The organism is Sphingobacterium sp. UBA7631, from assembly GCF_002483935.1.
Taxonomy (GTDB): Bacteria; Bacteroidota; Bacteroidia; order Sphingobacteriales; family Sphingobacteriaceae; genus Sphingobacterium; species Sphingobacterium multivorum.
Window position 1 is genome coordinate 634,388 of sequence record NZ_DLIX01000002.1, and the last position, 115,343, is coordinate 749,730.

At 39.4% G+C, this 115,343-nt stretch carries 92 protein-coding genes and 1 tRNA gene (2 of these 93 running past the window's edge); 58 read left to right on the forward strand and 35 right to left on the reverse strand.

What is annotated here, in order from left to right:
• The 8 genes from B3P16_RS02755 to B3P16_RS02790 all read left to right on the forward strand — a co-directional run.
• A protein-coding gene (locus tag B3P16_RS02755) for a RagB/SusD family nutrient uptake outer membrane protein (RefSeq protein ID WP_286841305.1) crosses the window boundary here: on the forward strand, window positions 1–400 show its final stretch. 1,172 nt of this gene lie to the left of the window's left edge; 400 of the gene's 1,572 nt are visible here — the last part of the coding sequence; its start codon lies off the left edge, out of view; its stop codon occupies window positions 398–400.
• Between the two features lie 610 nt (window positions 401–1,010).
• Window positions 1,011–1,538, forward strand: a complete 528-nt coding sequence (locus B3P16_RS02760; protein WP_286841307.1) for an RNA polymerase sigma factor — start codon at window positions 1,011–1,013, stop codon at window positions 1,536–1,538.
• Between the two features lie 66 nt (window positions 1,539–1,604).
• Window positions 1,605–2,642 (forward strand): FecR family protein, encoded by a 1,038-nt coding sequence (locus B3P16_RS02765; protein WP_286841309.1) that lies wholly within the window; start codon window positions 1,605–1,607, stop codon window positions 2,640–2,642.
• 4 nt (window positions 2,643–2,646) lie between these two features.
• On the forward strand, window positions 2,647–5,745 hold the full coding sequence (locus tag B3P16_RS02770) for a SusC/RagA family TonB-linked outer membrane protein (protein ID WP_286841311.1): 3,099 nt from the start codon (window positions 2,647–2,649) through the stop codon (window positions 5,743–5,745).
• 25 nt (window positions 5,746–5,770) lie between these two features.
• Window positions 5,771–7,339 carry a RagB/SusD family nutrient uptake outer membrane protein gene (locus B3P16_RS02775; protein WP_286841313.1) on the forward strand — a complete coding sequence of 523 codons (1,569 nt, stop codon included), beginning with the start codon at window positions 5,771–5,773 and terminating at the stop codon, window positions 7,337–7,339.
• A gap of 85 nt (window positions 7,340–7,424) precedes the next feature.
• Window positions 7,425–8,909 carry an aryl-sulfate sulfotransferase gene (locus tag B3P16_RS02780; RefSeq protein WP_286752918.1) on the forward strand — a complete coding sequence of 495 codons (1,485 nt, stop codon included), beginning with the start codon at window positions 7,425–7,427 and terminating at the stop codon, window positions 8,907–8,909.
• A 162-nt stretch (window positions 8,910–9,071) separates the two neighbouring features.
• A complete protein-coding gene (locus tag B3P16_RS02785; protein ID WP_286841315.1) occupies window positions 9,072–12,077 on the forward strand; it encodes a glycoside hydrolase domain-containing protein in 3,006 nt (1,001 codons plus the stop codon).
• Window positions 12,078–12,270: 193 nt separating this feature from the next.
• On the forward strand, window positions 12,271–15,327 hold the full coding sequence (locus B3P16_RS02790; RefSeq protein ID WP_286841317.1) for a DUF5107 domain-containing protein: 3,057 nt from the start codon (window positions 12,271–12,273) through the stop codon (window positions 15,325–15,327).
• A gap of 47 nt (window positions 15,328–15,374) precedes the next feature.
• On the opposite strand, the gene B3P16_RS02795 is transcribed toward B3P16_RS02790, so the two are convergent.
• Window positions 15,375–15,448, reverse strand: a tRNA-Pro gene (locus B3P16_RS02795).
• Between the two features lie 155 nt (window positions 15,449–15,603).
• Window positions 15,604–16,167, reverse strand: a complete 564-nt coding sequence (locus B3P16_RS02800; protein ID WP_046674238.1) for a porin family protein — start codon at window positions 16,165–16,167, stop codon at window positions 15,604–15,606.
• Window positions 16,168–16,516: 349 nt separating this feature from the next.
• Between B3P16_RS02800 and B3P16_RS02805 the strand changes: the two genes are divergently transcribed.
• The 3 genes from B3P16_RS02805 to B3P16_RS02815 are packed head-to-tail and all read left to right on the forward strand — an operon-like array spanning window position 16,517 to window position 19,854.
• A complete protein-coding gene (locus tag B3P16_RS02805) occupies window positions 16,517–17,050 on the forward strand; it encodes an RNA polymerase sigma-70 factor (RefSeq protein WP_115047582.1) in 534 nt (177 codons plus the stop codon).
• Window positions 17,047–18,015 (forward strand): FecR family protein, encoded by a 969-nt coding sequence (locus B3P16_RS02810; RefSeq protein WP_286769294.1) that lies wholly within the window; start codon window positions 17,047–17,049, stop codon window positions 18,013–18,015. The genes B3P16_RS02805 and B3P16_RS02810 overlap by 4 nt, the downstream gene beginning before the upstream one ends.
• Before the next feature lie 48 nt (window positions 18,016–18,063).
• Window positions 18,064–19,854, forward strand: coding sequence for a carboxypeptidase-like regulatory domain-containing protein (locus B3P16_RS02815; protein ID WP_147282011.1), 1,791 nt, complete (start codon window positions 18,064–18,066; stop codon window positions 19,852–19,854).
• Window positions 19,855–19,982: 128 nt separating this feature from the next.
• On the opposite strand, the gene B3P16_RS02820 is transcribed toward B3P16_RS02815, so the two are convergent.
• The 3 genes from B3P16_RS02820 to B3P16_RS02830 form a co-directional block, all read right to left on the reverse strand.
• Window positions 19,983–20,432: a KTSC domain-containing protein gene (locus B3P16_RS02820; protein WP_070567345.1), complete on the reverse strand. Its 450-nt coding sequence runs from the start codon at window positions 20,430–20,432 to the stop codon at window positions 19,983–19,985.
• A gap of 55 nt (window positions 20,433–20,487) precedes the next feature.
• Window positions 20,488–20,709 carry a VF530 family DNA-binding protein gene (locus B3P16_RS02825; RefSeq protein WP_046674232.1) on the reverse strand — a complete coding sequence of 74 codons (222 nt, stop codon included), beginning with the start codon at window positions 20,707–20,709 and terminating at the stop codon, window positions 20,488–20,490.
• An 82-nt stretch (window positions 20,710–20,791) separates the two neighbouring features.
• Window positions 20,792–21,310: an NADPH-dependent FMN reductase gene (locus tag B3P16_RS02830; RefSeq protein ID WP_070567343.1), complete on the reverse strand. Its 519-nt coding sequence runs from the start codon at window positions 21,308–21,310 to the stop codon at window positions 20,792–20,794.
• Between the two features lie 215 nt (window positions 21,311–21,525).
• Between B3P16_RS02830 and B3P16_RS02835 the strand changes: the two genes are divergently transcribed.
• The 8 genes from B3P16_RS02835 to B3P16_RS02870 all read left to right on the forward strand — a co-directional run bounded on the left by B3P16_RS02835 (window position 21,526) and on the right by B3P16_RS02870 (window position 31,604).
• Window positions 21,526–22,083 (forward strand): RNA polymerase sigma factor, encoded by a 558-nt coding sequence (locus B3P16_RS02835; RefSeq protein ID WP_046674230.1) that lies wholly within the window; start codon window positions 21,526–21,528, stop codon window positions 22,081–22,083.
• 189 nt (window positions 22,084–22,272) lie between these two features.
• Window positions 22,273–23,373, forward strand: a complete 1,101-nt coding sequence (locus tag B3P16_RS02840; protein WP_286841321.1) for a FecR family protein — start codon at window positions 22,273–22,275, stop codon at window positions 23,371–23,373.
• A gap of 103 nt (window positions 23,374–23,476) precedes the next feature.
• Entirely contained in the window at window positions 23,477–26,818 is a 3,342-nt protein-coding gene (locus B3P16_RS02845; RefSeq protein WP_236590839.1) for a SusC/RagA family TonB-linked outer membrane protein, read from the forward strand.
• Between the two features lie 12 nt (window positions 26,819–26,830).
• Window positions 26,831–28,426, forward strand: coding sequence for a SusD/RagB family nutrient-binding outer membrane lipoprotein (locus B3P16_RS02850; RefSeq protein ID WP_115047590.1), 1,596 nt, complete (start codon window positions 26,831–26,833; stop codon window positions 28,424–28,426).
• A gap of 68 nt (window positions 28,427–28,494) precedes the next feature.
• Complete coding sequence (locus B3P16_RS02855) at window positions 28,495–28,977, forward strand: hypothetical protein (RefSeq protein ID WP_201303495.1); 483 nt, start codon at window positions 28,495–28,497, stop codon at window positions 28,975–28,977.
• Window positions 28,978–29,205: 228 nt separating this feature from the next.
• On the forward strand, window positions 29,206–29,763 hold the full coding sequence (locus B3P16_RS02860) for an RNA polymerase sigma factor (protein ID WP_046674226.1): 558 nt from the start codon (window positions 29,206–29,208) through the stop codon (window positions 29,761–29,763).
• A complete protein-coding gene (locus B3P16_RS02865) occupies window positions 29,753–30,574 on the forward strand; it encodes a hypothetical protein (RefSeq protein WP_286769290.1) in 822 nt (273 codons plus the stop codon). The genes B3P16_RS02860 and B3P16_RS02865 overlap by 11 nt, the downstream gene beginning before the upstream one ends.
• Window positions 30,575–30,671: 97 nt before the next feature.
• Complete coding sequence (locus B3P16_RS02870) at window positions 30,672–31,604, forward strand: DUF4097 family beta strand repeat-containing protein (RefSeq protein WP_286841323.1); 933 nt, start codon at window positions 30,672–30,674, stop codon at window positions 31,602–31,604.
• 26 nt (window positions 31,605–31,630) lie between these two features.
• Here the strand turns inward: B3P16_RS02870 and B3P16_RS02875 are convergent, their stop codons facing one another.
• The 3 genes from B3P16_RS02875 to B3P16_RS02885 all read right to left on the reverse strand — a co-directional run bounded on the left by B3P16_RS02875 (window position 31,631) and on the right by B3P16_RS02885 (window position 35,195).
• Entirely contained in the window at window positions 31,631–32,332 is a 702-nt protein-coding gene (locus B3P16_RS02875; RefSeq protein ID WP_046674368.1) for a class I SAM-dependent methyltransferase, read from the reverse strand.
• On the reverse strand, window positions 32,325–33,506 hold the full coding sequence (gene pncB, locus B3P16_RS02880) for a nicotinate phosphoribosyltransferase (RefSeq protein ID WP_070567330.1): 1,182 nt from the start codon (window positions 33,504–33,506) through the stop codon (window positions 32,325–32,327). Before pncB ends, B3P16_RS02875 begins: the two co-directional genes overlap by 8 nt.
• A gap of 159 nt (window positions 33,507–33,665) precedes the next feature.
• Window positions 33,666–35,195, reverse strand: coding sequence for a DUF6600 domain-containing protein (locus B3P16_RS02885; protein WP_115047598.1), 1,530 nt, complete (start codon window positions 35,193–35,195; stop codon window positions 33,666–33,668).
• Between the two features lie 254 nt (window positions 35,196–35,449).
• Here B3P16_RS02885 and B3P16_RS02890 point away from each other — a divergent pair, with 254 nt between their 5' ends.
• The 6 genes from B3P16_RS02890 (at window position 35,450) to B3P16_RS02915 (ending at window position 39,590) form a co-directional block, all read left to right on the forward strand.
• Window positions 35,450–36,208 (forward strand): MlaE family ABC transporter permease, encoded by a 759-nt coding sequence (locus B3P16_RS02890; protein WP_046674222.1) that lies wholly within the window; start codon window positions 35,450–35,452, stop codon window positions 36,206–36,208.
• Between the two features lie 6 nt (window positions 36,209–36,214).
• A complete protein-coding gene (locus tag B3P16_RS02895) occupies window positions 36,215–36,988 on the forward strand; it encodes an ABC transporter ATP-binding protein (RefSeq protein WP_046674221.1) in 774 nt (257 codons plus the stop codon).
• 5 nt (window positions 36,989–36,993) lie between these two features.
• Window positions 36,994–37,998, forward strand: coding sequence for an MlaD family protein (locus tag B3P16_RS02900; protein WP_046674220.1), 1,005 nt, complete (start codon window positions 36,994–36,996; stop codon window positions 37,996–37,998).
• 139 nt (window positions 37,999–38,137) lie between these two features.
• Complete coding sequence (locus tag B3P16_RS02905; protein ID WP_286752906.1) at window positions 38,138–38,839, forward strand: RluA family pseudouridine synthase; 702 nt, start codon at window positions 38,138–38,140, stop codon at window positions 38,837–38,839.
• A gap of 27 nt (window positions 38,840–38,866) precedes the next feature.
• Window positions 38,867–39,130, forward strand: a complete 264-nt coding sequence (locus B3P16_RS02910; RefSeq protein ID WP_046674218.1) for a hypothetical protein — start codon at window positions 38,867–38,869, stop codon at window positions 39,128–39,130.
• Between the two features lie 109 nt (window positions 39,131–39,239).
• On the forward strand, window positions 39,240–39,590 hold the full coding sequence (locus tag B3P16_RS02915) for a DUF983 domain-containing protein (RefSeq protein WP_313156225.1): 351 nt from the start codon (window positions 39,240–39,242) through the stop codon (window positions 39,588–39,590).
• 20 nt (window positions 39,591–39,610) lie between these two features.
• On the opposite strand, the gene B3P16_RS02920 is transcribed toward B3P16_RS02915, so the two are convergent.
• Complete coding sequence (locus tag B3P16_RS02920) at window positions 39,611–39,901, reverse strand: DUF4286 family protein (RefSeq protein ID WP_286752904.1); 291 nt, start codon at window positions 39,899–39,901, stop codon at window positions 39,611–39,613.
• A 171-nt stretch (window positions 39,902–40,072) separates the two neighbouring features.
• Between B3P16_RS02920 and B3P16_RS02925 the strand changes: the two genes are divergently transcribed.
• From B3P16_RS02925 to B3P16_RS02965, 9 genes are all read left to right on the forward strand, one after another.
• Window positions 40,073–41,959, forward strand: coding sequence for an alpha/beta hydrolase family protein (locus tag B3P16_RS02925; protein WP_286841328.1), 1,887 nt, complete (start codon window positions 40,073–40,075; stop codon window positions 41,957–41,959).
• 13 nt (window positions 41,960–41,972) lie between these two features.
• Window positions 41,973–43,631: a sensor histidine kinase gene (locus tag B3P16_RS02930; protein ID WP_286841330.1), complete on the forward strand. Its 1,659-nt coding sequence runs from the start codon at window positions 41,973–41,975 to the stop codon at window positions 43,629–43,631.
• A 14-nt stretch (window positions 43,632–43,645) separates the two neighbouring features.
• Window positions 43,646–44,344 (forward strand): response regulator transcription factor, encoded by a 699-nt coding sequence (locus B3P16_RS02935; RefSeq protein WP_286752901.1) that lies wholly within the window; start codon window positions 43,646–43,648, stop codon window positions 44,342–44,344.
• Between the two features lie 143 nt (window positions 44,345–44,487).
• Entirely contained in the window at window positions 44,488–44,961 is a 474-nt protein-coding gene (gene greA / locus B3P16_RS02940) for a transcription elongation factor GreA (protein WP_046674213.1), read from the forward strand.
• Window positions 44,962–45,199: 238 nt separating this feature from the next.
• Window positions 45,200–45,616: an HIT family protein gene (locus B3P16_RS02945; RefSeq protein ID WP_046674212.1), complete on the forward strand. Its 417-nt coding sequence runs from the start codon at window positions 45,200–45,202 to the stop codon at window positions 45,614–45,616.
• A gap of 143 nt (window positions 45,617–45,759) precedes the next feature.
• Window positions 45,760–46,410, forward strand: coding sequence for a DedA family protein (locus B3P16_RS02950; protein WP_115047603.1), 651 nt, complete (start codon window positions 45,760–45,762; stop codon window positions 46,408–46,410).
• Window positions 46,411–46,418: 8 nt separating this feature from the next.
• On the forward strand, window positions 46,419–46,961 hold the full coding sequence (locus B3P16_RS02955) for an inorganic diphosphatase (protein ID WP_115047605.1): 543 nt from the start codon (window positions 46,419–46,421) through the stop codon (window positions 46,959–46,961).
• Between the two features lie 8 nt (window positions 46,962–46,969).
• Window positions 46,970–48,283 carry a hemolysin family protein gene (locus B3P16_RS02960; RefSeq protein WP_115047607.1) on the forward strand — a complete coding sequence of 438 codons (1,314 nt, stop codon included), beginning with the start codon at window positions 46,970–46,972 and terminating at the stop codon, window positions 48,281–48,283.
• A gap of 17 nt (window positions 48,284–48,300) precedes the next feature.
• Entirely contained in the window at window positions 48,301–49,014 is a 714-nt protein-coding gene (locus tag B3P16_RS02965) for a 16S rRNA (uracil(1498)-N(3))-methyltransferase (RefSeq protein ID WP_115047609.1), read from the forward strand.
• An 82-nt stretch (window positions 49,015–49,096) separates the two neighbouring features.
• On the opposite strand, the gene B3P16_RS02970 is transcribed toward B3P16_RS02965, so the two are convergent.
• The 3 genes from B3P16_RS02970 to B3P16_RS02980 form a co-directional block, all read right to left on the reverse strand.
• A complete protein-coding gene (locus tag B3P16_RS02970) occupies window positions 49,097–49,573 on the reverse strand; it encodes a hypothetical protein (protein WP_115047611.1) in 477 nt (158 codons plus the stop codon).
• Window positions 49,574–49,693: 120 nt separating this feature from the next.
• A complete protein-coding gene (locus B3P16_RS02975; RefSeq protein ID WP_286841332.1) occupies window positions 49,694–51,088 on the reverse strand; it encodes an ABC transporter permease in 1,395 nt (464 codons plus the stop codon).
• 46 nt (window positions 51,089–51,134) lie between these two features.
• Window positions 51,135–51,776 carry an ABC transporter ATP-binding protein gene (locus B3P16_RS02980; RefSeq protein ID WP_115047615.1) on the reverse strand — a complete coding sequence of 214 codons (642 nt, stop codon included), beginning with the start codon at window positions 51,774–51,776 and terminating at the stop codon, window positions 51,135–51,137.
• A 431-nt stretch (window positions 51,777–52,207) separates the two neighbouring features.
• Here B3P16_RS02980 and B3P16_RS02985 point away from each other — a divergent pair, with 431 nt between their 5' ends.
• From B3P16_RS02985 to B3P16_RS03000, 4 genes are all read left to right on the forward strand, one after another.
• On the forward strand, window positions 52,208–55,000 hold the full coding sequence (locus B3P16_RS02985) for a TonB-dependent receptor (RefSeq protein WP_286841334.1): 2,793 nt from the start codon (window positions 52,208–52,210) through the stop codon (window positions 54,998–55,000).
• Window positions 55,001–55,079: 79 nt separating this feature from the next.
• On the forward strand, window positions 55,080–56,474 hold the full coding sequence (locus B3P16_RS02990; protein ID WP_286841336.1) for a hypothetical protein: 1,395 nt from the start codon (window positions 55,080–55,082) through the stop codon (window positions 56,472–56,474).
• 386 nt (window positions 56,475–56,860) lie between these two features.
• Window positions 56,861–57,157 (forward strand): hypothetical protein, encoded by a 297-nt coding sequence (locus B3P16_RS02995; protein ID WP_286841338.1) that lies wholly within the window; start codon window positions 56,861–56,863, stop codon window positions 57,155–57,157.
• A complete protein-coding gene (locus tag B3P16_RS03000; RefSeq protein WP_286841340.1) occupies window positions 57,150–57,971 on the forward strand; it encodes a hypothetical protein in 822 nt (273 codons plus the stop codon). Before B3P16_RS02995 ends, B3P16_RS03000 begins: the two co-directional genes overlap by 8 nt.
• Before the next feature lie 148 nt (window positions 57,972–58,119).
• On the opposite strand, the gene B3P16_RS03005 is transcribed toward B3P16_RS03000, so the two are convergent.
• Window positions 58,120–59,283, reverse strand: a complete 1,164-nt coding sequence (locus B3P16_RS03005; RefSeq protein WP_286841342.1) for a hypothetical protein — start codon at window positions 59,281–59,283, stop codon at window positions 58,120–58,122.
• Between the two features lie 187 nt (window positions 59,284–59,470).
• Between B3P16_RS03005 and B3P16_RS03010 the strand changes: the two genes are divergently transcribed.
• Together B3P16_RS03010 and rlmB are read left to right on the forward strand one after the other, a co-directional pair.
• Window positions 59,471–61,315, forward strand: a complete 1,845-nt coding sequence (locus B3P16_RS03010) for a DNA polymerase III subunit gamma/tau (protein ID WP_286841344.1) — start codon at window positions 59,471–59,473, stop codon at window positions 61,313–61,315.
• A 77-nt stretch (window positions 61,316–61,392) separates the two neighbouring features.
• Window positions 61,393–62,181 carry a 23S rRNA (guanosine(2251)-2'-O)-methyltransferase RlmB gene (gene rlmB / locus B3P16_RS03015; RefSeq protein WP_046672182.1) on the forward strand — a complete coding sequence of 263 codons (789 nt, stop codon included), beginning with the start codon at window positions 61,393–61,395 and terminating at the stop codon, window positions 62,179–62,181.
• A 61-nt stretch (window positions 62,182–62,242) separates the two neighbouring features.
• On the opposite strand, the gene B3P16_RS03020 is transcribed toward rlmB, so the two are convergent.
• Window positions 62,243–64,006: an AMP-dependent synthetase/ligase gene (locus tag B3P16_RS03020; protein WP_286841346.1), complete on the reverse strand. Its 1,764-nt coding sequence runs from the start codon at window positions 64,004–64,006 to the stop codon at window positions 62,243–62,245.
• 176 nt (window positions 64,007–64,182) lie between these two features.
• Window positions 64,183–66,060 (reverse strand): DEAD/DEAH box helicase, encoded by a 1,878-nt coding sequence (locus B3P16_RS03025; RefSeq protein WP_286841348.1) that lies wholly within the window; start codon window positions 66,058–66,060, stop codon window positions 64,183–64,185.
• Window positions 66,061–66,321: 261 nt separating this feature from the next.
• On the opposite strand from B3P16_RS03025, the gene B3P16_RS03030 reads away from it, so the two are divergent.
• From B3P16_RS03030 to B3P16_RS03055, 6 genes are all read left to right on the forward strand, one after another.
• Window positions 66,322–66,936 carry an RNA polymerase sigma factor gene (locus tag B3P16_RS03030; protein ID WP_286769271.1) on the forward strand — a complete coding sequence of 205 codons (615 nt, stop codon included), beginning with the start codon at window positions 66,322–66,324 and terminating at the stop codon, window positions 66,934–66,936.
• A gap of 134 nt (window positions 66,937–67,070) precedes the next feature.
• Complete coding sequence (locus B3P16_RS03035) at window positions 67,071–68,030, forward strand: FecR family protein (protein WP_286841350.1); 960 nt, start codon at window positions 67,071–67,073, stop codon at window positions 68,028–68,030.
• A gap of 162 nt (window positions 68,031–68,192) precedes the next feature.
• Window positions 68,193–71,528: a TonB-dependent receptor gene (locus B3P16_RS03040; protein WP_286841352.1), complete on the forward strand. Its 3,336-nt coding sequence runs from the start codon at window positions 68,193–68,195 to the stop codon at window positions 71,526–71,528.
• 217 nt (window positions 71,529–71,745) lie between these two features.
• Window positions 71,746–73,101, forward strand: a complete 1,356-nt coding sequence (locus B3P16_RS03045) for a hypothetical protein (RefSeq protein WP_286841354.1) — start codon at window positions 71,746–71,748, stop codon at window positions 73,099–73,101.
• A gap of 56 nt (window positions 73,102–73,157) precedes the next feature.
• Complete coding sequence (locus tag B3P16_RS03050) at window positions 73,158–73,961, forward strand: hypothetical protein (protein ID WP_286841356.1); 804 nt, start codon at window positions 73,158–73,160, stop codon at window positions 73,959–73,961.
• A 78-nt stretch (window positions 73,962–74,039) separates the two neighbouring features.
• Entirely contained in the window at window positions 74,040–74,354 is a 315-nt protein-coding gene (locus tag B3P16_RS03055) for a hypothetical protein (protein ID WP_286752883.1), read from the forward strand.
• A 5-nt stretch (window positions 74,355–74,359) separates the two neighbouring features.
• Here B3P16_RS03055 and B3P16_RS03060 read toward each other — a convergent pair whose 3' ends face one another.
• The 5 genes from B3P16_RS03060 to B3P16_RS03080 form a co-directional block, all read right to left on the reverse strand.
• Window positions 74,360–75,718 carry a S41 family peptidase gene (locus B3P16_RS03060; RefSeq protein ID WP_286841358.1) on the reverse strand — a complete coding sequence of 453 codons (1,359 nt, stop codon included), beginning with the start codon at window positions 75,716–75,718 and terminating at the stop codon, window positions 74,360–74,362.
• 207 nt (window positions 75,719–75,925) lie between these two features.
• Window positions 75,926–77,251 (reverse strand): OmpA family protein, encoded by a 1,326-nt coding sequence (locus B3P16_RS03065; RefSeq protein WP_286841360.1) that lies wholly within the window; start codon window positions 77,249–77,251, stop codon window positions 75,926–75,928.
• 145 nt (window positions 77,252–77,396) lie between these two features.
• The gene (locus B3P16_RS03070) at window positions 77,397–78,740 is read right to left on the reverse strand and encodes an OmpA family protein (RefSeq protein ID WP_286752880.1); all 1,344 of its coding nucleotides are present in this window, start codon (window positions 78,738–78,740) and stop codon (window positions 77,397–77,399) included.
• Between the two features lie 90 nt (window positions 78,741–78,830).
• On the reverse strand, window positions 78,831–79,673 hold the full coding sequence (locus B3P16_RS03075; RefSeq protein ID WP_286841363.1) for a universal stress protein: 843 nt from the start codon (window positions 79,671–79,673) through the stop codon (window positions 78,831–78,833).
• A 10-nt stretch (window positions 79,674–79,683) separates the two neighbouring features.
• Window positions 79,684–80,532 (reverse strand): universal stress protein, encoded by an 849-nt coding sequence (locus B3P16_RS03080; RefSeq protein WP_070567245.1) that lies wholly within the window; start codon window positions 80,530–80,532, stop codon window positions 79,684–79,686.
• Window positions 80,533–80,954: 422 nt separating this feature from the next.
• Between B3P16_RS03080 and alaS the strand changes: the two genes are divergently transcribed.
• From alaS to B3P16_RS03110, 6 genes are all read left to right on the forward strand, one after another.
• A complete protein-coding gene (gene alaS, locus B3P16_RS03085; RefSeq protein ID WP_286841365.1) occupies window positions 80,955–83,570 on the forward strand; it encodes an alanine--tRNA ligase in 2,616 nt (871 codons plus the stop codon).
• Between the two features lie 168 nt (window positions 83,571–83,738).
• Window positions 83,739–84,836: a TlpA family protein disulfide reductase gene (locus B3P16_RS03090; RefSeq protein WP_286841367.1), complete on the forward strand. Its 1,098-nt coding sequence runs from the start codon at window positions 83,739–83,741 to the stop codon at window positions 84,834–84,836.
• 103 nt (window positions 84,837–84,939) lie between these two features.
• Window positions 84,940–85,635, forward strand: coding sequence for a response regulator transcription factor (locus B3P16_RS03095; protein WP_046672195.1), 696 nt, complete (start codon window positions 84,940–84,942; stop codon window positions 85,633–85,635).
• 237 nt (window positions 85,636–85,872) lie between these two features.
• Complete coding sequence (locus tag B3P16_RS03100) at window positions 85,873–87,210, forward strand: dihydroorotase (protein ID WP_286841369.1); 1,338 nt, start codon at window positions 85,873–85,875, stop codon at window positions 87,208–87,210.
• 9 nt (window positions 87,211–87,219) lie between these two features.
• Window positions 87,220–88,275 carry a S66 peptidase family protein gene (locus B3P16_RS03105; protein ID WP_286841371.1) on the forward strand — a complete coding sequence of 352 codons (1,056 nt, stop codon included), beginning with the start codon at window positions 87,220–87,222 and terminating at the stop codon, window positions 88,273–88,275.
• Between the two features lies 1 nt (window position 88,276).
• Window positions 88,277–89,680 carry a M14 family zinc carboxypeptidase gene (locus tag B3P16_RS03110; protein WP_286841372.1) on the forward strand — a complete coding sequence of 468 codons (1,404 nt, stop codon included), beginning with the start codon at window positions 88,277–88,279 and terminating at the stop codon, window positions 89,678–89,680.
• 54 nt (window positions 89,681–89,734) lie between these two features.
• Here the strand turns inward: B3P16_RS03110 and B3P16_RS03115 are convergent, their stop codons facing one another.
• The 4 genes from B3P16_RS03115 to B3P16_RS03130 all read right to left on the reverse strand — a co-directional run bounded on the left by B3P16_RS03115 (window position 89,735) and on the right by B3P16_RS03130 (window position 96,844).
• Window positions 89,735–91,222, reverse strand: coding sequence for a RagB/SusD family nutrient uptake outer membrane protein (locus B3P16_RS03115; protein ID WP_286770999.1), 1,488 nt, complete (start codon window positions 91,220–91,222; stop codon window positions 89,735–89,737).
• A 17-nt stretch (window positions 91,223–91,239) separates the two neighbouring features.
• Window positions 91,240–94,431, reverse strand: a complete 3,192-nt coding sequence (locus B3P16_RS03120; RefSeq protein WP_286841374.1) for a SusC/RagA family TonB-linked outer membrane protein — start codon at window positions 94,429–94,431, stop codon at window positions 91,240–91,242.
• A gap of 122 nt (window positions 94,432–94,553) precedes the next feature.
• On the reverse strand, window positions 94,554–95,609 hold the full coding sequence (locus B3P16_RS03125) for a dipeptide epimerase (RefSeq protein ID WP_112374223.1): 1,056 nt from the start codon (window positions 95,607–95,609) through the stop codon (window positions 94,554–94,556).
• 8 nt (window positions 95,610–95,617) lie between these two features.
• The gene (locus B3P16_RS03130; RefSeq protein WP_286841376.1) at window positions 95,618–96,844 is read right to left on the reverse strand and encodes an NlpC/P60 family protein; all 1,227 of its coding nucleotides are present in this window, start codon (window positions 96,842–96,844) and stop codon (window positions 95,618–95,620) included.
• Between the two features lie 420 nt (window positions 96,845–97,264).
• Here B3P16_RS03130 and B3P16_RS03135 point away from each other — a divergent pair, with 420 nt between their 5' ends.
• Complete coding sequence (locus B3P16_RS03135; protein ID WP_070567228.1) at window positions 97,265–98,296, forward strand: N(4)-(beta-N-acetylglucosaminyl)-L-asparaginase; 1,032 nt, start codon at window positions 97,265–97,267, stop codon at window positions 98,294–98,296.
• A 151-nt stretch (window positions 98,297–98,447) separates the two neighbouring features.
• Window positions 98,448–98,963 carry a peptide-methionine (S)-S-oxide reductase MsrA gene (gene msrA, locus B3P16_RS03140; RefSeq protein ID WP_070567226.1) on the forward strand — a complete coding sequence of 172 codons (516 nt, stop codon included), beginning with the start codon at window positions 98,448–98,450 and terminating at the stop codon, window positions 98,961–98,963.
• Window positions 98,964–99,059: 96 nt separating this feature from the next.
• Here the strand turns inward: msrA and B3P16_RS03145 are convergent, their stop codons facing one another.
• The 5 genes from B3P16_RS03145 to B3P16_RS03165 form a co-directional block, all read right to left on the reverse strand.
• Window positions 99,060–101,795: a DNA gyrase/topoisomerase IV subunit A gene (locus B3P16_RS03145; protein WP_286841378.1), complete on the reverse strand. Its 2,736-nt coding sequence runs from the start codon at window positions 101,793–101,795 to the stop codon at window positions 99,060–99,062.
• Window positions 101,796–101,938: 143 nt separating this feature from the next.
• Window positions 101,939–102,487 (reverse strand): GNAT family N-acetyltransferase, encoded by a 549-nt coding sequence (locus tag B3P16_RS03150; RefSeq protein WP_201639506.1) that lies wholly within the window; start codon window positions 102,485–102,487, stop codon window positions 101,939–101,941.
• Between the two features lie 26 nt (window positions 102,488–102,513).
• Window positions 102,514–103,191, reverse strand: coding sequence for an ATP-binding cassette domain-containing protein (locus B3P16_RS03155; protein WP_286841380.1), 678 nt, complete (start codon window positions 103,189–103,191; stop codon window positions 102,514–102,516).
• Window positions 103,188–104,102, reverse strand: a complete 915-nt coding sequence (locus B3P16_RS03160; protein ID WP_286841382.1) for a hypothetical protein — start codon at window positions 104,100–104,102, stop codon at window positions 103,188–103,190. The genes B3P16_RS03155 and B3P16_RS03160 overlap by 4 nt, the downstream gene beginning before the upstream one ends.
• Before the next feature lie 108 nt (window positions 104,103–104,210).
• Window positions 104,211–105,386 (reverse strand): MFS transporter, encoded by a 1,176-nt coding sequence (locus B3P16_RS03165; protein WP_286841384.1) that lies wholly within the window; start codon window positions 105,384–105,386, stop codon window positions 104,211–104,213.
• Window positions 105,387–105,607: 221 nt separating this feature from the next.
• On the opposite strand from B3P16_RS03165, the gene B3P16_RS03170 reads away from it, so the two are divergent.
• Window positions 105,608–105,988, forward strand: a complete 381-nt coding sequence (locus tag B3P16_RS03170) for a VOC family protein (protein WP_112374217.1) — start codon at window positions 105,608–105,610, stop codon at window positions 105,986–105,988.
• A 25-nt stretch (window positions 105,989–106,013) separates the two neighbouring features.
• On the opposite strand, the gene B3P16_RS03175 is transcribed toward B3P16_RS03170, so the two are convergent.
• Window positions 106,014–106,763: a TrmH family RNA methyltransferase gene (locus B3P16_RS03175; RefSeq protein WP_070567214.1), complete on the reverse strand. Its 750-nt coding sequence runs from the start codon at window positions 106,761–106,763 to the stop codon at window positions 106,014–106,016.
• Between the two features lie 8 nt (window positions 106,764–106,771).
• On the opposite strand from B3P16_RS03175, the gene B3P16_RS03180 reads away from it, so the two are divergent.
• A complete protein-coding gene (locus B3P16_RS03180; RefSeq protein ID WP_286841386.1) occupies window positions 106,772–109,123 on the forward strand; it encodes a BamA/TamA family outer membrane protein in 2,352 nt (783 codons plus the stop codon).
• Between the two features lie 69 nt (window positions 109,124–109,192).
• Here the strand turns inward: B3P16_RS03180 and B3P16_RS03185 are convergent, their stop codons facing one another.
• Together B3P16_RS03185 and B3P16_RS03190 are read right to left on the reverse strand one after the other, a co-directional pair.
• Entirely contained in the window at window positions 109,193–109,720 is a 528-nt protein-coding gene (locus B3P16_RS03185; protein ID WP_070567618.1) for a hypothetical protein, read from the reverse strand.
• A 394-nt stretch (window positions 109,721–110,114) separates the two neighbouring features.
• Complete coding sequence (locus B3P16_RS03190; protein ID WP_286709850.1) at window positions 110,115–110,855, reverse strand: hypothetical protein; 741 nt, start codon at window positions 110,853–110,855, stop codon at window positions 110,115–110,117.
• Between the two features lie 212 nt (window positions 110,856–111,067).
• Between B3P16_RS03190 and B3P16_RS24305 the strand changes: the two genes are divergently transcribed.
• Window positions 111,068–111,271, forward strand: a complete 204-nt coding sequence (locus tag B3P16_RS24305) for a WGR domain-containing protein (RefSeq protein ID WP_083296024.1) — start codon at window positions 111,068–111,070, stop codon at window positions 111,269–111,271.
• On the opposite strand, the gene B3P16_RS03195 is transcribed toward B3P16_RS24305, so the two are convergent.
• From B3P16_RS03195 to B3P16_RS03205, 3 genes are all read right to left on the reverse strand, one after another.
• A complete protein-coding gene (locus tag B3P16_RS03195) occupies window positions 111,268–111,822 on the reverse strand; it encodes a hypothetical protein (protein ID WP_286771007.1) in 555 nt (184 codons plus the stop codon). The two genes, B3P16_RS24305 and B3P16_RS03195, sit on opposite strands and share 4 nt — an antisense overlap.
• Window positions 111,823–111,832: 10 nt before the next feature.
• Window positions 111,833–112,618: an esterase/lipase family protein gene (locus B3P16_RS03200; RefSeq protein WP_286841388.1), complete on the reverse strand. Its 786-nt coding sequence runs from the start codon at window positions 112,616–112,618 to the stop codon at window positions 111,833–111,835.
• A gap of 174 nt (window positions 112,619–112,792) precedes the next feature.
• A complete protein-coding gene (locus B3P16_RS03205) occupies window positions 112,793–112,996 on the reverse strand; it encodes a hypothetical protein (RefSeq protein WP_070567203.1) in 204 nt (67 codons plus the stop codon).
• Between the two features lie 205 nt (window positions 112,997–113,201).
• Here B3P16_RS03205 and B3P16_RS03210 point away from each other — a divergent pair, with 205 nt between their 5' ends.
• A protein-coding gene (locus tag B3P16_RS03210) for a S41 family peptidase (protein WP_286841390.1) crosses the window boundary here: on the forward strand, window positions 113,202–115,343 show its 5' portion. The gene runs 39 nt beyond the window's last position; only the first 2,142 of its 2,181 coding nucleotides appear in the window; the start codon lies at window positions 113,202–113,204; the stop codon falls past the right edge of the window.

Genomic DNA, 115,343 nt, shown 5'->3' on the forward strand with positions numbered 1-115,343 from the left:
TATCCGTCCAATGAAGTATGCTTTTGATTATGCCGTCACTGGTCAACGAAACAACGACTGGGTTGTATTTCGTTATGCCGACGTATTGCTGATGCAAGCAGAGGCTATTCTGAGAGGTGGAACAGGAACAGCAACAGAGGCACTCGGTTTGGTCAATACTATTCGGACGAACCGTGGTGTTAATAACCTGACGGCATTGACGCTCGATAATTTATTGGATGAGCGTGCTCGCGAGTTATATTGGGAAGGCTGGAGAAGACAGGATTTGATTCGTTTTGGTAAATTTTTATTGGCCTGGCAAGAAAAGGCTGCGGATGCCGATCCCAAAACATTGGTTTATCCAATCCCGAGTCAACAGCTTGCCGTCAATCCAAATTTGAAGCAAAATCCAGGATACTAGATTTTATTGATATCCATAAAACAAGCAGTTTCACGGTGTTTGTTTTAGTGCGAAGGTATTTAGATGACAAGTGATTTTTCTTATCATCAAAATACCTTCTTTTTTCTATATAGTGATTAAAACTAATCTATCTTAATACCAACTTATACCTCTTCACAATTTTTAATCAATTTTTAGACAGTAATCAGTCATTGTTTATTCAGTTTACACTGAGCAATCACTGAGCAATCACTGAGCAATCACTGAACAATCACTGAACGAGCACTGAACGAGCACTGAACAAGCACTGTTAAAAGGGCTAATTTGGTCACGAGTTGAAACGAACTTGCTGCGCCTAAAAAATACAAGAGAAGAAAACAGGACCCATAAGTTGCCTATCGGCAAAGTAGCTTTTATGAAAGAAAGCGCTTAAAATGGAGATTGAGGCGATGGCCTTATCGAAAATATTATCTTGTTTTTTTGATAAAAAATAATCACTTTAGAGGTGGATAACTAGCCAAAAAGCATGGGTCATTTTGATGGATCAAATTGAAATTCTGTCAGATACCAATTTCGATATTCTTTGGAAAGAGGATAACAGCATTGAAACAAGACTATCTAAATGTAGATTATGATGGATAAAATCCTACAGCGGGCACCGACTAACGAAAAGGAGTTTTTTTTAGCTTATCGTTATTGGTACAGGAAATTGTACTATTTTCTGTATCAGAAGACCCAATGTTCGAATCTGGCCGAAGATGTCGTCCAGCAGACTTTTCTAATTGTTTGGGAACGCAAGAATCATGCGAATCAGCAAATCCAATTCAGTACCCAGCTCTTTCAGATTGCACGAACAAAATTAATTGATGAGTTGCGGCGGCGTGCTTTGAATAGAAAATATGTAGAGTTTGAGAAACCTTTTGTACTGACCCAATATGAAGATCTTGAACGACAAATTGCCTATAAAGGAGAGTTAGAATACGTAAAAGAGCTGATTACACAAATGCCTTTTATGCGGCAACAGGTCTTTTATCTCCATAAAATTGAGGAATTGAGTTATAAAGAAATTGCCGTCAAATTGTCTATCTCCCCGAAGACGGTAGAAAACCACGTTAGCATTGGTCTGAAATTTATTAAAAAATTTTTTAAGTTGTCTTAGGGGACAAGCCCATCACTATTCGTATAACAGTTATATACCTATCCCGCTAAAAGGATAGAAACTGTTATGAATCGCAAATCCTTATTAAATAAATTCCTGGCGAATGAATGTTCTGCTGAGGAAGCGAAACTTGTCTTCAAATGGCTGAATGATGATCCGACCTTATTGGATGATCTCATTTCAGAAGATGACTGGGTTTCCTATATCAATCAGGAAAATAAGTCAAAACGTGGTGGTGATAGCCTGTTGAGAATCATTACTGTATTCATCCTGTTTGGTTTCCTGTTCATCTTAACCAATCTTTTGAGCACATCAACTGATGAACCTTTACAAACAGCGAGTTTCATTCATGAAATTTACTACAACCCTTCTGCTCAGCCTAAAGAAATTGTTGCAGCGGACCATTCGATTTTAACCTTGGAACCCGGGGCACTGATTCAGCTGGGCATAAAACCGGATCTTGATTTTAGACGGGTTAAATTATTCAGTGGAAGGGTCAGTTTTAAAGTAGCGAAAGATCCTTCAAAACCTTTCATCGTCGAAAGCGGTACGTTGATGACCACTGCGCTGGGAACAGAATTCATCGTGGATTATAATGCGGCAGTTGAACATGTTCTGATCCGATTATTTGAGGGGAAAGTTCGCGTTGAATCTATAGATCCGTCCGTAGCCGAGACAAAGATTCTTAAACCTGGCCAACAGATTTATTTTGGCGGGGTGAACACGATGTTTGTTTCAAATTTCAAAGGTACACCAAAAATGAGTGCGGGGGAAAATCTACCGGCCCAGCATATGCTGTCGTCAACGGAAAAACCATATCGCAATCCGGCAACAATTCACCAGAGCGCCAATTGGCTCCAATTGGAAGAAACCGCTGTATCCGATATTATTCAATATATCAATCATGAGCTTGATGTTCCTATATCCTATGATTCATTAATCGTTAAAAACTATCGGATAAAGGGGCGGTTTAGCAAGAATCCGACCATGGACCTGAAGGACAAAACGGATCTTGCGGCGTCTATTTTGCAGTTGATTGTTGAGGTGAATCCGTTTATTCTTGAAAAACAACATAATACATATATACTCAAACCTAAAAAATAGAATCATGGTAAATTTCAACTTAACCGAGAAACCATTTTTTGTTTTTATTGCCTTGACACTTTTATCTTTTCAATGTCTAGCGGGAACAATAAATGGCGTAATCAAAAACTCGTCGGGGCAACGGCTGGCAGGGGTAAGTATAATTTTGAAAAATCCCGGCAGCAGTTTTTCGACAGCAGCTTCCAGTGCGAGTGATGGTAGCTTTCGTTTTGCTGATGTACCGAATGGCAAAGGTTATGAACTGACTTTTTCATACATCGGGTATCAAAGCTATGTAGAACGAAATGTGCAGGTTTCAGCTGATGGAGCCACCACTCTTTCCATTATTTTGGAGGACCAGGTAAATCAGCTGGAAGATGTTGTCGTGATCGGATACGGCAAACAAAAGAAAAGCGATTTGACAGGCGCCATTGTATCGCTTTCCAGCAACGAACTAACGAAAGGAGGGGCTGTGAGCAATGTTGGTCAGGCCCTACAAGGTAAAGCTTCCGGTGTCGTTGTAACCCAGAATTCAAAGGCGCCGGGTGGGAGTACATCGATTCGGATTCGCGGAACCAATTCCATTAGTGGAAGTAATGATCCACTCTACGTGATCGATGGATTTCCAACAAATAATGGCATTAACATCAATCCCGATGATATTGCTTCCATGGATATCTTAAAGGATGCTTCGGCAACTGCGATCTACGGCTCCAGAGGTGCGAATGGTGTCATCATCATCACCACAAAACGTGGGCTTACGGATAAGAACAATATTACCTATAGTGGCTATGTGGGAACACAGAAGCCGATTGTACCATTTACCTTTCTCGATGGTAAACAGTATATGAATCTCGCGAATGCGCTTTATAAAGAAATTCAAGGTCAAGAAAATCAGGAGTATGCCGTTTACACCAAGTCACAGCTTGAATCTGATGTCAATACGGATTGGGTGAAGGAAACCATGCGGAACGGTATTTTGCAGAACCATAATTTACAATTTTCTGGTGGTGGTGAGAAAACAAAAGTGTTGACGAGCATAGGCTATTTTGATCAAAAAGGTGTTTTAAAAACAACAGACTTTAATCGAATTTCGGGACGGATCAACGTGGATCAAAAGGTAAATGATTATATCCGCACTGGAGCGAGTCTATCCGCGCAACGGGAAAAATCGAATATGCAGGTGTATGATGGAAATATCCTCAATTCAAATGTATTATACAGCATATTGACCTATGACCCAACAGTACCTGTCTATAATGCAGATGGTAGTTTTGGAAGACCTCCGGGAGGGCAGGGGGATAACCCTTTGGCCAACCTGATGTCGCGGATCAATGATGTGCAAAGGGACAAGTTGAATGGAAATATTTTTCTTGAGGTCAATCCGATCAAGGAACTGACGTTGCGCATGGATGCTGGAACTGAAATTACACATGATCAATTGGGCAGTTATCTGACCAGAGATTCTTATCAGGGTGGGATAGATGATGGTGTCGCAAGTCAGGCCGATTACAATGAAACACATAACCTGATTGATTTTTATGCTACTTACGCGAAAGTGTTCAATGAGAAACACAATTTGAGTGTGATGGGGGGCTATTCGTATGAGAAATATGTGCGCAATAATAAGGGAATCAATGTGAAAGGTTTTTCAACAGATCTGCTGGAATATAATAACCTGGGCATGGCCTCAAGCATTACAGGAGTAAACTCTGCTAAAGCTGAAAATCTGGTTATTTCGTTTTTCGGACGGGTAAATTATTCCTACGCTGATAAATATCTGTTGACGGCGACTTTACGTCGTGATGGATCATCGCGTTTTAGTCCGAACCATCGTTGGGGAACTTTTCCTTCAGCAGCTTTTGCATGGAAAGTCAACAATGAAGATTTCATGAAAGAGCAGCAGCTATTTTCGGACCTAAAATTTAGGTTGGGTTATGGCCAGACCGGTAATGATCGTGTAGCGGATTATGCCTCTTATGGATTGATGGACAATGGACATTATACGTTTGATGGCGTGACCAATTCGGGTGGGGTTAAACAAAACCCAACTTATCCCGAGAACGATAAACTTAAATGGGAATCCACAACGCAATATAACGTCGGTCTTGATTTTTCATTTTTTAAAAACCGGTTAGCCTTTACTTTGGATGCCTATTATAAGAAAACAAATGATCTTCTGATCAAGAGTATACTGCCTTATTACACGGGATATACCTCCGGACAACGAAACCTAGGTACGATGAATAATAAGGGACTGGAGTTTTCTGTAACAAGTAAGAATATGACCGGAGCGTTTACCTGGGAAACAAAATTGAATTTAACGATGAACCGAAATAAGGTCTCAAGTCTCGGTGGAGAGCCCGAGCAATTGTTGACTTCGTCTAAACCAATGGGGAATGTTTCTGAAGAAGCTTATTCGGTCATTCGGGTTGGGGAGTCGCTGGGCTCGTTATTCGGTTATAGATACCTGGGTGTTATTCAACAAGGAGAAAACTATGCGCCACAGCCAAATTCTAAACCCGGCGATCCTAAATTTGCCGATATAAATGGCGACGGAACGATAAATTCGGCAGATCGTACGATAATCGGCCGTGGTTATCCGAAGTTTAACTTTGGTATGACCAATACATTTGCCTATAAAAACTTTGATTTGACTGCATTCATCTATGGCAATGTCGGAAACGATCTACTCAATATGACACGTATGAATCTGGAGTGGAAACGTACCACAGAAGCTTTAAATCGATGGACACCGACCAATACCAATACGGAAATTCCGAGAAATGGATTTTATTACATGAACTATGGTGGTTATATCAATGACCATTTCATTGAGAATGCTTCCTTTTTGCGTTTGCGTAATTTGACGCTGGGATATACCATCCCGTTGAAAACCAAAGCTGTTCAGTCGATAAGAGTATACGGTATGGCGGAAAACTTATTTACGATCAGCAATTATTCTGGATGGGATCCTGAGGTGGATACCAAGGGATATGAAAATGATGCGCTGGTAAAAAATAGAGCCGGAAATAATCAGAGCGCTAATGCGGGGGTAGGTCTCGATTTTAATTCATATCCTTCGATGCGCTCCTTTACCTTTGGTGTAAGTGCAACATTCTAATCGCTAATACTAAATCAGAAATGACATGAAGACGTTTAAAAATAACATTAAATATATTTTAGGGATAGCGGGTTTATCGGCCGTGTTGAGCTTAAGCTTAAATAGCTGTACCAAGCTGGATCCAAAATTATACAGCGATCTGACAACCAAAAATGCTTATTCAACAGAAAGCGACATCAACGCCGCTTTAACGGGAGTCTATACAAGTTTATCGCCTTATCCCGGAGATGCATATCTGTATTACGCGGGATATCTGGTAATGATAACGGACTATGCCACGGATATGGGCTTTTCTACCGCCGCAGGTGATCCTACACGAATGAGCAACTTTACATACGATGATAATAATCGATATTTTAAATTCAATTATCAGAATATGTATCAGGTCATCAGCAATGCCAATATGCTGATTGACCGTATCGAGCGTGTCACTATTCCCGACGATCGCAAGAAGAAAATTATCGCACAGGCCAGGTTCTTACGGTCACTATCGTATATGGATCTTACCGATGCCTGGGGACCGGTGCCTTTGATAACAACGGTCAAGAATCCAACGGAAAGCTACAACGAGCCCTTGGCTGCTGTCGACAAGATCGATGCACAAATTGCTGAAGATTGTCAGTATGCAATCGATAATTTACCGGAGAAATGGTCGGACGAGCTGGGTATTGGCCGGGCCACGAAAGGCGCCGCGCTGACCCTAATGGGAAAGATGTATATGCGTTCGCACAATTATGAAAAGGCAAAAACTTACATTGATCAGGTTCTCGCCCTACGTGATAAAGGTGTGTATACGTTGAATCCGGATTTTAAGAAAGAATGGTCCGACAATAATAAAATGGATATGGGACTAATCTTTGGCATCTTGCATGAACCAACATTAAACGGGGGCGAGATCACCAATCACTTTGGACCGACGGACAATCCGGAAGTACCGGATAGATGGCAGTATTATGGTGTTTCCCTTGATTTCTGGCGAAAATATAGTGATCTGGATCCGCGTAAGAAGTTTTTCTATTATAATTACACCGGAAAGGCGGTACGGGATAAAAACACAAAATATGGGTTCTTTTATATGTTACCAGCCAAAGGACAGACTACTCCGCCAAGTGATACGGTAAAATTCCTGCAAAATGTAGCGACGAAAAAGTATTCGTATGATATGGTCAATAATTCCTATCTGGATGGCCGGACGATTCAGGTCTTTCGATTGGCGGATGTTATCTTGTGCAAGGCTGAAATTGAAAATGCATTGAACGGGCCTGCAGCAGCATTACCTTTCATCAATGAAGTCCGGAAAAGAGCTGCAGCACCAGAATATGGTAAGCATCCAGATTTTCCAAGTCCCGCAAGTAAGGAAAGTATGATCGATGCGCTTGTTGATGAACGTGGTTTTGAACTTGTATTTGAATACAAAAGGCGTCAGGACCTGATCCGCTTGGGACGTTATGAAAAAGTAAGTAATGCTTATTTGAAGGGCCGGGGACTGAAAGAAAATGTGACTGAAGCAATGCGCTATTTCCCTTATCCATTGGAAGAAGCTCGCTTGCATCAAGAAATGACAACGGCCAATCCAGCACGATTGCCTAAATAAACGTGATAAAGCAAATCCTATGAAGCGCATTATTTCTTGTAGTGCGCTTCATTTTAAAGACCAATGGCATTGAAATTATTTACAGATGAAACCAATTAAAGTAATTATTGCACTGATTGTGGTGGCAATAGTGGCGTTTGCCGCTTACTATTTTTATGCGCATCAAGTTGATATTGAGAATATTGAAGTGAGTTCGCCTAATAATCTGCCGCTCAATGCTGCTATTCAGGTGAAACTAAATAAAGCAGAAGCCCTGTATGTAGAGTATTGGAAGGAGGGAGAACGCCAGTCTTATAAGACGACAGTTTCAAGTGCGGCTGCTCAGCATAACATACAGTTAATGACGCTTGAACCTAATACAAGTTATAAGTTTCGGGTTATTATAGATCGGATTATTCCCATAAAATCAAGTGAACAATCCTTTAAAACAAGACCACAATCACCATGGATGGTACACGACTGGATCAAGGCGGATCATCCACACGATGAAAAAGCCCTAGGTAACGGCATGGTGTTATTATGCTATCGTGGATTCCCGGGGTATATGGCCATGGTTGATGGTAAAGGAACCATCCGATGGTATTGGCAGGACGAAAAGTTAGGGGTACGCCTTGCTTCACTGACTCCAAGGGGTACGATCCTAGCCTTATTGGCTCCGGCGAGTAAAGATGAATTCAACAAGCCCAATCAGCCCAGCAAGAAATCAACCAATGCAAGTTATTATTTGAGAAGCGGCCGTATCGGATTTGTCGGTGGAACAGTACTTGTTGAAATTGATCTAACAGGAAAGGAAATTGCTCGTATAGATCTCGATAAAAAAGGGATTATCATGCACCATGATGTGCAGATGGATGGCAACAATAATATTGTAGGCATTGTGCGGGATTTCAGAATTGACGACCGTCCCAACCATCCAAAAGATACGCTTTGGGGGGATGCTATCCTGACGATGGATACACAAGGCAATATCTTAAAGAAATGGTCACCTTGGGAAAAATGGGATATTCAAAAAGATAAAAAATTGGATAGCCTTAAGCATGACCGATTCCATTTGAATACCATTTCCTTCGATCGTGACAATAATTATCTAACTTCTTCGCCCATTGAAAATCAGGTTTGGAAGATTGATGCCAAAACCGGTGATATTCTTTGGAAATTGGGTAAAGGTGGCGATTACAAATTAAAAGATGAGGAACTGTTTTATTTCCAGCATGCGCCGCATATTACAAAAACAGGTGAGCTGTTACTTTTTGACAACGGCGATTTTTCTCCGCGCGATAGTACGACAGCCAATAAACAATCACGGGCAATTGCTTTTAATCTTGATCAAAAGAATAAAACGGCAACGCTTGCGTATGCGGCTCCAATTCCGAAAAAGCAGTTTACAGCAAGAATGGGGAGTGCCTATGAATTGGATAATGGTAATTTGCTGCAGACAAGCTCGAAAACAGGCAGTGTACTGGTGACGGATAAGACAGGGAAGGTGCTTTGGGAATTAAACGCTTATTTTATTCCTTATCGCGCTATTTATGTACCCGAGGAAACCTGGCGCAAATACAGACAAAACTAGGTGAAGATGTTAGGAATAAAACTTAATTTTAAACCTCTTATTGACCAATAAAAGTAGCTGCACTACGGACCCATTTTGGGGAAGCGGTACCGCTTATAAATCGTATCAGGCTTATCGGAAAACCTGGTAAAAGACAAAATATATTGAATAAATACTATTCACATGAAAAAAAGAACAGCCTCTTATAAGCTGGCAATTATCCTTGCCGTATCCTTATGTGCAAATTCGGCCCGAGCGCAATTGACCTATCCTCCGGAAACACAAAAGTGGGATGCAGACCAGCTGGGTAACCATCGTGCAGTACTTCAGGTAAACACCGATCAGAAAGAGGTGCAAGTGACTATTCCCTGGCGAAATCGCTGGGTTGAAGCGAACCAGCAAGTTATTATCGTCGACAGTGCCAGTAATAAGCAGATTGCCCCCAGTTCTTATCTTTGGATGAACACGGAATCTGGTGGATTACGGTTTAAGCCAGTTTCAGGAAAGGGCGTTTACTATGTCTATTATTTACCCTATCAGATGGGGGGGCGCAGCCGCAATTATCCGGATGCAATTTATCTTAAAAATGCCGTTTCGGCTCCAGCGAAAGTTGTGCAGCAGGTGGCTGGAAACTCCAAAGGAGTTACTGTTGCACGTTTTGATGCCGCCGATAAATACAATAGCAATGATCCGATGGAAATGATCGGTACAGTGGCAGAAGTCAATAGCTTTGTGCGCAGAAATGGAAATACGGCTTATTATCTTTTTCCAGAATTAAGAGAATTTCCGATTAAAATGGAAAGCAACCTTCCACAACGCTGGCTTATGAAAGGTAAATCCACGAGTAAGTTGGAAGGAAAGGGCCAGAAAGGCGAATTTTATGCCTTTCAACTTGGCTTATGGTCTCCAAAACAGGAACTCCATGACATCCAAATTTCTTTCTCGGATTTTAAAACAAATGATGGGGCGATGATTTCGGCGAATAACCTGAATTGTATCAATACCCAAGGTACTGACTATACTGGAAAGTCAATGACATTACAGGTTGACGTACCGAGGGATAAGGTTCAGGCATTGTGGTGTGGTATTCAGATACCGGAGAACATAGCAGCAGGAACTTACCATGGTGTAGTCACGGTGAAACCTAAAAATGCCGCAGCGAAACAGGTTAATGTGGAGATACAGGTTTCAAATGCTTCAGGAGAGATATCCAGTGTTGATCAACCTTGGAAAATGACGCGGCTACCCTGGCTCAACTCAACATTAGCGCAAAAAAATACGGTAGTTGCACCCTATACAGCGATTGAATTAAAAGCGGATTCCACCTTACACATTTTAGGACGCGAAGTGAAACTTCATGCGAGTGGTTTTCCAAAACAGATCAGCACGTTCTTTACGCCCGAATTGACCGAAATATCGTCCAAGGCGAATAAGCTCTTATTTGAACCACTCCATTTTCATTTCTATAACGCTTCAGATGGCAAGGAAATTCAACTTAAAGCAAGTGGGATCCAATTTCAGACGAAAAGCGAAGGTGAATATCGCTGGACGGCCAAAAACGAATCTCCCGATCTAACGATGGAAGTCGAGGGTACATTGGAATTTGATGGTTACATGCATTATGTGGTCAAGCTGACGGCGCTGAAGGATCTGTCTTTAAAAGATGCCACGATGCATATTCCCATGATGCCCGATAAGACGGATTATTTTATGGGACTGGGGCAAAAAGGAGGAAAGAGACCTGATCAGCTTTCCTGGAAATGGGATGTAGCACATAAAAATCAAGATGGAGGTTGGATAGGTGCTGTGGATGCAGGGCTACAGTTTTCACTGCGCGATGAGCACTATTCGCGGCCGCTCAATACGAATTTTTATCTTCAAAAGCCTCTTGTGCTGCCGCAGTCCTGGGGTAATGAAAATAAAGGGGGGATCGATATCGGTCTGAAAGGAAAATCCGTTTTGGTCAATAGTTATAGTGGAGCTCGTGAACTGAAAAAAGGCGATGTGCTCTATTACAATTTTAATTTATTGATTACGCCTTTTCATCCGATCAATACGGAAGCACAGTGGAATGAACGGTATTATCATGCCTACAAGCCCGTTGATTCTGTTGTTGCGAGTGGTTCCAATGTGATCAATATTCACCATGGAAATGAAATAAATCCTTACATCAATTATCCATTTATTGCGACAAAAGAAATGAAGCAATATATCGACCAGGCGCATGATAAGGGGTTAAAAGTGAAGATCTATAATACAGTGCGTGAGGTATCAAATCGGGTTTATGAGCTCTATCCATTGCGTAGTCTGGGCACTGAAGTGTTTTCACCTGGAAAAGGAGGCGGATATTCCTGGTTACAAGAGCATGTGGGTAAAAATTATATCGCAGCATGGTATGTTCCCCAATTTAAAGACGCGGCGATTATCAATAGTGGAATGAATAGGTGGCACAACTATTACGTCGAAGGCATGAATTGGTTGGTAGACCATATTGGTATTGACGGGATTTATCTGGATGATGTTGCCTTCGATCGAGTCACCATGAAAAGAATAAAGCGTGTGCTGACAAAAAATGGAAAACCAGGGCTGATCGATTTGCATTCGGCAAATCAATATAATAAAAGCGATGGGTTCAATAATAGTGCAAATTTGTATCTGGAGCATTTTCCGTATATCAATAGGCTGTGGTTTGGTGAATACTTTGACTACGAGAATAACAAACCTGATTTTTTCCTTACCGAAGTGAGTGGCATTCCGTTTGGTTTAATGGGCGAAATGTTACAGGATGGAGGAAATCCGTGGCGGGGTATGCTTTATGGAATGACCAATAGGATGCCTTATCAGAAATTGACGCCCGCTGACTTATGGAAGGCCTGGGACCAATTTGGCATCAAAGGAAGTAAAATGATCGGGTATTGGTCGCCAAATATTCCGGTTAAAACCGATAATGATAAGGTTCTGACAACCGTCTATAGCCGTGCCGGTAAAGCTATGGTAGCTATTGCCAGCTGGGCAGAGCGTGATGTTGCGGTAAAATTGGCTATAGATTGGGAAAAATTGGGCATTGACCCCGGAAAAGCGAAACTATCTGCACCACTCATTCCTAATTTTCAAAATGGAGCACAGTATAAACCAGGGGATACAATTGCGGTAGAAAAAAATAAGGGTATTTTGTTAATTATTGAATAGCAGCAATGTACTCCGATAGTGAAAATTCTATCATAGGGTCTTTGACAATGCAAACAAATAGCCTATGGTAGATTCATTCACGTTGATTTGAAAGGACCTGACGCAATGTCTGTATTGCGGATTGCATTCGTTGGCAGATGGATATTGTATCAGGGATACTTTTGAAATTATGAAATTTTTAATTAAAACACGAATGAAAAAGTGGATTATGCTCTGGGCCATGGGCAATTGCGTGCTTGGTGTTTTTGCGCAGCATCCGGCAAGGGTGTCAGAAGTTAAGAAGCGTTATACAACCTATCCATTTACGGATCCGGATCCAATAGCTTCAGCCCAAAAATTGTACCCTTATTTCCGTTTCGACGGTTTTACGAATACCGCGGTTGAAAAGGATTGGAATACCGTGATTTTGGAAAACGATTACATTCGGGTACAGGTGATGCCCGAGATCGGTGGGAAGATTTGGTCAGCTTATGATAAAGTGAATAAACGGGACTATATTTACAACAATGGCGTTGTAAAATTTCGGGATATTGCGATGCGGGGTCCGTGGACAAGCGGTGGTATCGAAGCTAATTATGGGATTATAGGACATACGCCCAACACCTCTACACCGGTCGATTATCTTACACGGGAGAACGGGGATGGAAGCGTAAGTTGCTTTATCCACGCTTATGATATGTTGAGCCGCAGTAACTGGACTTTAGAAATTAGACTGGAAAAGGACAAAGGTTATTTTTCAACACGTTCTTTCTGGTCTAACGCCAATGCAGTCGAACAACCTTATTATACCTGGATGAATCTGGGCGTCGCAGCAGGACAAGATCTGAAGTTTTTGTATCCTGGAAACCACTATATAGGGCATGACGGTGATGCATATGCCTGGCCTATTGATAACCAGGGCAGAGACCTATCTAATTATAAGGAAAATGCTTTCGGTAGTTCTAAATCGTACCATGTATTGGGTGCACACAGTAATGCTTTTGGGGTTTACTATAATGATCATAACTATGGCATGGCCCGTTATGCGCTCCGTGAAGATAAATTAGGGAAGAAGATATTTCTTTGGTCTCAGGCTGGAGATGGGAAGATTTGGGAGAATTTATTGACCGATGAGAGTGGGCAATATGTGGAAATCCAAAGTGGGCGCCTGTTCAATCAAAATGTTCCTTCGAGTAGCCCGACTCCGTTCAAGCAACTTGGTTTTGCTCCCTACCAAAGTGACAGCTGGACGGAATACTGGATGCCATTTTCAGGAATAGGCAAACCGAACGATATTCAACTATCGGCAGCGATCCGGACGAAACCGGAAAACGATCAGATTCTATTGGATATTGATCCGAAGCGACCTTTGAACGATAGTATCTATGTGCTTGATAGCGTAGGTGTCGTATTAAATAGAAGTTTTATTGTGGCTAAATTGGGTGAACCTACAAAATTCTCTTTGCAGGTAGCTGCTGTATCAAAACCGAGTTATCTTAAATTGGGACAGGATTATTTTAATCTCAGAACGGATGAATCTTGGTCAAAATTGAATAGACCCACTGTCATTTCAGCGGAAGTAAGCTCAGATACCAGTCAGACCAAATTATTGGAGATACGTGACCTTATTCGCTTTAGGCAATATACACTAGCGGAAGTCAAATTACAAGAATTGGCTCAGCAAGCGCCTAGTTCGCAGGCCTATCTTGAAATGGCCAAGCTGGCCTGGTTTAAAATGAATTATCAGCAATGCTATACCTATGCCCGGCAGGCATTGGCTATGGATGCTTATGATGCTCAGGCAAATTATTACTATGGTCTAGCTGCGATCAAACTAAAAAAAGAGAATGATGCCTTAGATGGTTTTGAAGTCGCTTCATTAACCCCGGCTTGGCGAAGTGCTTCGTATGTACAAATGGCCAAATACTATTATCGGATCAAGCAATATGATCGTACGGAGAATTATAGCGTAAAAGCTTTGATTGCCAATCCGCTCAACATCGACGCTTTGCAGATGAGCTTGTTGGTACAACGCAAAAAAGGGGGCGTCATAGATACTCTTTCCCGTCGGACCATTCTCCAATATGATCCGTTTAATGCCTTTCTCCAATTTGAAGAAAAGAAGGCCGTTTCGTCCAGGCAGGAGTTTGCGTCCGAAAAACGGATGGAGCTGGCGATATGGTATGCGGACCTTGGCGAATTTGAGTCTGCGGCCGATCTGCTCAGTTCGGGGCAGAAGAATACGGAAGCCTTACTTTGGCTAGCTTGGCTGACACGATCGAACAAGTCGATCAGTCAGGGCTGGTTGACGCAGGCAGAACAAAGTAAACCCAATTTTGTCTTTCCTTTTCGAGAAGAAAGTAATGGTGTATTTGAATGGGCAAAGGATAACAGCAAAAGCTGGACTATCGATTACCTGTCGGCATTATTGTACCGTTTCAGAAATCAAGCCCAAAAAGCAGGAGAACTCCTGTCAAGCGTGGAGCAGGAGCCAACAGATTTCGCGGCCTATTATGCATTGAAATCAAGCTTGCAAGATACAAGCCGTAATGACGTGGCTGTACAAATGATGGAGCAGGCAACACGAGTAGATCCACAAGAATGGCGATATGGACTACATTTGGTGGAGCTCCTAAATAATAGTAAGTCTTATGAAGAGGCGCTTCGGGTAAGTGCGGCATATCATCGCAAATTTCCAAAAAATTATATACTAACACTGGCACATGTACGTACTTTATTGTTAGCTAAAGCTTATGTGCGCGCTGAGGAAGAATTAGGGGATGTGACCATACTTCCCTTTGAAGGAGCGACAGAAGGCCATCGGTATTATGTGCAGACCAAATTAATGTTGGCTTACCAATTTATCTTGGAGAAGAACTATAAAAAGGCAAAGTTGAAGATTGCGGAATCGAGGTTATGGCCGATAAATTTGGGCGTTGGTGAGCCTTATGCCGAGGAAAAAAATGAACTATTGGCTGACTGGCTTGAGCAGCAGGTGCAGCAAAAAGATAAGCAAGGGAATAGTGATCTTCTGAAAAAAATTGTCCACAGTAAACCATCAAAAAACAGGTATGAGCTGATGCTTCGTCAACGTGCAGAAGAGCAGTTAAAGCTGTCGAACGGGGAGGAAGCTGTGAAGCGGGATGATTTAAAAGGAATGAGTCTGTCGGATCATGACCTTGTAAGTCAGATTAAGGCGGGGGACCTTGCAGGCTATTGGCCTATATTGATCCGAAAAATATATTTTGAACAAGATCAACGGTTGTTCTGATGACTGTAAGGGGAATGAGATGGATGAGTTGTCATAAAAGTAAAAAGTCGGGATGGCCGGATTTGAACCGACGACCTCCAGCACCCCATGCTGGCGCGATACCGGGCTACGCTACATCCCGTTTATTCTGATCGAACGGCCGCTATGAATAGGACCATGATTAAGAATAATTTTTGGTAGCGCTAAAATAATAATTATTGACAAAAAATAAAATATAATTACGAAAAAGCGCCATTCGATTTTTAGAATGGCGCTTTGTGTACTACGAGATGCTGCTTAGAACTTATAACCGACCATAATGCCGATTGTTTTATTTTTTGCATCTAAGGTTTTGTCTACACTCGTAAAACCGTGGCTATAATAAGCATCTAAGGTGAGGTGACTGATGTCTACACCAATACCCACACGACCATCAAATGAAAATTTCTTATAATCGGTATTTGCACTCGACTTGACTGTTTTAACATCATAGTTTAACTGAGGGCCCAATAGTCCCCGGAGGTTGAAGTCGCCATTTTCCAAAAATTTATACCCTACTTGAAGGGGAAGATTGATCTGATAAAATTTAGGCGTTTTCTGTCCGTTTTCGAAGTTATATGCTTTGCGTAAAAGACTGGCACCGATTCCAGGCTGAAAGAATACACGATCTCCAATACGTGCAAATCCTGCAACTGATACGCCAACTTTGCCGTTATTATCTTTGACAGACTTATTGCCAAAGGAACTCATATGATAATTGCTTCCGACTTGCAGCCCATAAGTGATGTCCTGTGCCTGTGTAGTACCTGTTAATCCCAATAATGTCAATCCCAGCAGGGCTACTTTGAATGTTGTTTTCATTGTCAAATTATTTTTGTTATCAATTGTATATTGTTCTTTCCTTTATGACAACGGAAAAACTGTATACCCTTAGAAAAAAAATATTTTATAAAATAGATGACTTACCTTTAGTGATAAAAATAGCTTTTCTATACTTCTTCTCGGGTGAATCCCATTTTTCAGATGGGAAATGGACTGTCCTTGTTGTCGTATTGATATGAAAAGATTTCAGAATAGGTTCGACTTAGGGATTTGCGATCACCTGATTCAGGTCATTGAAGCTGATAAAAAAATGAAAAATTTGTAAGGGTAACAATCTATTAGGATGTCTTACTAATAGAGCGGATTATTTAAACAATAGAATTGATCAATGTCGGAAAATAAAGAAAAGAATTTTGAGCAGCTTTTTCGCACACATTACAAGGAGTTACATCGTTATGCCTATCGATATCTAGGTGATAGTGATGTGGCGGAAGAGGTTGTGCAACAGGTGTTTTTGCGGCTTTGGGAACGCGATTGGGAGGAGCAGATACATACTTCATTAAAAGCTTATTTATATCGGGCTATTTATAATGAAAGTATGAATGTGCTAAAAAAGGAGCAACGAAAGCTAAAATATCAATCGCATGAGCAGCATAGACAGGATTTTGCGCCTGCAGTTGATGAAAGTACACGGGATTTGGACGAAAGGCTCCAGATTGCCTTGGCGGAATTACCCGAAAAAAGTCGGACGGTTTTTGAGTTAAGCCGTTTTCAGGAAATGAAGTATAAGGATATCGCAGTAACCTTGGATCTGTCGATAAAGACTGTTGAGGGACATATGAGTAAGGCGCTGCGACATTTGCGTATTGAACTTGTGGATTATTTAACATTGATTATTTGCTTTCTTATCTATAGGCTATGAATAAGGAACTGTTAGAAAAATATATCGTTGGTGAGACCAACGAGGTAGAGAATACCATGATAAAAAATTGGTTGGAAGAAGATGCCAACAATAAGGAGGAATACATAAAAATGAAAAAAATGTGGGATAGTTTGCCGAAACCCCTAGATGTTCCTGATGTGGATGTGGATAAGGCTTGGGCTGACTTCAAAGTGGTACGAGATAAAAGAGCGTCAGAAGCTGCGTCGTTACCCCAAAAAATGACTCCTGTGAAGCAATGGAGCTGGTGGCTCGCCGCGAGTATCTTGATACTCTGTGCAGTAGGATTCTATGTATTTGATCAGTCGCATCGTGAAGAAATGTTTCTTTCGAGCAGGGATCAAGTGCGCCAAGATTCCCTTCCTGATGGCTCGGTTGTTACACTAAATAAAAATACATCGCTGGCTTATTCAAGTCGTTGGACCAATAAAAATAGAAACGTGACCCTGGAAAGAGGGGAAGTGTTTTTCCAGGTTCACAAGGATAAAAAGCACCCCTTTGTCATTGAAACAGGTAAAACCAAAATCACGGTATTGGGCACAAGTTTTAATGTGCGACGGATACCCGATGCGACGGAAGTTATTGTTGCTACAGGATTGGTCAAAGTGGGGTATGCAAATAAGGAAGTCTTTTTGCGGCCACAACAAATGATTACGATCCGGGACAGGGATACGATAAAAGTAGGAAAGGAACCTGTCAAAGATCAGTTTTATAAATACTATGTGGATCGTGTATTTGATTTTCAGAATACCCCATTGAAACGTGTTGTCGAGGTGCTCAATCAAGCTTATGATTATACGATTATTGTAGATCATTCTCCTGATCAGAAATTGTTATTGACAGCAAAATTCGAACAAAATAGTTTAACTGAAATTTTGAAAGTCATTTCTAGCACATTTGGATTAAAAGTTCATGTGAAAGATAGGGAGATTCATCTGACGAGATGAGCCAACAAATAGATATATTTTCGGAACAAAATTGTATATAAAAACAACATGATACTATTTTTTATAAAAAGGATAGAGCTTTACCTCTTCATTTTAATGCTGTGTTCGTTCCATTCGGGACGAGCACAGCAAAAGCTTGCTGTAGAGATTCAGATGCCTGCTTTTGCGGAGACCACAGTAGGTGAAATCTTTCAGCTTTTGAAAGAGAAGGAAGATGTATTGTTCTCCTTCAATGGAAATATCCTACAGACAGACAGTGTTATTCATACCAAGCCTTTTAAAGGAAATTTGTACGATTATCTAGATGGGATTTTGGGAAAGGAATATTCTTTTAAAGAACTAGGCAGACATATTATCATTCAATATACACCACAACGGATGTCGGTAGATTTTGAAGTACAAACACCCACTAAGAATAAAGTGGTTATAACAGGTTATATCAAGAATATTCGAACCAACCGCCCGATTTCCAATGCGAGCATCTTTGATCGAAATGCTTTACTGTCTACATTGACGGATCAAAATGGCTACTTTGAACTAGATGTAAAGAAAAGGAGTAATCTCATTGCCGTGAATGTGAGTAAGGAAGCTTTTCGGGATACCAGTGTTATGGTGATTTTTCCGATAGAAGCGCGAATTGGAGAAAAGAAGACGCGTGATTATGGCTATTTTGAGGGTTATGAAGAAGATCATGGTCTTTATCGATCGTTTTGGGGACGGGTGTTTCTCTCGCCTGCCCAGAAGATCCAAAGTATGAATTTAGGAGGAATGTTTTTGTATAGTCCATACCAAATTTCGATGACACCAGGATTAAGTACGCATGGTTTTATACGCTCGCAAATTGTGAATAAATTTTCCATCAATATCATTGGTGGATCTACGGCGGGCGTAAAAGGTATGGAACTCGGTGGCGTATTTAATATCAATCAATACGATATGCAGGGTATGCAGATGGCTGGGGTGTTCAATGCGGTGGGCGGAAATGTGCGTGGAGTGCAGCTCGCTGGTGTAGGGAACCGTGATTTCGGAGGAATGACGGGGCTACAAATGGCAGGCGTTTTCAATGGCGTAGGTGGAAATGCAAGTGGGGTACAGATCGCTGGCGTGGGAAACCATGTTGTCGGGCAAGTAAAAGGTCTACAAATAGCAGGTGTTTTCAACAAAGCAGATACGGTGAGAGGAGTTCAGATTGCCGGAGTTGTAAATTTGACGAAAGATGCTTCTGGAACGACACAGCTTGCCAGTATACTTAATCATAGCGAATCGACTGTTGGAAATCAAATTGCAGGCCTCGCCAATAAAGCAAAAAAAGTAAAAGGAATTCAATTGGCCGGTATCGTCAATATCGCGGATAGCAGCGATTATCCCATTGGTCTGCTCAATTTTATTAAAAATGGCGAGAAAAGTCTTTCAGTAGCAATTAATGAAGATAGCTACCTCGGACTGCAATTTCGTTCAGGTGGTCGTGTACTTTATAGCCTATTATCGATCAATGTGGCACTTGAAGGTAATCGACCTGATAAATATGCCTTTGAAGCTGGGTTAGGAGCTGTAGTGCTCAATGGGGCTAAATTCAGTCTCCGCACTGAAATAACAGCGCGTAATCTTCTGACCGAGAAATTTAAAATGCTGGATAACCATCAGTCCTCGCTGCGGGTAATTCCGGCCTTTAAACTAAGTGAGCGCATGTCTATATTTGTCGCTCCCAGCCTTAACTATGCAGAAAGAGATGAGAATTCAATTTATGGTGGCAGTACGGTGTGGAAAGCTTGGCGAAGAGACCGTACACGAAATACATTTTATGGCGGTGGAATGGCAGGTCTGATGTTAAAATTATAAAACTGAAAACTATTTGTTATTAGTGTTGTTCTATAGATAGCTTTTAAACATTTAACATTTTACGTAAACGCCCAATATCACTTTGATAGCGGGCGTTTATCTTTGTATAGCTGATTGGAGAACAGTGTTTAAGCGACTGTCGCAGTCTTTAATACATTACGGTAAGGATAAGAATGGAAGATGTGTCTGCGGGCAAATCGACCTAAAGAATCTGCGTTGACAAATTTAATATAGTCATTCCGCTGAACACCAAAATATTCATATTGACTACCATCGTGAAAAGTGACTGTCAATATTTGTCCTTTCCAGTCAATATCCTGAATACCAGAATTGGTAATTGTCTCCGTGTAGATTGGTAACTGTTGCTCTAATGTTTCCGGACAAATGCTTACCAGAAAATGGTATGCTTCGATCATTTCAACACTTTTTTGCTCTGCAGCCAAACGACCTTCTTCATCATTGACAAATTTATCGGGATGACATTCTTTCATGATTGTCCGGTAAGTAGATTTTAGGGTTTTAAGATCCACAGATTTATCTACATTAAGTAACTTCCGGTAGTCGGCAATTTTTTTCATGGCGGCAAAGATATGCTTAATAATCAGATTATTCGCTATGAAATAAGAAATTTTCTTATTTCTTCAACAAGGTTTTTACATAGAGTTGCTCGACCTTCTCTCTTGCCCAAGGTGTTTTCCTTAAGAAAGTTAGGGATGATTTGACGCTCGGATTTTCATTGAAGCAACGGATGGATATGCGTTGTCCCAACTCTTCCCAGCCATAATACTCCACTAAATATTCAATAATGGTGTCGAGTCTTTTTCCGTGTAATGGATTATTAATTTGTTCTTGCATGTCGTAAAGATAATAATCTTCAAATTATGGATTATGCTAATTTCTATGGTTTGAATGAAAATGGAACAGAACTTAGTGTGTATTAATATTCATTAAGTTGTGTGGCCAGCTTTTCTAGATCTAAATTGAGCTGTTCGTCCCAAATTGCTCCCGTAGCATCCAGCTTTCCTTTGACTCCTTGTATGAGTAGATTTCTTTTTTCGTCAATTTGAGCTCCTAATCCCTGCAGGATACGCTGTAGTTCGACATGCGCTGTTTCGCCTTGCGCAGCAGCAGTAATGATACTAACGGGCTTATCGGTGAAAACCGTCGTTGCGGCGCACCATTCAAGTAGATTTTTTAATCCACTGGGTACACTGAAAATATATTCAGGGCTGCTGATCAATACTAAATCGGCGTCATTGATTACCTGGCGAAGTGCAATAATTTCAATAGGTGGATGAGATTGGCTCTCCTCTGGATCAAAATGAGGCAGTTCTTTAAGACGATCAAATAGGGTGAAATGGATATCGGCATTGATCTCCTGTTGGAGGTGATTTACAATATGATGATTGGATGAATGTGCACTGGCGCTACCAACAATGGCAAAAATAGTTTTCATGTGAGTTTAAATCTAATCAACGGCTGTATACTGCTGCTGAGTTTTTACTTTTTATATTCTTAATTTAGGAACTAAATTACACTATTCAATTCAAACGATTGACTTTGTTCTTCGCTTCAATGTAATTTTTCGTTTCTTTCTCCTTTTACCGATTAAGTTTATACTTTTGGAACTGAGGACTTATATTAGCCTTTTTTCGGATTATATGCTTTATTATGAGAAATAAAATGGGGTACCGCTTATTGTGGGAACGTATTCGTACTGGAGACGAAACGGCTTTCTTTGACCTATATGCGGCACTCTATCAAGAGCTTGTCAATTTTGGAATACGTACATGTGGCGATAGTGACCTGGCAAGTGAAGCAACCGATCAGGTATTTGTGAAAATTTGGGAAAAACGAGAACAGCTTGACCGGGTCGAAAATGTACAGTCCTATCTCATTACTTTTTTAAAAAGACGTATTCTGCGTTTGCTGGAGAAACAACATAAAATAAATACAGCCCTTCAACATGTAAAAGCTGAAGATGATTGGGTGGAGATGCCCTATGAGGAGTTTGTCATCAAAGTACAGACGAATGAAATCATACAGATCCGTTTGAAAGAAGCACTGGAGAAGTTATCATTTCGTCAAAAACAGCTGGTGAATCTCAAGTTCTTTGAGGGATATTCGTATGAAAAAATCTCAGAAATTACACAAATGTCTGTAAAGACAGCCTATAATACGCTTTACGATGCTTTGAAAATCCTACGGGAAGAGTTAAAAGATATTTAAGTTTAACCTGTTGTGGTTCCTTTGCAGATCCAATAATTGTTTAGCATGCGCTGAAAACTATTACAGAATGCTATTTTTGTATTCTTTATTTAAAATAAAAATCTGAATTTCAGTGTTTTATGAAATATTTTAAATTTTCTTTAGGCAAAAGAACGTCTTTTGGGCACTATAGAGTAAATACCCAAAAGAATGAGCCAAAAAGATTGTAAACAGTTAGAAGATTTTTTGATTGACGATACTTTTCAAAAGTATTGTTCGGGAGAAGATAAAAACTGTATTCTGTACTGGCAACAATATAGCCTGAACCATCCAGAACAAGCGGAGACGATTCTGAAAGCCAAACGCCTCTATCAACTCTTGGTTGGCAATCGTCGACCTGTGAATGAGCAATTGGAAAAATTGAAGACAGATCTGCAGAATGTTCCAGTGGAGCATCAGGCATCCTTTCGGTTTAACTGGCCCAAATGGGCAGCCATTGCCGCTGTACTTGTTGCATTGGTATCGGGCGGAGTTTGGTATTATGCTCAACCCGGTAAAGTTGATTCCTCATTGCCAATAAGCGCAATCGGCCAAGTATATCAAACAAAAAATGGGGAGAAAAAGACCTTCGAATTAAGTGATGGAAGTACAGTAACGCTAAATTCTGCGAGTAAATTAGAGTTGTCCGCAGATTTCAATCAGGAATTGCGTGTGGTGCGGCTTGCTGGTGAAGGCTATTTTCAGGTAGCAAAGAATAAGGAGAAACCTTTTGTGGTACAGGCAGCTGATTTTGATATCAAGGTACTGGGGACAACATTCAATGTAAAGAGTTATTCTGATGAACCTACAGCAGAAGCATTGCTAGTGGAAGGCTCTATTGAGATGACGAGCAAAGGGCAGCGTGAAAATTCTGTTGTCATCAAACCGAATCAAAAAATCACGATCTTTAAGAATCAAACTGAAGTAGCAATCGCTCGTAAAACCAATAAACCAAACGCGAGCAAATTACCGATTAAGGAAATTGCCATAGAGAATATCCCTACAATAGAATCCAATACAGCTGAAATACCAGACATTGCGTGGCGTGAAAATAGATTAGAAATCGTGGACCAAGATTTTGAATCACTTCGTAGAACACTGGAACGTTGGTATAATGTGGATATACAAATCCAAAATGATCAATTAAAACAATATCGCTTTACGGCAACCTTCAGCAAGGAAGGTATTGTTCAGGTATTAAGTGCTTTACAGGAAGTTGAACCTTTTAAATTTAATGTATATGGGAAAAAAATAACTATATCAGAAAAGTAAAAAGGATGGTGGACCAACACCATCCTTCATTGAAAAAATGATTAACCAAAAGCAGCAACATTGGGGCGTGCTGCTTAATATTAATTTTAACCAACACTAAAATATGATTAAAAATTGCTTATTGCAAATGCGCAATGGATATATTGTGCATTTTAGATTCATTATCCGGATGAAACTAGCCTTAATTATGACTACGTGTGCTGTTATGAATGTTTCGGCAAATGTATTTTCCCAACAAAAAGTCTCCTTGGATGTCCAAAAAACAAAACTGAGCAAGGTACTTAAAATGATCGAAGAGCAAAGTGATTATTACTTTGTCTATAATTCGACGAACGAAAATTTAAATAAAGAAGTGTCAGTCAATGCGAATAATACCAAGGTATTGGATGTATTGGCTAAGCTTTTCAATAAAAGTGGATTGGTTTACTCCGTTTCTAAGGAAGGTCTTGTGGTTGTCAGTCAACAACAGCAGGTAGCTGTCGCAGGTGTCGTCACGGACGATAAGGGCAATCCCTTAGCTGGTGCCACGGTACGTGTTAAGGGAACCGCGGTGGGGCGGGCAACAGATATCAATGGACGTTTTACGATCGATGCCGCAACTGGAAACACCTTGATTATTTCTTTCGCAGGTTATACTTCGCAAGAAGTCGCCGTCACCAAAGAGGGGGATCTGAAAATTGTTTTATTGGAAGACAATCGGATGCTCAATGAGGTTGTTGTGACGGCATTGGGTATGAAGAAAGAGAAACGCTCGTTGGGGTACTCTGTTACGCAGGTTGCCGGTGAATCACTAACCACAGCCCGTGAAAATAATGTGATGAATTCACTTGTCGGAAAGGTGGCCGGATTGGATATCAGTTCTACATCTGGTGGGGCTGGAGCTGCGTCCAATGTGACCATTCGTGGGGTATCAAGTTTGAACCAGACAAATCAGCCATTATACGTAATCAATGGTATCCCCATGGAAAGTAAACCAGTAGGAATTGGAAATGCTAATTCCAAGGGAAACTCAGGAAGCCAATGGGATAATGCACCCGATCTTGGTGATGCGATCGGCAATATCAACCCAGACGATATTGAAAGTATTTCGGTTCTAAAAGGTGCGGCAGCATCAGCATTATATGGCTCAAGAGCGAAAGCTGGTGTTATCCTCATTACGACAAAATCAGGTAAAGGTAATTCGATCGATTTCAATAGTAACCTTGTTGCCGAGCAGATCATTGACAACACCAATTGGCAAACAGTGTATGGTCAGGGGGCGAACGGTGAGAAGCCAACAACCCAAGCAGGAGCGGCCCAAGTGGGCGGATCGAGCTGGGGAGCTAAATTGGACGGTTCTCCCGTAGTCCAATTTGACGGTGTATCAAGACCATATTCATTACAAAAAGGGAATTTAGATAGGTTTTATCGTACGGGTTCAACATGGACAAATACGCTGGCATTAAATAAATCATTTGATGGCGGATCTATCCGTCTGTCGGGAACAGATGTCAATAACAGGTCTGTTGTTCCAAATTCGGGACTGAAAAGACAGTCGTTTAATTTGGTCGGACTTTTTGAACCACTCAAAGGTTTGACGATTGATGCGCGTTACAACATGATTTTGGAGCAGGTCAAAAATCGTCCAATGGTTTCTGACGGTGCAGGAAACGCCAATTACAACGTTATGTTTTTGCCAACGAGCATTAATGTCAATGATTTGAAGCCATGGAAGGATGGCAATGGAAAAGAGATACTCTATAATTCAGGCAATGTGTATGCGACCAACCCTTGGTTTGCTGCAAATGAGTTTATCAATAACACCAATCGTGACCGCTCCATAGCCTCTGTTACGGCTAAATATACGATGGGCAACGGTTTGTTTGTTCAAGGAAGAGCGGGACGGGATGGCTATACTGATCATTATAAAAATGTATTGCCTTCTGGTACGGGTTATTATGAAAATGGTAAAATCGCTGAACAAGAAACCAAATTTGCGGATATTAATACGGATGTTTTGGTTGGTAAGTCATTCACTTTCGGTGATTACACCCTGACGCCTAATCTCGGAGCGAGTTACAGAAATACTAAAATCAGACAAACGACAAATTTGGGTACCGACTTCGCGATATTCGGTGTTTACAATATTTTGAATGCAAAAAATAAATCGGTAGCGTATCTCGAAAGCGAATCGGAGACACAGTCTACTTACGGTACCTTAGAATTTGCTTATAAAGATGTCGCCTATCTGACAGGTAGTTTGCGCTCTGACTGGTTTTCTACGCTAGCAACTCCGGGAGTGGATAATAAATTGAACTCGGTTTATCCAGCAGTTTCGGGATCATTTATCTTTTCAGAATATCTAAAGCCATCGTGGTTGAGTTTTGGAAAGTTGAGGGCAGGTTTTGCTCAGGTAGGGCAGGCAACAGATCCTTATCAAACCTTGCTAACCTATAATTTTAGAAGCGAGGTACTCAACGGTCAACCGTTAGGGGTTATTAACAATGTGAATATCCCGAACTCTTCCTTGAAAGCTTCTACAGCAACAGAGTTGGAAATTGGAACGGAGTTGCGTCTTTTTAATGATCGTGTAAACTTGGATCTAACCTGGTATAACAAGAAGTCGAAAGATGAGATTTCTTTTATCACAACCCCTTCAGCAAGCGGGTACGCCGGTGCCGTACTCAATGCCGGAAAGATGCAAAATAAGGGATTTGAAGCGTTGATTTCTGCTACTGTTGTTAAAACCGAAGATTTTAAATGGGTGTCTTCATTGAATGGTTCTTACAACGACAATAAAGTGATTTCATTGGCTGAAGGAATGGACGAACAGACGGTAGCAACGTCCCGTTCGGGTGTAGGTTACTTAATGAATAAAGTTGGTATGCCTGCTTTTCAGATCATGGCTTTCGATTATAAGTATGATAGCAATGGCGAGATCGTAAAATTGGCTGACGGTTCTCCTGACCGGGGTGAGTTAAAGTCTTATGGTTCAGCTATGAATAAATGGTTTGCAGGTTGGAACAATGAATTTAACTACAAAAGGTTTAATTTCTCTTTCTTGATTGATGGAAAGTGGGGTGGAAAGCTTTTCTCAGGAACAGACTACTACGGTTACATTTTTGGATTGCATCAGGAAACTGTGGCAGATCGTGAAAGCTTGGGTAGAACGGCCTCTACTTATTATACCAATACAGCGAATAATGTATCCAAGATATTTGTAAACAGCGCTGATTTTGTAAAGTTGAGACAGGTCGTTATGGGGTATACTTTCCCTTCCAACTTATTCAATAACAAAGTTAAGTCAATTACGGTAAGTGCTGTAGCGCGCAATCTCTGGACGATCATGAAGAAAACAAATAACATTGATCCAGAATCGAGCTATAATGCAACTTTCCCGGGTTTAGAACTCGGCGGTGTTCCAGCAGTGCGTACTTACGGTGTTAATTTAAGTGTTAAATTCTAATTGCAAACAATCATGAAAAGATATATTAAACCGGTATTTGTTAGTTTAATGGCGGCTACATTATTTATGGAAAGTAGCTGTACCAAAGATTTTGATAAGATAAATACAGATCCAGTTGCTTACGGAAAAGAAAATTGGGATCCAAATTATACATTGAGCTCAGCACAATTATTTTACACCGGAAGTTTTGATTTTGCATACGATACATGGCGTGGAAATCTGATTTATTCTTCCACAATGATGCAAGGTTTATCGACCGTAGTGAGTTATTGGGCTGGGGACAAATATATGCTGAATGAAAGTTATACCGCGGCTTATTGGGGGACGGGTACAGTAGGGGCCTATATTGAGCAGGTTCGTAATATTGTGGATGTGGTTGAGTTTACAAAAGACAAACCAAAATATGCAAATCTCCACAATGTCGCCCGTATTTGGAAAGCTTTAATTTTCGCACGCTTAACTGATTTGTATGGCGATGTTCCCTATTCGGAGGCGGGACTGGGTTTTTATACCAAAGTTTATAAACCGAAGTATGACAAGCAGCAGGATATCTACGCTGATTTGCTGAAGGAACTGGAAGCGGCTACTGCAGCGTTAAAGGATGATGGTGATAAAGTCACTGGGGATGTTATTTATAAAGGTGATATTGCCAAATGGCGTAAATTTGGTAATTCTCTACTGCTTCGCACAGCGATGCGTTTGGTTAAAGTAGACGAAGCTAAAGCGAAAGAGTATGTGCAGAAGGCTGCGGGCAAGACAATGGACAGTAATGCTGACAATGCATTTATTTTACATGATGAGTCTGGATCTCGGGTAACGCAAAATAGAAATAGCCAAGTTTTATTGGGTGATGGTGGTCAAGAGAATTATTATGTCAAATGGTCTAAAACATTTATTGACTATCTAAAAAGCAATAATGATCCGAGGTTACAAAAGGTAGCTGTCACAAAACTGTATTTATCGGAAAAGGATAAAGGACAGAACGGGAGTTTTATCACAGACCCAACCAAGCAAAAGGGGATGCCTAACGGAAAGGATTTGGGCTCAAATGCGCAGTATAACATCAGTAGCGATCCAAGTTACACGACCTTTGCGGAATATTCTTCGCCCAATCCTAATATGATCAAGCGGACTGGCGCGACATTTATTTTGACCTACGGTGAATCCGAATTGCTTTTAGCAGAGGCTGCCCAACGTTGGGGCATCGGTGGTAGTGCGAGCGACCATTATAAAAAAGGGGTGAAGGCAAGCATTACGTATCTGAATCAATATGATGGTTCCTTGGCAATAAGTGATGCAGATGCCGAGACTTACTTGGCAGCAAATCCATTTAATGCTGCTGATGCCTTAAAGCAGATTAATACTCAATACTGGGCACATACCATAACGATGATGGACTTTTATGAAACTTGGAGCAACTGGCGTAGAAGTGGCTATCCAGCGTTAACTCCTGTGAATTATCCAGGCAATGCAACGTCGGGGACTATTCCAAGAAGATTCCCTTATCCTTCTACTGAAGCGGCTATCAATGGCGAAAACTACAGAGCAGCTTCGGCCGCAGTACCTGGCGGAGACAAGTTGTCTGGTCGAGTTTGGTGGGATAAATAATTACAATGGTTTGTTTTTGATTGAGGCTGAACTTTCGTAGTTTGGCCTCTTTAAACCTTTTATAAAATATGATAAACCTAAAAAATCAATTGCTGTTTGCGATCGCGACTTCCTGTCTTGTTTTTTCATGTAAAAATAATACTGAAAAAAAAGAAGTTGATGCGGTAAAATCAACTTCTTTGTCCGGTACCTATAAGCTTATTGAAAGCAAGACAATTAAAGGGAAGGATACGGTGACCGCTTTTACGGATGCCAGTAAAACAGAGATGTTTAAAATGTTCAATGATGACCATTTTTCTTTCTTTAACCACGATAAGGAAAAAGGTAAAGGGAAAGAACCGCTATTTGTAGCCGGTGGCGGTACCTATTCTTTTGATGGTGTAAACTATCAAGAAAGACTACAATATTGTTCAATGCGGGATTGGGAAAGCAATAAGTTTGATTTTAAACTTACTTTAAAAGGAGATACCTTGATTCAAACCGGTGAGGAAAATTTACCTGAATTGGGGGTTAAACATACCATTGTGGAAACCTATTTAAAAGTCAAATAATCAATATTCTTATACCTGGAATTTTAACATCCCTCTTAAGTTTATTTTATTAATGCAGGCACTCAAGATTTCTTGAGTGTTTTTTTTGTTTGCTGGGAGGCCCTTTAAAAGGCTTTTATGCGATAATAGCATTATTTTAGAAAAAAAATAAAATTATATTGCAACATTTTCAACAGGGGCCCGACTACATAGTAGAAACATAAGAATTAACAGTATTAATTTTAGAACGTGCAAAATCAGCTTAGCGATAAGGAATTATTAGCGATGTGCCAAACGGGCAACGAGTCTGGCTTTGCGCAGCTCTATCATCGGTATGCAAAAAAGATTTTTAATTCTATTTATCGGGTTTTGTCGAATCAGGAAGAAAGTGAAGATATTTTACAGGAAACCTTTGTTGATTTTTTTGCAAGATCAGATAAATGGCATTTAGTGCTCAGTGTGGAGGCCTGGTTGAGAAGAATGGGGGTGAATAAGGCAATCTCATTATTACGGAAGAATAAGCAATATTTTACGCCGGTGGATGATCTGGAAATTCAGGATGATGGCGAAGACGAATTGCTGGAAAAAGAGTGGCGTGAATGTCGTTTGACAGATTTGGAAAATGTGATCGATCAACTGACCGGTGTACCTAAGATGGTGGTCAATCTTTATCTGTTTGAAAATATGAGCCATGATGAAGTTGCGGAAACATTGGGGATGACAGCAGTTGCTGTACGTAGCCAATACCACCGTGCTAAAAAGAAAATTTACGAACAATTGAAGGAAAGGTATAATTATGCGGGATAATTTAAAAGATTTTGTGAACGCTAATCGGGAGGCATTTGATCAGAGAGAACCTTCGGCTGACTTATGGAATAAAATTAGGCCACAAGTAGTCCCCACTGTTCAGGAAAGAAAGATTAAGCCTTTATGGAAATGGGCAAGTATTGCGGCAGCAGCATTGTTAGTTGGGACAGCAACCTTTATTGCTTTTGACCAACATCATGAATTAGCGGTAGAAAAACCTGTGGCTGCAGTACATCCGGTTACTGTTCAGAAAAGTACTGGAGATACAAATGTGGATCATGCTGGCCTGATGGATATTGTTTCTGATAGCCAAAAGAATTCAGCTCGGGTTAACGCAATAGCGGGTATCGAAGGCAAAAGAAAACAATTGGCAAAAGTAAGCGTATCCGAAGCTGCTCATCGCGAAAAGGAAGAGAAGATGGATTATGTTCAGATGCTTCAAGATTCCAGTTCTGCGAGTACACGGTTAAGTGCTGTCTTGGCGATGAAAGATGGGGGAAGCTTAGATGGGAATAGTAGGGGAGCTTTAGAAAAGACTGCTGTATCAGATCAAAGCAGTAATGTACGCATGGCTGCAATTGAAACGATATTAAATGGACTTAGTCCGGAAGAACGTCAACAAAAGGTTCAGGACTTTTTTGTGGAGCAAAATGATCCCACTTTACAAATGGAACTGATGCAAATGATGGCCCAACAGGCGGATCCGACGATGAAGGCGACGACAAAGGAAAAGTTAAATGAAATTGTCGAAGATCCCTTTACCCTGAAATTTGTGAAGGAGCAGGCCTATGCAGTATTATTAAATCAATAACGGAATATATTAAGTTGGAAGTCGGATTGTGTATGTTAATCAATGAAAAAGCTTAAAATGCATTATTTGACACATAATAAAGTAAAACTAAAACGAAATGAAAAAGATAAGGATAATGATGATTGGGGTCGCACTGATCTTTGCAAGCGCATTGCAGGCCCAGGTAAATGAAAATGTTGAAGGAGTTGCTGCGCCAAAACCTCCTAATCCTCCTAAAAAGGCTAGAGCGGTGTCAGGAGTTGTTGTCAGTAATAATCATAATTTTACCTACAGTTCTGCTGGATTCGGCCGTTCCAATGGGCCGAAAAGCTGGAAAGAAATTAAAGTGCCCAACTTGGGGAATAAGCTCCTATTAAAATTGGATAATGTTTATATCGAAGGGTATAAGGGAAAAGACGTGCTGATTACGGCCAAAGTGGAGGAAAGTGAAGAAAATGACCGCGCCAAAGGCCTACGTGTGATCAATGGCTCGGGCTTATCGGATAATTCAGGGCTTGGTATGAATATCAAAACAGAAGGTGGGGTGACTGAAATAAGTATGGTAGGGATGCCCTTAGAAGATTCTATTCGTATCAGGATACCGATGGATCTGCCTGTGACGATCAAAGGCGGTCGTGGAGCGATGTTTAATGCTGGGGAAATCGAATTAAAAGATATCCTGGCTGAGGTCGAAGTTGCTAGTACAATGGGGAATGTGAATTTATTGAACGTGACGGGGCCGATCAATGTCAAGGTTGCACAGGGAGATGTAACGGCCAAATTTGTTCAACCTGTTAAAGGACCGATTTCTTTGGTCGCAGCAATGGGGGCCGTAGATGTGGCCTTTCCAAAGAATTTTGGTGCTAATGTGGATGTGAAATCAGCCATGGGGAACATCTATGCAGCAGACGAGTTTCAGTTTGAGAAACAGTCTGAAGAGCCGAAGTCAACGCCAATGGGAAATGCGGTGAAAGGCAAAATGAATGGTGGTGGACAGGATGTTATCTTAAAAACATCCATGGGAGATATTTACATAAGAACACAGAAATAAAAAAAATAGCCTGTTAGAATAACAGGCTATTTTTTTAGTTCCATGCGGACGAGGTATTGATCATTCTCATCTTCATACAAAATTTGGACAACCCAGCCCATTTCGTGCGAAATTTTAATCAACAAATCCTGATCTAAGTAGAGCCATTTGAACAGGTTTCCTTTTTTGCCTTTGTATTCGTATTGATATTGAATTTCCCCAAAATAATGCGCTGGTTTTTTGATGTTATAATCTTTGTACAGATAACTGATATCTGAAGAGTCAAAAATCAGTTGGCCATTTTCAGTCAATAATTCTTTGCTATGCTGTAATAGTTTTCGAAAGCCATCTACGTCGCCAGCAAGGCCTATTCCGTTCATCAAAAGCAAAAGTGTATCGTATTTTTGGCCTTCGAATTTATAGAAATCTTCGCAGATAATATGTTGTACCCCGCGTTGTTGCATAATATGGCAGGCGGTCTGCGAGAGTTCCAGTGCATCTACTTCAAAACCTTTTTCTTGTAGATAAAGGCTATGGCTGCCAACTCCAGCTCCAACATCCAGTACACGTCCATCACATAAGGATAGACCAATAAATTCCAGTTCAGGGAAATCATCAGGTTCACGAAAGAAAATCTCGACCGGCATTTCGTCTCGGTCGCCATAACTCGTGTGGAGTACTAAAGGAAATTTTTCTTCTTGATGTACGAAATAATCATCTAAAGCTTCACCGTATACGTCTCTATGCATTGTCATCATCAATCATTAGTACTTTTTTTGCTATATATATGGAGTCTTCATCTCCCGTATGTTTCATGGGTTCGTCAGATAGTTTGATGACCGGGGTCCATTGATCATCTTCTGGCAAAGCGTCGGTCATCTTAATGACGATATTCATGGGTTTAAGACCGACATCATTGGTGAAATTGGTGCCAACGCCAAAGGAATGCAAGATTTTTCCCTCACAGTAGCTCGCGATTCTTTCGACTTTCTCATAGTCCAGTCCATCCGAGAATATAATTGTTTTGGAGAGGGGATCGATTCCATTCTTCTTATAATGTGCGATGACCTTATCTGTAAATTCAAGTGGATCTCCACTGTCGTGTCGGACTCCATCAAATAATTTGGTTAATTTTTTGTCAAACTGCTGAAAGAAGACTTCCGTCGTATAGGTGTCCGATAGTGCTATTCCGAGGTCACCCCGGTAGACATCAGACCAATGTTCAAGGCCAAGGAGATTCGCCATTTTATATCCGTATTTGGCAGCGTGGAACATAAACCATTCATGGGCATGTGTGCCGATTGGTTTCGTCTCATATTTCATTGCTAAATGTACATTGCTGGTGCCTATAAATGTTTTTTCGCCGTATTGCTTCAGTGTGCGAACGACCAAATCGTGGACTTCATAAGAATGACGTCTGCGCGTGCCAAAATCAGCAATTGTGATATTGAGTTTTTTATATTTTTCGATTTTATCTTTGGCGGTGGCGATCACAGCTGCATCCGAGGCACGTTGTAGACCTTGGGATTCATAAAAAAGTTCACAGATAAGCGACATTAATGGGACTTCCCAAAGAATAGTACGGTACCAATACCCTTCGATAATGACTTCAAGGTCGGGGCCATCCTGAAATATTTTGATTTCCTCGGGATCGTAGCGATAACCTTGAAGAAAATCGAAATAGGTTGGGTCTATATAAGGACATGTCTTGGCAAAGAAAGCCTTTTCTGCTTTTGTTAACTTCAAATTAGCCATCTCATGGACGGCCTCCCTCAGGAGTACATCAAAACCATCGGGAAATTTATGATGTCCCCGATTAATAAAATGATAACGTGCCTTGGCCTTTGGAAACAACTTGACCACGGCATGCTGCATGGTGAATTTGTAAAAGTCATTATCTAATATAGAGGTAAATGAAGCCATCTTTATCGATCTGTTTTTTGTTTGAAGCGGTAAATTTACTAATTAACGTGAAAATGTATGGATTGTTCATGATAAATATAAAAAGACATGCATATAAAAGGCGGGTAAAATTTTTCATTTTACCCGCCAAATGTGAATTATTATTTTATTCGGCTGTCATTATCTTGTTCTAGATCTTTCTGATCCTTGCGAAGAACGTCCAGAGTTACGTTCGCCTGAGCTTTCTGAAGACCTTGATCGAGATACTGAGGATGAATTGTCTGTATTTGATCTACTTCTTGTGTTTTCGTAGCTCCGATTTTGAGTTGGTTGTGCTACAGGTTGCGACACAGGTTGGCTCGAACGTGTTCTGCTGCCATCATAATTTCCATTTCGTTGCGGCGTTGTCGTAGGTTGCGCAACTCTTGGCGGCACAGCCTGATCGGAACCGTTCGCACTAGACCGCGAGCGTGAATTATAATCTGTGTTTCTATTGTAGTCTGTACTTCTGCCGTTGGCTACACCATTATTGTCAACGGAGCGATTTTGCCTGTCCCTAGTGGTAGATGTAGGGTTGTTATTGTTTGAAGCATCCGACTGGCGACTTGATCGCGTTCTAAAATCATAGTTATTCGAATTAGGTTGTGTACCATTCGTATTTCTATTTATAGTACCATTGTCTCCGGTTCGAGTATTATTAATTGAACTACGGCTTGAACCACCGCTGTTGGCATCATTACGAGACCTTACAGAAGCATTTCCACTGTTGTCAATATATAACTCACGATTTCCTGATCTCGAGTCGATGTTATCTCTGTTGGTTATGACACGATTGGTTCGATCTGAAATCTCACTATTGTTATTTCGTGTTCGGGTAGAAGCATCTACGACATTCGTGGGGCGTGCAGAGGATCTTGTATTACGGTCTACATTCGGACGGTACATACTGATTTCATTACTGCGGTTGCTGCTACTGCGTACAGACCCAGGTCTATCGACACTTGCGATTCTATTCACTGTTACGCTTCTTCCTGTCGAACGTTCAATATCGGATCTTCGCGGACCGCCAACATAATAGTTGTTGTTAATTATCGTGGTATTATTGATAATGGTGGTTCTGTTGTAGATATTATTGTAATTTCTTCTATTAACATAATATCTATCCATGTCTCGCCGCATAAAGTGATTGACGCCTACAAATGTCCAAAAATTCATTGGGATATTAACGGATACATTAATATTCATGCCTGGGCCCAGAGGAGCCCAACCGTAGTAGTCATTACTTTGACGCCAATTTACCCATGCTGGTCCCCATTCATAGTCAGGAACCCATCCCCAGCCATAACGGTCATTGTAGTTCCAGCGACCATAGTGGAAAGGGGCCCAACCCCAGTCATAATTGGATACCCAGGTATTTCCATAGTCAGTCATTGTCCAATAACCATTGGTTGCATAAGGCTGGAAGTTCGGACCAACGTCCGGGATCCAAACATAACCATAATTGGGATCATTAACCCATTGTCCATAAGGTGAAAGCTGATCATAGAATAGCTGGAACGAAACTCCATCATTGTTATAATTGTTATAACCATTATTGTTATAACCATTATTATATCCACCCCGTTGGGCCATTGAAGTAGCGCAACTTGAAAAAGAAGCGATACCGATAAAACCAAGTACCCAATATTTTATGTTGCCTAAATTTTTCATTTCTGTAATATTTAAAAGTGTGACAAACTCTATGCTATTGTCTTTGTTATTATGACAGCATAACGTATAAAATGGTTTAATCGGTACATTAGAAATCTGATTTTTTATATATAAAAGTCAAATTGATGATCTTTTTACATAAACGACAATTTTAGATACATATTTTTATTTACCTTTACCGCTCGAATTGCTACGTGTTTGTTCAGCATAAGACGTGTTTTAAAACACATTAATTTGAAATAGACATCATTTAAATGGCTAAAAAACTTCAGACTTTTTTTCTAGAATTTGCAAACATTCACCGTTTTTTGCTACGGTTTTGGCGTGAATTGGTAACTCCACCCTATGAATTTAAAGAGATTGTCCGTCAGTGCTATGAAATAGGCTATAAATCGTTGCCTTTGATCAGTTTAACGGGATTTATTGTTGGATTTGTTTTTACAAAACAGTCACGTCCTTCTTTGGAGGAATTTGGAGCGACTTCGATGTTGCCTTCGCTTATTTCGATCGCTATTGTTCGTGCATTAGCACCATTGGTGACGGCTTTAATAGCTTCGGGTAAAGTGGGCTCGCAAATTGGGGCAGAACTAAGTTCGATGAATGTCACGGAGCAAATCGATGCGATGGAAGTTTCGGGGACTAATCCATATAAGTTTCTTATTGTAAGTAGAATATTAGCTACAACTATTGGAATTCCAGTACTGTGTTTTTATGTGGCAGGTATAGGCCTTTTAGGTGGTTACCTAAGTATGATGAGTAAAGATGACTTAAGTTTTTTGAGTTTTTTTACGCAAGTATTTGAAACGATAGCATTTAAGGATTTAGGCGCTATGGTGTTGCGGGCAGTTATATTTGGTTTTACCATTGGAGCTGTAAGTTGTTATTGCGGTTATTTTTCTTCAAAGGGAACTGAAGGTGTTGGAAAGGCAGCGAATGCGGCCGTTGTAGCTTCGATGTTCCTTGTCTTTATTGAGGAAATAATTATTGTTCAAGTTTTATCGTTCTTTGGATAGTGAGCTATGGAAAAGATTAAGTCAACCATCGACCATTCGAAGCCGGTCATTGAAATTAGGGATGTTAGTAAATCTTTCGGTGATAATCACGTCCTACGTGGTGTCAATCTGGATTTATATAAAGAAGAAAATCTCGTTGTGCTTGGGCGTTCTGGAACAGGGAAATCCGTGTTGATCAAATTGATTTCGGGCTTATTAAGACCGGATGAGGGGACGATCAATGTTTTGGGAGAGTCAGTTCTTGAATTAAATGATCGTGAATTGCGTGAATTACGTTTGAAAATAGGGTTTTCTTTTCAGAATAGCGCACTTTATGACAGTATGACTGTGCGCGAAAATTTGGAATTTCCATTGGTTCGAAATAAACGCAACTTAACACGTTCGGAGATCAATCAAGCTGTAGAAGAGGTGTTGGATGGTGTAGGGCTTTCGCAAGCGATCAATCAGATGCCTTCAGAGTTGTCTGGTGGACAGCGGAAGCGAATTGGTATTGCGCGTACCCTGATTCTTAGACCTGAAATCATGATGTACGATGAGCCAACAGCAGGGCTCGATCCGATTACTTGTTTGGAGATTAATGGATTGATTAACGAGGTTCAGGAGAGGTATAAAACAGCATCAATTATTATCACGCACGATTTGGCTTGTGCGAAAGAAGTGGGAGACCGGATTGTGATGTTGTTGGATGGTAAGTTTGAAAGACAGGGGTCTTTTGAAGAAATTTTTGATACAGATGACGCACGAGTAAGAGCGTTTTATAATTATAATTTTATTCTATAATATACATGAGTAAGGCAGAAAATAAAAGAGCAATCATTGTCGGTATTTTTGTTTTTTTAGGCGTATTGATTCTTTTAGCGGGTATTTTTATTTTGGGTAGCCAGCAAAAGAAATTTACTAGAAATATTGAAATTACGACTTCATTTCCCGATGTCGCTGGATTGAAGGTGGGGAGTAATGTCTGGTTTTCTGGGGTTAAGGTCGGGATCATTAAGAATATACATTTTAAAAGCGTGCAGGATGTTGAGGTGGTATTGACCATTGAGGAGAAATCTGCTGAGTATATTCGTAAAGATGCCGTAACAAAATTGGGCTCGGATGGTTTGATCGGTAACAAGATCGTAGTGATTTCTGGAGGGTCGCAAAACGCGCCCACTGTGGAGACAGGTGATTTCTTGCGTTCGGCGAAGACTGCGGACATGGAAGCGATGATGGAAACATTGCAGGTAAATAATGAAAACTTAGCAAAGATTACCACTGACTTTGTAGAAATATCACGTGGATTGGCGGATGGAAAAGGAATGGTTGGCGCGATGTTGACCGATACGTCCATGGTAAATACATTGCGTGCGACGTTATTATCGATCAGTGCTGCAATGAATAATGCAAACAAAGCTTCTGCTAATTTGGTCACCTTGACAAACTCTTTAAATAGCAATAAGGGCTTGATTCATGATTTAACGACCGATACCGCTATATTCTCTAATCTGCGTCAGTCTGCAGCGCAGTTGCAAGGAGTTTCCCAGACAGCAAATGCATTGATAAACAATTTGAATAATGCATCTGGCCGGTTGAATGATAAAGATAATGCGGTGGGCGTTTTGTTGAATGATCCAGCATCAGCAAATCAGATTAAATCGGCAATCAATAACCTGAATTCGAGTACCGCGAAATTGGATGAAAATATGGAAGCGTTGCAACATAATTTCTTATTACGTGGTTTCTTTAAAAAGAAGATGAAAGAGGATGCTAAAAAAGCTGAGTTGCTTAAAGCGGACACGACGAAATAAGTGGATTAAAAAGAACATAATGAAAGGCTGTACGCTTGCGTAGAGCCTTTTTTAATAAATAATAGCGTCAATATGGGCTCCAATTCAACAGACATTTAGCTCTGTATAGCATTTGGATACCCCCTTTTAATTTGAAAAAATGAATCATACTGAAATTACAGATAAAGACGTCATCTACGAAGACAATCATCTCATCGCTATAAATAAGAAAGCCGGGGATATTGTGCAGGTGGATGAAACAGGAGACCTATCTTTAGAGGATATGGTGAAAGTATATTTGAAAAAGAAATATGATAAGCCAAATGATGCCTTTGTTGGTGTTATTCATCGATTAGATAGACCTGTTAGTGGTATGATTTTGTTCGCCAAAACAAGCAAGGCGCTAGAGCGAATGAATAAATTTTTTCAGGATAGACATGTGAAAAAGACCTATTTGGCAATCGTCAGACAACGTCCGCGAAAAACGGAGGGGAAACTGATCAATTGGTTGGTTAGAAATAGACAAACGCGCGTAACAAAGGCTTTTCCACGGGAGGTGAAAGGTGGAAGTTATGCTGAGTTGGATTATACCTTGGTGGGTGAGTTGAATGGATTCTATTTGCTGCGAATAGAACCTTTAACAGGTCGTACACATCAAATTCGTGCGCAACTTGCAGCGATGGGCTGTCCTATTGTTGGCGATAATAAGTATGGATACCCAAGAGGTAGTTCTTTGGGCAGTATCTGTTTACATTCGCGTTCATTGGCCTTTACACATCCAATTAAAAAGGATAAGATGGAATTGATAGCTTCACTGCCTAAAGATGGCTTTTGGGATAAATTTGAATCTTTGGCACGCTAATCGTTAAAATTTCAGTACCTTTGTGTTATGAAATGGTTTAAATATTTACTCCTAATATTTACCTTAAGCTGCTCGGCTGTATCTGTTTCTTACGGACAGTGTGCGATGTGTACATTGAACGCTGAGAATTCTACGAAGGAAGGGAATATGCAAGGAAGAGGTCTGAATGACGGTATCTTGTTTCTGTTGGTAATACCTTATCTTGCCGCGGCAGGCCTTGGTTATTTATGGTATAAGAAGTACCGTAAGAAGAGCCCTGTAACAAAGAAATTTATAAACGAAATAAAATAGATTCTTAATGCCCACATCCAAATTCCATGCAATGATACACTCCAAATGCCCAAAGTGTCATATTGGTAATGTATTTGTAGGAAAGGTCTACAGTTTACACAAGCAGCATATGAATGATACTTGCCCATATTGTGGCGTCAAGTACGAGGTTGAGCCAGGTTACTTCTACGCTGCGATGTATGTGAGTTATGCTTTGTCTGTCGCTGAGATTGTTACTGTATCTGTTGCTATCGCAATTTTGACTGGAAGCGAGTCTCCGTGGCTTTATCTGATTGGTCTAGCTGTAACCATTTTGGTCTTTGCACCTTTTAATTTCAGATATGCCCGTTTGATTTTACTTCATTTTTTAACGCCAAAAATCAGTTATGATCCACGTTATGAATTGGCAGCAGAGATAGGTGAAACGTTTAATAAGAACCTTACCAAAGATAGTAACGGTATTAATGATCTAAAAAAATAAAAGAGCGCTAAAGGGCTCTTTTATTTTTTTAGATACTTCATGGTACTGTCAAAAAGGAAAACCTTGTCTTTATATACTTCTGAAATGAGTTGTTGTAATGGAATGAGATGCACTTGCTGAAAATCTGCTACAAGCTCTTCTGTAGGAAGGATGACTTGGATGCAATAGGTCATACCTTCATGCGGCGACTGGAGCATTTCCAGAAAATGCACTTGAAATTTTTGGGATTGCACGATATTATCCTGAATCCATGAAACGACCTCTTGATGGATTGTTTCTTCTGCGATAACGGAGACGTTGTATAAAAACATACACAAAAATACGCTATTTTTCTGCTATAAAAAAGAATCTAAAGAGCAGAAGGGAGATAAGTTTGAATATTACATTTAATTACTATATCTTGTAAAAATAAGGTTGCATTTAATGCAATTTCGTATTTAATTGCAATATTTGGAATAAATGATAAGGATGTAACTGGGATTATGAGGATGAAATTTTGGATAGGTTTGTTTTTTTCTGCCATGATCATGTTGGGGTGTCAACGACATAGCGTTGATCGTATTCCAATAAATCAATTTTTTTCTACACCCGAAAAATCAAATTTTAAGATTTCCCCAAATGGTCGATTTATAGCTTACATTGGCCTAGACAATCATTGCAAAAATATCTATTTAATAGATTTGGTTCATCAGGATAGTTCCAAGCAGCTTACGTATCAAAATGATATTAATGTAAAATCTTTTGCTTGGAATAATGATTCAAAAATTTCGTTTTTGACAGAGCAATCCACACAGGATAGTTTACGTTTATATGCTGTGGATATCAATACAGAGAAAATTTGGCCATTAATTAAACCGGTTCGGGGACGATTTCGGTGGGTTCATGCCCTTGTGACCGGAAGCGATAGTTTTATTGCGGGAATCAACGATCGTGATTCTTCATTTTTTGACCTTTACCGCATCTATTTAGATGGGAGACCACGGGAATTGGTTTTACAGAATCCGGGAAATATGAGTTCTTGGGTTGTGTCCAATGATGGGCAGGTAAGATTGGCGGTAGCCAATGATTCCGTACAGCAGTCTGTGCTCTATCGGAGTTCCGAGAAAGAACCTTTTAAAGAGATTATACGCTGTGATGTGGAGAGCAGTTTTACACCTTTGGGTTATCAAGATAGTTCTGATGCGATCATTTATGCCTTATCCAATATAGACCGGGATAAACTGGCATTGGTTAGCTATGATTTGGCAAACCAGAAGGAGTTAGGGGAACTTTACAGCCATAAAGATGTTGATGTGAGTCCTGGAGGGTATTTTACGGAACAAAATAAGCTATTGTTCGTAAATTACAGTACCTCTAGACAAAATAGGCATTTTTTTGATGAAGCTACCAAAAAGAAATATGATCAGTTGTCCAAACAGATCGATGGATTTGAATTTCAGGTGCTAAATACCGACATTTCGGGTGACAAAGTAATTATCAAAACCTATACGGACGTAAATCCAGGGGGTATTTATTTTTATGACTTTTCGACGCAAAAATTAACAAAGCTAACAGATAATAATTCCGATCTAAAAGACAAAGAGCTATCGCCCAATGAGTATATCACCTATACAGCACGCGATGGTATTCAGATTTCAGGCTATCTGACTTACCCTATACATTCCAATCGCAAAGATCTTCCAATGGTTGTATTGCCTCATGATGGGCCAAATGGGCGGGAAGTATGGGGATTTGACAATGAGGCCCAATTCTTGGCAAATCGGGGATATTTAGTTTTTCAGATGAACTATAGAGGTTCAACAGGTTTTGGCAAGAAGTTTTGGACGGCGGGATTTAAAGAATGGGGCGGGAAGATTCAGGATGATATTACCGATGGGGTGAAATGGCTGATTAAAGAAGGAATTGCTGATCGGGAACGTGTCGCTATTGTAGGGAAAGGTTTTGGGGGCTATTCTGCGCTACATGCAGCCTGTTTTAATTCTGATCTATATAAGTGCGCTGTGTCTTATTCCGGTTATACCAATCTATTCACTTACTTTAGGGATATTCCGCCATACTTTAAATCTTATGTGCAGAAAATGTATCAAATCGTTGGAAATCCGATTCGGGAGGCAGAACTATTCAAAAATATTTCACCTGTATTTCATTCGGATAAAGTAAAGATACCGGTGTTATTGGTCCAAGGGGGGAAAGATCGATTTAGTTCGGTTCCGGACGCAAATCAATTTGTGCAGAAATTAAAGAATAATAATGTTCCTGTACAATACATCCTGAAAGAGGATGAAGATAGAACTTTTAAACGGGATGAGAATGTCTTTGGTTACTATAATGAGCTGGAGCGATTTTTGGCGAAATATCTTGTAGACTAAAGGCGGGGAGACTATGAAAGCAGAGAAATATAGCTATCGAAAAAACTACGGCCTATTGTTGATGTTTTTCATCGTGATTAGTGGTCTGTACATTTTTGCCCTTTTTCTTTCCCGTAATTATACAGAATCGCATATAAAAAATGAATTCACTAACCGGAAATCAGAAATATTTGATCAAACCTTAATCCCTTTCAACGATTTTTTTCAAAATAGAATTCCTGAAGTTTCTTTTTATCAGGGTTTTTTGGATTCAGTGCAGGCGGGGAAATATGCGTATAGTATATTAAGTTCATATCCTTTTGTTCGGGAAATCGGTTTTTTTGATTTGCAATTTAATAATGATCATAACTTGAACTATGGTTTTATTGTTAATAATCTTAGAATTCAACCGAAGACCATAACCATTTTTACCGTTTCCCGATCCGGGCTGAATAAGAATACGATTCGAGACCGTGGGCAGATGGGCCTGCATTCTGAGGAAATTAATAATATTGGCGTCAAGCTGGCAACTTATATCGATAAATTGCAATCGAATGCCAAGCTTTCTGATAAGGATATTCTGAAGGTTTTTTATACGATAAGACCCGGACAGATTACCTACTTGAATATTCCGAGGGTCAATGACTTAATTGTCTATAAGTCCATCATGGAAGGTAATTTGGATCATACTGTGGGATATGAACAGGACATGTTCAATTTTCAGATCGATCCAATGTATCTGGAAGTAAAAAATAGCTATTCAAATCTTTATGAGAAAGTAGAAATAGTTCCGTTGGTGGGTGCCCCGATCACGCCAGAAAATGACGAGATTTCTACTGAGATGCCTTTACCAGGAGCCTTAGCTGACTATAAACTTCTTTTTAGATCGAGTAAGAGTTTTCTATCAAAAGAGATAAACCGCAGTTTTTGGCCGGTATTGGGCGGTGTATCCCTGATTTATATTATTTTAATTGCAATACTATATTTAATTTATAGAAATTTAGAAATTAACGGAAGACTTTTTAAATTGCAGTACGATTTCATCAATAATCTTACGCATGAGTTTAAGACGCCTGTGAGCGTTATAAAAATTGCTGGAAATAATATTAAGAGTGCGCAGGTACTCTCTGATGAAGAACGGAAAATGTATGGAAATATATTGGATCAGGAGGCAGACCGATTAAATAACCTGATGAATAAGCTATTGTCGTTTAGTCAGATAGAAAATAAAACCATAAAATTAAATAAAGAAGAAGTTGATTTGGAGGAATTTACCGAAAATCTAGTAGCTTCGTCAAGAATAAAATACTCGGATTTCAAGATTAGCACAAAAATTGATGTAAGGACATCAATGCTTGCAGATCCGGTACTATTGAGTAGCGTGTTTCAAAATATGATTGATAATGCCTATAAATATTCGAAAGCGGGGCATAAAATCTTGGATATTGCGATACAACAAAACAAGAAGAATTTTGTTATCACTTTTAAAGATGAAGGAATAGGGATTGAGAAGGCTGAGTTTAACAACATCTTCAAAAAGTTTTATAGAATAAAAAGTCAATATAATCAGCAAGGAAGTATCGGTTTGGGATTGGCTTTCTGTAAGGAGATTACTGAATTTATAGGCGGTGATATTACAGTAAAAAGTCAGTTGGGACAAGGGACCACCTTTACCTTGGTATTTCCGGTTTAAAAATAAATTTAAATATGAATAAAGACATCACAGTTGCTGTTATTGAAGATGATGAGAACCTACGTTTCTTGGTAAAACATCGATTGGAATCCGAAGGCTATCAGGTCATTCAAAGCGGAAATGGGAATGAAGCGGAGGGTTTGATTTTGGAAAAGAGGCCCGATGTGGTTTTGCTGGATTGGATGCTTCCAGGAAAAGAGGGCAACGAGATCTGTGAAGATGTCCGTAAAGCCGGCTTTGAGAATATCATTATCATGATGACAGCTAAATCTCAAGATGTAGACAAAATTGAAGCCTATAGCTTTGGTGTGACTGATTACATCAGCAAGCCGTTCAATATGGATGTGCTTATTGCTATGATCGATAATAAGGTGAAATTTTTCTTGCCTAAAAACAGTCCCGAAGTTTATAAATTTGGTCAGACGGAACATCATCCCAACATCCATTCCTTAATACGTGACGGAAGAAAAGTTGAGTTGACTATCTTGGAGAACCGAATTTTACTTCATTTTCTACAAAACTTAGGTCGAGAGATTACGCGCGAAGAGTTAATGGAAGTTGTCTGGGGATATAGCTCAAACGTCAACACACGGACCTTGGATATGCACGTGGTTCGTTTAAGAAAAAAGATAGAAACAAACCCTGATAAGCCACATTATCTACAGACCGTAAGGGGGCTGGGATATAAATTTGTTGATGAGGAAGAGATTTAATTATATTTAACAGGTAAGAATTTGTTTTGTTGAAAACAATTATTATCTTCGTATAGATTCGAAGCAAGACCATGTTTCCCGACGAGGGTAATATGGTCTTGTTTCTTTTTTAAAATGTAGAAAATAAGAAAAAAGATAAAATTATGGCAGAAGTAACTTATTTTACGGAAGAAGGATTGCGTAAGCTTAAAGAAGAATTGGCTTATCTGAAGACGGAAGGAAGATCTAAAATTGCCAATGCTATTGCAGAGGCAAGAGACAAAGGGGATTTGTCAGAAAATGCAGAATATGATGCTGCTAAAGAAGCTCAGGGGCTTCATGAGGCTAAAATTGCCAATTTGGAGAACACACTTGCGACAGCCCGTTTAATTGATGAGTCCAAATTGGATACATCTAAAGTTTTGGCGTTATCGATTGTTAAGATCAAGAACAAGAAGAATGGTGCTGAAATGACTTATCAATTGGTTGCGGAGTCAGAAGCGGATTTGAAGTCTGGTAAAATCTCTGTTAAGTCTCCTATTGCCCAAGGTTTATTGGGTAAATCAAAAGGTGATACAGCTGTTATTGAAGTGCCAGCAGGGAAAATTGAATTCGAAATCGTAGAGATTTCAAGATAATATATGTCGGTTATGTGCGGTATGCCATAACCGCACATCCACAAATTAACTTTATATTAAGAAGGTCGTGATATAGTAATCGCGACCTTTTTTGTTTATATTTGTTGACAGTAGAAAAACAGGGTGTGATAAAATCTACAGTTAAATTTTTAATTGTTAACATACCGAAGGCTTTGCATTTTAAAGTCTGCTTTCTGCTAATCACTGTTTAAAAGATTTATTCCAAGATTAGAATAATATGTCGACAATTTTTTCAAAAATCGTTGCTGGGGAGATTCCAGCTTACAAAGTTGCAGAAAGTAATGATTTTCTGGCTTTTTTGGATATCAGCCCATTGGCTAAGGGACACGTTCTGGTGATCCCTAAGAAAGAAACAGATTATATTTTTGATATAGCGGATGATGAATATATGGCACTTTGGGTATTTGCTAAAATTGTTGCTCAAGGTATTAAAAAAGTGATTCCTTGTGTAAAAGTCGGAGTAGCAGTAGTTGGCTTGGAGGTAGCTCATGCACATATACATCTGGTACCTATTAATAAAATTAGTGATTTAAATTTTGCTGGACCTAAATTGAGCTTGTCTAATGATGAACTTCATGAAATTGCGACTACTATTCGCGAGTCTATTGTCGGTATAACTGCTCAAAATCAATAACTAGAAAAGATTATATTACACTTGATTTACGTTCGTTTTTTAGAAGAATGCTATATTTGTACTTTGCTGTTTAAAATTTGTACAAGAATAAGCGTAGGATTTGTTCTAAAAAAGAAACGCAATATTGATTTTTACTAAAGATTATGCATGAACTTTTGTTGTCATTTCAACAATTATTAAATCCGGAAGAGTTATTGAGCTCTGGTGGATTTTATCTGGTTATCTTAATTGTATTTGCTGAGACAGGTCTATTTTTTGGATTTTTTCTACCTGGTGATTATTTATTATTTCTTGCAGGATTATTTTGTGCACTAAATAAAATTGACGTTAATATATACACGCTTTGTCTAGGCTTATTTGTCGCGGGAGTATTAGGGAATTTTACAGGGTATTGGTTTGGTTATCGAGCCGGACCAATGTTATTTAAGCGAAAAGATAGCTTCATCTTTAAGCGAAAATATGTGGTCATGGCGGAAGAGTTTTACCATAAATATGGTGGAACAGCTTTAATTATAGGAAGATTTGTTCCAATAGTTCGTACTTTTGCACCTATCTTTGCCGGTGTTGTAAAATTAGATTTTAAGAAATTCGTTCTGTACAATGTTGCCGGGGCTGCTATTTGGGTACTTGTGTTGACCCTGTCTGGATATTTCCTCGGTATAGAGTTCCCTTGGATTTTACATTATGTAGAATATGTTGTCGTTGGTATGATTGTGATCGCATTTTTGCCAATTGCAATAACGTTACTAAAAAAGCGTATAAAAGATAAAAGAAACAAACAAAATATACAGTAAATTAAAAAATGAGTAAACAAAACCCTTGGCACATGGTTTCTCCAGGTGAGAATGTTCCAAATGCCGTAAATGCTATCATTGAGATTACAAACGGATCCAAAGGAAAGTATGAATTAGACAAAGAAACTGGTTTGTTGCTTTTGGACAGAGTAATGAGTTCATCTGTCGTTTATCCTGCTAATTATGGTTTTATACCACAAACTTATTGCGATGACAAAGATCCTTTGGATATTTTGGTTATTTGCTCAGTGGATATTTTACCTTTGACATTGGTTGAAGCACAGGTTATTGGTGTGATGAATATGGTTGATGGTGGAGAACAAGATGATAAGATTATTGCGGTCGCCAAAAATGATCCTGTTTTTAATTACATTAAAGATATTGATCAATTGCCTCCGCATACGATGAAGGAGATTGTACAATTCTTTGAGAGTTATAAAGCACTCGAAAAGAAACATGTCATTGTTGAGGGTGTAAAGGGACGTGAAGAAGCGCAAAGAATCTTGATCGAGGCTATCGAGTTGTACAAAAAAGAATTTGTTAACAAATAACCCCAAGCATGGCGCTCGATATATTTTGGACATTGTTTTTAGTATTGGCTAACGGCTTTTTTGTCGCGGCAGAGTTTGCTATTGTCAAGGTCCGAGTCTCCCAAATTGAAGTTCAGGCAAAAACAGGTAGCAAAGTTGCTACAATAGCCAAAAGTATAACGGAGCATTTGGATGGTTATTTGGCCGCTACACAATTGGGTATTACACTTTCTTCACTCGCCTTAGGCTGGGTAGGAGAGGCTGTAATGACCCAAATTGTGCAGGGGTTTCTCGGTTTTTTCGGTGTTGAATTGACAGGTACAATCGCGACGAATGCAGGACATATATTGGCTTTTACAATTATTACTGTGTTACACATTGTATTTGGAGAGCTCGCTCCTAAATCAATTGCGATTCAAAAACCTGTTGCAACAACCATGAAAATTGCGGTTCCACTGCAATTTTTCTACTTTATCTTTAGACCATTTATTTGGATTTTAAATGGTTTCGCTAATTTTCTACTGAAAATTTTGGGATTTGAAGTCACTAAAGGTGAATCTGCGCACTCTTCTGAGGAGTTACAGTACCTGTTGGATAAAGGTAAAGAGTCTGGTGCTTTGGATATTTCCGAGCACGAATTGATTAAAAATGTATTTGATTTTAACGAACGTATCGTTAAGAATATTATGGTACCCCGTACCAAAATTGTCGCTGTTGAAGTTAGCGCTGATGCCTCTGAGCTGATTGAAACAATGACTGAAGAGGGGTATTCCCGTCTCCCAATTTATGAAGATAACATTGATCAAATCGTTGGTATTGTACATACAAAGGATATTCTTCCCCTCTTAGCTAAAGGAAAGGAAGTTGTCATGAAAAATATCATGCGCAAGCCCTATTTCATTCCTGAAACGAAGAAGATTAATGATCTCATGGCTGAATTTCAGCAAAAGCGTCTACAGTTGGCGATTGTACTGGATGAATTTGGTGGGACAGCAGGTATGGTTACCCTGGAGGATATTGTTGAGGAGCTGGTCGGTGAGATTCAGGACGAATATGATGAGGAAACTCCAGTTGTTGAACGAATTTCTGAAACGGAATATATGGTCGATGCTGGAGCTAGTATTCATGATGTGAATGAGTTTCTCCCTATAGAATTGCCAGAGAGTCAAGATTACGATACCATGTCGGGTTTGGTGAGTGAGATTTTTGATAAAATTCCCGAAGTAGGTGAGCGGAAAGAAGAATATGGCTACGTATTCACTATTATCCGGAAAGCCCAACAGAATATTGAGTTTGTCAAATTGGAATTGGTCGAATCGGCCGATGATGATACAGAAGAATAACCTAATAACGCTAATAAATGCAGTTATTTTTTACACCGGATTTAAATCCTTCGTTAGAAAATTTTATCCTTAGTGAGGAAGAAAGTAAACATGCAATTCGCGTGCTTCGTATGAATACCGGCGATCATTTACATCTCATCGATGGTCGTGGTGGTTTATACGAAGCTCAAATTATTGACCCTCATCCCAAACGTACCGTTCTTACTATTTTAAATGTCAAGGAATACTTTCAGCAGCCGAGGTATCATCTACATATCGCTGTTGCTCCAACGAAGAATATTGATCGTATAGAATGGTTTTTAGAGAAGGCAACTGAGGTTGGCATTCAGGAAATAACTCCAGTTATCTGTGAGCATTCTGAGCGAAAAGAGGTAAAATTAGATCGTCTGAACAAGGTGGTTGTTGCAGCCATGAAACAATCATTGAAAGCCTATCTTCCCAAACTTAATCCAGCTGTATCGTTTAAACAATTTTTGAGAGATATTCCAACAGAAGGCGTTCAAAAAGCAATTGCACACTGTGTTGATGCTGAAAAAAAGTATTTAAACCAGGTTTTGGAGCCTTCGCAACATTATATTATCCTCATTGGTCCAGAAGGAGATTTCTCTGAGGAGGAAATTGATTTGGCACTACAAATGGGATTTCATCCAATTTCTTTGGGAGAAGCGCGCTTAAGGACCGAAACGGCCGCTTTAGCCGCATGTATGGAAGTTTCGCTGCTGAATAGATAAAATAAGCCGCTGCGTTGGTTTGGCAAATTGGCTCTGAAGAATAATTTGCAAAGCCAATTTGATCGTTCAAATGGACGCTAGTTTATTTTATAGGTTCCGCATCTACAATCTGGATCTCAGCATTTCCCTTAAGTGGATCTTTGGTAAATATCATTTTCCCTTTTAATTTAATTGGATCTTCGGAAAATTTTATCGCGCTACCTTTTAACGTTACTTCAACCATGGGTGGAATTCCATTCGATCCACAGAATTGGCACTGCATCACGGGTAATACAGACATCATAAAGTTTTTATGGTTACGACCACTATGAAGAGGAACCATGTAGCCCGGTAATTCAACTATTTTATTTTCTAGGGCTTTAAGTTCTTTTGGATAGAATGGAGTATATACTTTCTTTGCCCCATTATAGGTTACTTTATAAGCCATCTTATCAATCGCTTCCCATGTTTTGTTCATCATAGGCGTATGGTCCGGAACATCCGGATTACTGCCTATTTGAGCCTGTGATTGTATTGTACAAAATATTATAAATAGTAATACTGTCAGCGTTTTTTTCATGTGTTATGCTATTGTTTTGTATCAAGAAGCTGTTCTTCTATATTTTACGTTATCCTACCTATAGGTCAAACTGCTCTTCTTATTGCGATCTTTTTTGTAGTGTATTGATCTTAGTTAAACTTATTTACTTGATAGCGTTCCAGAAATACTTGTCCTGTAAGCTTTGATTGCTGGAATGATTGCTGCGAAGATACCGATTATACAAGCAGCAAACAAAAATACCAATTCTTTGGGATGGAGTTTAAAGGCCTCAATAAAATCAGCGCTTTGACTCGCTTGATTACTGATATAGTAGAGTGCCAAATGTGCCATTATAAGTCCAATTAATCCACCAATAATAGTAATTGTAAGTCCTTCAAGGAGCACAATAGCAAAGAGTTTTCCTTTGGAGGCTCCGAGCGTACGCATGATGGCAAGATCGTATTTACGTTGCTTTAATGCATTATATAGGTTAATAAAGACACTTAAACCTGCAATAAACATAATTACATAAGCTAGTATAGATAAAGAATCTATCCCTACACCTAATAAAGAGAATAGACGTGTACTTTCCATCGCAGGGGATGCGGCCTGCATATCGGTTTGTTGATCGATCAATTTTGGTAAAATTCCGATCGCCGCAGGAGATTGATATTTGAGTAGGATGGCGGTTATTTCCAGTCCATTTTGCTTGACCATATCGGCCCCTATGGACTTCACAAACATACCTTCCTCTGTGTGTTCAGGATGGTCTTCCTGTTCGTGATGTCCTTTTTCATTCATTTCGACGGGAGAAGATGAATTTTCTGCTATATCTTCGCCGTGGTGGTGTAAGTGCGCGTTGACGGTTTCTTCCCGGTCTTCCTGACGTTCGCGCTGCTCTTTCTCTGCTGCTGTTTCATGATGCTCATGCTGATGTGCAATGCCATGTACATCCCAAACACTTTCCAAGTTTGTCAGTATTAAGTTGTCGGTAACGTTATTATTGTGTTTTAAAATACCGACAACGGTAAAAGGATGATCATCATGATGGTGCCCATCTTTGCTCAGGCCATGTGAACTATGGATCTTATCGCCAATTTTTAGCTGTTGTTTTTTGGCAACTTGATCACCAATGACTATTTCAAAATTATTTTGCCAAATACGCCCCTCGGCTACAGCGGTTTCATAAATAGCTAAGAAAGATGAATCAGTTCCAACAATGCGGTGACCTTTAAAATTGTCGCCTAAAGATAAGGGGACAGCAAGCCGAACAAGTGGATTTTGGCGTAGTGGCTCCAGTTCGCCTAGTGGGATATTACCGGTTGGATTGTCGATATGATAAACACTGGACAAGATTAACTGAAGTGGGCTTCCCTTGGCTCCGACGACCAAATCAATATTTTTACTGTTATTGTCAAGCTGCTTTTCAAAAGTTTCTCCGGTAATTGAAAGCACGGCAAGGATGGAAATTCCAAACGCCGTTAACAGCATGCTGAGAAAGACCGAGCCAAACTGCCTACTTAAATTTTTCCAAACCAATTGTATCGTGTTCATAACAAATTTTAAAAACTAAAGGTGACGCGTAAATAAAGTAAAACAATTATTTTAAAAGGTACATTTTGGAGAACTGATCTTTTATTCTCTTGTCGTGTGTTGTTATCAGTAAAGTTGATCCTGCAGTGTCAGCTATAGATAGGAGAAGTTCTAATACCCTGTAGGTATTATTATCGTCCAAAGCGGCAGTAGGTTCGTCAGCAATTAATAAGGCTGGTTTATTGATGACGCTACGTGCAATAGCGGCGCGTTGTAACTGGCCGCGACTCAATTCGTTCGGATAGGCAGCACTTTTTTCATCTAATTGTAGTTGTTTAAGTATAAGATGAATTGCACTGATGTCTATTTTTTTCCCTGCTAAAGACTGCGCCAACTTGATGTTTTCCAAAAGTGTTAGATTTCTCAGCAGGTGTGCCTCTTGGAATATAAACCCGATATATTGGGCACGAAACTCATCCAATTTGCTGTTTGATAACAATGCTAGATCTTGGCTATTGATCTTGACCTGACCTGTTTCTGGCCGAGCCAAGCCCCCCAAAATATTCAGCAGTGTTGTTTTTCCAGAACCTGAATCCCCCAATAACAGCGTATGCTGGCCTTTCTCGATATAGATATCTGGAAATTCAATTAGCCTTGAATTGGGATACTGAAATGATAACTTTGTTGTCGATACGATTGGAGTGCTCATGCGGATCAGAAATTGAAAATATATTCAAACTTAGATAAATTGCTTTTTATATGCAANNTTGCATATAAAAAGCAATTTACTGCGGTGAGTTAACAGCTGCAATGGAAGATGATTGTTCGCTTTCAACTAGCAGTACCAGGTCGCTATGTAAACCCGTTACATGGCATTCATTAAGGTATAAATTAGAAAAATAACCTATTGTGTTAATAAATTAAGTGCTTAATAATTTTATTACACTTCTTTAATATAATCTCTTTGGAGACTGCCCAAATACTACGCAAATCGGCCATAAACAGCCTTTTTTACTGAAAATCGAGGAAAACTGGCTATAGGTAACATTAAATTAACAGCTGATTGATGTAATGGTAATTTGTTGTTAATGTTAATCTAATATTCTGCTAATAGCTTTGCAGAAACAAAAAACAAATAAATTGGAACCACAATTACAACTTAGAAGAATCGCTGCAGTCGTAACGCTAGCAGTAGCTGCGTCAACAACAGTTTATGCACAAGGCAGTGGAAAGGTGGCGGGTAAAGTAACAAATGTCAAAACAGGTGAAACAATCACGGGTGTGACAATTAAGGTGATCGGTACGGCGAGAGTGGGGAGTTCGGATGTGACTGGTAATTATAATATTCCTGCGGTACCTGCGGGGAAGTATACATTGGAGTTTAGTTATGTAGGCTTCGCTACTAAGCAAATTACTGATGTAGAGATAAAGGACAAGGATGTTACAACGCTCGATGTAGTACTTGATAATACTGGGGGAACTGTATTGGATCAGGTTGTTGTTACGGGAACTTTCAAAAAGGAGTCGATCAGCGCTTTATACTCCCAGCAAAAAAATAGTGCTAGAATTTCTAGTGGTATTTCGACCGAACAGATTAAGAGAAGTCCAGATAGAAATACGTCTGAGGCAATTAAGCGAGTAAGTGGTGCTAGTATTCAAGATAATAAATATGTTATTGTAAGGGGACTAAGTGATCGTTACAATTCAGCGATGTTGAATAACGCGATTTTACCCAATACAGAAGTAGATAAACGTGCATTTTCTTTTGATATCATTCCTTCAAATTTAATTGAATCAATCGTAATTAATAAAACTGCGACGTCAGATATCCCAGCTGATTTTTCTGGAGGTGTAGTTCAAGTAAATACAAAGGATTTTCCAGAGAAAAATTTCTTTGATGCATCCATAGGTACATCCTATAATACACAGTCTACATTTAAAGATTTTACCTCAGCAAAAAGGGCTGGTGGTGAAGTGTTTGGTTTTGCAGGAAGTGACCGTGAAATTCCTAAAGGTTTTCCTTCCACAAAGGATTTTCAATCTTTACAAAATAATTCAAATGAAATTTTTGAATATTCTAAATTATTTAAAAACAATTGGGGTTATGATACGAAGAAGTCGACATTAACCCCGAATTTTCAGCTGAATTACGGTTCCACTAAGAATTTTAAAGATGATTCTAAATTTGGAGCCATTTTCTCTTTGACTTATCGTTACGACCAAAGGAAGCGAGAGGCAGACCAAAAGGCATACGTAGGCCAGTCATTGCCAGAGGTATTCCATGACGATCAATATAGTTTCAATACAAATTTAGGAGCCCTTGCAAACTTCGCGTATTCTTGGAAGTCAAATAAAATCTCTTTTAAAAACTTATACAATCGAATTTTAGAGAATCAATTTACGCTCCGTGAAGGAAAAGATGATTCGGGTAGTGAATTTTATCGCACTGGAGACTATCTATTACAGCGGTCTATTTTAACAAATCAATTGTCTGGTGAACATATCCTTTCAGATAAAAGTAAATTAAAATTGGATTGGTCCTTGAATTATGGTCGTACAGATAGAGATGAGCCCGGTTATAAGCGGATGGAATATTCAAAAGATGGTACTGCATCGATTTCTGCGACCAGTTCATCCACCGCAGACAGAGCAGGTAATTTCAACTCAACAATGACTGAGAATTCGTATGGCGGAGCTTTAAATTTGACATTACCGATCCGTTTATTCTCGGAAAATGACAAATTAAAAGCAGGTTATTTCAATCAGTTACGTGATAGAAATTTTAATGCAAGGGTGATAGGATTCATTCGAAATGGAAACTTTGATGCGAGTTTGTTGAAACTACCGCAAGACAAAATTTTTGATCAAGCCAATATTCGTCCAAACGGCTTTATACTCAATGAAATAACCAACGGTGGTGATCATTATGATGCGAAAGCATTTTTAAACGCAGGCTATTTGATGTATGATGGATTTGTGATGGAGAAATTAAGGGTAATTGCTGGAGCGCGTCTTGAGTCATATAATTTAAAATTGAATAGTGAAGATAATGGTAATCCAGTAGGTGTTGACACAACGACAATATCTCTACTACCTTCGTTGAATTTAATCTATAATTTGGATAGCAAGCAGAGTTTTCGCTTTGCAGCTTCACAAACGGTAGGAAGACAGGAGTTCAGGGAAATGGCACCTTTTCCATTTTATGACTTCAATAAAAACATGAACGTTCGCGGAAATCCTAATTTAAAACAATCAAAAACATCAAATTTTGATTTGGGATATGCGTATTATCCAACAGCGGGTGAAGTTTTATCAGTGGGAGCATTTTATAAATATTTTGAAAATCCGATCGAACAAGCTTTACAGTTGGGAAACTCAGGCCGTTCATTTAATTACACCAATTCAAAGTCTGCAGATGTGTTTGGAGTTGAAGCAGAAGTAAGAAAAAATCTAAAATTCATTGATGAGCGATTGGATAATTTCGTCATCAACGCGAATGGATCATACATTTATTCGAAAGTTATTGTTCCAACTACTGTAAACTCGACAGGTAAACGAAAATTGCAAGGACAATCGCCTTATTTAATAAATGCGGGATTATCGTATACGACCAAAAATCCAAATACGACAGCGATTACACTCTTATATAATAGAGTTGGACCGAGAATATGGGCAATTGGTAACGCTGAAGATCCAGATATTTACGAATATTCTAGAAACATTCTTGATCTACAATTAGCGCAAAAATTTGCAAACTCCAGAGCCGAAGTAAAATTGAATTATAGTGATATTTTAAATAATAAAGCTTATTTCTATCAAAAACCAAAAGGTTCAGATCCGAATGCAGCATTTAATAAAAATACAGATAATATCAATAGAGCTGAAAAATATGGGTCTACTGTGTCTCTTACGCTCTCCTATAAATTTTGGTAGTCTAGTGTTAATTCATAAATACTTAACATAGCGTTAATTGTATCGTTAAATTAAATTATTCTTTTTGTATAAATAAAACATGAAAATGAAAACGAATTTAAACTTAAATCTTTTAGCTGTTTTAGCGGCAGGTTTAACTGCATTTGCAAGCTGTAGTAAGAGTGATCCTTCGGTGATAGAACCTCCTGTTAAACCAGGTGATTCCAATGAATCGCTTGCTGATTCTTTTTTTGAGAAAGTAGCTTACAAAGGTGCATTTGGTTCAACTGATTGGACATCGGGATGGGTTAATTACGAGCCAAATAAGACTGCATATTCTACTGCTACCGAGGAGCTTTCAGGTGAAATAACTGCAGATAGAACATTAGATGCATCCAAAACATACTTGTTGAAAGGTTTTGTGTATATTAAAAGTGGTGTTACATTAACGATTCCAGCTGGAACAGTAATTAGAGGAGATAAAAATACCAAAGCAACATTGGTTGTTACAATGGGTGGTAAAATCAACGCAGAAGGTACTGCTGCTAAACCGATTGTATTTACTTCAAACCAACCTGCAGGTACAAGAGCTCCAGGTGATTGGGGTGGAATTATTATCTTAGGTAAGGCACCTAATAATATCCCTGGTGGAACGGGTCTTATCGAAGGCGGTTTAACAGCTCCATACGGAAATCATGGTGGAACGATCGCTGATGATAACTCAGGAGTTCTTAAATATGTACGTGTTGAGTTTCCAGGTATTGCCTATACAACAAATAACGAAATTAACGGTGTCACATTTGGATCAGTTGGTTCTAAGACAACTGTTGAATACGTTCAAGTTGCTTATTCTGGTGATGATTCTTTTGAGTGGTTTGGTGGTACAGTAAATGCTAAGCACCTTGTCTCTACTGCAAACATCGATGATATTTTCGATTTCGATAATGGTTACTCCGGAAAACTTCAATTCTTAGTAGGTCTTAGAGATCCGAAATTAGCGGATCAAGCTGGTCAATCAAATGGTATTGAATCTGATAATTCGGAAAAAGTATTTGATTCTTCTCCAAGAACACGTCCTGTGATATCAAATATGACTTTGGTTGGTCCTGGTAATACAGATGTGGATCCAAAACATGAGTATGCAAATTTGTGGAGAAGAGGGAGCAAGATGATCCTTGCTAATTCTATCTTTATCAACATGCGTTATGGTATCGATATACGTGATAAAGAAACTGGTGATGCTTTGACAGATAAGACTTCTTTGATTAAGAACAACATTTATCAATCTTTTACTGCTGATAAAGCAATAGTAGCGGATGGTAATGTGCCATCATTTGCCACTGTTGATTTATTGAAAACGTATTTGACAACAAATAATAATACGTTCTTGGATGATGCAGCGGCTAAAAATCTTTTGGTTAATCCATATAGTTTAACGTCGCCAAACTTTATCCTGAAATCAGGATCAGTAGCTGCTACTGGTGCATCTTTCTAAGAAATAGATAATTATAGTTTAGTAAAATAGATGGAAAATCCTGCCTTGGCAGGATTTTTTTTTGACTTATTTTTCGCGGTGTACAATGAACAATAGCAGCTTATTTTCAAGGATGGTAAATTTGTCGAATACGGAACCTTCTCCACTCAATTTATTTGATCGTCATGCTTGAGTACTGTGGTCCGGATGCAGGGGTGAAAGATGCAATCCCATTCTATCACATGATTATATTTTTATAAAATAGTTTTATATCGTGTCATAGTAGTTTGAATGCTTTCTTCTATTGAGTTAAATTTTATTCGTTCATTTTATTTTATTTGTAGTTGTTTAAAATAATGTAATATTTAATTTATTATTGTTTAATGCTGTAGTGCTATCTTCAGATAATGAAAAGAAGAAATAAAAATTTTCTCAAGATAGCAATAGTTGCGTTCTTGTGTGTAACAGCTTTTACTGGCTGCAAAAAAGAAGAGGTCGCCCCTTCTGAAGTCTCTCAGGCAGAAGTTGCTGCTGTAAGTACATCTGACTTAATTGATTACTTTGCTAAGTCTATAAATGTTAAAAAAGGCGATGTAACCTATGATTCAAAAACGCAACAGTTTAAATTATGGGGAGTTGATCAGGTAAGTAAAGAAAAATTAATTGAAATGTTTAACAACTCTAAAAAATTAGACAATGAGTAAGCTAAAATATTATATAACAACATTGTTTTTCTTTTTTGCCGCTCAAATTTTATTCGGACAAGGAATACCTACTTATGTAAGTGATTTTAAAATTAATAATAATAACTTGCTGAGCTCTACAAAAATTGCCTTATCTACAACAGGTTCTAGTACATCGGTAAAATATAATGTGACATTAACTAGAGCTATTAATCCTTCAGGTGGGCCGTGGAGTTGGTATCCAACAAATATGCTAATTGGACTTGGAACACAAGTTAATGGACAATTTGTTTGGTTGGACGGTTCTAAAGAAATTACCAATTCGAGTTTTGGACAATATAATTCTATTTTGGATAAGGAGTATACAGCTAACATAGATCATTCAAAACTTCCCGCAGGAGGCAAGATCTATTTGGTAATCGAAAACCATCCTTCGAATGTTCCATCATCATTGTGGTTTAAAGAAGCTTATCATGTTAAATCTTTTGATTATGAAATTCCTCCTCCGGTTGTACAACCTCCAAGCTATGATAATTGGATTAATGATATTGGTCATTTCGCTATTTACAATAATGACATTCCGCCAGCTATCACCTGGAATAAAAATTTAGTTAACACAAATACAGTTTCGCTTGAACTTTATCAATATGGAGTGAGTAAAGGCTTTATCGGTAAAAATGTTCCTAATACAGGTAGTTATACTGTTGATTACTCAGCATCGCAATATGGTCTTGTCGGGGGTTTTAATAAGTATGAAATTCAAATTAAAATTATATCGGATGCAAATCCAAGCATCAGTGATATGACAAAAAAGTTTGACTATTACCAAGACTAGCTATCTGGAAATTAACATTCGCTTATACACCTATTTNNAAATAGGTGTATAAGCGAATGAGATACATTTAGGTGCAAGTAGATCTTTACTTGCATCTAATTTAATGTAGCCATTTTTTGCTGATAGTTTGTTTACGCCAAAAGAAGGTTTATCGGGGCTCGTAATGATAAACAATCTGGTAGGACTGATTTTTAAGTTGTTCGGAGAGCTGTCCAATATCCAAACTCTGTGCTTGAGGAGTAGGCTCACAGACAGAATAATATTTTCCATTGTACAAAATAGCATCACCGATAGGATGTTCAAATTGGACGGCCATCGTTACATGGGTGGGATAAAGCAGGGTGATCATCGGTAGATTGTAGATTTCCTTTACCAGGTAAAAAAACAAGGCAACACGGTCATCACAGTCACTGTATTTATTCAATAGCGTTTGTTCTGCAGAAAGACGTTTCTCGGTCCCGAAATTCTCTTCGTCATTTTCATACAAGAATGCATAGCGGGTGAACCGCATTAAATAATCGACACCTTCTTGTTGATTTTTTCCTTTTAAATTTTCCTTGAGTGCAGGAATCAGCGATTGATAAGTCTCTTTGCTGAGTGGAATATTGAAATAAGTTTCGAAATCTACACCAGGATAGTTTTTAAAAAGATCACTGATATCTTCATTCAACTTGACGTTAAAATGGTAGGCTTTATGGCCATAATTGAACTCAATTTGCTTCTCTTTATAATTAGCTGGAACAAAATCAGGTAATTTTGTGATTTTATAACTAAAATCTTCAGTAGCTTCCGGTACTTTAATCTTAACGGGGATATAAGTGTCTGTGCGTTGAAAGAGTTTCCCATAATCATGAAAATTTAAACAGGTATACTTCTTTCCGTCAATTTCAAAAAAAGGAATATCAGAAATGTCTTCTTTGTTTTGAATGAAAAATATAATCTGATTATTCCCCACAGCCAAGCGGGCATCATAACCCGATTTACACATTAAAAACCATTTATATAAAGTATAGCGTGTATAATTTTCAGCTTTCGGGGCAATTTGTTGTGCGGTGCGACGAATCAGCTGATAATAGACCCAATCATTCAAATGATGCTCATCTTTGTATTCGAGTAAACTGTTTACAAGTTGTATGTAATCGGTTTGATCAGCGATTTGATAGAATTTTTGTACATGAGCTATCGTTAAGCTGTCTTTGAATGGAATATTAAAGGCGGGCGGAACATCAATGGATACCTTCCCATCATAAAAATCGAAATCATGATGCTGCGCCCAAAGCTGTTGTGAAGCACAGGTTAACCAAATTAGCATGGTCAAAAACATCCGATGTATTTCCCTTAATTTCAATTCTTAACAATTTGATAACATTGTAGTAATATAAAATTAACGATAAAATTTGCTTTTTTTGTGCATTGAAGGAATTATTATTAAAAAATTACAATCTATTTTTAGGTTTTAGATGCTCCTTTTTCATTTTTAAAATCCGTATCTTCGTGCAATGGATAATTTTATTGTTTCTGCACGTAAATACCGCCCGATTACCTTTGATTCGGTTGTAGGTCAGCAACACATTACGGGTACCTTAAAGAATGCGATACACAACAACCAGTTGGCGCAGGCATTTTTGTTTTGTGGTCCCCGAGGTGTTGGTAAAACAACCTGTGCACGTATTTTAGCGAAAACAATTAATTGTGAAAATATTTTAGCAGGCACCGAACCTTGTGGCGCATGTGATAGCTGTAAGTCTTTCCAAAATGGAAATTCTTTCAGTATTCATGAACTGGATGCGGCATCCAATAATTCCGTAGACGATATCCGTAACTTGATTGATCAAGTGCGTATACCGCCGCAGGCTGGAAAATATAAAATCTATATCATAGATGAGGTGCATATGCTTTCTCAAGCGGCCTTTAATGCTTTTTTGAAGACTTTAGAGGAGCCACCTTCCTATGCCATCTTTATTCTGGCGACTACAGAAAAACATAAGATTTTACCTACTATTCTTTCGCGCTGTCAGATTTTCGATTTTAATCGGATCAAAGTGGAAGATATGGCCAGTCATTTAGCTCGTATCGCTGATGGAGAAGGCATTGCTTATGATCAGGACGGTTTGCATATCATTGCCCAAAAGGCAGATGGTGGTCTTCGGGATGCCTTGTCGATGTTCGATCAGATCGTCAGTTTTTCCAATAAAAATGTCACGTATCAAGCGGTAATCGATAATTTGAATATCTTGGATTACGATTATTATTTTAAGCTAACAGATGCTATTTTAAGGGAAGATGCGGCACAAACTTTATTGATTTTCAATGAGATTTTAAATCATGGATTTGATGGCAGTCATTTTATAGCTGGTCTGTCAGCGCATTTCAGAAATTTACTGGTGGCTAAAGAGCCAACTACGCTTAAATTATTGGAAGTAAGTGATAGTATTCGTCAAAAGTATTTACAGCAATCCCAAAAAGCCTCTCCAGGATTTTTGTTGTCTGTATTGAATATTTCCAATCAATGTGAAATAAACTATAAGACAAGTAAAAATCAACGCTTACAAGTTGAACTTTCACTCCTCAAGACATGTCATATTGCAAGTGCAATTAAATTGAGCCAGCTAGGGTCCATACAGATTCCTTCGGCAGCCGAGGGTGTAAAAAAAAAACTTCCTGAGCCAGTAGCGGGACAACCACAACAAAGCTCCGTAGCTCTTAGTCCGCAAGCGACTTCTCCAGCGAATGCTCCTGTCGTTGAAAACCAGGTAACACCGCGTCCGCAAGCTAACCCCGTAAATTATCAGGCTTCCGAGACAAAGGAAGAGGTGAAAAAAGATATTATTTCCAATGTGCCGCCTAAAGTAAAAAAAGGGGGCTGGGGAGCATCTACTGCTGCAATTATTCCGTCTTTGCCGGATTTGAATACCATATACGATAACAATACCGTTGCCAAAGAAGGTGATGAACCTGAATTAATACGTGGAAGCGAACAGCGTGATGTTTCATTCGGCCAATTTATTGCTGTTTGGAATAGTTATGCTGAACAGCTGAAAGCAGAAAACAAGATTAACTTGTATACCATGATGACTGCTATGCAACCCCGCTTAAATGGGGTATTGATTGAAATTGATGTCGAAAATGGTGTTCAGATGGATGTATTGCAAAGCGCAAAGGTTGATGTGCTGAATTACCTGCGTGTGAAACTTCAGAATTTTTCGCTTGATCTTCAGGGGGTAATGATGGAACATACTATCTCACGCAAACCCTATACTTCTCAGGAGAAGTATCAAGCTATGGTCAACAAAAATCCGCTCTTAGATACTTTGAGGAAAGAGTTTAACTTAGGACTAAGCTAATTCAAACACAATAGTTATTTTTTATTTTTGTACATTTGCAAACTCTTCTATGAAGAGGCAGATATTTAGTATTTATTATGCAAGGAAATTTTCAGAGACGTGATCGCGACCACGGGGAAAGACGTGAAGTGAATCAGATGGTATTTGGTATTCGTGCTGTCATCGAAGCAATCGATAGTGGTAAAGAGATCGAGTCATTATTTATACAACGTGGTTTGAGCGGTAGTTTGATTCTAGAATTGAAAGCCTTGTTAAAAGAACATAATATCGCTTCTCAACAGGTGCCAATTGAAAAATTAAACCGGATAACACGTAAAAATCATCAAGGTGTAATTGCGGTTATTTCCCCAATTACCTATCATGACATAGAGGAACTTCTGCCGCAGATTTATGAAAAAGGTGAAACTCCTTTACTGCTGATGTTGGATGGAGTAACTGATGTTCGCAATTTGGGAGCCATTGCGCGGACTGCTGAATGTTCTGGAGTACATGCCATCATTGTCCCTAAAAAAGGCTCGGCTGAGGTCAATCCTGATGCGATCAAGACATCTGCTGGCGCACTCTATAAAATCCCGGTCTGTCGCCATGATAGCCTCTCAAAAGTTGGTAAATTTTTGATTGATTCAGGTGTGCAGTTAGTTGCCAGTACAGAAAAAACAACCTCGAGTATCTACGACGTAGATTATACGGCTCCAACTTGTGTTATTATGGGTGCGGAGGACGTTGGTGTTTCCAATGACCTAATCCGCATTGCCGACCACCTGGCCAAGATACCAATGTACGGTGAAATAGGTTCGTTAAATGTGTCTGTTTCGGCCGCAGTAGTGATCTATGAAGCGATTCGTCAACGGATTGTTAAAAAATAAAGAATATAATATAGTTGATTATAGAAAAGCCTTTGTTTTTGACAAAGGCTTTTTTTGTAGGCTAGATTTTATAAATTTCTTCAATCTCCCGATCGTATTTTTGTAAGATAACTTTTCTTTTCATTTTTAAGGTCGGTGTCAATTCACCCGTTTCAACAGTCATTTCGTTGGAGAGAATAGCGAACTTCTTGATCTGTTCCCAGCCGCCAAAATTTTGATTAATACGGTTGAGTTCCGATTCGATTTTCTGCTTCAGTTCTGGACTATTTAGAAAATCTTGTTTAGAAAGATCGACAAGGGAGGGAAAAGTTCCTTTCGACCATTCTAGCAGTTTATTATAGTTGGGAACGATCAAAGCAGCAGGAAATTTGCGGGCTTCTCCAATTACCATGGCCTGTTCGATAAACGAGGATTCCACCAGCTTAGATTCGATCTGCTGAGGAACAATGTATTTCCCTCCAGAAGTCTTGAACATCTCTTTCTTCCGGTCTATAATTTTGAGAAATTTACCGTCTACCCATTGACCAATGTCCCCTGTGTAAAGCCAACCATCTTTGATCACTTCAGCTGTTGCCTCTGGATTTTTATAATACCCTATCATGTTATTTTCACCTTTGGTTATTATCTCTCCATCGGCCGCGAGCTTAATTTCAATATTAATTAGCGGTAAGCCTACAGTACCAATTTTCATACCTCGTTTATAGCAGTTTACAGCGATACATGGTCCCGCCTCAGTGAGGCCATAACCTTCATATATTGGAATTCCTGCTGCCATATACATACGGATTAATCTTTCCTGTAAAGCAGCACTCCCGGAGGCAATCCCTTTGATGTCGCCACCTAATGCTTCGCGCCATTTTGAAAAAACTACTTTACGGGCAATGTTCAGTTGAAAGTCATACCACCGTGTACGTCCCTCCAGTTTGTATTGTTCGCCGACGCTAAAGGACCAAAAGAATAGTTTGCGTTTAAGCCCAGTCAACTGCTCTCCTGTTGCCATAATCTTTTCATAAACTTTTTCCAATACACGAGGTACAGCGGAAAAAATATGGGGTTTAACGGATTTAAAATCTTCACCTATGGTATCCATAGACTGTGCAAAGAAGATGGTTAAACCTTTGTACATATAAACATATTGGAATACGCGTTCGTATGCATGACATACAGGAAGAAAGGAGAGGGCACGATCACCCCGTTCGACGGGAAAGGAATATTCACTACTCAATGTATCTGCCAATAAGTTTCGATGGGACAACATTACCCCCTTGGGGTTACCTGTGGTGCCAGAGGTATAAATGATCGATGCCAACGTATCTGTTTGGATAGTATCACGCAATTGGTTTAGTGTTTCATCCGGAATGATAACGCCTTTCGCAACAAAGTCCTCCCAGTGATTGAGGTCATTCTCCTTGTCGAGACTGTAAATAGCTTTCAGTTGTGGACAGTCTTCTTGTATCGCTAATATTTTTGTATATAGTTTCTTTGAACTAACGATACAATTTCTGATTTCCGCATGATTGAAAATATAAGCGTAATCTGAAGTCGAAATATTGGGGTAAAGGGCGACGACTACAGCACCGATTTGTTGGATTGCGAAATCCAAAATATTCCATTCGATACGGTTCTCACTAATCAATGCCACATTCTCTCCAGGTTGAACACCAAGGGCGATCAAACCTTTTGATGTCTTATTGACCCGATCAATAAATTCGGTATTACTGACCTTTACCCACTCGTTGTCTTTTTTGAAAGAAAACATAGGGAAATCTGGCGCAATAGCATATTGCAAGCTTGCTAAATCAAATAATCTCGTTGCTGTTCGCATGTTGGAAATCCAGTTCGTGTAATACAGCTAATTTACGGTTTTTTAAAGATACTATTGTATTGGCAGACGAGATTATAGTAGTTGTACCGGAAGAGGATGTAAAAGAAAAGACTCTGGCATCTCAAGCTGATCGCTTTTGTGCCAGAGTCTTTAACTCTTATGCTAAATACGAATGATTAGTATTTGCTTTTTGATTCTTTACGTTTTCCAGAGAAATCACGGAAGCCGCCACCATTGCTGCTGCGCTCACCACGATCACGACGTTCGCCATTGAATCCACCTTCGCGTCTTCCGCCACGTTCACCGCCTCCAAATCCACCTTCACGTCTTCCGCCGCGATCACCGCCACGGTATCCACCTTCACGTCTTCCGCCACGATCACCACCACGGCTTCTTCCGCCACGGTCGCCACGACCTTCACCTCTTGCTTCACCAGATACTTCGATACGTACTTGACGACCGTTGTAATCTACACCTTGGAATCCTTGGAATACTTTTTCTACTTCTGCATCTTGAACTTCGAAGAATGTGAACACGCCTTTCAAATCAATTTTACCGATTGATTTTCCTGAAATATTCGCATTGTTACAGATGAAGCCCAACATGTCTCCACGAGAGAATTCATCTACTGAACCTAAGTTCATAAATAAACGCGTGTAGCCTTTTGAACCTTCACGTGAACGACCATCACGTCTATCACCGCGGTCTTCACGGCCACCGTCACGCGCTTCGATATTTAAATCAGGTGCATTTTTGTAATAATCCAAGAAACGGTTGAACTCAAGAGAAGCGAATCTTTTGATGATATCTTCTTTTGAAAGTGACTCCAAATTTTCCATAATTGCAGGCAAGAATGGGCTAATTTGTTCGTCGTTTACTTCAACATTTTCAATCTTTTTAACGATAGAAAATAATTGTTTTTCGCAAACTTCAGCACCTTGAGGTACTTGTTTTTTCTCAAAAGGCTTACCGATGATCTTTTCAAGATGACGGATTTTGCTTAGCTCTTTTACGTTTACCAAAGAAAGTGAAATACCAGTTTTACCTGCACGGGCTGTACGGCCTGAACGGTGTGTATAGTTTTCTGTTTCATCAGGTAAAGAGAAGTTGATAACGTGAGTTACATCACTTACATCAATACCACGAGCGGCTACGTCTGTTGCGATCAATAATTGTAAACTACGGTCACGGTAACGTTTCATCACTTTATCACGTTGTTGTTGTGATAAGTCACCATGCAGTGAATCTGCATTGTAACCATCTTTGATCAACGCTTCAGCGATATCCTGTGTTTCGATTTTTGTACGACAAAATACGATACCAAAGATATCAGGGTTTGAATCCACAATACGTTTGAATGCAGCATATTTATCTTTTGCTTTGATCAAATAATAGTGGTGTTCAATGTTGGCATTACCGGTGTTTTTTGTACCTACAGTAAGCTCAACTGGATCGGTCATATAATTCTTTGCGATACGACGTACCTCAGCAGGCATTGTCGCCGAAAATAACCAAGTTTTTTTCTCGTCAGGAGTTTCTGACAAAATGTTGTTGATGTCTTCTTTGAAGCCCATATTGAGCATCTCATCCGCTTCATCCAATACAACATATTTTACATTTGAAAAATCAATCGCATTTCTGCCGATGATATCCAACATACGACCTGGGGTCGCTACTACAATTTGCACTCCACGTCTAATTTGACGTAGCTGGTCTGAGATATTTGCACCTCCATATACAGCAACAACATGTACGTTGTCAACGTATTTAGCAAATTTTTCTAAATCTTTTGAGATTTGTAAACATAATTCCCGAGTAGGGCAAAGAATTAATGCCTGTGGGTGTTTTTGAGAAAAGTCTAATTGCTCTAATAATGGAAGACCAAATGCCGCGGTCTTTCCTGTGCCAGTTTGGGCTAATCCGACAAAATCGTCGTTACCAGTCAATAAAACAGGAATGGCTTTTTCCTGAATTTCAGAAGGTTTTTCGAAACCTAATTCTGAGATGGCATTAACAACTTCCTCACGGATTCCCAGTTCTAAAAATGGGTTCATGAAATATTTTATACAATAGGCACTATTGCCTAAGGCGTTGCAAAGGTAAGAATAATATTGGAATAAACAAATAATTTAAATAATTGATTTTTAGGGTGATCGGATTCTTTTCTGCTAAGTGATAATAAATTGAGCCGTGTTATATAGATTTAGCTCGCTTTGAAAAGTTTTATTTTGAATGTGAAACTATTTTATAGTCTACAGTTTGTTTATTCATTTATTAATAGAAACTTAATATTTCAACCTTAAATTTGGTGTAGCATGAATCAAGGACCAGTTGTACATCAGCGTTGGCTGCAGGCTATAAAAGAGAATAACGATACGGCTGCATACGAGGAATTATACCGATATTGCTGGAAAGATCTTTATCAGCATGCTGCTCGTCGAATCCTAGACCGACAGGATGTGGAGGACATTCTTCAGGAGCTGTTTGTTCAATTTTGGGAACGACGTCATACCATCGATATCCAGATGAACCTCCAGGCCTATTTGAAAGGAATGCTCAAATATAAAATTATAGACTTTTTTAATTCCAATAAAGCCAAAGATAAATTGTTGGATCATTGGAGCAAACATATTTTTGATTATGTACAGGAGCATCCGGAGGATCTCAACACTTATCTAGCTTTAGAGAAGTTGTTGGAGGAAGAACTGGAGATTATGCCCCATAATATGAGACAGGCCCTTTTATTGAAATGGGAACATTTATCCATTCGAGAGATTGCCACGCGTATGGGCCTATCTGAGCAAACGGTCAAAAACAATCTTACGGAAGCATCCAAACGACTACGTAAAGCTATTTTGGGCTACCAACATGTTCAAAACGGTAGTTTCACCCTGCTCTTGGTCTTTATTATTGACGAGTTCATTAAGTAGCTTGCTTACACATTCCCAAAATTTCTATTTCCAGAACTTGGATCATTTAACAATTCTTTCATACAACATTAACTATTTCTTGAAGTACTTTGGGGCTTTTTTGCGGACTTGTATATAAACAGTGGGCATAAAAAGTGAAAAGAAGAATTTTTGAATTGTTAATGGATAGGTACCGCCAGAATAAGGCTAGTACAAGTGAACGCAGACTGATTGATCATTGGTATGCTGGACTGGACAAAGAAGAAGTGCCTGATGATAACGTTGACGAAAATCAGTTATGGGGAAGAATTCAACAACAGATTGGAAATACGTCCACGAAGAGCGTGCCCGTCCGAAAGATGCTGTATTGGTCTGGAGCGGTGGCGGCATGTTTATTACTCTGTTTGAGTGCGTTGTTTTGGAAAACAGCTGATCAAGCAGTTTCTCGCAAAGAAGCTTTACTTCAGCCAGGATATCGGATTTTTGAAACGGGCGTTGCGCAACGTAAAAAAGTTCAGCTTGCCGACGGGTCAACGGTGATTTTAAACGCACGTTCGAAGTTAAAATTGGATACAGTTTCTTTCGGTAGAAAGGATCGTGTGGTGGAACTCCTTGTTGGGGAAGCTTTTTTTGATGTTAGGAAAGATTCTACTAAAGCTTTTATTGTCAAAGCTCAACAAATACAAACTACTGTTTTAGGAACTTCCTTTACGGTGAAGAATTACCTCGAACTTGATGATATTTCGGTGTCCGTATTTACTGGAAAAGTGCAGGTCACTGCCAATAACAATCCGCTGGGTGTGCTGACCCGCGGCGAACAGATCCGTCATACCAAAAATAACCACAATAGCAATCAGGAGACTTTTGATCTGACGACACGTAATAGCTGGATTGAGGGAAGAGTTTATCTTAAGCAAAGCAGTTTTGCAGAATTGGCACTAGCGGTCAAAAATATCTATGATGTGGATATAAAAACTGACGATCAGCGGATTGTCAAACAACGGTATAGTATGCCAATATCAAAGCAGCTGTCCTGGACGGCAACCTTGGAAAGTATCAAAGCAATTCATCACAACAAATCAAGGAAGGAGGGCAGGATAGTGCATATTTACTAATTCGAGGATAAAAAAGAGAGCTGACGACGGCCATCGTCAACTCTGCATCTCGTACCATTTGGAGATGGTATAAATAACATATACAACAACTTAAGAGATATTATATACGCATACAAATTTATGAAATTTAACCAATACGTTACGCAAAACGATATTAAGTTTATGATAAGGACATCGTTGGTAGGTTTACTTCTTTCGATCGTGTCGGCCGAAATGCTCTTAGCTTCGGGCGCATACGGGCAGTTACTCAATAAAAAGATTACAGTTTCTTTTAGTGAATCCAATATTCCGGCGGCTTTCGAACGTTTGGAATCCCAAAATATACATATCGCTTTCGATGCAGCGAAATATAATCTGGCAAAGAAAAAGGTAAATGCCAAAATTTTTAAAAGTAATAGTGTTCGCGATGTCATGCGTTATCTGCTTAGGGAGACTGACCTGATGGCTCATGACAACGGTGTCTATATTACATTAGTCAAAAAACCGGTACAGCAGCATGGGTACATTTCAGGTAAAGTTATTGATGATCGCGGTCAGCCTTTGGCTAATGCCAGCATCAAACTGATCGGAACCAATAAATCAACACAGAGCGGTATCGATGGGAGCTATCTTTTGAATGCTGAACCGGGAACCTACGTACTGGAAGTCAGTTACCTCTCTTACCAGACCCAACGTATTGAAGGGGTTAGGATACAGGCCGGACAACGGACAGGGTTAAACATTGCCATGAAGATGCAGGTAAGCGCGTTGGAAACGGCAGTTGTCAGTGTATCCTTTAAAAAAGCTTCTGTAGCGGGATTGTATGCGGTACAAAAGAATGCTGCTTCGGTGACCGACGGTATTTCGGCTGAACAGATCGCCCGTACACCGGACAATGATATGGGGCAGGTTTTAAAACGCGTAACAGGATTGACAACGGTTAATAATAGAAATGTAATTGTTAGAGGAATGTCGGATCGCTATAATCAAGCGATGCTCGACGGTGTGGTGATTCCCAGCACGTCGCAGAATAGACGGGATTTTTCGTTTGATATTATTCCGACTGAGATGGTAAGTTCTGTGGTCGTTAATAAAACAGCAACACCGGACGTGTCGGCAGAATTCTCCGGTGGACAGGTTTCGGTGAATACATTAGACATTCCAGATCAGAATTTTACCACAATTCAATACGGATTAGGTGGGAATTCCCGTACAACAGGCAAAGACTTTTATCGGCTGGGGGAGCGGCATACGAGTGAATATTTGGGTTTCTTTAACAAATCGTCCAAGATGCCCGATGGAATAAAAACTTGGCAGTGGAATAGTCGGGCGATACAATTGGATGCGCCTCCCGGTTATATTTTGACTGATCCTGAATTGAACAACACTCCTTTAAATCTAACGGAGTTTGGCGATGCCGTGAAGTATAACGATTTGGATGCTATCGCACAGTCCAAGCGTTTTAATAATGATGCATTGCGACAATATAAGTATAAAGCATACCCCAATCAGAATATGCGTTTTTCGCTTGGACGGGTTTATGAATTAAATAATGGACAGCGATTGGGGTTTGTGGCATCCACAAATTTTAGAAACGAACAAAATATCATTGCATTTAATAATGTACGTAATTCGGTAAGTATCAATAATTATATTGATAGTGTAGGTCTCGGTGACAATGGAGCCGGAACATCCTATCGCTTCAATAGCAGCGCCGGATTAATGGCCAATATGGGCTGGCAGGGACAAGCTTTTAAAGTTTCCTTAAAGAACATGTATGCGCGTACGTACAGTGATATTTATAATGAATCTATTCAAAAGCCCTATAGTGATTCTAATCCTGAAGTAAGCAAACTGAATTATCAATTGCCTGAAGCGATGTCTTTGCAGCAACACCAATTGGTTGGAGAGTATCAACTGCCGTGGGAGATAAAAGCTGAAGGAATGTTTACGGTCAACAAAATTAAACAGCAAATTTTAGATGAACGAAAGCTTTCCTATAGGGTCACTGCCATGATAGATAGTATTCCTTATTTTCAAACCCCGGGGTTATTAACTCATCGTAGTTCATCTGTGGCGGGGGTTTTCAGGGACTCGCGAAGATGGACAAATATTGATGAAACAGATTATAATTGGAGCGCTGCATTTTCGCGAAAATTCGGCAAAAATGCAGCTGTTCCAACGTTGGTGAAATTAGGCTATCAGGCCTGGTTGAAGAAGAGAGCGTTGGATTTATTCAATTTCGTCCCTTGGACGAGAGCATGGGCAGAAGGTACTACGAATCAGTTGCCTCCAGAGATAGAAATTCCTTATGACCAGTTATTCAGCGCCGATAATATCGGCAACGGAAATGGGCAGGCCTATTACTACGCAGATGCATTGGGCGGTCGATATTATGATGGTAAAATGTCTTCACAGGCAGTGTATCTGATGGCAGATCAAATGTTATGGCATAAATTGCGTTTGGTGTATGGCGTGCGTTCAGAATATTTTAATTTAAACTCTAAGCAGGAAGAATTATATAGGAGGACTTATCAGGATGAACCAGATCCCAATGATGTTCAAAGACATCGTTTTGGTGTAAAAGAAAATAACTGGCGGTTTTTGCCCTCTATTAACGCCACCTATAAGGTGACATCCGATTTCAATATTCGAAGTAGCTACTCAAGGACGGTAGTTAGACCAGATTTTAGAGAAGTTGGCATGTTTGCCATGTATGATTATGAGTTAGACGGTTACGTTTATGGAGAGCAAGTTAAATCCACGTTAATCGATAATGTAGACCTTCGATTTGAATGGTACCCCTTACCAGGTGAAATCATTTCTATAACGGGATACTATAAATACTTGGATAAGCCCATAGAACTTGTTCATAGTGGGGGGAACACGTATACTTTTGCTAACATGGAAAATGCGAAAAATCTTGGACTTGAAATGGAAATCAGGAAGAATTTAACATTTCTGTCGGAAAAGGAGTGGTTTAAAAACTTATTTGTCTACGCTAATGGAACACTACTCAAATCGAAAGTCAATGTCTTAAGTCATTGGGAATGGGTTAATAACCCTGAAACCCAAGTTGCCGAGCGCGTTCAACAGCGCTATCCCAATCAAGATAGACCACTGATTGGGCAGTCACCTTGGTTATTGAATCTAGGCGTAGGATATTGGGGTGAATTTTTCGGGGTAACAGCAAGCTATAATCATCGAGGTTATCGAACAAACATAGCGAATGTTAATATGAATAATGTTGAATATGAGTTGGCGCCAAAACAATTGGATGCACAACTTTATACACGTTTTCTAAAGGGCAAGATGGAAGTGAAATTTAATATGGCCAACCTATTGGATGAATGGACGCGGTATTATATGAATATTCAAGATTATGAACAAGATGATACAAAGTTCTATGTATTGAAAAAAGGTAAATCTATACGATATGATAAAAACGAAGGAGATATTATTACTTATCGTAGAAGAGAGGGACAAAGGTTTAATCTTTCATTTAGCTACAATTTTTAAATAGAAAAATTTCTGCGCGAGGCAGTTTCATATCACTCCTCAATACTGTACATAAGTTCCGGGTTTGTCCAAGTCGCACAACAGGAGATAAAATAGAAAAATACAGAAAAAGGGTGATTGAAAGCAACTATGCAACCTTATGAAATGCTATCCCACAGGGATGCATAGTCTAAAAAATGATCTTGTGATGGCAAAACTAGTAATTATTTAACACAAAATGAAAAAAATCTTAACAGTAGCGAGCGTATGCGCAATCGCATTGGCTTCTTGTAACAAAGACAACGTAGGACCTAATTCAGATTTGAATGCTGGTTTGCCAAACAAACCTCAGGCAACGATCCCAACTGATGCTGCCGGTATTATTACTAAAACTACGCTTTCTGCAGATACCGTATGGAAAATTGACGGAGTTGCTTTTGTAAAACCCGGTGCGACATTGACGATTCAAGCTGGTACTTATATTACTTCTGGTTTAACTAAAGCATATAATGACCAAATCACCGGAATAACACAAAATATCAAAGGCGTTTTGGTTGTTCCTAAAACAGCGAAATTGATCGCTAACGGTACTGCGTCCGCACCAATCGTATTCACTTCTCCAAATGCGGCAGGATCTCGTAACCCTGGTGATTTCGGAGGGGTCGTATTGCTGGGTAGCGCAACTACCAATCAAGCTGCCACACGGAGAATCGAAGGAATTCCTCAACCTGTGGGTGTAGATGTTACTTATGGTGGTACAAATGCTGCGGATAATTCAGGTTCATTGAAATATGTGCGTATTGAATTTGCTGGTTATAACTTAACTGCTGATAATGAGATTAACGGACTAACCTTGGGCGGTGTGGGTACTGGTACTACCTTGGAAAATATTCAGGTATCTTGGGGTAAAGATGATGCGTTTGAGTTTTTTGGGGGTACTGTAAATGCGAAGTACCTGGTAGCCTTGTCGAATGACGATGATGACTTTGATTTCGATCATGGATACACCGGAACAATTCAGTATGCCTTATCATTAAAGGATCCTAATTCAACCAATAGCACATCAAGTGGTAGCTCGGATTCAAACGGTTTGGAGTCGGATAACGAAGGTACAGCGCCATATTCAGCGACACCTAAGACTCGCCCAGTATTGAAAAATTTTACATTCTTGGGAATTAAGGATGCTACTGTAGCTGCTACAAAACTGAAATTTGGTAACCGTTGGAGAAGAGCTTCACAGTACGATATTCAAAATTCGATTATCGCTGGTTATGGAACAGGTGCTGCATTTCAGGATGGTGCAACAGGTACTTTTACAGGGAATGTTGTACATGCTTATACTGCGGCATTCAGTGGTGCTACACCAACAGGAAACCAAACAAATGTGTCAACAGATGCAACGACATATTTGAATTTAGCAGGAGCTGGAAATATTTTTTATCCAACAACATCTACATTTAATCCTGCTTTTTTAAGACCATTGTCAACTTCTCCTGCATATGGTGATGGAAGTACTACTTATAAAGGTGCATTCCATCCGACAACTGCTCCTTGGACTGCGAACTGGACTCAATTTGCTCCAAAAACTTATTAATATTGATTATTTAATTGAGTGAGCCATACAATGGCTCACTTCTTTATCCTTTATATATGATTAAAAATTTATTTTGCTGTTTGATAGCTCTTTGGATTGGATCGCTATTGCCTTCCTGTCAAAAAGGTGAACTTATTGTAGAAACTGAAGAACTGGCCCGGATTGCTTTTAGATCCTATAGCACGACGTCAGTGGATGTAAAAAGAGTAACGATAGATGGAAAAGTTGCTAATCCAAGCGATGCTAATTTTATTTTTATCCGAAATAAAGATGCCGATTCTTCATCGGTCGTTGCATATAATAACAATGATCAGGTCATCCTAGAGCAACGGCTTCCTCTCAAATCGGGATTGAATACCTTTGGTGTACATAGTAAAAGTCCCATTGATCCGTCACTCGTTGTCGGGCCAAATCCATTAGGAGATGATGTCGAATCGATTCCGGGTGTGAGACAAGTAAAGATCTTAAATTATAATAAAACAATTTCACCTAATGGTGAGCCAATTCGATTGGCAGTTTATCAAGGTAAGCCTGTCTATGATGAAAGTTGGGGAATGGATATGGTTAAGTATGACGAAAATCCAATCCTGATTACCGACTTGATATCAGATAAAATTCCCGAAGAATTTATCAAAATACCGATTGACGCTACTTTTGTGCCAAAGGCGCAAGTATTGGATAAGGATTTAAAACCGATCCTTATAGATGGACAAAAAGTCTTTTTGTTTTTTAATTTTTCGGTAGACATTGGTATTGTGTATCTCGTTCAAAAAGAACCCGATGCATTTTTTGATGTTGATGCATTCTCAGAAATTGGAGGTATAGGCTATGGTTTGGATAATATCTGGTTACAGAAATAAAACTCATTACAAAACAAACACAGACACCCATCAATACTTCCATAAATGGTAAGCCATTAATTCAAAAGAAGAGTCACTATGAAAGGCATCAATGCTATAAAACATCGTAATTTATTTGCTGTCTCCCTGAAAATTCAGGGAGGTGTAGATCAGTCCATTGACGCCGCTGCGCCGCTCGCCTTACGGAATGAAATGGCGGAGCTGAATGAACTTTATCGGCAATATTTGGAACTGTTGCAGCAGCTGAAAGGCATCGTGCAGGAATATGAATCGAAGGAACGGACCATTCGTTCGAAAATCTTGTCTCCTTCTCTTCGCAAATTAGCCAAAAATGGGCAAACAGGGGCTGATCTTCGGATGGTGATTAATTCGTTAAACTCCTGTGCGCATTGATGAAACTATTTTTTTGACTTATCCTGTATACTTACTTCAATAGGTATTGTCTGATAGCTGCTGCCTATATATTTTGGACTTAAGGCATTCATTTTTTCATATGTAAGAGCAGTGCTTTTGGTGCGCGCGCTTTTAGTATTGATTATTTTCAAGGCTTCCTGTATTAACGGATCTCTACGGTCACCTATTGGAGTTAAAGGTAAATAGGCAAACTCATCCGTCACCTTCTGCGGAGTAATTCCATTGCCATAATCTCCTTGCCCTATAGTATTGTAGATTTTATAGATCATAGGGATCAAATGCCATGAACGCTCATTACCGTGGATCTCTTCGGGAGTGGAAATGGTTGTTGAAGCCATATCTTTACCATAGGTTCTGGCACCAACCTGAACAATTTTTAGGTATGGATTTAATCCATTAATCATCATTTCGGATGCGGAAGCCGTGTTCGGTCCGGTCAGGATAAAGATTCTTTTTAGTTGTAAACCTTGTTTTAGTACTTCGCTAGCGATAAAGGAATAGCCATCTGGCTGTCTCTGTAGCGTTGCTTCAAACGTTTCTTCAATAGGTTTAAGATTTTTGTTTCCTCGATATTTGGCAAAAATATCGTTTTCTTTAATATCCGCCATTAATAATGCGCAGAATGCGGCAAAGGCGACTTGACCACCTGGATTATATCGAAGATCGACAATCAATTCCGTTACATGTTTTGATTTGAAATCTTTTATTACTTCTAATAAGGAATAGGCTCCGCTGAAATCAAATTGGCTTATAAAAATGTAACCGACGTTGGGAGAAGATGAAATGACTTTTGATGTATAGACAACCGGCTGTGAGATGTACGACGATGGAAGGTTGAATACTTTACCGTCGAGTCGTTTTACTTGGATCGTTGGTAAACGTAATGATTTGTTTAATAGTGATTGGAAGTTCATCTGATCCATTAATGTCGAATTCATATGGGTTAGACTGTCTCCTCTTTGAAGTCCTGCTAAGTCTGCCTCACTAAAAGGAACTACTTGGGTTACTAATTGAATAGATCCCGACTGATTGTGTAATTGAACCATATCGAAGCCAAAAGTATTTGTTAGCGTATTTCCATAGGTATCACTATTTAGGGTTTGTAAGATGGTTGAAAAATGATCTTCAGGGTATAAGATGCTTTTGAAAAACAAATCCGGCTTTTGTTGGTAGCCCTCAGTTGATCCAATTTTATCGTTCCAGTAGTAATAGTGCTTCATCTGGTCCAATGTCCATCGGTTAATGGTTGCATTTGAGCCTAGTTCGTTAAGTGGAGGATCTTTCTCGCATGAGAACAGAAACGATGAAAAAAAAGCTAAAACAATAATTTTTGATTTACGCATTTTTAAAATTTTACTAAAATAAAAATAGGTATTATGTTGGTGATACTTGTGTTATCTTTTTGTTGTTCAAATGTTTAATTGCTTTAAATAGGGGGGCTTTTATAGCTTATACCGTGTCAAAGAATGAGAATTTTATACAGGGTAGAATTAAAAAAGGCATCACGGTGAAGTGATGCCTTTGGTTTATTATAGATCGAAGAATATCGATTAATAAAGCGTGAACTCTACGCGACGGTTTTGTTGACGACCATCAGCGGTTTTGTTTGATGCGATAGGTTGGTCAGGACCATATCCCGTAGCTTCAATACGTGATGCATTAGCACCTTGTGATACAAGATACGCTTTCACCGATTCAGCGCGTTCTTTTGATAAACGCATGTTCAATTCACGAGAACCTGTATTATCGGTGTGTCCAGCTAGTTTTAAGCTGAAGTTTTTCTCGATTAACAGTTCGGCTACTTTATTCAACGTCGCGTAAGATGTAGAACGTATTGTTGCTTTTCCTAAATCGAATTCCAAGTTTTTAATGGCATCTGCAACGACTTTTCGGTCAGCTTCTGTCACAACAACCTTTTCAACCACTCTAGTTTCGTTTTTCACAACGATTGGACAACCTGCACCGTCTACTTGTACACCTGAAGGTGTGCCTGGGCATTTGTCATACTTGTTCGCTACACCATCGCCATCATCATCTTTCAAGTCACTGTTTAGACCATCCAATTGATTTTGTAGCGCTTGGTTTTTAGCATTTAAAGCATCATTTTGCGCCTTAAGATCATCATATTTTACCGTATAGTCATTCACTAAAGTAGCGACAGGGTTTGAATTGTTCAATGCAGGTTTGCTGCTGCTGCCCAATGCAAACTCTAAGCCACCATGAATGTAAGTAAATAGATCGTTTTTATATTGGCCGCCTCGAATACCATCGAAGTTTTGGTTAACCCAGTTTAATTGGTATCCAAGCTCAAAGTTGATTCCTTTGGCAACAGCAAATTTAAGTCCCATATCCAATGGTACATATATCTTAGAAATACCGTCAGCTTCTTGAGAAGTAGAACCTGTCGTCAACGTTGTTTTGCTATTCATGACACCAACACCAATTGACGCATAAGGTTTGATAAAACTGTTAAAGAATCTCCAATTGGTATTCGCCGCTTGGAACTCCCCAGACAATGCAGCTGACCAAGGTGTTTTCGCTTCAAAAGATTGTGTACCATCTTTAAATGCGCCACCTGTTTTACCGCCAAAGTAGCTCGCTTTAATGCCAAAAGAAGGAGAGATTTGTTTCTTGATATAGGCACTGTAACCCAGGTTCCAAGCCAAATCCTCATAATCTGCACGGTTAAAACCAGCAATATTAGTTTGGTTAGTCACCCCCGCACCGATTCCGATGGACCATGTTCTGTATTGTGTAACAGGGCCAAATGGTGTAGTTCCTTCAATGGATGATACCTTCGCATTTTGAGCAATTGCAGAATTTGCAAATAAACCCGCAGATGCTAAAGCAAGTGCTAATTGTAATTTTAGTTTCATATAATTTGTGTTTGTATAAACCGATGCAAAAGTAATAAGTTAAAAATTAAATTCACTATAGGTTTGTAGTTGAAATATGACAATTGATAAATAAAAAGGTGTTTTTGTTTAAAAACACCTTTTCGATAGTGTAATTTATTAGTTATTAATAAAGTGTAAATTCAACGCGACGATTTTGTTGACGACCAGCTGCATTTTTATTGGATGCAATTGGTTGGTCTGGACCATATCCAGTTGCCTCAATACGCGACGCGTTAGCACCCTGAGATACCAAATATGCTTTTACTGACTCTGCACGCTCTTTTGATAGACGCATATTTAATTCACGTGAGCCTGTATTGTCGGTGTGACCTGCAAGTTTCAAACTGAAATTCTTCTCAATCAATAATGCAGCAACTTTATTCAATGTTGCAAACGAAGTAGAGCGAATAGTTGCTTTACCTAAATCGAATTCCAGGTTCTTAATTGCTTCAGCAACAACTTTTCTGTCTGCTTCAGTAACCACGACTTTTTCTACGACTTTGGTCTCGTTTTTCACAACAATTGGACATCCTGATCCATCAACCTGAACACCTGAAGGGGTGCCCGGGCATTTATCATATTTGTTGGCAACACCGTCGCCGTCATCATCTTTTAGATCATTGTTTAAGCCATCCAATTGACCTTGCAACGCTTGATTTTTAGCATTCAATGCATCGTTTTGAGCTTTCAAATCATCGTATTTAACCGTGTAATCATTCACAAGGGTTGCGACAGGATTTGAATTATTCAAAGCAGGTTTGCTACTGTTGCCCAATGCAAACTCTAGCCCGGCATGCGCGTAGGTGAATAAGTCATTTTTATATTGTTGTGGTGGTGTTGTATTGTAGCGATTGTCAAATCGTTGGTTAGCCCAATTCAATTGGTATCCCAATTCAAAATTGATACCTTTGGCAACAGCGAATTTTAAACCAAAATCTGCTGGCACAAAGATTTTAGAATAAGAATCTCCGTATTCGCCTCTGTTTCCTCCAGCGATTGCTGCAGTTTCAGCATTCATTACCCCGACACCAATCGATGCATAAGGCTTAATAAAACTATTGAAGAATCTCCAGTTGGTATTAGCTGCCAGGAACTCACCCGATAGCGCAACAGACCATGGTGTTTTGGTTTCAAAGCCAGTTTGCTTGTCACCGTTATCATATCCAGCTGTCTTTCCACCAAAATATGTAGCCTTCAATCCGAAAGATGGCGAGATTTGTTTCTTGATATAAGCACTATATCCTAAATTCCAATCCAGTTTATCATAACCACCATTGTTAAACTTAGCGATATTCTGCAAGCTTGTTACACCGGCTCCTACACCGATAGACCAAGTTCTATATTGTGTTGCCGAGCCTAACGGAGTTGTGCCTTCGATTGATGCTTCTTTTGTGCTTTGTGCAAAGGATGCGGTTGATAGAATTCCTGCCGCAACAAGTAATCCTGATTTTTTAAGGCTAATTTTCATAATGCGTGTTTGTAAAATTATCTACTATAATACTGTTGTTAAATTAACTCACTGAACACTCTTGCAATAAATTTGCCAAAAATTATTTGGTTACTCTACACGTCCAAAAAAGTTTGGCACCTCAATTTCAAAAGCCAGATGCTTAACAATATTTTCAGTAAAAATGTTTTGGAAAAAAGTTTTCCTGCTTTTTGTGATCAAAATAACATCGACATCTTCATCCCGGATAATGGTATGAATACCGTTTGCAATATTCTCTCGGGAACCCGCAAAATAACTTGGCGACTTGATAATATAGGAAATATCCTCGATACCGGTTTCAGCAATGATCTGTTCAATCCAATTTTCAAGTTTTTTACCTAATATGTTGATTTCTAGTTCGTTTTTATTGATATGGATAAGCTGTAAGTGGAAGTTTTTTCCGTACAATGGTATGGCTTGTTTGAGGACCTCAAGTTCACCGGGTTTGAAATTTGTCAATAACGCAATGTTATCATTTTTCAATTTTATCGCGTTTTTCGGGATGGCTAAAACAGGGATCTTCGACTCTTTAATGACATCATATGTATTGCTTCCAATCAATACAGATTCAAGTCCAGTCACGCCTTTTGTACCCATAATCACCGTTTGATAGACATCTTTTATCTCTTGTTTATCCAGTGTTTCCGCTAAAATACCGTTAGCAAATAAGGTAGAAATTTTAAGCGAAGGATATTCCTGTAGAAGTTCAGCTACAAGTTTTTCCATCTGATGGCGGGCTTCTCCCTCGGTAGGGTCTACTAAATGCTTCGCATTTGCAAATTTGTTGATATGTGAAGTGAACGAATGAAAGAGTGTAATCTCATCGTTTGTTGTCACTGCGATTTGAGCGGCATAAAATGCGGCAACTCGTGCGTTTTCGGAATAATCTACAGGTATTAATAGTTTAGACATGGCTATAAGGTTATGCTTTAGTGAAAAATATTGGAACTAACGGATGACTAAATAGTGCTTTTGCAACTGAACGCGTGAAGACACGTTCAAAGAACGATTTTCTCGATCGTGTCACCAATAATATTTTGATCTTTTCCTCATGGATCATCTCATTAATGACTTCCGGAACGGTATCGAGGTCCTCAATATCACCCTGTATTGAATCGACTTCGATAGCAATATTGGTCACACCGATATATTTTTTGATCTTATATTTCCATACTTCAAGCTTGTCTTCGATTCTGTTTTCTGAGGAATGATCGTAGTGAACATGCATCAATTTTAATTCAAAATCCTTGCCGATAATGTTGACAAAATCCTGTACGGTTTGTACCTCTTCTTCTTTAAAATTAGACAGTAAGCCAACTTTGTCAATAGGAGTAAAGGATGCTTCAGTTGGAATGGCCAAGACAGGTATTTTGGCTTTTTTGCTAATAACATAGGTTGTGCTGCCAATTAGCTGGCTGTCGTCATTGGTGATGCCTTTAGTTCCCATGATGACAAAATCAAATCGATTAGGAGTGGCGAGCTCGGGTAGTGTTTCTGTAATCATACCGCGCTCACATTGTGTTGTTATTTCAAGCGTAGGATGTTTTAATTTTATTGATTCTGCCAGATTTTTAATAAGGATATCAGCTTTGAATGTTGGAGAATCAGCCTCATTACGGCTGTTTTCCTCCTCAAATACTGCAGAAGCTGAAGTATAATTGTGGTAAAGATGAAGTGAATACCCCTTTTCGAGGGCAAGGTCCACTGCGTAATCTACAGCATTATTAGAATGAGCCGAAAAATCTACCGGTAGTAGAATGTTTTTTTTCATTAGAAGGAATTTAATCTACAAAATCTAATCTTATTTATTTTGCCTTTAGGGAATGTGCGCGAAAGTGTACTAGATTCCCTATTTTACTATCAAATGTAATAAAACAAATGTAATTGTGGATGACCTTAAGTCAAATAGTTTTTGTTGTTTTACATGTTGAATTTGACGAGCTTTAGACAAATATGAATAACGAATAACGCTTTTAAAATGTTGTATTTAATGTCAGTTTGTGATTTTTGTCACCTATAAAATACCTGTGCTCTAACTGTCTGTATGTTATCTCCTGATTTTTTTGTTTGAAAAGTCAATATTGGAGTTTTTCTCGTTTAGAGAAAACGGTCGTTTCAAGGTCAATATATGGAATTCTACATTGCATAACCTACCAATTTTGAGTAAGTTTGCACATATTTTTAGATAATTAAATGACAAGTAGAGAAATTCGTCAAGCCTTTTTGGACTTTTTTAAAAGCAAAGGGCATCAGATAGTACCTTCAGCACCAGTAGTTGTAAAAAATGACCCTACATTAATGTTTACCAATGCGGGGATGAATCAATTCAAAGATTTGTTTCTTGGTGAAGCACCCATCAAATTTCCGCGTGTTGCCGATACACAACGCTGTTTGCGCGTTTCCGGCAAACACAATGATTTGGAAGAAGTAGGGATTGATACCTACCACCATACATTGTTTGAGATGTTAGGAAATTGGAGCTTTGGTGATTACTTTAAGAAAGAAGCTATTGCTTGGGCCTGGGAGCTGTTGACAGAAGTATATAAGTTAGACAAAGATCGTTTATATGTAACCATTTTCGAAGGGGATGCAAAAGAAGGTTTAGAACGTGATATGGAAGCTTTCGATTTCTGGAAGGAATGGATTGACGAAGATAGAATTCTCCTTGGTAACAAAAAAGATAATTTCTGGGAAATGGGAGAGACTGGGCCTTGTGGGCCTTGTTCCGAAATTCATTTCGATATGCGCAGTGCAGAAGAGCGTACACAAACTTCAGGACAGAGTTTGGTCAATGCCGACCACCCTCAGGTAATTGAGATCTGGAATCTTGTTTTTATGCAGTTTAATCGCTTGAAAGATGGTTCACTTCAGTCGCTCCCAGCTAAACATGTTGATACGGGAATGGGCTTTGAGCGTCTGGTGCGATGCATCCAGGGAAAGACATCTAATTATGATACGGATGTATTTACACCTACCATTGATTTTATTTCTGGGAAATCAGGCATAAAATACGGTATAGATGAAAAGTCTGATATTGCTATGCGTGTAGTGTCTGATCACATTCGTGCGGTTAGTTTTGCAATTGCCGATGGTCAATTGCCATCTAACAATAAAGCTGGTTATGTGATCCGTCGTATTTTACGTCGCGCGGTGCGTTATGCTTATACATTTTTAGGTTTTAAGACTCCTTTTATTAATGAACTCGTCCCTGTCTTGGCATCACAGTTTGCCGGTGTATTCGACGAACTGATTCAACAGCAGGATTTTGTACAGAAGGTAATCTTAGAGGAAGAAGTTTCTTTCCTAAGAACATTGTCTACGGGGGTCCAACGATTTGAAAATTATGTAGAGGACCACAGCGTAATTAATGGAGATTTTGCTTTCGAGCTTTATGATACTTACGGATTTCCGATCGACTTAACTGAATTATTGGCCCGGGAGAAAGGGTTAACGGTTGATATGGAAGATTTCAACCAAGCACTTCAAATTCAAAAGGATCGTTCTCGTGCTGCCACTGCTATAGATACAGGTGATTGGGTTGTGGTAAATGATGATGAGGGATTTGAATTCGTAGGCTACGACACATTAACTGCCGTTACAGAGGTTATTAAATACCGTAAGGTTGTAGCAAAAAATAAAGAGCAATTCCAATTGGTGCTTTCTGTCAGTCCTTTTTATGCTGAGGGTGGTGGCCAGGTTGGTGACTCTGGAGAATTGGTTTCCGAGGAAACGGGCGAGAAGATTTATATCACAGATACAAAAAAGGAAAATGGTCTATTTGTACATTTTACAAACAAATTGCCATTAGAATTGAAAGGAACATTTGTTGCTCAGGTCGATAAATCCAAAAGAATCGATACTGAAAACAATCACTCGGCGACCCATTTATTACATGCTGCGCTAAAACAGGTGCTAGGAAGCCATGTGAATCAAAAGGGATCATTGGTCAACGCCGATATTTTACGCTTTGACATCTCTCATTTTGCGAAAATGACTGACGAAGAGATTAAACAAGTTGAAGATATTGTCAATGCTAAAATTCGTGAAAATATTCCGTTGAAAGAGGAACGTAATGTCCCTTATCAACAGGCATTAGATTCTGGTGTAACAGCACTATTTGGTGAAAAGTATGGCGATTTTGTTCGTGTGATCACCTTTGAAGATCAATATTCTAAAGAATTGTGTGGTGGTACGCATGTCAAAGCAACTGGTCAAATCGGGTTTTTCAAAATTGTTTCTGAATCTGCTGTTGCAGCCGGTGTACGTCGTATTGAAGCAATTACCGGAACTCGTTCAGCTTCGGTTATCCGTGAGCATTTCGAATTGGTTCATCACCTGAAAGAGCTTATGAATAATCCAAAGGATTTCGTTTCTGCATTAGGTAAAATCATCGACGAGAATGGCGCTTTGAAGAAAGAAGTCGAGAAAAGTATTACAGAAAAATCCTTGGCATTGAAGTCAGATCTGGAAGCGAAGATTCAACAAGTTGGATCTATAAACTTCTTGTCCACAATTGTTGATCTGCCCAATGCCGAAGCTGTGAAAACCTTGGCTTATGCGGTAAAGGGAGCTGTTAACAACTTGTTTTTGGTCATTGGTGCTGAGTTTGAAGGTAAACCGAGTTTGACCGTTGTCATATCAGATGAATTGGCCAAAGAAAAAGGGTTGAACGCAAGTCATATTGTTCGTGATTTGGCTAAGGATATCCAAGGCGGCGGAGGTGGTCAACCATTTTTCGCAACAGCTGGAGGTAAGAACCCTGCCGGATTAAAGGTTGCAATTGAGCGAGCAATAGATTTCTTGAAATAAATTTTATACAATACCAAGCCATCGGATTTATTCGGCGCCTTCCTTGGGAGATCCGAATAAATCGGATAGTTTTCACGATTCTTAAAGCTGTGACATGTAGCGTGAATCAAACAGAGCAAAGCCATTTGCGTAATTGGGAATAGGTACTTAACAAATAAAAATAAACGGATGAAAAAGGCAGTTTTTTTAGCAGTAGGGATCGTTGGTTTGATGATGGGTTGCCAAAATAAAGAGCAATTTACCATCGCTGGAAATGTCGAAAATCCTGGCAATATCAAAGTTATTTCATTGTATGAAGGTGATACCAAGCTAGATTCAATGTTTTTTGGCGATAATAACAAATTTCAGTTTGTACGACCTGCTAGCCAATCCAGACTGTTGTCCTTGCGTGTAGGTAAAAATCGGTACGATTTGATTGCTTCTCCGGGGGAGACGATCACATTTAAGACAGATCTTCATAAAGATGTAAATGATTATCAAGTGGATGGGTCTGAATTGTCAAAGACGATACAGCCTTTTGCCAAAGAGCGAAATTATCGCGATTATCTACAGGACTCCTTACAGACGGTGTTTTCTAAGCTGACAGCCAATTCAACAGCAGCTGAGATCGAAAAGATTCGTGCTGAATATAAATCAAAGTTTGCGGAGGAATTGCGTACATATACAAAAAAAGCCGTCGATTTCGCTAATAAACACAATGATCTTGCTGGTTTTTATGCGATCTCTACCTTAGATCCCGAAGTCGCCGAAAATGAAATCATTACCTATGCAGAGAAAATAAAAAATGAATTTACGGAGAACAGATATGTGACACAGTTTAAGGAGGAGACCCAAAAGCTAAAAAAAATGGCTATTGGACAACCTGCTTCCGAACTGACTTCATTTACGCCTTCCAACAAAGAGGTAAAATTGTCGAGTTTTAAAGGAAAATATACCTTGGTTGATTTCTGGGCTTCATGGTGTATGCCTTGTCGCCAGGAGAACCCCAATCTCGTTAGGTTGTACAATACTTACCACGCTAAAGGCTTTGATATACTCTCCGTTTCATTTGATGATAATCCTGGCTCATGGATGCGTGCTATCGAAGATGACAAGTTAACCTGGACACATGTATCAGATTTGAAAGCTTGGAGCTCACCAGTTGTGATTGATTACCGTGTGAAAGCCTTGCCTACCTCTTATATTCTCGATCCGAACGGCATTATTATAGCAAAGAACCTGCGCGGCGAGGAGCTGGAGGCATTTTTGAAGAAAACAATTAAATAATCAATCTGTTATTGTTAAATATTATATTACTTAATAATTTGGTAACATTAGATTAACTGATTGTTATCATTTTGTTTATAATTTAGCAAAAAAAATAAGACAAATGAGTTCTTCGAAACAAAAGATTTTAATTGTTGATGACGAAAAAGATATCTTGGATTTAATTGCATTCAACTTAAATCGTGAAGGTTATCAGGTCTCTACAGCGCAAAATGGGGAAGAGGCAATCAACGTTGCCAAACAAGTAAATCCGGACCTCATCATTTTGGATGTGATGATGCCAAAGATGGACGGAATTGAAGCTTGTCGCATCATGCGCGCAATGCCTGAATTCAAAAGTACATTTATGGTGTTTTTGACTGCTAGAAGCGAAGAGTATTCGGAGATCGCAGGATTTCATGTCGGTGCAGACGACTATATTGCAAAGCCGATCAAACCGCGTGCGCTAATGAGTCGCATCAATGCTATCTTAAGAAGAAATGCTTCCGAAGAGTCAGATGCTGCCGTTCAGGATAAAATTGAAATTGCCGATTTGGTTATTGATCGAGATTCTTTCTTAGTCTACAAAGGGGAACAAAAGATCGTTCTTGCAAAGAAAGAGTTTGAGCTATTATATTTGTTGGCTTCAAAACCGAATAAGGTGTTTACGCGTGAACAGATCTTAAAGAGCATCTGGGAAGATTCTGTTGTTGTGACTAACCGTACAATTGACGTTCACATCCGCAAGCTGCGTGAAAAGATAGGAGACGATTATGTAACCACTGTAAAAGGAGTGGGATACAAATTTGATAAAGAATAAAAAAAGAGGCTTTGGCCTCTTTTTTTATTGATTAACTTTCCGCAGTATAGATTCTATACGATTCGCCTTGCGCCAAATCTGGACAAATCTGGGGCAGATGTTTCCAATTTAACATAAGAGAAAGGAGCGGATTTAGTGAAGGAATTGCCATCGTTATAGGGAACTCTTTCTCGAGATGACTTGATATCACCGCAACAAATCTTTACTTTTGACCTAAAGCAAAGTAAAAATTTCAACATGTCATCTATTCTTATAAAATCTGCACAACTAGTCAATGAAGGTAAAGTTGAGGTTGCTGACGTATATATCAGCAATGGTCGAATCGAAATGATTGCTCAGGAAATTAATCATCCTGCTGATCAGGAGATAAATGCTGAGGGGCTACACTTGCTACCGGGACTTATCGATGACCAGGTTCATTTTAGAGAACCCGGGTTAACTTATAAAGCGGATATATGGCATGAGAGCCGCGCCGCAGTTGCTGGTGGGACAACCTCCTTCATGGAAATGCCTAATACTGTCCCGAATACGTTGACTCAGCAGTTGCTTCAAGATAAATATGATATTGCAGCAAAAAATGCATTGGCCAATTACTCATTCTTTATGGGGGCGGCTAATGATAATCTTGAGGAGATGCTTAAAACTAATCCAAGAGATGTCTGTGGTATCAAAGTTTTTATGGGGTCATCTACAGGGAATATGTTGGTGGATAATGAAAAAGCGTTGGAAGGGATCTTTGCGAATGCTCCGACCTTGGTGGCTACGCATTGTGAAGACGAGGCGACGATAAAGGCAAATCTGGCCCTATTTAAGGAAAAATATGGTGAGGATGGATTGAAAATTGAGATGCATCCATTGATTCGTTCTGAGGAAGCCTGCTATTTATCCTCGTCGAAAGCTGTCGAATTGGCAAAAAAGCATAATACACGCTTGCATATCCTTCATATATCAACAGCCAAAGAAATTGCATTATTTAGTCATGATATTCCATTAAAGGATAAAAAAATAACGGCTGAAGCTTGTATCCATCACCTTTGGTTTTCTGATCAGGATTATGCTTCAAAAGGTAATTTTATCAAATGGAATCCAGCTGTAAAAACAGCCAATGATCGCGACCAAATTCTAAAAGCTTTATTAGATGGGCATATCGATGTGATAGCGACAGATCATGCTCCGCATACAATGGAGGAAAAATCGCAGCCCTATGCTTCAGCGCCAAGCGGAGGACCTCTTGTACAGCATGCATTGCAAGCCTTGTTGGATATGGTCAAAGCGGGAAAAATGACCCTGGAACAATTGGTGCAAAAATCTGCACACAATACGGCTACATTGTTCCAAATCGAAGATAGAGGTTACATTCGTGAGGGATATTGGGCCGACCTTGTGTTGGTCGATCTGAATAAACCTTATACGGTTTCGAAAGCAAATATCCTGTCAAAATGTGGCTGGTCACCATTTGAGGGACACACATTTAGCTCAACGATTGAACATACTTTCGTATCAGGTAAACTTGCTTTCTCCAATGGGCAACTTATTGAGAAAGGTGCTGGTGAACGTCTGTTGTTCAACCGATAGTATTTAACAATGGAAAAAAGAGCCTTTCTAAAATCGGTTGCTTTAAGCATGTTGTCTATTCCTGTATCGGGAATGGGATTGCCAACCGGAGACAAAAATGAGTTGTACGGCCAAGCGGCTTTGCTTGCAACGAGGTTAAAATTGGGGGATACCATAGGTTTAATTACACCTGCAGGTGTATTGGATGAGGAAGAGTCCATTAGCATTGCGCGTGAAATATTCGAGACACTGGGTTTTAGAGTAAAAGAAGGTAAACATATTCGCAGTCGCTACGGTAATTTGGCCGGTACAGATCAGGAGCGTATTGCCGACATACACGATATGTTTGCAGATAAGACTGTCAAAGCGATTGTCTGTATCAGGGGCGGATCCGGTACTTCGCGCCTTTTGGATCGGCTAGATTATAAACTGATTTCCGATAACCCCAAAATTCTATTGGGTTATTCAGATATAACGGCGCTTATTTTGGCCTTGTATGCCAAGACAGGACTAGTTACATTTCATGGAGCAGTTGGTATCAGCACGTGGACTAAAAAACTTGCAGAGGCTTTCAAAGCCCAGTTTGTTGCCAATCAGCCAGCGATATTTGAGAATCCCAAGTCGAAGGGGGATACCATTGTACAGACCAAAGACCGAATAGCAACAATTCATCCTGGCATAGCAGAAGGAATATTGTTGGGTGGGAATATGACCGTATTGACCGGATTATGTGGTTCACCTTATCTGCCGGACTTTAAAGATAAAATTCTTTTTATTGAAGAGGTAGACGAAGATATGGAACGGGTAGATCGGATGTTCTGTCAATTGAAAAATGCGGGTATATTAGGCGTAATTAAGGGCTTTATTTTTGGCAAGTGCACCAATTGCAAACCATCTGCTGGCTATGGATCCGTAACACTTGATCAACTGTTCAATGATTATATCAAACCTTTGAAAATTCCGGCTTATACAGGGGCAGTCATTGGGCATATTGCCGAACAGTTTATCTTACCCGTAGGTGCAAAAGTTCATGTGGATGCTTCTCTAGGAACAATTGCCTTAATGGAGCCTGCATTAAGAGATTAATATGAAATTAGTAAAGAACGATTTAATCAAAGCCTTTTCTTTGTATGAAGAAAGGGCTTTGATGCATAGAAGATTTAAACATGCCGATATATTACCGTTATTGGAAAATATCAGCAGCGCTGGACACCTTGCTGTAACGGAAATTGGTCAATCAAGTGAAGGCCGTTCGATCTATCGGTTACAATATGGTCAAGGGCCAATCAAAATACTTTTATGGTCACAAATGCACGGTGATGAGCCTACAGCGACAATGGCATTATTTGATCTGTTTAATTTCTTTGGAGGTAAAGATGATGGTTTTGATGCATATCGAAATGAGATAGCATCAAAATTGACCCTATATTTTATTCCGATGCTAAACCCAGATGGTACTGAGCGGTTTCAACGTAGGACGGCAATGGATGTGGATATGAACAGGGACGCTCGGGCTACTGCAACTGTAGAGGGAGCCCTATTGAAGAAGCAAGCCATGTTGTTAAACCCTGATTTTGCCTTTAACCTGCACAACCAAAACAATTACTACAATATTCCTGGGACAAATACGCCAGTGGCAATTTCCTTGTTGGCCCCAGCTTATGATTATGCGCGGAATATCAATGCAACTCGGGCGGATGCCATGCGTGTAATTGTGGGAATAAATAAGATCCTTCAAGAGGTTGTACCCGATGCGGTCGCAAAGTATGACGATGAACATACACCACGTGGCTTTGGCGATAACTTTCAAAAATGGGGAGTTCGTACTGTTTTAATTGAATCAGGAGCTTATGTAGGTGATAGCGAAAAAATGATGGTCAGAAAATGTAATTTCGTCGCATTGTTAAAAGCATTTGAGGAGATTGCTGACCAATCCTTTGAACAGTATTCGATTACCGATTACGATACGATTCCCATCAATGATGAAAAGCTCCATGATGTGTTACTGAGAAATTTGACCATTGAGCAGGATGGAGCCCAAATTGTTGTTGATATTGCCATTCGGCAAAATGAAAAGACGATAGGATCTGACTATTGTGTAGTGGGGGTATTCGAGGATATTGGCGATCTGCAGGATTTTTATGGATATCTAGATCTAGATGTTTCGAGACTTAAGTTTATCCCCGCTAAGAAATATGATAATGCACTTCTAATTAACCAATTGGATCACAACCTTATTCAGGGTCTATTGCGTAAAGGAATAGCCACGGTTCATATTAAGGATGGCGAAACTGCTGGTAAATTGCACCATTTTCCGATTAATATCGTGTCCAGTGAAAATTTCTTGTCTGAGAGACTGCCTAAACTAGGTTCTATGGCAAATTTTTTTATTGGTACGGACGAAGATATCAGGTACGCCATAATCAATGGTTATGTCCTCGACCTTGCCGTTGCTAGTCAGGATTTGAATTATAAAAATTGTGTCTATTAGCTTTTCAATAAACAAAAAAGGTCATTCTAGAATGACCTTTTTTGTTTATTGAAATTAATAACCCGAATTTTGTTGATCTTTTAGTATTGGGTTGGCATTTATCTCAGATTGCGGAATCGGTAATATATATTTTTCAAACGTACGATCAATTTCTTTTGGCCGAGTTTTGATTGTTAAACCCTGAAAATCGTCGTTGAAAGTAATCTTTTTGTTCAGACGGATCATGTCCCAATAACGATGTCCTTCCCCAAACAATTCTTTACTTTTTTCTTTTAGAATAGCATCTTCACTAATGGAGCCAGCAGTAAATGCCACACGATTTGGAGAACGTTTGCTGATAGCGTTTAAGAATCCAGCAGCTTTTGTAGGGTCAGATGTCGGTTTTTTTAATGCAGCTTCGGCAGCAATAAGATAAATTTCCGACAGTCTAACGACCTTGATATTAACTGCCGTGTTATTGGTATTTCCTTTATCTCCCAATGAATTTAAAGGGAGCGATGTGTTGGTGTTGACGCTGCCTAAGTTTTTATATACTGCTCCCATACGGGTAGCTGAGCTTTCATCACGACCTAAAATTGCCCAGCGGACGTCGCCGGTATCTTCCTTTAATCGATTCAAATAATAATCACTGGCGTAAAACATACCGCCCTGACCACCCGTTCTCCGCATGAGGTAATAGCCTAAGCTAGCCGTTCCAAGATCTGCCTCGCCTTCGTTGATGCCGAGTTCATAGATAGATTCACTGCCATACATACTTGCCCATGAACTTGCCCACTTTTCATTTTCATACAATTTATATACATTGTCGGTAATGATCTCGTTGGATTTCTGATAAGCATTTTCGTAATCTGCCATAGTCAGATAGACACGGCTTTGAATAGCCAAATTTGCATAATAGTTGATATAACCATTGTCTGGCTTCTTATTTGCGCTTAGCAGCTCTTGGCCAGCCTTGAGGTCTTTTAAGATTTGTGTATAGACTTCTTCTACAGTGGCGCGGGTAGGTTTGTTGCTGTATAATGCGGAACTGATCACAATTGGCACCCCTTTGGAAGTTTTGTCGTGTGTATACGATTTGCCATATAATCTGACGAGGTCAAAATAAAACAATGCACGTAACGTCAATAATTGCCCTTGTGCATTCGCATATTGTGCTTTGGAAGCAGCATCAACTTTGTCTATTTTTTCCAAAACATCATTTGTCTGTGCGATACAATTATAGATTTGGGACCAGAAGCCACCGAAGTTGTTGGTTTCGGCATCTTGATTGAAAGAATACAATTGATCCAAACCTCTTCCTTGTGAATAGACGGTGAGATCGCCGCCTTTAACTTCACCATAGAGTTCGAAATTTCGACCGTAATAGCTGGACGAAGCGATAAGCCGGCTAAGTCCATTGATTCTGTTTCGGGCATCGCTTGCGCTATTGAATCCCGTATTTGCGTCAATTGAATTTCCAGGTTCGACATCCAGGAAATCTTTACAGCTGCTGAACGACGTCAATAGAGCAGCTGCTATAATGGATATTTTGAATATTTTCATTGTATAAAATTTAAGCATTAAAAACCTAGTTCAATTCCAAATGTGTAGGTTTTCCCAATTGGTGTTTCCCATCCGCGAGTTGAATATTGACCGACTTCAGGATCCGCAATTTTATATTTAGATGCAGTCAATAGATTCGTGCCATTAAAGTAGACACGCGCGTTGCTGAATCCGACTTTATTTAGGAAGTTCTTAGGTAGCCTATAACCAAAGTTGATGTTCTTTAATCTTAGAAAGGAAGCATCATGCAATTGTCTTGAGCTGTATTTTTGAGGGTCTGTTAAGTCATTGCCATCTAATTTTGGTAGCGTACCTCCAGTATTGTTATCTGTCCACATATGCTCAAATGCATACTCGGAGCGAATTCTTTCCCAATAATAACCGTCATCGGCAACATCCTTGAATGCACCGTCGTAGAGCTTTCCACCAATTTTGTAAATGAAATTGAAGCCCAAATTGAAATTTTTATATTCGAAATCTGTATTTAAACCACCGCTGACTTTTGGAACACCATTTCCAATGATTGTATAGTCCGCTTTATTGAAATCGTAAGTCGCATTGCGTCCGTTATAATCGAAAATATCAGTACCAGTTTGGTTATTGTTAGTATAATAAACGTTTTTTCCATTTTTTTGATCTACACCAGCCCATTCATAACCATAAAAAGCTAGTGTGGACTGTCCTTCTCTATAGATAAATTGGGCCCTCGCGTCCCCGCTCCCTTTTGTGTCATTTCCGACTGACCCTGTAGGATCATACCAGATGATATCTTGTTTGTCGTTAAGTTTTTGGACTTTAGAGGTGATAAATGCGGCGTTTACGTTGGCACTCCATCTGAAATCTTCTTTTTTAATGATATCGCCAGCCAATTCAATTTCTAATCCCTTGTTGTTGATCTGACCTACATTTCTTAATACAGTACTAAATCCCGTCGTTTGTGATGTAGGGACGTCCTGTAACAGATTTTTGGATGTTCTGTTAAAATATTCTACCGATCCCGTAATCCTATTTTTTAGGAAGCCAAATTCCAGCCCCGCATTGGTGGTATAGGACGTTTCCCAGGTGATGTCCGGGTCGGGATTTGATACCAGATTTCCGCCAGGCTGGCCTTTGTAGTTAAAGTTGTTGAAAGATACAAGCCTTCTCCATCCAAAATTATCACTGGGCAATGTACCATTAATACCGTATGAGGCTTTAAGACGTAAGGTATTGATCGCATCATTTTCTTTAAAAGCAGGTAGATTTTTTAAGCTATATGCACCTGATACAGACCAGAAGTCTCCCCATCGGTTTTTAGGTCCCAATTTAGACGAACCATCACGGCGGTAAGACGCTGCTAAGAAATAGGTGTTGTCATAGTTGTATTCGGCTCTTCCGAGATATGACATTAGATTATAACCCCAACTATATGCATTGGCCTCAAATTTACCCGCAGACGAAATATAAGGCAGCTCAGCAGATCCCAGGCCTCTTCCTGTTGTGCGCATGAAATCCGTCTTATTCTTCTCAACCTCAAAACCAGCTAATAAATTCAGGTTATGCTTGTCGAAGGATTTGTTGTAATTGACGGTATTGGAGCTGACCAGTTTTAACATATTGGTGTTAAACTGGTGAACGACCCCACCATCACTGACGCCATTGAAATGCTTGGCGCTATAATATAGGTAGTCCTTCATGTCTGTGTAATCATATGAGAATACAGTCTTGGCTGTTAAACTGGGTAGTATATTCCAGGTTAAGTTGCTGATAACCCCTAATTTGTTTGTTTTGGAGCTGTTGTCCCACTGTTTGTCATAATAGTCCGCATTGTAAGCATAGCTACCGTAACGATCTGTCCACTCCTCTCCAGTTTTATAGTTTGTCGGCCAATATAGAGGCCATAACAGATTTCGGGATTGAAGGAAATAATTTGATCCGGTATTTCTAGTGTCATTAAATCCCTTTTTTTTGTTGTGGCCAATGTTAATATTTGTTCCAAACTCGAGATTATCAACTATTTTTTGTGTTAAATTCAAACGTCCTGAAATACGTTCGAAATCATTGACTCGGATCCGGCTTTTATCTGTTGTATAACCTAAAGAAGAAAAATACTTTGTGGCATCAGTTCCTCCTGAAAGTGAAAGATTATTGTCTTGATAAATACCGGTACGGAACAATGCCTTATCCCAATCGTAATATTTGCCCTCTCTGTTTTCAATACCGTCAGTCATGCCCAGTATACTCACATTGTCATATCGTCCGGTGCCATTGGTTTCAAAACGATAACCGTGTTTATTGAATTTATTATTCAGCTGCGTTAAAGCATAAGTATTGGCCTCCGCTTCAGTTTTTCCATTTGAGGTGCGATAGTCATAAAAGATCTGATAGAGCATATTGACCTGATCTTGAGGTGACGCGGTCTCATAATTGTCTGTTGCCCATGTAGGCGTAAAACCAAGTGAGCTCTTAAAATTTACTGTAGGCTTTCCTGTTTTTCCTTTTTTTGTCGTAATTAGGATGACACCATTAGCTGCCCTAGAGCCATATAAAGATGATGCTGCAGCATCCTTCAGTACTGTAATTGTTTCGATATCATCGGGATTTAAATTGCCCATGACATTATTGGAGGTGTAGATGTAATCGCCCATCTGCCCGCCTGAACCCGAGTTTGCAGGAACTCCGTCGATGACATATAATGGTTCATTGGAGGCATTCATAGAACCGATACCCCGAATACGTATACTTGGAGTAGATCCAGCTTGGCCTGAGGGAGTTGATACAGTAAGTCCAGCAACACGTCCGCTGAGAGCGCCTTCAAATGAAGTGACAGGAACATTATCAATGTCTTTGGCTTTTACAGTTGCCGCCGAACCCGTATAGGTACTTTTTTTAGCGGTACCATAAGCGACGACCATAACTTCATCCAATGCTTGTTCATTACCAGAGAGGGAGATGCTGATCGTTTTTCGGCCATTCACTTGGATTTTTTGTGGTTTATATCCCACAGCAGAAATCGTTAGCGTAGCATTAGCATTTGCAGTTAAGGTGAATGAGCCATTCTCGTTGGTTGAAGTTCCCTGATTTGCGTCTTTTACTTGTATTGTAACTCCGCTAATTGGTTTTCCGTTGCTGTCTGTTATTTTACCAGCAATTTGGATCTGTTGTGCATATAAAGACTGCATCGAACTACAGGCTATGAGACACAACGTTGTGAGCACATGTTGTTTCATAAAAGTGTGAATTGATTAATTTAGTTGTTAATATTTTGGTGCTGTCGAGTGTTGGTCAAACTTGCGATAGCAATTCAGTGCAATCTTTTCTTTAAGAAAAAAACATTGCACTGAATATAGGGTTATTTTCTTACAATTCCAATTCCCGGACGGTCGGGGAGAAGGCAATTGCCATTTACCACGGTCATGCCGTCGTATATATCATTTGCAATTAATAAAGCACCGTCTAGATCTGCCCAATCTGTTAAAGGTGCAAGTTGTGCCGCTGCACTGATAGCGCAAGAAGTTTCTGTCATACAGCCGATCATGACTTTCATTTCCAAAGAACGAGCAAGTTCTGCCATTCGCTTCGCTTCGCGCATGCCCGTGCATTTCATCAGTTTAATGTTAATACCCGAATAAACCCCCTTTAAACCCGGCACATCGACCAGTCGTTGGCATCCTTCGTCGGCGATTGTGGGAATTGGGCTATGTTCTGTCAACCAAGCATTATCATCGATCTGCTCTTTAGGCATAGGCTGTTCTAAGAAAGAAACATTTCTTTCTGCAAGCCAATACGCCATCTCCAAGGCTTCTTCACGTGTTTTCCAACCCTGGTTCACATCGGCGCATAATGGTCGATCGGTAACCTGACGGATGGTATCAATAATCATTTTGTCGGTGTCGAGCCCCAGCTTCACCTTTAAAATTTTAAACTGATCAGCCTCGGCAACTTTTTGGCGGATCATTTCTTCTGTATCGATTCCGATGGTGTAGGACGTCGGTGGGATAAGGTCAGGATTTAACCCCCAGATTTTATAATAGGGCTGGTTCATAATTTTACCAAGGATATCATGTAGGGCAATATCAATGGACGCTTTTGCAGCCGTGTTTTTCGAAGCAAGCTGATCAATATAATGCAGAATCTCTTCGGTTTGAAAAGGTGAGTTAAAACCTGTGAGATCAATTTGATTCAAAAACGAAATCACGCTATCTTGTGACTCGCCAAGATAGGGTGGCATACTCGCTTCGCCATAACCGATAACGCCATCATACTCTAATTCGGTCAATACAACCGGTGTTGTGCTTCGGCTAAAGGAAGCTACTGTAAAGACATGGCGCAAAGTTAGCGTGTAAGGCCGAAACCTTAATTTAAAGGCCCCAAAATCTTTACTAATCCATTCAGATTGATTGCTCATCGCTATGTTTATTTATTGTTGTAATAATTGTTTTCAACGACTTTCTGTATTGCGCTATCGTGAACTCCGAGGTAACGGCGTGCAGCAACCACAGTTCGGGTTTGAAAATCATCATAGTTTGCCGCGTCCTTTAGCATGCTGTTGATCCGTACCAAGCCTGCAGCATGAATAAAGGTTCCATTGCCGATATAGAGTGCAACGTGTGTTACACGGGCATTAGGATTGCTATTTTTGCCTGCCGCAAAGAATAATAAGTCTGCCGGTTTCAGATTTTTAAGTGCTTTCTCAGGGTCGAAATGCCCATCTTGATCTAAAATGTCGATTTTTTCACCTGCAAGTACTTGTTGCGATGCATCTCGCGGAATTACGAAGCCGTTCATAAAGAAACTTGTTTTAGTAAAACCGCTGCAATCTACGCCTTTTACTGATGTCCCACCCCATAAATAGGGTAGACCCAACATTGTTTTTGCACTGGCAATAATATTTTCCGCCGTAGGTTGGCGTGTTTCAAACCAATTTTTTAAGGTTAGACTTTCTGATTTTTTAATATAACCTAAACGTCCATCCGGATAGGCAATTTCATAAAAATTGCCTTTCTGTCCTTTCAATTGAAGGATGTCACCATAAACGAGATCAGATACCCGCTGGCTTTTTTCATTGGGTTCAGAATATGATTTTCCAAATTCAGCTGTATAAATCACTTTTTCCGCTTGTCGCCAATTGGCCAGCATGGTTTTGTCCATGGCTTCAATAGACGAACTAGGAACCCATGCGATATAGCCGTCGGGTGTACGGACACGGTAGTCACCGCTCTTTTTTTGCAGAAGGTCAACTTGCGTTCCTAATAAAACCTGGCTAGTCAGCTCGGCAGCATTATCTGGAAATGTGCGCATATTTGCGACGGAGAGTCTGATTACTCCAGTCGTTTTTTCGCCTACACTTGCATCGGGCAAGAGCTGTACTTGAATATTGGCTGATATATCTTTTGCCTTTTGCTCTAAAACGAATTTAGCATCTTTTTCAGTTGTTTCGAGCACATATTGGTTCTGTGCTATATCCGCTTTCTGGATGGCCACGATCTTGGTTCTTTTATCGGGAGCAAATTCACGTTTTACGTTTTCTTGCAACTCTTTGATCGTGAAATAAGTCGTGGAATCTAGCTGCTGCGCCTGACTGCTTTCAACCCCTATAAGGCTTGCATAAGCTAAAATAGCGAATTTAAGAGTGTTTTTCATGCGAATTAGTTTGTTTCTAAAGATAGGATTAATTCATAATATAAGTCAATTTTTATTGTCGATTTTTAAGTGATTTTGATGTTATGTTGCTAAAAAACGAATGTTTAGGTTTAATTTTAATTAAATCATCTATTTGCTAAAACCATTTTGTAATATTGCTTATTGATTGTGACGGCAACATTCTTCTTCCGTTTACGGCGAAGCTGTAAAAATGTAGCATAACATTTTACAGCGGATATTGACGAAGTAGGTTTGGGGGAGATCTGATGCAAGATAGTGTAATATGCTAGAAAAGAAAGTGATGCTCTTGTACAGTCAATGATGAAAATTTCTTGTATTCGGTAGACTGAAGGCAGTTTTAATGATTGTTTTTTGCCGGATTAATAAATAGCGATAGTTTTATAAAATAGTAATAAGGAAATGAGTTCAAGACGTGATTTTATTCGGCAAGGTTTGATTGCTGCGACGACAATGGGGACATTAACCGCATTTGATGCGAAAGGATTGACGATTGCAGCAAAAGGCAGTGTTAAAAAATACCCTATTGTAATTTCAACTTGGGACTTTGGGATCGCAGCAAATAAAGCCGCTTGGGAAATATTGTCCAAAGGAGGCAAGGCATTGGATGCGGTAGAACAAGGTGTGCGTGTACCCGAGGCTGATCTCAAGAATATGACAGTGGGTAAAGGTGGTTATCCCGATCGCGACGGTCACGTCACACTTGATGCTTGTATCATGGATGCGGATGGTAACTGCGGTGCTGTTGCCGGAATGGAAAAAATTGGACATCCAATATCTGTAGCACGGCTGGTTATGGAAAAAACACCCCATGTCATGCTAGTAGGCGAAGGCGCATTGCAATTTGCGTTAGAAAATGGTTTTAAGGAAGAAAATCTACTGACCCCGGAAGGTGAAAAGGCCTGGAAGGAATGGTTGAAAGAGAAAAAATACAAACCTGTAGCCAATATTGAAAACCAATCTTTTGCCGCAGAACGTTTGCCGGGAAATCAATACAACCACGATACGATCGGTATGTTGGCGTTGGATGCCAATGGAAATATTTCTGGAGCCTGCACCACGAGTGGTATGGCTTTCAAGATGCATGGTCGGGTAGGAGATAGCCCTATTATTGGAGCCGGACTTTATGTCGATAATGAAGTTGGGGGTGCTACTTCGACCGGAGTTGGTGAAGAAGTTATCCGAAATGTAGGTAGTTTTTTGGTAGTCGAATTGATGCGTCAGGGTTATTCTCCCGAAGATGCCTGTAAGGAAGCTGTTATGCGTATCGTTAAGAAGAAGCCTGCAATTGCAAAGGAAATCCAAGTTGGATTCTTAGCAATTAATAAAAAAGGGGAATATGGTGCCTATGCGCTACAACAAGGTTTTTCCTATGCGGTTTGTGACAGTAAACAACAAGATTTATTGATTAAAGGAAAGCACTACTATAAATAGTAAAAATAGGGGCTTACGGGTTCGAGGAGCGATGATAGCAAGGTATATCATTGTCGATTAATCATTATATTTGTCTAAACTTATAGCCGCAGCTGATGCATCGGCTATAGGTTTATAAAAGTAAGAGTAAAATACGCAAGGTTATAAAAGTATGAAAGCAACATTTGGAGGAGGATGTTTTTGGTGTACAGAAGTTATTTTCCAAAACACTGAAGGGGTAACATCGGTATTACCTGGTTATATGGGGGGACATGTAGATAAGCCGACTTATGAGCAGGTCTGTACGGGGACAACTGATCATGTTGAGGTTGTCGAGTTAGAATATGACGAAGAGCTGGTGAATTACGAAGATCTCTTGAAAATCTTCTTTAAGACCCATAACCCGACAACATTAAACCGTCAAGGTAACGATGTGGGTACGCAGTATCGATCAGTTGTTTTTTATCATAATGAAGAACAAGAGATCTTAGCACAGAATTTTATCGATGAATTGGAAAATGAGGATGTTTACGAGGACCCTATTGTCACAGCGGTAGAACCTGCGTCTACATTTTGGTTGGCAGAAGATTATCATCATAATTATTTCAATGATCATCCTGAAAATCCATTTTGTTCAGTAGTCATTGCTCCAAAACTTCAAAAATTCCTAAAAGAATTTAAAGCTTAAAAAGACAATATTTTTAAAAAGACAATATTTAAGGTGTTGTATCCCAAAAAAAAGCTCGAATATTTATTCGAGCTTTTTTTGTGTATTTAATATGAGTTAGAACATTTCCATCTGTCCTTTATCATCGATTTGAATATCATTTGGATTGGTGATCTCCAATTTGATGTCGTCATTTTTTTCGGTTGACTCGACCTCTTTTTCGTTCACGGAACTGTCAACTTCTGTCGTCGTACTATCAACTGTTGGTTCTGTGGTATCAGTACTTGATTCGGCTGCCTTTTCTTTATCTTTTTGACTTAAATCTTCATCCGTTGTCAATAGTATAACCGATTTTACGGTATGGAAAGATAGGCGGTTTCCTTGCGCTTTTATTCCTTTTACGTCAATAATTTCAGTCAAAGGTTGATCAAGGGTTTCTTCCGTTTGGGATTTGCCTTTTAAAATCTCCAATTTGACCATCGGTTCAGCTGCATTACTCATCAGGATCAGTTTGGATCCTGCATCTTCATTGATAAAGGAAATACGTTTTCCAATAGGCTGATCGTCAAATTTAAAACGTTTGACAAAGTACGTTCCGCTCTTGCCGTCCTTATGCACGACTGTATAGATATGGTCTGGATAATATTTTTCGATCCGGATCATTTTCTCGTCGAAGTGGTTGCTTAGATCAAAGTTTGCTAATTCGTAGCTACCATCCGAAAGGACTACTAATATCTTGTCGTCGCCGTCAAACTCGCCAAGGTATTGTCCACGCTCATCTGCGTTTAGACGTTTCATGATGGTATCGTACCATATTTTTCGTCCTGCTAGTGTGGAGACTCCAGAGCTTTTAAAGCTGATTTTTTTGACAGGATATTTTGATACAATGTTTCCTTGTGAAGCACGGCCCTTGATTGCAATCTCGGCAAAGTCCATGTCAAAATTCAACTTACGCAATTTTGTGTGCGGTTTAAGCTGTATATTAACGACTTCCGCTTCACCATTGGGATTGGCTGTGAAATACAGGATTTTTGAGCCCTTGGATCCCTTGGACACATCATATTCCTTATCTCGCGTAACTCCTACTACCGAGAAACGTTTGATAAAACTGGTTCCAGTTTCACCTTCTTTATAGATGGCGTTATAGATTGTCCGTTCATCACCTTTTTTGAAAACAGCAACGTGGATAATTCCTTTTCCAACAAATACTTTATCCTGAATTTTACTGACAACATATTTGCCATCTTCGCGGAATACAATAATATCGTCGATATCCGAACAGTCGCATACAAACTCATCTTTCTTCATTCCCGAACCAATAAATCCTTCTTCGCGATTGACATATAGTTTGGTATTTGCTAGCGCAACTTGGGTCGCTTCTACTTTGTCGAATACCCGCAGTTCAGTTTTACGCTCGCGGTCTTTACTATATTTATCACGCAATTTCTCAAACCATGCAATGGCATATTCCGTCAATTGACGTAGATGACGCTTGACTTCTTTGATCTCATTTTCGAGTGTTTTCATCATTTCGTCCGCTTTTTTAACGTCGAAACGTGTAATGCTACTCATTGGTTTATCGATCAATTTTTTGTAATCTTCTGGACGTATCTCGCGGTAAAATTGATCGAAGAAAGGTTCAAACAAGCGATTCAGAACTTGCACAACAACCTCAAAGTCACCTGCATTTTCATAATCCGGATGCTTGTACATCCCCTCTTGAATAAATATTTTTAATAAACTACTGAAGAAGATTTTTTCTTGAAGATCGTTTAAACGAATCTCCAATTCTCGTTTCAATAAATTTTTGGTGTTTATTGTGTTTTCAGTCAGAATGTCGTTGACACTCATAAAGTGAGGTTTCTCATCCTTGATAACACAGGTGTTAGGAGAGATAGAGACTTCACAGGCGGTAAAGGCATATAATGCATCGATCGTTACATCGGGAGAAATTCCAGGAGCCAAATGTACAATGATCTCTACATTTCCCGCTGTATTGTCCTCGATTTTTTTGATCTTAATTTTTCCCTTATCGTTTGCGGTAACCACGCTTTCAATCAGACCGCCGGTTGTCGTTCCAAATGGAATTTCTGTAATTGCGAGCGTCTTTTTGTCGCGTTCTTCAATTTTTGCACGTACACGGATTTTACCACCACGTTGCCCCTCATTATAATTTGAAACGTCGGCCATACCACCCGTAGGGAAGTCTGGGAAGATATTCGGACGTTCACCGTGTAATACCTGAATTGATCCGTCAATTAGCTCAATGAAATTGTGGGGCATAATCTTGGTCGCTAAACCAACAGCAATCCCTTCGGCACCTTGAGCCAATAATAACGGGAATTTTACAGGAAGGGTGACAGGTTCGCGATTCCGTCCATCGTAACTTAATTGCCACTCAGTCGTTTCGGGATTGAAGACAACGTCATTTGCAAATTTGGATAATCTTCCCTCGATGTACCGTGGAGCAGCAGCAGAGTCACCCGTAATTGGGAAACCCCAGTTACCTTGACAGTCAATCAAGAGATCTTTTTGTCCCAATTGTACCATGGCATCACCGATAGAAGCATCACCATGTGGGTGATATTTCATCGTGTTACCAATGACGTTGGCAGCTTTATTATATCTTCCATCATCCATTTCCTTTAAGGAATGGAGGATACGACGTTGTACGGGTTTCAAACCGTCATTGATATGTGGTACGGCTCTGTCCAAGATAACATAGGATGCATAGTCCAAAAACCAGTTTTCGTATAGTCCTGATAAAGGTATCGTCTGACTTCCGCTCTCTGTTTTTCCTGATCCCAGTTCTTCTTGATTATCTTCCGTTGGGAAGTTCGTTTCGTCACTCATTTACTCAGCAATAGATTAAATTGTACAATACAGAAATGTTCGAAATAATATTTTATTCGAACGTGTAAAAATACAAAACCATTTTGTTTTATCCCAGCGAAACTATGAAAAGTTAAAAAAATTAGTTTTTAAAACTAATATAATTAGCTTGTTTCGTTGTCAGTGGCCAAATCATACCAATAACAGGGAATATCCCATAGATCGAAATGAAATTCTTCAGTCACCTGAAATCCTACTTTTTCCAAGACATGTCTTGAACCCAGATTTCCCGTATGTGTGATGGCATGTACTTCAAAATGGATCAGCTGTTCTCTATAATATTGCATGCAGGCTTGTGCAGCTTCTGTCGCATAGCCTTTTCCCCAAGATTCCGTTCTGAAACGGTAACCAAGGTCTAAAAAACCGATACGTCCGTTCTCCAATTCGTCAATATATTTAAATCCCGTCCAGCCTATCCATTGATTGCTTGATTTCTCAACGACCCCTAGACGGCCTATACCGTATTTTTCATATTGTTGTTGAATATGCGCGATGGCTTTTTTCATTTCTTCAATGGATTGAACAGGCTCCTTATTCAGAAAGGTATGAACCTCCGGCTGTGAATCCATCGCGAAAAAATAAGCGGCATCATCCATCTCTATTGGACGGATAATTAAACGTTCAGTTTCCAGTATAGGTAAGTGTTTTTCCATATTGTTTATCTCAAGTGTTAGGCATGCTAAAGCCACAATTTGTCGATATCTTTTTGTAGTATTTTTTCTTTCATTTCCTCCTCAAAGTCTCCGAACAGTTCTTTGTTAACAGATTTACTGATTCTGCCATTTTCGAGTACCAAGATTTCATCGCAGGTATCTTTTAGTGTGGAAAAGATATGCGACGAAATTAGGATCGTTTTACCCATCGCTTTTAAGCGTAATATAATCTCCGTAAGAATAATGCTGCTTTGTAGATCAATGCCATTAAAAGGTTCGTCAAGGATATAATAATTATTGTCCTGAAGTAAAGTAGCTGTCAGGGCTAGTTTTTTTTTCATACCCGTGGAATAGTCGCTCGCATACTCTTTTAAGGGCAACTCGAAAATATTTCTTTCACTGAGGTTTTTGATCTGTTTACCACGCGCATCTGTCAGCAGATAAATATACTCTTCACCTGTGAGCTTAGAGAGGAAATATGGATCGGAGGTCAGGTAACCTAAATTGTTTTTGAATGGCTCTAAATCAGATCTTATACTTCCCGAGGCGGTTTCCAGTCCAGCAATACAACGAAACAGCGTTGTCTTTCCGGCGCCATTTTCACCGACGATACCGTATACTTTTCCGCTATCAAAGGTGTGAGTAACCTCGTGGAGTACTTGATGCTGTCCAAAGGACTTGCTGATATTCGTAAGCTCGATCATAAGTGGTTTTTTAAATTGTTGATTGCTTTGATATAATAGAAGGGCAAGAGCGCGAGGATCAAGGGGTAAAAGCTAAAACAAAGTGCCAATGCAAAACCTTCGGGGAAATTGATCTCCCGTGGATAAGCGACGTATTTTAAGGTGATTGCAAAAGGAAGCAAAAGTAATATTCCGCCCAATACAATACAGACATTAAATAAATCCGATGGAAAGATTATAACATACAGAAAAAGAAGGGGCAGTACCAAGAGTAGACATTGTAAAATTCCTCTTTTAAACTTTCGCATCAGAAAGACTGTTGGTGTATATTGGTTATTCCAAAGGTAAAAAATAGGTTCCGGTAATTGATAATAGAAAACACAGGCGAGCGCAATGCAAACCACACAAAATAAAACAAGATTGGAATTGGCCACATAAAAGCCGATTCCGGCCAAGAGATACAATACAAGCAAGAGCAGGTAGCTCCGTCGGAATCCGATGATAAATTCAAAAGGTTTTTTTGCGAAAGGTGTCGGAATAGATTTTCCGAAAGCCTTAAATGTCAAAAATGCAAAGATAATAGCCAAAATAGCTAATAACACTGCATAGCCCCATTGGTTGTGGAGGAAAAGAATGATGAAGGACGGCAGCGTTAACAAGCCATTTTCCAATATTCTGATTTTGTGGAAATCGTATTTACTGTATGTATTTTTGAGAAAGTCATTTCTGTTTTTTTCTGTGAGCAGAAACAGTGCTTGGAAATTGCCAAGCAGTAGGGCATAACAACCAAAAAGCGGATATTGAACCAATGCATAATAAGCAAAATAACATAATCCAAACAACAGGAGAAAGGCGAGCCAAACCGGCAGTCCTGTAGCGCGAATATGCCGATACAGTAAAGTATATTGAAGCTTTAAATAATTGCTAACCATGATACGATCAAAAGTAAAAAATCGAAGTTAAAAACAAGGGACTGTTCCCTTATTTTTATTTCGGCCTTGCAACGATCGATTGTTGGTCGTTTTGACGCTTGAATTTCTTTATTTTACGGCCCTGTGTCTTTTCTGCCAGCTCAGCATATAGGTCAGAGCAAGTAGCAAAACTACTGCATTGGCATACATAATGACTGGAATTCGTAGGATAACATCACTATAGTACAATCCAGCAAGCAGTGCGCCAAGTCCTATTCCGGCTTCAAGGGAGATATACATGGTTGCAACCGCCTTGCCGCGATGTTCGGGTAAACTAAGGTCAATCGTCCAGGCATTCACAGCAGGGGAGAGTATACCCGTGCCTACACCATAGATGCTTGCGCCGATCATCATGCCAATGAAACTATTTCCAATGCCAATAGCAACGAGTGCAATCGCGATAATAACTATTCCGACAACAATAACCTTAGGTCTTCCATAACGGTCCGAAACTTTGCCGGAAACAAAACGTATCAATACTGACGCAATGGTGAAGGCTAGGAAAAATAGCCCTTTATTTTTGAGTCCAAGGTATTCACTCCAGTCGGGAATTAGGGTTAAAATGACTCCATAAGCGGTGTAAGATACAAACGTGACGATTCCCGCAGGTAGTGCACGCCATTCAATGATATCTTTTCGGTTTATTTTGAGCATGGAGAGATTGAATTTCTCTTTTTTCGCCAGTGTTTCCTTCATGTTAATGACGATAAGGATGGAGAGAAGTGCCATGAAAGAAGAGCAATAAAACATCACATTGATACCAAAGGCCTCGAAAATAGCGCTGCCAATTGCTGGGCCGACAGCTGTACCGACGCTAAAGGCCAATCCATGCATCCCAAGCGCCTCACCCCATCTTTTTTGTGGAACCAGATCGGCGACATAAGCAGAAGTTGAGGTAGGTTTAAAACCAGTGGAAAAACCATGTATCAATCGTAAGAATAGAAAGCCCGCGACTGATGTTAAAATGGGATAAAGAAAACCACAGATGAAACAGACAATGGATCCAATGGCCATGACTGGTACACGTCCCCAGCGATCGGTCAATTTACCACTAAAAGGCCGCGAAATTCCGGCAGTCAATGTAAACAGCGCTATGATCAACCCTTTGTATTCTGCTCCGCCCAAACTGCTCAGATAATTGGGTAGTTCGGGGATGATCATATTGAAGCTAGAAGAAAATAGGAGTGAGCTTAAGCAAAGTAAAATAAATTGAAGCGTATAGATGGATTTCTGTTCAGCTGGCATGGCGCTATTTTTATCGTGTGTGAGTATTCAAAAAAGAATAATGGATTGTGGCGATTATCCATCCTTCTAGGGAATGGAGCAAATGTACAGTTTTTGGAACGATTAAGCGGTTTCTTTTGGTGGAAAAATAATAGAATTCTTTATATAAGATAGAAAATACGAAGGCGAGGACGTTAGTGCCTAAAAAAAGATTATTTTTGGGAAGACCCTTTATTTAGAACATGCAAGAACTTAGAAATCCTGGTGTTTATTTTGAAATTCCGGTATCGGATTTGAATCGCGCAATCGCGTTTTATAGCCAGTTATTCAATTTTACCTTTGAACAGGAAGATTTTGACGATAACCACATGGCTTACTTTCCATTTCAAGAAACCTTATCTGGGATTACTGGCGCCCTGGCGAAAGGCGAAATTTATAAACCTACACGCGAGGGAGTACTCCTTTATTTACATGTAGAAAACATATCTACTACGTTGGAAAGGGCCATGAGCTTGGGTGGAAAAGAGCTATATCCCGCCACTTTTCATGCCGATCTGGGATTTGCTGTTGCGGAGATTGAAGATTCTGAAGGAAATAGGATCGGGCTACATCAAAAGTTATAAGCGGCAATTCAGATCATATAGCTTACTAGATCAACTGTTGCCGGACTATTTCGCTGCAGAAGATGGTCGTTGCAACGGCTACGTTGAGTGATTCGGCTTGGCCTATGCGCGGAATAGTGATAGCTTGATCGATCAACGCTATTATTTCATCACTGATGCCATTTCCCTCGTTCCCCATAACAATTAGCCCCTCATTAGCCCACACAGTCTGATAAATGGATTGACCATTAAGTAGGGCGCCATACACTTTTAATCCAGTAGCCGGAATAAAATCCGTTAAATCAGTATAGTGGATTTGCAGTCTAGCCAGTGAGCCCATGGTTGCTTGCACTACTTTAGGGTTGTAGGCGTCTACAGTTCCAATGGAACAGATAATATGTTCGATTCCAAACCACTCCGCCGTGCGGATAATTGTACCCAGATTGCCTGGATCCTGCACATCATCGAGTACAAGGCTAAACTTGTTTTTTAAATTACTTGGTACAATTTTCTGCTGTAAAGGAAGTTTGACCAAAGCGAGGATACCTTGTGGCGATTTCAGTGTACTAATCTTTTGGAATTCAGTATCCGTTAGTTCATAGGATTTTATATTATGCGAGATTTTACCCACTTTTGTGTTTGCGTCGCCCGTGTAGAAAATAGACTCAACCTCATAGCTTGATGAAATAAATTCCATCACGGATTTTATACCCTCAACGATAAACAGGCCGTGTTGTTTTCTATACTTTTTATTTTGTAGAGACGTTATTAGACTGATTTGCGCTTTTGACAACATTTTTATTGATGATTAAGTATCCTCGTTTTATCGGATTTGCAAGTATAACGCTTTTAGTGTTATTTTTTGCATCATGCCGTTCTTCAAAATATCTTGACGATGACCAAGCTCTGGTTACAAAAGTACAGATTTCTGGTGTCACCCCTGCATTGAAAGAATCATCCGAAACGTATATTTCCAATCAAATAAGACCTAATTCAAGGGTAAATCTATTTATTTACAATACGTTCAATACTAAAAACGGGCGTTATAAAACCAAGAAAATTCGGAATGTTGGCGAACCACCTCATTTGTTGGATTCGGCAATGGTCGATTTATCCGCCAATCAAATCCGACGCTTTCTATTTTCAAAAGGTTATTTTAAAGCTAAGGTCGAACCAACAATTTCAGTTTCCAAAAAGCGAGCACATATCGATTTTAAAGTGGATGAAGGTGTCCCATATCAAGTTAGAAATATAGATCGAAAATTTGAGGATGAAGATATTAAGGCAATATTTGAACGGGAGGTACTCCCCAAAACTGCTGTAAAATCCAATACCCAGTACGATGCCGCAAAGTTGCTCGATGAGCGGGAGAAACTTTATATTTCGATGCGTAACAATGGGTATTACGATTATGTAAGGCAATATATGCGTGCTGGGGTAGATTCAACGATCGATGGACCTTTGATCGACTTGAAAATTAATGTCGAAAATCCGTCTGACTCAACGATACATAAAAAGTATCAAATAGATAGTGTTTATATGACGATAAGGAATTATGGAACAATGTCGAAGAAGGAGCCTCGTCTTATAGTAGATTCTGCAAAACGTCTTTTATTTGTTGATGAAACAAATAGTTTCAGGTGGAAACCTTTGGAACGCTATATGTATCTACGCTCAGGTCAGTACTATTCCTTGCGGGAGGAAAATAAGTCATATGACCGATTGTATGAGATGAATGGTTTTCGTTCTGTCAAGATGCAGTTTGTCAAAAAAGATTCCAATAAACTCGATGTGCACTATGATTTCGTTCCAAGACCGCGGATGGGAAACCAGATAGAGGGCGAGTATACCTTTAGTTCGGGTATGAGCGGATTTAATATTGGAAATACATTCTCTCAACGTAATATCTTTGGTGGTTCGGAGCAATTGGAAGTGAAATTACGTTATGGTGTATTGTTTGATCCGCGCCTCGCAGGTGGGCTTTCCAGCAAAATATTCAATAACGATTTTCAAGCGGGCGTAAATTTGGTTATTCCTCGTCTGATGGTTCCCTTTCATATTAATCCAGGTGGAAAGTTTGGTTTGCCCAAAACGACCTACTCGATGACATTGCAGTTGTTCGATCAAGATAAAACCTATTCAAACCGCTATTTCATCACGTCGCTGAATTACTCATGGTATGAAACAGAAAATAAGTACCATAGTTTTACGCCTATTGTGTTGGAGTATCGGGATGGACGCTTGGATTCCAATTTTCGGAACAAGCTTGTACAGGAAGGTTATCAGCTGTATGTACGTAGCAACGACCGTCAGTATTTTGGTTTAGGGACACAATATACCTTTATCCTGAATGGTAAAAAATTGAATAGCAAGGAGGACTTTCAATATTTCAGAGGAACATTGGACGTGAGTGGAAACGTATTGGATCTTATTAGCTCCTTGGCAAAATTGCCTAAGAATGCCGATGGTGAGAAAAAAATATTCGGTGTGCCCTTTCTTCAATACGCCAAGACAGAATTCGATTATCGTTTATACCGAAATCTCGGTGGAAATAGGCAGTTTGTCTTCCGTTTTAATCCGGGGATAGCGATTCCTTATGGTAATAACTCTAAACTGTTGATTTTTGAAAAGAGCTTTTATAGCGGCGGGATGAATGGCATACGCGCATGGCAGGCACGTACCTTGGGGCCAGGTGCCTATAACCGGCAGAGTCTTAGTGAGGATTTGCGTTTAAACCTGCGTAATTTGGATCAACTGGGGGAGATTAAACTGGAAGCAAATGCCGAATATCGATTCAGGTTACTCAATAACTTCCTGGGCGCAAAGATGAATGGAGCAACATTTTTGGATATGGGAAATGTTTGGCGACTGAAGAAGGATGAAGAACTAAATCCGGGGGGGGAGTTTAAATTCAATAAATTTCTTGGGCAGGTCGCCATTGGTACCGGCTTCGGACTTCGTTTCGATTCGGACTATTTTGTCATTCGCTTAGATGCCGGGCTTAAACTAAAAGATCCACAATTCTCAGGTTCTGATCAATGGGTTATCAAGCATTTCTTTGATTCCAAAGAATTTAAGGCCCAATATTATGAAACCCATAGGCCCGACAGGTACAATTTTATTCAATACAATTTTGGAATCGGTATGCCGTTCTAATGTCTAACTGTTTCGTTATGATTTACGTTGATCCCACCAGTTGATGGGACATTCAGACAAACCGCTTTGTTAACCGATGAGATTTTTGAGACTTGAAAATATTGATTCAAAAATTTTACTCAAATCCAAACCTTGGGAATGGTTGAATAAAAAGAAAACTATAGCCAGCGCGATGGCCGTCATAATCACTTTTTTAAACATGTAAGCTATTCCTAACACAATGGCCGGGATAATCAAAAACATCAATCCGCTAATGGCAAAAGGAGAGAGTCCGCTATCGCTCTTATAGATATAGAATAAACGTCCCTTGGAAGTTTGTTGATTCTTATGGCTAAAGAAAACAAAGGTTGATGACTCAATTTTCTGATTAGGGACAGCAACACCCTCATGAAATTGTAGTGGTTGCGAGAAACCATTGATGGTAAATAGGTAATTGCCATTAATGGTCTCATTGGTGTTTCCCAATGAATCCAATGCAACTACAGCCAGTTTTCCATTTTTGGAAAGGTTTTCTTTTACGATAAAGTTTTGGATATTTTGTTCTTGAGCAGCTGCCCAAAAAGGTATCAGTAACAGAAAAAATATAATCTTTTTCATCGTTTTATTTTTATTCAATTCGCGTTTTCCCTTTTTAGGGTCTATTTGCATAGCGCTAATATCATTTGGAGGATTGATAGCATCAATACATCAAATCCGATTTCCTTGAAATGAGACTGCAATTTTAGGGATTTTAATTTTCTTTTGAAAATCTTTAACTATGCGAATGTTGAAACCTTTGTAAATACGTTCTTGAGCCTTTCATCATTCCTCAAAAAAAGGTGCTGTCAAAATCCTGAGTAGGAGTGCAAAACATATTTAGCTCATTTGTGTTTGACCTGCGGTATGATATTTCAGGATGTTTTGTTAGTTCATTTATAATTAAATCGATAATATTTGATCCATCGTAATTTTGGATTATTCACTTGTAAAATAGGTAAATTTTCGAAAAAAATTAGTTCTTTGAAAGTTCTTGGATCAATTGCAATTTCACTGCGTCATTTAAAATACCTTTTGGATCATCAATAACTATTTTGCCAAAAATGTCTTTTTTCATGGATGCACTATTTCCATTGTTGTCGCTAGCTTCATAATTTCCAAATATATCTTTTCGAACGGAAACACGATTTCCCCTGTTATCTTCAATTGTTTTACCACCTAGAATATCAGTTCTCACTGTGGTACGTTGACCATTGCTATTTTCGATAGTGAGATTATCAAGAATATCTTTTGTTATCCGGCTTGAATTACCTTTGTTATCTCGAATCTCCATATTGCCGAAAATATCTTTAGATATCGTTGAGCTATTGCCTTGATTATCTCGGATGTCGAGACCTCCAAAAATATTTTTTGATACAGTTTTTACATTTCCTTTTTCATCACGTATTTCTAAATTGCCGTGTATATTTTTAAAAACTGTGGACGGACTTCTGTCTAGATTAGGAAGATCGAAATCGCCACTACTGTTTTTTCTGACTGTAGTTTCACCTCCATCCTCATCTTTTACGACAATATTTCCTGAAAAGTCTTCTTTTATAGTCAGTTTAATACCACTCTTATTTACGGTTGTATATTCACCCAGGCTACCTCGTCTAAATTTAATGGTATTTCTCCACATATCTGAAAGAATAACTTCTCCCCAGCTATCGGTTTCTATTTTTATGGATTTTTTATCTAAGCCTTCTGAAATAGCCATTTTAATCATGTACTTTTTCATATTGTCAGAAGGGGGATCGGACCATATTCGGGTATACTCTTCCACTGTTGAAATTTTGGCTTCTGAAGTTAATGTAACTAATAGCAGTGAAAAACTGAATAAGAAATATATACGCATGATCTGTCTGTGATTTAATGTCAATATACGTTTTTTTGCGCTACTTTCATTATATTTAAACAGTAAGCGAATTAATTGATGTCAACTACGGACGAAACGGAACGGCTGGGCAAAGTAAAACCTTTGATTCTGAGGAAGCCCGTCTAAAGGATGCTGAAAAACTAATTGCGGAGAAGACTAAAAAAGGCTATTCTGAGAATGGTGCTGTAGATGCAGATAGCAAGGAAAGAGGATCCGCTGTTCGACAGTCAACGGCTGCCAGCCAGTTATTGAATTAGTCTAAGATCTCTTCGTATGTCAATGTGTTTTTACTCTTTGATACGCGAATAGTTATAAATGTCGGAACGATACCTTTGCCATTCGGACGGTACATGGAATAAATATAGGAATCTTTGTCGTGATAATTAGCGCGTAGTGTGTCACCTTCATATCTGTCTACCGCAGTGGTATGAACTTCTATTCTTTCATCCATTTTGTCACTCCAGCTTCGTTGATCAATAAAAGATTGTTTGTCTTTTTCGGAGATAGATAGTTCAAATTGATGTGTGTAATCTCTTAAGCCGCCACTTTGATTGGAAATAATTTTAAAATCATCTTTTAGCGTGATATGGTGTTCGCTGAGTAGTTTTCTTGCATCAGATTTAGAGAATAATAGATCATCAAATAGCAAGTATAGCGTGAATATAAGAAAAGGCAAGATTAAAATAATCGAGACGATAGTTCCCAACTTTTTACGGCCAGACTTTTTTAGGATCCAGTACGTGAAATAGATGAATAGGCCTGGGATGCCAAACCATATCAAAAAAATCAGCGTGTATAGTGTATACATTTGTTAATAGTTATAATCCTAAAGCTCCTAATCTACGAATAATGTCTAAATAGATTTGCGGTATATCCACATCCCCAATATTTTTACGGATGACATCGGTAATACCAGCATGTGAGATACCCTGAGAAGCATGAATATGTTTAAAGTTTGCTCCCCAAACTGCACTTTCTAATGGGACCATCCCATCATTTTCACCTACCAGTCGCCTCAGGTATTTAAAACTCAAAGCATAGAACAAATCATCTTGTGGCTTAGTCATTGTCGAAGCAAAGCTCTGATAAAATACATTGTCCATATTGGGGTTGAGCTGGTTGAAAACACGCATTTCTTTTACACTGAGATCTCGAATTAGTTCGATTGGTGCGGGAGATTGCCCTCCAAATAAGAAAGAAAGACGTTGGATCAGTTTTTTTGTAACAGAATCTCTGGATAGATGTTTTTCCATTAGATAGTCTGCTATTGGTGTTCCTAAGTGTGGTGTGGATATTGTGCTTAAGGAGGCTACCATTTGATGTCCCTTTAGCGTTGAAATAAAATAGCGGGCGTCGATCCCTCCTTTAGAATGCGCGATGAGATTAAATTTAGTGGCACCTGTTTTTTCTGCAAGATCTGACAGATTTCTTTTCAGCATCTGTGCATTGTTAGCCACGCTGCCCCAACCATCGGTCTTGCCATAAAAAAATGAGATATTGTTTTTTTTGAAAGTCTTGGGGATCCTGCCCCAAAATAAACTGTTATCCCCAGCAGCCGTGCCGTGGATCAATATGATGGGATATCTTAATGTAAAGGCAGTCATTGAGTTTTTTTATACATCTTCATCCATCCAATAGGTTTTGCAAATCAGCTTTATCTTGCTCTTTTGATAATGATTTTAAGGCTTTTTCTGCTATTTTTTGATCTGGATTGATTATATGAACAGGTTCTATAATTAAGCTATTCGACTCATTCTCATTAAAGGGCTAGTCTATTGTCAGGTCCGCCAATAAGTCCCGTCGACATATTCGAGCAAATCTACCAGTCCCTGAGGGATTGCCGGAAATGCTTCCTGGAGTTTCGCTAGATCTATTTTGCTTGCACCATGTTTAATCCGTTCAAAATGATCCCAGGTTTCTTCACCACCATTACTATAGTATGCTTTCTTTAAACCAGATAAATAATTGTCTACTATTTTCATTTGCTTTTCTTCTTGTTTGTGAATTTAGTCAAACTTGATGATAGAATAAAAGTAAATTGTAGTGTATTTCCTTTTCTGTCTGCTTTTTATAACGAACCTAAAATTTTAAAATCTCGGAGGAAAGCGAGAAAAAGATTGTTGTGGAAAGTTAAAAATGTTTTGTTAATAATTCATTAAATGGTTAATTTAATGAAAATTTTCAATTATGAAATCTAATCGCCTATTTATTTTCCTTGTTGTTTTTCTAACAACGGTAGCTACTCCTGTATTTAGTCAACAAAATTTTAACTTTTCATTTGATCAACCGATTATAAATCCCTGGTTCAAGGTTGGGGATACGACGGCTTTTAAGAGTGGTATAGATCACGATACGTATTATAGTGCAAAAGGAGCACTTCGGATTGAAAGTATAAAGAAGAACAGCGCTTTCGGAGGGATTATGATGTGGTTACCATCAAATTTAAAGGGGGATTCCATTGAAGTGTCTGCGATGATCAAGCGTGAGAATATCATCGCAGGGTCTTATGCGTCGATGATGCTACGGATCGATCCCAAAGTCTTTTTCGACAATATGGCTAACCGCCAAATGAATGGGACAAAAAACTGGGAAAATATTAAGCTGAAAACTAAATTGGTGCCAAACCAGACCGAAGGGATATCCATTGCATTTTTTCTTTCTGGGGAAGGTAAGATGTGGGTTGATGATGTGCTCATTACTGTAGATGGTAAGGATATTACCAAAGAAGTAGGAATGTTTGTGCCATTTGCGAAAGGGATCAGTGAACCTGCAAGTTCGGGGATTTCTGATTTTAATACTACGCCCGAGATTGATCAACGCTTAGTGGATTTAGGGAGAATATGGGGTTTCCTGAAATATAGACATCCCGCTGTGGCGCAAGGAAAATATGATTGGGATCAGCAGTTGTTTAAGTCCATTGACGCTATTATTAGAGCAAAGGATAATAAATCTGTTGAGGCTCATTATGCGATGCTCTTAGACAGTCTCGGTGCCACGGCCAACTATGCCAAGCCACAGCTTGAAAATGTGGTTCATGAAGTAGATTATACCTGGATTGATTGTCTCTCTTTTAACAATGATATCAAGAATAAATTAAGACGTATTCGCTACAGTAATTTTGATCAACATCATTATTTTGGTTTTGCTGGAGGTGCTGGCAATGTTCTTTTCAAGAATGAAAAAAAATATGAAAATGTATTTTCTGCAGATGCGGGGTTTCGTTTATTGGCGCTCTTTCGCTTTTGGAATATGATCGAATATTTTTCCCCCTATAAACATCTGACGGATCCGAAATGGGATGCTGTTTTAAAGACCGCTGTGCCCGAAATGATCCTGAGTCGGGATGATCGTTCTTATGGCCTTTCACTTCTCAAGATGGTATCCCAGGTAAAAGATGCACATACCGGACTCTGGAGCATGCCCAAAGGACTGATAAATTATTATGGCAAGTACCGTATGCCGGTGGAGATCCGAATGATAGAAGGAAAAGCTGTGGTAACTAAAGTTTTTGATAGTGAGAAATCCGGAGATAAACTTAGCATAGGAGATGTGCTCATCAGTAAGGAACATAAAAAGATTGAAGAAATCAGAGATTCGCTTTGGGCTTATATGAGTACACCGAATGAAGCTGTAGCCAACCGTGATCTGGCGCGAAAGCTTGTGACAAGCAATAGCGAGATTGTGCCCTGTGAGTTAGTGCGTGATGGCCGGCCGATTAAAGTAGATATTGCTGCGATACCCTCTAGCCAAATTAAACCTGCTTCAAGAGATACCGTGCCTTTTAAGATGCTGGACAATAATATTTTGTATATCAATCACAGTTTACTGCGTGCTAAGATGATCACAGAAAATATGGCAAACTGGAGCAAGGTAAAAGGTATTGTGATTGATGATCGCAATTATCCCGGTGATTTTTTAGTATTCAAGCTTACACCCTTGTTGTTGACCAAGCCTACTGATTTCGTTCGTTTTAGCAGTACGAGCCTTCAATATCCCGGCACTTTTGTAATGAGCAGCCCATTACAAGTTGGGGAGAATACCAATGATTGCTATCAGGGGAAAGTGGCTATTCTGGTCAATGAAGATACCCAGAGTTCTGCGGAATATCATGTGATGGCTTATCAGGCAGCTTCCAATGTCAAGGTTTTCGGATCACCGACAGCGGGTGCTGATGGCAATGTCAGTTCCATAGAGTTACCGGGCAATCAGCGGACAATGCTTTCCGGACTGGGGATATATTATCCCGATCAACGTGAAACCCAGCGTGTAGGTATTAAAATTGATGAGATTGTCAAACCGAGTATCAAGGGGATTCGCGAAGGTAGGGAT

Excerpts from the sequence above, each read along its gene's own strand:
- B3P16_RS02760 (WP_286841307.1), top strand. The coding sequence starts at position 1,011 with ATGATGGATAAAATCCTACAGCGGGCACCGACTAACGAAAAGGAGTTT.
- B3P16_RS02765 (WP_286841309.1), top strand. The coding sequence starts at position 1,605 with ATGAATCGCAAATCCTTATTAAATAAATTCCTGGCGAATGAATGTTCT.
- B3P16_RS02770 (WP_286841311.1), top strand. The coding sequence starts at position 2,647 with ATGGTAAATTTCAACTTAACCGAGAAACCATTTTTTGTTTTTATTGCC.
- B3P16_RS02775 (WP_286841313.1), top strand. The coding sequence starts at position 5,771 with ATGAAGACGTTTAAAAATAACATTAAATATATTTTAGGGATAGCGGGT.
- B3P16_RS02780 (WP_286752918.1), top strand. The coding sequence starts at position 7,425 with ATGAAACCAATTAAAGTAATTATTGCACTGATTGTGGTGGCAATAGTG.
- B3P16_RS02785 (WP_286841315.1), top strand. The coding sequence starts at position 9,072 with ATGAAAAAAAGAACAGCCTCTTATAAGCTGGCAATTATCCTTGCCGTA.
- B3P16_RS02790 (WP_286841317.1), top strand. The coding sequence starts at position 12,271 with ATGAAAAAGTGGATTATGCTCTGGGCCATGGGCAATTGCGTGCTTGGT.
- B3P16_RS02800 (WP_046674238.1), bottom strand. The coding sequence starts at position 16,167 with ATGAAAACAACATTCAAAGTAGCCCTGCTGGGATTGACATTATTGGGA.
- B3P16_RS02805 (WP_115047582.1), top strand. The coding sequence starts at position 16,517 with ATGTCGGAAAATAAAGAAAAGAATTTTGAGCAGCTTTTTCGCACACAT.
- B3P16_RS02810 (WP_286769294.1), top strand. The coding sequence starts at position 17,047 with ATGAATAAGGAACTGTTAGAAAAATATATCGTTGGTGAGACCAACGAG.
- B3P16_RS02815 (WP_147282011.1), top strand. The coding sequence starts at position 18,064 with ATGATACTATTTTTTATAAAAAGGATAGAGCTTTACCTCTTCATTTTA.
- B3P16_RS02820 (WP_070567345.1), bottom strand. The coding sequence starts at position 20,432 with ATGAAAAAAATTGCCGACTACCGGAAGTTACTTAATGTAGATAAATCT.
- B3P16_RS02825 (WP_046674232.1), bottom strand. The coding sequence starts at position 20,709 with ATGCAAGAACAAATTAATAATCCATTACACGGAAAAAGACTCGACACC.
- B3P16_RS02830 (WP_070567343.1), bottom strand. The coding sequence starts at position 21,310 with ATGAAAACTATTTTTGCCATTGTTGGTAGCGCCAGTGCACATTCATCC.
- B3P16_RS02835 (WP_046674230.1), top strand. The coding sequence starts at position 21,526 with ATGAGAAATAAAATGGGGTACCGCTTATTGTGGGAACGTATTCGTACT.
- B3P16_RS02840 (WP_286841321.1), top strand. The coding sequence starts at position 22,273 with ATGAGCCAAAAAGATTGTAAACAGTTAGAAGATTTTTTGATTGACGAT.
- B3P16_RS02845 (WP_236590839.1), top strand. The coding sequence starts at position 23,477 with ATGATTAAAAATTGCTTATTGCAAATGCGCAATGGATATATTGTGCAT.
- B3P16_RS02850 (WP_115047590.1), top strand. The coding sequence starts at position 26,831 with ATGAAAAGATATATTAAACCGGTATTTGTTAGTTTAATGGCGGCTACA.
- B3P16_RS02855 (WP_201303495.1), top strand. The coding sequence starts at position 28,495 with ATGATAAACCTAAAAAATCAATTGCTGTTTGCGATCGCGACTTCCTGT.
- B3P16_RS02865 (WP_286769290.1), top strand. The coding sequence starts at position 29,753 with ATGCGGGATAATTTAAAAGATTTTGTGAACGCTAATCGGGAGGCATTT.
- B3P16_RS02870 (WP_286841323.1), top strand. The coding sequence starts at position 30,672 with ATGAAAAAGATAAGGATAATGATGATTGGGGTCGCACTGATCTTTGCA.
- B3P16_RS02875 (WP_046674368.1), bottom strand. The coding sequence starts at position 32,332 with ATGCATAGAGACGTATACGGTGAAGCTTTAGATGATTATTTCGTACAT.
- pncB (WP_070567330.1), bottom strand. The coding sequence starts at position 33,506 with ATGGCTTCATTTACCTCTATATTAGATAATGACTTTTACAAATTCACC.
- B3P16_RS02885 (WP_115047598.1), bottom strand. The coding sequence starts at position 35,195 with ATGAAAAATTTAGGCAACATAAAATATTGGGTACTTGGTTTTATCGGT.
- B3P16_RS02890 (WP_046674222.1), top strand. The coding sequence starts at position 35,450 with ATGGCTAAAAAACTTCAGACTTTTTTTCTAGAATTTGCAAACATTCAC.
- B3P16_RS02895 (WP_046674221.1), top strand. The coding sequence starts at position 36,215 with ATGGAAAAGATTAAGTCAACCATCGACCATTCGAAGCCGGTCATTGAA.
- B3P16_RS02900 (WP_046674220.1), top strand. The coding sequence starts at position 36,994 with ATGAGTAAGGCAGAAAATAAAAGAGCAATCATTGTCGGTATTTTTGTT.
- B3P16_RS02905 (WP_286752906.1), top strand. The coding sequence starts at position 38,138 with ATGAATCATACTGAAATTACAGATAAAGACGTCATCTACGAAGACAAT.
- B3P16_RS02910 (WP_046674218.1), top strand. The coding sequence starts at position 38,867 with ATGAAATGGTTTAAATATTTACTCCTAATATTTACCTTAAGCTGCTCG.
- B3P16_RS02915 (WP_313156225.1), top strand. The coding sequence starts at position 39,240 with ATGAATGATACTTGCCCATATTGTGGCGTCAAGTACGAGGTTGAGCCA.
- B3P16_RS02920 (WP_286752904.1), bottom strand. The coding sequence starts at position 39,901 with ATGTTTTTATACAACGTCTCCGTTATCGCAGAAGAAACAATCCATCAA.
- B3P16_RS02925 (WP_286841328.1), top strand. The coding sequence starts at position 40,073 with ATGAGGATGAAATTTTGGATAGGTTTGTTTTTTTCTGCCATGATCATG.
- B3P16_RS02930 (WP_286841330.1), top strand. The coding sequence starts at position 41,973 with ATGAAAGCAGAGAAATATAGCTATCGAAAAAACTACGGCCTATTGTTG.
- B3P16_RS02935 (WP_286752901.1), top strand. The coding sequence starts at position 43,646 with ATGAATAAAGACATCACAGTTGCTGTTATTGAAGATGATGAGAACCTA.
- greA (WP_046674213.1), top strand. The coding sequence starts at position 44,488 with ATGGCAGAAGTAACTTATTTTACGGAAGAAGGATTGCGTAAGCTTAAA.
- B3P16_RS02945 (WP_046674212.1), top strand. The coding sequence starts at position 45,200 with ATGTCGACAATTTTTTCAAAAATCGTTGCTGGGGAGATTCCAGCTTAC.
- B3P16_RS02950 (WP_115047603.1), top strand. The coding sequence starts at position 45,760 with ATGCATGAACTTTTGTTGTCATTTCAACAATTATTAAATCCGGAAGAG.
- B3P16_RS02955 (WP_115047605.1), top strand. The coding sequence starts at position 46,419 with ATGAGTAAACAAAACCCTTGGCACATGGTTTCTCCAGGTGAGAATGTT.
- B3P16_RS02960 (WP_115047607.1), top strand. The coding sequence starts at position 46,970 with ATGGCGCTCGATATATTTTGGACATTGTTTTTAGTATTGGCTAACGGC.
- B3P16_RS02965 (WP_115047609.1), top strand. The coding sequence starts at position 48,301 with ATGCAGTTATTTTTTACACCGGATTTAAATCCTTCGTTAGAAAATTTT.
- B3P16_RS02970 (WP_115047611.1), bottom strand. The coding sequence starts at position 49,573 with ATGAAAAAAACGCTGACAGTATTACTATTTATAATATTTTGTACAATA.
- B3P16_RS02975 (WP_286841332.1), bottom strand. The coding sequence starts at position 51,088 with ATGAACACGATACAATTGGTTTGGAAAAATTTAAGTAGGCAGTTTGGC.
- B3P16_RS02980 (WP_115047615.1), bottom strand. The coding sequence starts at position 51,776 with ATGAGCACTCCAATCGTATCGACAACAAAGTTATCATTTCAGTATCCC.
- B3P16_RS02990 (WP_286841336.1), top strand. The coding sequence starts at position 55,080 with ATGAAAATGAAAACGAATTTAAACTTAAATCTTTTAGCTGTTTTAGCG.
- B3P16_RS02995 (WP_286841338.1), top strand. The coding sequence starts at position 56,861 with ATGAAAAGAAGAAATAAAAATTTTCTCAAGATAGCAATAGTTGCGTTC.
- B3P16_RS03000 (WP_286841340.1), top strand. The coding sequence starts at position 57,150 with ATGAGTAAGCTAAAATATTATATAACAACATTGTTTTTCTTTTTTGCC.
- B3P16_RS03005 (WP_286841342.1), bottom strand. The coding sequence starts at position 59,283 with ATGCTAATTTGGTTAACCTGTGCTTCACAACAGCTTTGGGCGCAGCAT.
- B3P16_RS03010 (WP_286841344.1), top strand. The coding sequence starts at position 59,471 with ATGGATAATTTTATTGTTTCTGCACGTAAATACCGCCCGATTACCTTT.
- rlmB (WP_046672182.1), top strand. The coding sequence starts at position 61,393 with ATGCAAGGAAATTTTCAGAGACGTGATCGCGACCACGGGGAAAGACGT.
- B3P16_RS03020 (WP_286841346.1), bottom strand. The coding sequence starts at position 64,006 with ATGCGAACAGCAACGAGATTATTTGATTTAGCAAGCTTGCAATATGCT.
- B3P16_RS03025 (WP_286841348.1), bottom strand. The coding sequence starts at position 66,060 with ATGAACCCATTTTTAGAACTGGGAATCCGTGAGGAAGTTGTTAATGCC.
- B3P16_RS03030 (WP_286769271.1), top strand. The coding sequence starts at position 66,322 with ATGAATCAAGGACCAGTTGTACATCAGCGTTGGCTGCAGGCTATAAAA.
- B3P16_RS03040 (WP_286841352.1), top strand. The coding sequence starts at position 68,193 with ATGATAAGGACATCGTTGGTAGGTTTACTTCTTTCGATCGTGTCGGCC.
- B3P16_RS03045 (WP_286841354.1), top strand. The coding sequence starts at position 71,746 with ATGAAAAAAATCTTAACAGTAGCGAGCGTATGCGCAATCGCATTGGCT.
- B3P16_RS03050 (WP_286841356.1), top strand. The coding sequence starts at position 73,158 with ATGATTAAAAATTTATTTTGCTGTTTGATAGCTCTTTGGATTGGATCG.
- B3P16_RS03055 (WP_286752883.1), top strand. The coding sequence starts at position 74,040 with ATGAAAGGCATCAATGCTATAAAACATCGTAATTTATTTGCTGTCTCC.
- B3P16_RS03060 (WP_286841358.1), bottom strand. The coding sequence starts at position 75,718 with ATGCGTAAATCAAAAATTATTGTTTTAGCTTTTTTTTCATCGTTTCTG.
- B3P16_RS03065 (WP_286841360.1), bottom strand. The coding sequence starts at position 77,251 with ATGAAACTAAAATTACAATTAGCACTTGCTTTAGCATCTGCGGGTTTA.
- B3P16_RS03070 (WP_286752880.1), bottom strand. The coding sequence starts at position 78,740 with ATGAAAATTAGCCTTAAAAAATCAGGATTACTTGTTGCGGCAGGAATT.
- B3P16_RS03075 (WP_286841363.1), bottom strand. The coding sequence starts at position 79,673 with ATGTCTAAACTATTAATACCTGTAGATTATTCCGAAAACGCACGAGTT.
- B3P16_RS03080 (WP_070567245.1), bottom strand. The coding sequence starts at position 80,532 with ATGAAAAAAAACATTCTACTACCGGTAGATTTTTCGGCTCATTCTAAT.
- alaS (WP_286841365.1), top strand. The coding sequence starts at position 80,955 with ATGACAAGTAGAGAAATTCGTCAAGCCTTTTTGGACTTTTTTAAAAGC.
- B3P16_RS03090 (WP_286841367.1), top strand. The coding sequence starts at position 83,739 with ATGAAAAAGGCAGTTTTTTTAGCAGTAGGGATCGTTGGTTTGATGATG.
- B3P16_RS03095 (WP_046672195.1), top strand. The coding sequence starts at position 84,940 with ATGAGTTCTTCGAAACAAAAGATTTTAATTGTTGATGACGAAAAAGAT.
- B3P16_RS03100 (WP_286841369.1), top strand. The coding sequence starts at position 85,873 with ATGTCATCTATTCTTATAAAATCTGCACAACTAGTCAATGAAGGTAAA.
- B3P16_RS03105 (WP_286841371.1), top strand. The coding sequence starts at position 87,220 with ATGGAAAAAAGAGCCTTTCTAAAATCGGTTGCTTTAAGCATGTTGTCT.
- B3P16_RS03110 (WP_286841372.1), top strand. The coding sequence starts at position 88,277 with ATGAAATTAGTAAAGAACGATTTAATCAAAGCCTTTTCTTTGTATGAA.
- B3P16_RS03115 (WP_286770999.1), bottom strand. The coding sequence starts at position 91,222 with ATGAAAATATTCAAAATATCCATTATAGCAGCTGCTCTATTGACGTCG.
- B3P16_RS03120 (WP_286841374.1), bottom strand. The coding sequence starts at position 94,431 with ATGAAACAACATGTGCTCACAACGTTGTGTCTCATAGCCTGTAGTTCG.
- B3P16_RS03125 (WP_112374223.1), bottom strand. The coding sequence starts at position 95,609 with ATGAGCAATCAATCTGAATGGATTAGTAAAGATTTTGGGGCCTTTAAA.
- B3P16_RS03130 (WP_286841376.1), bottom strand. The coding sequence starts at position 96,844 with ATGAAAAACACTCTTAAATTCGCTATTTTAGCTTATGCAAGCCTTATA.
- B3P16_RS03135 (WP_070567228.1), top strand. The coding sequence starts at position 97,265 with ATGAGTTCAAGACGTGATTTTATTCGGCAAGGTTTGATTGCTGCGACG.
- msrA (WP_070567226.1), top strand. The coding sequence starts at position 98,448 with ATGAAAGCAACATTTGGAGGAGGATGTTTTTGGTGTACAGAAGTTATT.
- B3P16_RS03145 (WP_286841378.1), bottom strand. The coding sequence starts at position 101,795 with ATGAGTGACGAAACGAACTTCCCAACGGAAGATAATCAAGAAGAACTG.
- B3P16_RS03150 (WP_201639506.1), bottom strand. The coding sequence starts at position 102,487 with ATGGAAAAACACTTACCTATACTGGAAACTGAACGTTTAATTATCCGT.
- B3P16_RS03155 (WP_286841380.1), bottom strand. The coding sequence starts at position 103,191 with ATGATCGAGCTTACGAATATCAGCAAGTCCTTTGGACAGCATCAAGTA.
- B3P16_RS03160 (WP_286841382.1), bottom strand. The coding sequence starts at position 104,102 with ATGGTTAGCAATTATTTAAAGCTTCAATATACTTTACTGTATCGGCAT.
- B3P16_RS03165 (WP_286841384.1), bottom strand. The coding sequence starts at position 105,386 with ATGCCAGCTGAACAGAAATCCATCTATACGCTTCAATTTATTTTACTT.
- B3P16_RS03170 (WP_112374217.1), top strand. The coding sequence starts at position 105,608 with ATGCAAGAACTTAGAAATCCTGGTGTTTATTTTGAAATTCCGGTATCG.
- B3P16_RS03175 (WP_070567214.1), bottom strand. The coding sequence starts at position 106,763 with ATGTTGTCAAAAGCGCAAATCAGTCTAATAACGTCTCTACAAAATAAA.
- B3P16_RS03180 (WP_286841386.1), top strand. The coding sequence starts at position 106,772 with ATGATTAAGTATCCTCGTTTTATCGGATTTGCAAGTATAACGCTTTTA.
- B3P16_RS03185 (WP_070567618.1), bottom strand. The coding sequence starts at position 109,720 with ATGAAAAAGATTATATTTTTTCTGTTACTGATACCTTTTTGGGCAGCT.
- B3P16_RS03190 (WP_286709850.1), bottom strand. The coding sequence starts at position 110,855 with ATGGCTATTTCAGAAGGCTTAGATAAAAAATCCATAAAAATAGAAACC.
- B3P16_RS03195 (WP_286771007.1), bottom strand. The coding sequence starts at position 111,822 with ATGTATACACTATACACGCTGATTTTTTTGATATGGTTTGGCATCCCA.
- B3P16_RS03200 (WP_286841388.1), bottom strand. The coding sequence starts at position 112,618 with ATGACTGCCTTTACATTAAGATATCCCATCATATTGATCCACGGCACG.
- B3P16_RS03205 (WP_070567203.1), bottom strand. The coding sequence starts at position 112,996 with ATGAAAATAGTAGACAATTATTTATCTGGTTTAAAGAAAGCATACTAT.